We start from the raw sequence: 115,343 nt of genomic DNA on the forward strand, positions 1-115,343 counted from the left end.
TTGGCTTCGATGATCTTAACAGTATTAACTTTCCCACCTCGGGCAATCGTATAACGCTTGATTTCTATTATCGTAAAGATGAGAGCCCGCAGGAGATTGCGACCAATCCATCCGATATTTCTTTTCAATTTGAGGGCAGCTGGCGCGGCGCTTTAAGTTTTAATAATCATGCCGTGGTGGGGATGGCTTCGTTTGCAACGGTCGATAATGATGATCAATTTAGTGTGCACGTTTCAGAGTTAGGGGGCTTCCTTAATTTATCTGGCTATCATAAAAATGCGCTCGTTGGCCCACATAAGGTGTTTGGCGCCTTTGTTTACCAATACGATCTGGGCCGCGATATGTTGGGGATGACGGATTACCCGCTCTATTTAGGGACCAGTATTGAAGCCGGTAATGTGTGGCTAGTACGTGATGATGTTAATATGAATGAGTTAATCTATGGCGGCAGTCTGTACTTTGGTACCGATACCTCGATGGGGCCGGCGGCCTTTGGTTTTGGTTGGGCCGATGACGGTGAAAAATCGGTATTTCTCTTTTTAGGTAAAAATTGGTAACCCTGAATTAAAGCATATTCACTGGGCCTTGATTGCAACCACCTATGTAAGCCGAGTGATTGGATTACGAGTAAAAGCCGACATCACTGGATGTCGGCTTTTTTACTTCATGGCTGAATCGGCAGCAGGCATTACGTTTATTCACTGGTGATTAGCGCTATTGGGTAAACATGAGCTGGGTTAAATAGTGATTTAACTGAGTTAAGTCATCCAGTTTACGGTGCGCTGCAGCCCACTTAGCGTGCTCGGCCTCATGGCTTGCCGGAACCACCACAGTATGCATATTGGCCGCTCTGGCGGCGATAAGGCCATTAAAGGAATCCTCAATGGCGATACACGCTTGGGGTGTGACCTGTAAAGCGGCTGCGCAATTAAGATAGACCTCGGGATGCGGTTTACCAAAGGTGAGCGACTCGGCGCTGCAGATGGCATTAAAATAATGGCCTATATCCAGTTTTTGCAGTACGGCTTCGATGAGTGGCGATGATGAAGAGGTGGCTAAGCCAATTTTTAATTGCTTATCTTGGCAGGCTTGCAGTGCCGATATGGCGCCACACATGGCCTCACCGCTGCGCAATATTTCTGCCGCGACTTGCTGCACAATGGCGTTGGCCGTGGCTTGATTATCATAATTTGGCCAAGGGTGGCGTCGATACCAATAGTCGACCACTTGGTCGATACGCAATCCGGTGGTTTGTAGCGTATCTTGTAGGCAAATTGGCAACCCTAATTGGCTAAATACATTGATTTCAGCCGCTTGCCAGCTGGGTTCAGAGTCGATTAATACCCCGTCCATGTCGAAGATCACCGCAGCTACTCTTTTGTGGGTCATTGAGCCATTCCTGATGGTTATTTACGCATTGTCGATGGAATATTATGCGTATTTCTGGGGTAAATACGACCGATAAGGTGAAGTTTTTTAAAATATTTTTGCGCATAAATGCGCTTTTTAGTGCGTTTATAATAAATTATTGTTAAGCACCAAAATTAATGTTTATCAACTAGTTATTGCTTGTTTCAAACTATTGTCTAATTTCATTTGTTTTATCACTGAGATAAATTGCCTTGCGCCCTAGAGAATCCCGGTAATTTCTCACTTCTAAGAGTGTGATCTGATTCATACTTTTGCAAAGCTGTAGTATAATGCGGCCGGAAATACGGGTTAAGCCTGCTTGACTGTTAACTTCAAAATGTTACTTCAAAATTGAAGACGTGCAGTTTCGCTGTTAGAACGCCAAACAAAGAGGAATGTTGCCGTGCTAGAAGCATATCGTAAACACGTCGCAGAACGTGCTGCAGAGGGCGTAGTCCCTAAGCCACTAGATGCCCATCAAGTGGCCGAGTTAATCGAATTAGTCAAAAATCCGCCAGCGGGTGAGCAAGAATTTATTCTTGACCTGCTAGAAAATCGAATTCCACCCGGTGTCGATGAAGCTGCATACGTCAAAGCAGGCTTTCTTGATGCACTCGCCAAAGGTGAGGTGACTTCACCTATCCTATCTTCAGCGCGCGCTGTTGAACTGCTTGGCACTATGCAAGGCGGCTACAACATTGAGCCACTGATTGCTCAGCTGGACAACGATGCCCAGGCACCGTTAGCGGCGAAAGCCTTATCAAATACCCTACTGATGTTTGATGCGTATCACGATGTCGTTGAGAAGATGCAAGCGGGTAACGCTCATGCTAAGCAAGTGGTTGAGTCTTGGGCGAATGCCGAGTGGTTCTTGAACCGTCCGAAGCTAGCTGAAAAAGTGACCCTGACCGTATTCAAAGTGACCGGTGAAACCAACACCGACGACTTGTCTCCCGCGCCAGATGCCTGGTCTCGTCCTGATATTCCATTGCACGCTTTAGCTATGCTAAAAAATGCCCGTGACGGTATCGTACCCGATGAGCCAGGTGTTGTGGGTCCAATCAAAGAGATCGCAAGCCTTAAAGAGAAAGGTCATCCACTCGTGTACGTGGGTGATGTTGTCGGTACCGGCTCTTCACGTAAATCAGCTACTAACTCAGTATTGTGGTTTATGGGCGATGATATTCCTTATGTGCCTAACAAACGCGCTGGCGGTTTCTGTCTAGGCGGTAAAATTGCCCCAATTTTCTTTAACACCATGGAAGATGCTGGCGCTTTGCCTATCGAGCTTGATGTTAACGAAATGAACATGGGTGATGTGATTGATATCTACCCATATCAAGGTGTGGTTAAGCGTCACGGCACTGACGAAGTGATTTCAGAATTCAAACTGAAAACCGAAGTCTTGTTAGATGAAGTGCGTGCTGGTGGACGTATTCCATTGATCATCGGCCGTGGCCTGACTGATCGTGCACGTGAAACACTAGGGTTACCTGCATCAGATATTTTTGTTCGTCCACAAGATGTGGTTGATTCTGGCAAGGGTTACACCCTAGCGCAGAAGATGGTCGGTAAGGCGTGTGGTGTTGCTGGTGTGCGTCCAAACCAATACTGCGAACCTAAGATGACCTCTGTCGGTTCTCAAGACACGACCGGCCCTATGACCCGTGATGAGCTAAAAGATTTGGCTTGTCTTGGCTTTAGCGCCGATTTGACCATGCAGTCTTTCTGTCACACCGCGGCTTATCCAAAGCCAGTTGACGTGAACACGCATCACACGCTACCTGATTTCATCATGAACCGTGGCGGTGTGTCACTGCGTCCAGGTGACGGGGTTATCCATTCGTGGTTAAACCGCATGCTACTGCCTGATACGGTTGGTACGGGTGGTGACTCGCATACGCGTTTCCCAATCGGTATCTCATTCCCAGCAGGTTCCGGTCTAGTGGCGTTTGCTGCCGCGACAGGTGTTATGCCGCTGGATATGCCTGAATCTGTATTGGTACGCTTTAAAGGTGAGATGCAGCCCGGTATCACATTGCGTGACTTGGTACATGCTATTCCGCTCAAAGCTATCGAAATGGGCTTACTGACCGTTGAGAAGAAAGGTAAAATTAATGCTTTCTCTGGTCGAGTACTGGAGATTGAAGGCCTTGAAAAGCTGAAAGTTGAGCAAGCGTTTGAGCTATCTGATGCCTCAGCCGAGCGTAGTGCTGCAGGGTGTACCATCAAGCTAGATAAAGAGCCTATCATCGAATATCTCAACTCTAACATCGTCATGTTAAAGTGGATGATCGCCGAAGGCTATGGTGACCGTCGTACTATCGAGCGCCGTATTACTGCGATGCAAGAGTGGATTGCGAACCCAGAGTTGATGGAAGCCGACAGCGACGCTGAATACGCTGAAGTGATCGAAATCGATTTGAATGAGATCAAAGAGCCTATTTTGTGTGCGCCAAACGATCCAGATGACGCAGTGCTATTGTCATCGGTTGCCGATACTAAGATTGACGAAGTCTTCGTTGGTTCTTGTATGACTAACATTGGTCACTTCCGCGCAACCGGTAAGATGCTAGACAAGTTTGCAACGACCTTGCCAACACGTCTATGGATCGCGCCGCCAACTAAGATGGACAGAGACCAGCTCACTGAAGAAGGTTACTACGCTATCTTCGGTCGTGTCGGTGCGCGTATCGAGATCCCTGGCTGTTCATTGTGTATGGGTAACCAGGCACGTGTAGCCGAAGGCGCAACTGTGGTTTCAACCTCTACGCGTAACTTCCCTAACCGTTTAGGTACGGGGGCTAACGTTTACTTAGCCTCAGCTGAGCTAGCGGCGGTGGCGGCATTACTGGGTCGTTTACCAAGCGTCACTGAATATCAAGATTATGCTAAAGAGCTCGATGCGACAGCATCAGATACTTATCGCTACTTGAACTTCGACAAAATTGAATCTTATACTCAAAAAGCGGGCGAAGTGATCTTCCAGTCTGCGGTATAAATGAATCGATTCGATTAGGTAAACAGCAAAAGGCCAGCTTATTAGCTGGCCTTTTTAATGTGAGCAAATTGCTGTTTAAATGTAATCTATCACTTAAGTGCAACCTTAAGCAGATTTACGATGCAGTACTTCTAACAGTTGATCTTCTAATTGAAAACGGGTTTCCATGGCATCGCCAAGTGATGATAAATCATGGTCGAGTTGATATAGAATTTGGTCATCATCGGCTTCAGTGTATTTGTCACTAAAGTCGAGTGCCACATCGGTCGTCTCGCTGATCTTCGGCATCACCTCTTGCGTGAGGTTTAGGCAGGATTGGCCATTTGTGTCACAGGCGCTAACAAGGCGATCGTAAACCTCAAAGTGACCTTCGGAAACATAATCGACTAAAAGATCGCAAAAGTCTTTTACTGATTGAAAGCTAGGAAGTGACTTATCGTGAGATTCATAGGGGGGCAACCCCGCAACTTGGCAGTATTGGATCAGTAACTTACGTCGATGATTGAGCCATTGGTCAATCAGTGTGTTGGAGCCTCTCCATTTTTGTTCGGCTCTTTCCAATTGCTTTAGCATGACGTTCCCCATCCACATTGTCCTGTAACTTCTAATGTAGGTGACAACCACTGCTTTGATCAACTCTTTTTTGGTGTAAACAGAGCCAAGGTACGTCTGGTCTAATCTGCTGGTTGTATATGTAAAACGAATGGGTGAGCCACTGTGGTGCTGAAAATAAAATGCCCAGCGATAGAATCCTATCGCTGGGCGAGTAAAGGTATTGCGGGCTCGATGCGACGAGCTTCTTGATTGTTCTTGCTAGCGCAGACTTTTTATATCAAAGGCTTTGATGTGGTGCAACGTTTTTCTAACGAATTAGGAACCTTTGCCTCATTATCCATTAATAGTCTGTCGCAAAAACAAACAGGTAGACGATAAAATTATAATCAAGCGGCGTTTGTCACATAAATGTACTGATGGAGGTTACTTTATTCACGTAAATGCTAAACTACTGTCCCAGCGGAAATCAATAAGCGTAGGAATAGAGCCTCATGGCAGAATTAAAAAATGATCGTTATTTACGTGCCTTACTAAAACAACCTGTTGATAGAACTCCTGTTTGGATGATGCGTCAAGCTGGTCGTTATCTTCCAGAATATAAAGCGACCCGCGCTGAAGCTGGTGACTTTATGTCTCTTTGCAAGAACCAAGATTTGGCCTGCGAGGTCACTCTTCAGCCGCTTCGTCGTTACGACTTAGATGCCGCGATCTTGTTCTCTGATATTTTGACTGTGCCTGATGCTATGGGGCTTGGTCTCTATTTTGAAGCGGGCGAAGGCCCACGTTTCGAACGTCCTACCGATACCATAGATGCCATTAAAAAGCTGTGCATTCCCGATCCAGAAGATGAACTGGGTTATGTGATGAATGCCGTAAGCACGATTCGTCGTGAGCTTAAAGGTGAAGTGCCGTTGATTGGTTTTGCTGGTTCGCCTTGGACCCTAGCGACTTATATGGTTGAAGGTGGTTCAAGCAAGGCGTTCGAAAAAATCAAAAAAATGGCCTACGAAGAGCCTGCCACACTGCATATGCTGCTCGATAAGCTTGCCGATTCAGTTACCTTATACCTGAATGCGCAAGTGGCTAATGGTGCTCAGTCATTAATGATTTTCGATTCGTGGGGCGGCGCATTATCACATCATGCTTACCGTGAATTCTCACTGCGCTATATGCAAAAGATTGTTGACGGACTAACGCGTCATGCTGATGGTCGTCAAGTGCCTGTGACCCTATTCACCAAGGGCGGTGGTTTGTGGCTAGAAGCGATGGCTGAAACTGGCTGTGACGCATTAGGTCTCGACTGGACTGTGGATATCGGTGATGCACGTCGCCGCGTGGGTGATAAAGTTGCCCTGCAAGGCAACATGGATCCTTCTGTGCTGTATGGTACTCCTGAGCGTATCCATCAAGAAGTGGATCAAATCTTGGCCTCTTACGGCGAAGGCACTGGCCATGTATTTAACCTAGGACATGGTATTCACCAGCATGTCGATCCAGAGCATGCGGGTTCGTTCATCAAGTCGGTGCATGCACTGTCTCCTCAATACCATAAGTAGTCTGTACTTGAGGTGAGTCTAATTAAAAAAGCCCGTTTAACGGGCTTTTTTAATTTTAACAGGCTCATTGAGCTTGGTTATCCCGTCTTAGTCAGGAGAGATGGCAAGCATCAATACGTTAGCGTAAACAGCATCACTCTTTGCCTATGTGTGTTGAGATGAGTTCTATGCTTTAAGGCAACAGTTTTATACCAATACTGTCGTTATGAATACTTTTGGATTGGCAGTGCGAAAAGCTATTTAATCCATTGGCTAAATAGGGTATTTTGCCTGCCGCATTGGTATTGATGCGATGATGAATAAACACAGGATGGTTGTAGACCGATGCGTATTAGCAAAAAATTAGTGGTTTTTGTTGTAGGATTTTGCTTACCCGCCATCATCGCCATCACTTTTTCTCTTAATTTATGGTTTGATAATCGTGTCGAGCAACTTAAGCGTGCCTCCATCGATGCTGAATTTAACAACATCGCCAGACTTATCGATACTGAGCTTAAGCGTTTAGCATTATTTACCCAGATTTATGGTGTACCCATTTCGGCATTGGATCATGCTAGTCGCCAGCGTTTTGAGCAAGCTTGGCTTAATAGTGGACTAGCCGAGCATCGTAGTCTGTTTTATTTAGAGCAGGATAAAGCAACTGCCTTTGCCGCGAGCGTGGCTGCGATATCGCATTTCGACTCCAGTATATTACCCGCCTCATTGTTTGAGCTAACTCAGGCGAAGACGGGGTTTTATTTACAAGCGGATAAGGGCTTTATTGTCAGTGTGGCTCCGGTTGATCCGAGCTTATCTATCGTCTTTGTGAGAGGGGTTGATGTTAGTCTGTTAAACCGCTATCAAGTTAACGATGGCTTGAGTCACCTGCAACTTGGGCGTGGCAAAGCCACTGGTCTTATACCAAACTATGCCACCCTGTCACACCAACTGGACGTGCCCGGCCTACTTGATGATGACTCTCTGCATTTATCAATAACCCTTTCCGAGGGCGTATTTACCGATATTCCTCAACAACCGACCCTGTTGCTTTATGGTGTCATCGGCTTGAGCGGTCTACTATTCTTGGTGGGATTTTTATGGCTTAGGATCGGCTTAGTGAGCCCTTTTCGGCGCCTGTTAACCGAATTAGCCAGTATCGATCCTGCTGCTAAGGCTTATGTGCCGCTGCGAGGTGATGGCTGCGAGGAGTTGACGGGGATCGCCGAGCAGGTCAATCATTTGATGGCCCGTATTTTTCAGCAAAAAGAGCGCTCAAAAACCACCTTAGAGGCGATTGCCGAGGCGGTGATTTTAACCGACGTGTCGGCCAAGGCGATTTATCTTAATCCACAGGCTGAGCGCTTACTGCAGTGTGAGTCTAGCGCCGCTGTCGGGGTGAGCATCGAGCAGCTGTTTAAGTCGGATAAACAGATTAGTAATACCTTGTTTAAATTAATGCAAAGTGGTGTGAGTCAACCCTTACTGAGCAAGGTTAAATCTTGTAATGACAAGAGCAAGATTATGGAGCGTAGCATTAACACTTTGCGCGATCCGCAAAATCAGGTGATTGGCACAGTGATTGTGCTGAGGGACATCACCCAAGAGGAGTTGCTGAAACATCAATTAAGGCGCAGAGCTAACTTTGATGGTGTGACCGCGTTATTAAATCGTAGCGCCTTTGAAGAACGCTTAGTGAACTTTGCCGATGATGCCAAGGTACTGGCAATGTGCTATTTCGATCTTGAGCAATTTAAGTTGATCAACGATTCCTGTGGTCATAACCAAGGCGATGTCATGCTTAAGATGGTTGCCAAGGCAATACAATCGAGTCTGACTGGCCATGCCTTACTGGCGCGACTGGGCGGCGATGAATTTGGCTTGGCCCTTAAAGATAACACCCTTCTGCATGTGGCCCAGCAAGTGAAGCGCATTATGGATAATGTGGCCAAACAGGTGATGGAGCATCAAGGATGCCAATATCGCGTGGGGATAAGTGCTGGGGTCGCGGTGGCACACTCGCCCTATATTTTACCGCTTGAGTTGCTCAAAGATGCCGATATTGCCTGCATTGCGGCTAAACGTAAAGGCAGTAATCAGGTGCATTTTTATGACAACAAAGATAAAGAATTAACCTACCAGCGTAATGCACCCAAGTGGGCGGTAAGAATAGCCCAGGCGATCGAACATAATGAGTTAATTCTCTATTATCAGCCGATTAAAGGCATTAATGGCAACGGCCAACATAAACGCATGGAGATCCTGCTGCGGATCCAAGAGCCTTGTGGGCGGATCTTGCCGCCAGCGCAGTTTATTGAGGCCGCAGAGCGCTTTAAGTTGATGACTGAGGTTGATAAAGAGGTGATCCGCAAAACCTTCTTGTGGTTATCTTCCCACGAAGCGCTATGGCATGATCACTGTTTATCTATCAATCTATCGGGCAACAGTTTAGGCGCCGAAGGCATGGTCGATTATATCATCGCGCAGCTGCAGCATTTTGCTATACCGAGCCGTTGCATCTGCTTTGAGATCACTGAAACCAGCGCGATTCAAAATCGCGATCGGGCGATGGAAATGCTGAACCGCCTACGCAAACAAGGCTTTGCATTTGCGCTCGACGATTTTGGTACCGGCTTCGCCTCCTATGGTTATCTGCGCGAGCTGCCGGTGAACTATGTGAAAATCGACGGCTGCTTTATCAAAACGTTGGCCACAAATGCCAAAGATTATGCCATCGTCAAATCGATTCATGATGTGTGCCGAGTCATGGGCATAGAGACGGTCGCCGAGTTTGTCGAAAATGAAGCGATCATCGACAGGCTAGAGTCTATCGGCATTAACTATGCGCAAGGTTATGCCATTGGCCGGCCTCAGAGCCTAGAGACCTATCTTGATTCGCACCCACAATTACAGCTAATCCAAGAGGCCGCAGCACAGGGGCGTTAAGGTGTGATGCTTGTGCTTTGCTGCTATCTGTGTGAGCTTAGTCTATGTCGCTTAAGTGGTTAACGGGTAGGGAGAGCAAAGATGCAAGGATTGACAGATAAAGTGGTGATCATTACCGGCGCCTCTGAAGGAATAGGGCGTGCATTGGCCAAAGCCATGGCGCCATTGGGGTGTAAATTAGTATTAACCGCCCGCAATCAAGCCCGGCTTGATTCACTGGCACAAGAGTTAGCCCAGATGAGTCATCACACCCCCTTGGTGATCAGCGCCGATATTAGCTCACCCGACAGTTGCCAACATATCGTCGATAGTGCCATTAGCCATTTTGGTCATCTCGATATTGTGGTTAACAATGCGGGCATGACTATGTGGTCACGCTTCGATGAGTTAGAGAATTTGACCATTCTTGCCAAGGTGATGACGGTCAATTATCTCGGCCCCGCCTATTTAACCCACAGTGCGTTACCCCATTTAAAAGCCAGCCAAGGGCAAGTGGTGGTGATCTCTTCTGTGGCAGGCTTGACGGGCGTGCCAACCCGCAGTGGTTACAGTGCATCTAAGCATGCGGTGATGGGCTTTTTTGACTCACTGCGTATTGAGTTAGCCGATGACAATGTGGCGGTGACTGTGATTTGTCCCGATTTTGTGGTGTCAGAAATCCATAAGCGGGCACTCGATGGCCAAGGCGCGCCACTGGGGCGTAGCCCAATGCAGGAGTCTAAAATTATTAGCGCCGAGCAATGTGCGCAGATGATGTTACCTGCCATTGCTCAGCGTAGACGTATGATGATCACCTCAATGCGCGGGCGAGTCGGTCGTTGGCTGCGTCTATTCGCGCCTAAGCTTATCGATAAGATTGCCAAAAAAGCGATCGCCGCGGGCCATTAACCTTTTTATCGCTCACGTGAGAGAGGGATTTACTCCTGCTCGTTTAAATGTTTGATGATGGCGCGCTCGGCATCGGCTTGGGTGGCCGCATCATCATCGCTCGCGACCACTGGTGTGGTCGACCTTAAGCCTGTCATGTCTTCTGCAATATGTAGCCAGTCAGGATGCCAATAAAAGGCCGTACCAGCAAGGGTGTTCCAGTGATGTACGCCAGCTCTTTCGCCATTATAGATAAGATCGCCAATTGTATATGTCATCATGCTTCCCTGATTTAGTTGAAAACGCTCAAGTGAATATAGTGCACTTGGTAACAATATTCATGTGTGAACTAGTTCACGTTTGTTAATTGTTTATCAGCGAGCGAGTGGATAATAAAAAACCGGCCATGGCCGGTTTTTTATTATGCTAGCTTAGGGTTAGCTTTCGCGAGCAATGGCGCGATAAGCAATATCGGTACGAAAATACACATCGTCCCAATGGATGGTATCCACTAAGGCGTATGCAGCACGTTGTGCCTCGGTAACGGTATTGCCCAGTGCGGTAGCGCATAGCACGCGCCCCCCATTGGTGACCACTTTTCCCTCTTGCATACAAGTGCCGGCATGGAACACTTTGGCGTTATTATCACCAAGGCTTAAGCCTTCAATGACATCATGCTTACGGTACGCATCGGGGTAACCACCGGCAGCCATGACTACGCCAACGGCGGCGCGCGCATCAAACTCGGCAGTCACTTGGTTTAGTTCACCACGGGTAGCGGCTAAGCAAAGCTCAACTAAATCTGATTTAAGGCGCATCATGATAGGTTGAGTTTCTGGATCGCCAAAACGGCAGTTGTATTCAAGCACCTTAGCGCTGCCATCGGGTGAGATCATTAGGCCTGCATAAAGGAAACCTGTGTAGACATTGCCTTCAGCGGCCATGCCATCGACGGTTGGACGGATAACATTAGCGATGGTCCAGTCGTGCACCGCTTGGGTCACCACCGGCGCGGGAGAATAGGCACCCATACCGCCAGTGTTCGGGCCATAATCGCCATTGTCACGGGCCTTATGATCTTGGCTGGTGGCCATAGCCAGAATGTTTTGCCCATCGACCATCACGATAAAGCTGGCTTCTTCCCCCTTTAAAAACTCTTCGATAACGACACGTGAGCCTGCTTCACCAAACATATTGCCTGCGAGCATATCTTCAATGGCGGCATCGGCTTCGTTTTGGTCTTGGGCGATAATCACCCCTTTACCTGCCGCTAAACCATCGGCCTTGATGACGATTGGGTAGCCAGTATTGGCGGTGACGTTAGCCACATACGCTTTGGCGGGTTCAATCTCGGTAAAGTTGGCATAGGCCGCAGTTGGAATGTTGTGGCGGGCTAAGAAATCTTTCGTGAAGGCTTTAGAGGATTCGAGCTGCGCTGCGCCTTTCGTGGGGCCAAAAATCGCTAAACCCGCTTCGTTAAAGGCATCGACAACCCCCAAAGACAAGGGGACTTCTGGGCCAACGATGGTGAGCTCAATGTTATTGGACTGAGCAAACTCGACTAGTGCGCTAATCTCTTCAACGTTAATGGCGACGTTTTCTAGTTTAGGCTCTAAAGCCGTGCCTGCGTTACCTGGTGCAACGAAGACGGTGTCAACGTGTGCTGATTGAGCGGCTTTCCACGCTAATGCATGTTCACGTCCGCCGCCACCAATAATCAATACTTTCATGTCTTTACCTTTTATAGCTGCGCCATTTCCTCTCTCTGTATCAAGCATGCCTGTGTATGGGTATATCCTTACCTATAACAGTGCGCCTGCTTGCTTTGACCTAGAGAAAATGGCTTGCGCTAAACGTTAAAAATGAATGTGGTTAATCCGCGAATTAAGTCGTTTTTAACTTAATTCGCGCCAACAAATTAATGACGGAAGTGACGCATACCTGTAAACACCATCGCCATGCCGTGCTCATCGGCAGCGTTGATGATCTCTTCATCACGAATCGACCCGCCTGGCTGGATGATACAGCTGATCCCTGCGGCTGCTGCGGCATCAATACCATCGCGGAAGGGGAAAAACGCATCCGATGCCATGACAGAGCCTACCACTTCGAGGTTTTCGTCGGCGGCTTTAATACCCGCCACTTTAGCGCTGTAGACGCGGCTCATTTGGCCGGCGCCTACACCAATGGTCATGCTGTTTTTGGCATAGACAATGGCGTTCGATTTAACAAACTTAGCCACTTTCCAGCAGAACATCAGATCTTTCATTTCCGCTTCGGTCGGCTGACGCTTCGAAACAACCTTAACATCGGCTTGGCTCACCATGCCTTGGTCACGGTCTTGCAGCAGCAAACCACCGTTGACACGCTTGTAGTCTAGGCTGGTGGTCTTAGTGTTCCACTGGCCGCACTCTAGCAGGCGCACATTGGCTTTAGCGGCAACCACCTCACGTGCGGCTTGGCTCACGCTTGGGGCGATGATCACTTCCACAAACTGACGTTCAACAATCGCGCTCGCGGTGGCGGCGTCGAGCTCGCCATTAAAGGCGATAATGCCACCAAAGGCTGAGGTTGGGTCGGTTTGATACGCGCGGTTATAAGCATCGAGCAGATCGCTACCAATCGCCACGCCGCATGGGTTAGCGTGCTTAACGATAACGCAGGCGGGTTCGTCAAACTCTTTAACGCACTCAAGAGCCGCGTCGGTGTCGGCGATATTGTTGTAGGACAGCGCCTTACCTTGTAGCTGTACTGCGCTAGCGACTGAAGCTTCGTCGATATTCAGATCCACATAGAACGCCGCGCTCTGATGGCTGTTCTCGCCATAGCGAAGATCTTGTTTCTTCACCAGTTGGGTGTTGTAAGTGCGCGGGAACTTAGAATCAGCGTGGCACTCATCGGTGCTGTGGGCTGGCACCATAGTACCGAAGTAGTTGGCAATCATGCCGTCATAGGCCGCGGTGTGCTCAAATGCGGCGATGGCTAAATCGAAACGGGTTTCAAGCGTGGTGCTACCGTTATTGACTTGCATCTCGGCAATCACGCGGTCGTAGTCGCACGCGTTGACAACAATCGTGGTGTCTTTGTGGTTTTTAGCGGTCGAGCGCACCATGGTGGGGCCGCCAATATCGATATTTTCTACCGCATCGGCTAGGGTGCAGCCTTCTTGGGCAACGGTATTGGCAAAGGGGTAGAGGTTAACGGCAACTAAGTCGATGGGCTTGATGGCATTTTGTTCCATGACCAGCTCATCGATACCACGGCGTGCTAAGATGCCGCCGTGCACTTTGGGGTGCAAGGTTTTTACGCGCCCGTCCATGATCTCTGCATGACCTGTGTAGTCAGAGACTTCAATGACAGGCACACCGTTGTCTGCAAGTAGGGCAGCGGTGCCGCCAGTAGAGAGCAGCTCAACACCTTGAGCATGCAAGGCTTTGGCAAACTCGAGGATTCCGGTTTTATCAGAAACGCTTAACAGCGCGCGACGAATAGGTCTGGCATTATTCATTTTGGGTACAGGGTCCAGTAGTTATTTTTAAGGATCTTTCGGAAAACAATACAAGGCTTTAGTTAGTGCCTTGCTCTGCTTTCCAAAAGTCCCTCAATCTATTGTTACTGTCCATCGCGGCGCGCGTATTTTATCGTAAAATGGTGTGCCATGCTGTTTTTTTCTGCACGATTTCACAATACGCGTAAGCGAACAAGCATCTTGATTGTAAATACGCATAATAACCCTTGACCTTAGATTTAACTCTAAGGTTTATACTCAGGGGTATTGACTATGATCCCAAGCGATTTGGATGAAGCATGTATCGAATAGGTGAACTAGCAAAGCAGTGTGAGGTGAAGGCCGACACCCTGCGGTTTTATGAAAAACATGGTTTGTTATCGCCTTCGATGCGAACCGAAGCGGGTTATCGCATGTACACCGAACAAGACGCTGAGCGGTTACGTTTTATCTTGCGGGCCAAAGCGGTGGGGTTCACGCTGGCGGAAATCGCTGAGCTGTTGTCGATTGACTTGGATAAGTCCAATTGGGCGTGCGCCGATGTCAAAGGGATGGTGGATATCAAGTTAGCTCAGGTGAGCGCAAAAATCGCCGAGCTTAATCATTTTCAGGTGTCGCTTAAGCGCTTGTCCGATGCCTGTTGTGGCGGCCCTGAAAGTGCCGAACATTGTTCAATATTAGAAGCGCTAGAATCAAACTCTGCTGAAGTAAAGCCTGAAAACCATACTCATCAGCATCAAGATAACCCAAATAAAGCAAGCTGTAAGCGTAAGGGCTAGTTATGTTATTAAGTCATTTTATCGATCTGTTTTTAGAGTCAGCCCCTTGGTTGCTACTGGGATTAGTGTTGGCGGGTATGTTAAAGATGTTTGTGCCCATGGCGTGGATGCAACAGCAGCTCGGTGGCCATGGCTTTAAAACCACCGTTAAGGCGGCGGTGCTGGGCGCGCCTTTACCCTTATGTTCTTGTGGCGTGATCCCTGCCGCAGTAGGGCTGCGTCGCTCTGGCGCGTCAAAAGCGGCGACCACCTCATTTTTAGTCTCGACCCCAGAAACGGGTATCGATTCTGTCAGCGTATCTTATGTCTTGCTTGGGCCATTTATGGCGATTGTCAGACCGATTGCCGCTATTGCCAGCGCCATTGTGGCAGGCTTGTTAGTTGGCCGCGATGATGACCAAGTAGCGCCTGCAACCTCAGTGTCAGACAAGGACGCGGCAACCGCGAGCTGCTGTAGCAGTAATAAAGCCGAGGTCGTGGTGGCGTCTTGTTGCAGTAGCAAAGCCGCAACGCCCGTAAAAAGTGGCGGTGGTGCTAGCCAAGGGGATAAGTCGCTCGTCATGCGCCCATTAGGTGAAAGTAGGCGCATGATGGCAATGTCGCCTCAAGGCACGACGCAAGTGGCTCGCCTTAAGCCAGTCGCTGCCAGCGCCAGCTGTTGTCGTGATAAGGCTACCGTTAAAGTCGAGTCTGCATCGAGCTGTTGCAGCACGGCAAACAAAGCCCCTGAAGCTGACAGTTGCTGCGAATCGACCCAAGATATGGCCAGTGACCTAAAAGGCACCTCGGTGATCGCCAGAATGGGCAAAGGGCTGCATTATGCCGCAACCGACTTAGTGCGTGATACCACCATCTGGCTGCTGGTTGGCTTGTTCTTTGCGGCCTTGGTACAAACTTATGTCCCTGGCGATTTTATGGCGAAATGGGGTGATGGCCTGCTTGCCATGCTGGTGATGGTACTGATCTCTGTGCCTATGTATATCTGCGCTACGGCATCGACGCCGATTGCTGCAGGACTATTACTTGCCGGGGTGTCACCCGGCGCGGTATTGGTGTTTATGCTCGCAGGCCCTGCGACGAATATCGCCACCTTGGGCGTGGTCACTAAAGAGCTGGGTAAGCGCGCCTTGTATGGTTATTTGGGCGGCGTACTCGGTGTCGCCTTAGTCTCTGGGATGATAGTAAATTATCTTGTCGATACCTTTGGCTTTGAGGTGATGCCGCAAGTGGGTGAGCAGCACAGCCTGTTGCCAGCGCCTATTGTCTATACCTCTGGCGTTGTGCTAGCAATCTTAATGTTGAAGGTGTTGCTGGAAAAGTTGCCTAAAAATTGGTGGCGCCGTGATTGTTGCTCATAGAACTTAATTTAAAGCTTCACCTGAATCTTACTCGCAGGAGATAATTAAAAAGGCACTCAATGAGTGCCTTTTTTGTGGGGTAAAGCTGAGCGCTTAAATTAGTTGGCTGGGACAAAATCCATAGGGATATTGCGTTCGGTTACCGCAGCCTTGGTAACGCTGACATTCTGTTCATCGGCATGAATTACGAAAGGAGCTTGTGGGTCGTCTGCGTCGTTGCTTGATTCTGGATCATCATGTTGGGCTAAACAGGTGTAACCCAAGCTGTAAGTGTCTGCAGCGACAAAGCCAAACTCATATTGGTAACCGATAAGCGTTTCGGTGTCATCCAGTATTGGTTGCACTCGTGAGGAGGCAATTGGTGCCACTTGAGGTGGCGTGATATCGGCATCTGGGCGGAAATCGACCATGTCAGTCAGTGCAGTTTCTGCTGGGTATAGATAGACTGCTTGGCTAAACTCTGAGCCCCCAGCATCGGTTTCACATGCTGTCACAGTATCGAGACTAATTTGACCGCTAATGGCGCCCACCTCGGCATTATTAACCAGTTGCACCGAGGTAGGTTTGAGTGTCCAGTATGCCTTATTGCCATGAGGAGCTTGTATGCCTTTAGCTAAGTTAAACTCGGCAACAAACAGATTATTACCGGCGGCGATAGTAAAAGCCTTATTAAAAAACAGTCGGCCAGTATCGGGGTCATCGGCACCTACGCCACCGCAACTACCATTACTATTGGTGACTAGCCCTGCGTCAGTCCCGTCCATGGTTTTCACGTAGGAGCTATTGGTATCGGCGACTTGACTGTTTTTCATGTAAATACACATTTGGTATTCACCGACGGGAACCGATTGGCCACTGACTAATGTGGCCATCTCTTGGCCTTGAACGGTAAGTAAGTCGACCATTTTGAGGTCGCCGTTATCTGATACATCAAACGACAGTGACTGCCCATTACCTTTGAGCACGACCTGTTTAAAGGCGATATTGACAATTTGGGCATCGGCAGGATTATCCGATACCCCTAGACTGAAGCTGCCTGACAGGGGGGCATCAGGGGTGTCATTGCTATCGCTGCCGCCACAAGCGGTGAGGACGCTGGTCAGTGCGATGGCCATTAACGATGTAGAATACTTCATAGATCACCTGTTCATCATGTGTAGAGTGAGTGTAAAAGAGTTAATTCACGCCGCTAGGCGAAGTGAACGACGTATATAGATACATTATAGACACACTTCGTTGTCAGTCTTAAGTCTGAGACATTAACAATAGGGAGATATGAACCAGAATTAATTTAGTTAGGGGTAATATGGATAGATTATTTACCCATTAAGAGTGATGAGTCTTTGCTGAAAACAGCTTGTGGGTTAACTACTGTAGGTGGTGAAAAAATCAAGCGGCTTTGAATTGAGTTGCTCAAATTAAAGCCGCCGTCGCTATTTAATAAATCAACCAGTTAGTTTGCAAATTCCGCATTGTGGTAGACGTTTTGCACGTCGTCACAATCTTCTAGCGCCGCTAGAAACTTCTCGAATTGCGCGATCACTTCAGGATCGGTCACCTCGGTCATGGTTTGCGGCACGAAAGTGATCTCTTCCACTTCAAATTCGATATCGGGTAGTGCTTCGTTTAAGGCGGTTTTGGCCTTGAAAAATTCGGTATGCGGAGCAAAAACACTGACCATGCCGTCTTCGACTTCAATATCGCTCACATCCACATCTGCCATCATCAGCAGCTCTAAAATGGCTTCTTCATCGTCACCTTTAAAGACAAATACCGCTTGGTGATCAAACATATGACCAACCGTGCCAGGGCCGCCTAACTTGGCGTCATTTTTAACAAAGGCTTGTCTCACCTCGGTGAAGGTACGTTTGCCGTTATCGGTTAAACAGTCGACGATGACCATGGCACCACCCGGGCCGAAGCCTTCATAGCGAGCTGTTTCATAGTCCTCACCTCCGCCGCCACGGGCTTTTTCGATGGCACGATCTATCACGTGAGCCGGAACCTGATCTTTTTTAGCCTTAGCGATCATTTGACGCAGTGCTAAGTTGCCATCTGGATCGAAACCACCATTTTTTGCGCAAACATAGAGCTCTTTGCCGTAGCGAGAGTAGAGTCTAGTTTTTTGCCCAGCCGTTTTGGCCATAGATTCTTTGCGATTTTGGTATGCTCTTCCCATCTTGATCTATCTCTTTAAGCTAAAAAAATTGGCCCAATGTTAGCAGTTTTATTGGCATTTTTGCAGACTTGGATAATGAATTTATCAAAACAGCGCTAAGTATCACTATTGCTAGGTTGTTTGCTCTTGGCGGCATGATGAATGGTGGCTGGGGGTTGGCGATGATAACCCCCCTAAAAAAACCAAGTTGAGCCTTAGTAACGACTATCTTCGAGTCGATGACGCGATAAATATGATTGCTCCATTAGGTTGATAATGGGTAGACTGTCTAATCATTTAATCAAGTGGTTGGAGTCAGTGGTGCAGTGGCAAGATTATGGGTTTTCACAGCTCAATGTTACGCAGTTATATGAGCTAATTAAGCTCAGGGTCGATGTGTTTGTGGTAGAGCAGCATTGCCCTTATCCCGAGCTCGATGGCAAAGACACTCTGGCCCAGACTCGCCATCTGTTAGGGGTTGATGAACATGGTGCGCTGGTGGCTTATGCCCGTATTTTAGCGCCGGGCGTGAGTTATGCCGATAGCAGTATTGGTCGAGTGGTGGTCGCAAGTAGCGCGCGTGGAGCCGGGCTTGCAGAGCCACTAATGCACAGGGCGATAGCCATTGCTCAAGCGCAATGGCCACAGACCAATATCCAAATCGGTGCGCAGCACTATCTCAGTGGTTTTTATCAACGCATGGGCTTCACCCCTGTCTCGGATGTGTATCTCGAAGACGGTATACCCCATATCGATATGCTATTAAGCTAAGCCGCCAGCATAATGGCCAGCCATAAAAAAGGAGCACCTTGATGGTGCTCCTTTTTTTGAGATAAACGCCACAGGCGCTAAAGGCATATTGAATAATAAGCCTTAGTCTCGAAGTCGGATCCTTGGATTGTCGTCAACTTCACCGCGGCTATCTATGGTCGATAGTTGGTGCTGCTGCGCGATAATCGCTAACGGACCCGAAGGCAAATGGCGAACAAACAACAGTCGATAACCAAACCGCAGCAGGTTATAAAGGGCCATTTTTTGCTCTGCGCTCATAGAGTTCCAATGTTCATCATGATGCAGGCTAGTCCTTCGCCTGTCTTGCAGTTGTTGTGCTATTTGCATGTTATTATCTTTACGTATGAAGGCTGATGCAGCCAATTAATTCATCCAGTGCAGCCCCTTCTGATGGCGGTTGTCACTATCGACCAATGGGTCGATTTGAGCAGTTTAAAGTGAATTGGCTGTGTGAAAATTGCACGAGATCAAAGTCGGTGCAAGATCATGCGACTAGATTGAGTAATTATGAAATTGCTCACGTTTTATCCCGTTTTTTGAGGCCGTAAGATGCTCCATTATATCGAACCAGTGTTTCGACCACCGTCAGAGTGGAAATCATTAATTTTACAAGTGACCAATGGCTGTAGTTGGAATCGGTGCAGTTTTTGCGACATGTATACTGCACCGCAAAAGCAGTTTAAGGCGCAAAAACTCGAGCTGATTGAAGCTGATATCCTTAAAGTAAAGCAAAGTGGTGTCGCGGTATCACGGGTTTTTCTTGCCGATGGTGATGCAATGGCACTGCCCTTTAAACGTTTAGAGGCGATCTGTTTGTTGATCCGTGAACACTTACCTCAAGTCACTAGGATAAGCAGTTATTGTCTGCCGCGTAACCTTACTAATAAGACCGATGAGCAACTCGCTCGGCTTAAGTCGTTGGGGTTGAGCCTATTGTATGTGGGCTGTGAAAGTGGCGATGACCAAGTGTTAGCGCATATTGAAAAAGGCGAAACCTTCGAATCATCACTGATGGCATTGAGCAAAATACGTCGCGCCGGTATGAAATCGTCAGTCATGATATTAAATGGTTTGGGCGGGGTGACGCTTTCTCAACAGCATGCGGTTAACTCGGCTAAATTGATGAATGCGGCGCAGCCAGACTATTTGTCCACCTTAGTGATGACCTTACCTTTGGGGACGCAGAGAATGGACAGTCGATTTGACGGGCATTTTGAGCTGCCCGATCAGTTGGGGCTACTGCGTGAAATGCACACCTTGCTGAGCCATCTTGAGTTAGACAAAACCATTTTTCGCTCTGATCATGCCTCAAACTATTTGGTGCTCAAAGGGGTATTAAGCAAAGATAAAGCCATGTTACTCGCTCTGGTCGAACAGGCATTACAGGGGATGATCCCTCTGCGGCATGAATGGCAGCGAGGCCTGTAAGGCCAACTCTTGGCGTACAGGCAATGCTAGTTTTTGGGTTACTTTTCTATATGGATCTCGCGTATCGGGCAGGGTATTTCAATACCCGCCTGCTGCAGAGCATGAATTAAAGCCAGATTTACTTGGTATTTCTTTTGGTGGTAATGGGCAGTTGGAACCCAATAACGCACACCGATCTCTAGCCCTATGCTATTAAAACCATTGATGCCAATTTGTGGTACAGCCTGCTGGCTAACATGTTCGCTGCGCTCTAACACCTGACGTATGATGGCAATGACTTGGTCTACGTCACTGTTGTAGTTAATATTAAAGTGGTTATTAACCAATTTGTTTTCAAACGAGTTATGCAGTATTTCGCCGACAATATGTTTGTTGGGAATACTGATCACCTCACCCTCTTCATTGGTCAGCAGGGTTAAGCCAAGATGGATACTCTTGACGACACCACTGACCCCTTTAATTTCAATCGTATTGCCGACCACAAAAGGGCGAGTCACAATAATCGTGACGCCAGCCGCGTAGTTGGCGAGCATGCCTTGCAAGGCTAGCCCTGCGCCTAAGGATGCCGCGCCGATGGCCGCGACCATGGGGGTGATACTGATCCCTAGCTTGCCCAGCGCAATGATCCCCACCATCACTACTATGATGATCCGCACTAAGTTAGAGACAAAGTTGCTGAGGGTGATATCGATATGATGTTTTTCAAATTGCTTAGCAACTAAGTTAGACACCTTGTTAGCCACCCACAGTCCAAGCAGAAAGACCAGCAGTGCGCCAACGAGCTGAAAACTGTATTTCACCAAAAATTCGGTCAACATGTTGTAGACATTTTGCAGCTGAGCAAGCTCCTGCTCTAAACCATTCTCATTCATAAAGTTGTTCCTGACACTGAGGCAACGAATTGTCGTTAAGGTTACTTAATTTTCAAGAGTTTGATAATCACTATCTGCTTAAATCACTCAATCGGCTTAATGCGTGATTGAGCTCAAGCTATGGGCATCATTTTCTAAGTTGGGGATTGGGTTAAGTTATAGTTCAACGAGGACAAATTGATAAATAGTTTAATTAAGGAGTGATATGAAAGCGTTGCTATTAGCGTTAACCTTGCTGGCATCGATGAGTGCCCAAGCGGTGACTCTTGTGGTGGGAGACAACCTTAAGGCGGTGGAGCTACAAGATCAGCACGAGCAAACCTTGGTGGTAGATCAAAGCACTCGCATCGTGCTGTTTAGCCGAGGCATGAAGGGGGGTGACATCATTAAGGCGGCGCTAGAGTCGCTACCACAGGCGGAGCAACCAGAAGGCTTAGTTTATGTCGCCGATATTAGTGGCATGCCATCACTTATCGCCAAGTTTGTCGCCATACCACAAATGCAGGAGCTGCCTTTTCAAATCGCCTTAGACCGAGAGGGGCAAGTCACGCAGCAATGGCTGGGTAATAAAGACACTGCCACGGTTATGCATCTGCAACAGCTCAAGATTGTTGCCATGACTCAGGTGGATACGCCTGAAGCGCTAGTGGCTGCGATAAAATAGTTCATCACATTTTGCCTCGGTTATCTTGATGTTGCGCGCAGCGTTGGATAAGACTAACGCTGCGCCGCTCATATCGCCATCATGGCCTGTTTGGCGCTGCTGCTCGTTTGCCCATGGCGTTATTAGCCTGAGTTTTATCTCCTCATTTATTACCATCTCTTGCTGCATAAAAAGTTATCTTTTTGGCATTAAAACTCATTGCTATTACGGGTAAAATAGCGTTTACTGCGGATGATTTTTAATCAGATTAACTCACACTATTTTATGCTGCTATGGAGATACTGGCGCCATGAGCCAATTTCAATCTATTGATGTTAATGATTATTATGACTCTGAGACATTTGAGCGTATTAAATCGTTTGCCCAAGATAAGCCCACACCATTTGTGGTCATTGATACTCAGATTGTTGCCAAGCAATATCAGGCGATGGTGGATAACTTTCCCTACGCCAGTATTTACTATGCCGTTAAGGCCAATCCCGCGCCGCAAGTGTTAACCCTGCTGCGTGACCAAGGAGCCAATTTTGATATTGCCTCAATTTACGAGCTCGATATGGTCACTGAGCTTGGTGTGGGCTGCGATAGAGTCAGCTATGGCAATACCATCAAGAAGCGCGCCGATGTGCGGGCGTTTTTTGCTCGTGGTGTACGTATGTTTGCCTCAGACTCAGAAGCCGATCTACGGATGTTAGCCGAAGAGGCGCCGGGGGCGCGCGTTTATGTGCGAATTTTAACTGAGGGCACTCATACCGCCGACTGGCCTTTATCACGTAAATTTGGTTGTCAAAATGAGATGGCCTATGATCTGCTCGTGCTGGCTAAGGCATTGGGGCTTGACCCCTACGGGATCTCGTTTCATGTGGGGTCGCAGCAACGTGACATTGGCGCATGGGATTCGGCGATTGGTAAAGTCAAAAGCATCTTCGATCGCCTCAGTGAGGAGCACGGTATTATCCTCAAGATGATTAATCTTGGTGGTGGCTTCCCGGCTAACTATATCGATAAGACCAATCCGTTGGAAACTTATGCCGAGCAGATAACCCACTTTCTGCAGGAAGATTTTGGCAATAACTTGCCTGAAATCATCTTAGAGCCCGGCCGCTCTCTGTTGTCTAATGCAGGGGTATTAGTGTCGGAGGTGGTGTTGATCAGTAAGAAGTCGCATACCGCATTAGAGCGTTGGGTCTTTACCGATGTTGGCAAATTTTCTGGCTTGATTGAAACCATGGATGAGGCGATAAAATTTCCTATCTATTGTGAGCGTCAGGGCGAACTGGATAAGTGTGTGATTGCAGGGCCAACCTGTGACAGTGCCGATATCATGTATGAGCATTACCATTATGGCTTGTCCAGTGATTTAGCCATTGGCGATCGTCTCTATTGGCTCAGCGCTGGCGCCTATACTACCACCTATTCGGCGGTGTGTTTTAACGGTTTCCCCCCGCTAAAAGACTATTATTTATAGGTGTTGCGATTGATAATCCCTCAATGTTAGCGATACAGAAACAGTGGCGAGCCTTACGTGTTAATGCTCGCCAAACCATTAGCAACTAAGGCATTGATTGGCCTAATCAGTAAACCGTCACGGTTCTTTAGCGTCCTTGGTAGTGTATGCTGAATCAATCACTTTGCCTTGTTATGTGCAAGATGTGCAAGATGTGCAAGCCACTGCCTCCTACCGTTAGCCACAGACCCCCCATCTTATTACCGCAAGCGGCACTATCATCCTTGACTGATATTTATCGGTACTGTTTTTTATTGGTACATTTTTTATTTTAAATTAATAGCTTAGTTGTTGTATTTGTCGTTTTTCAACCCATTCAATCACTGGTGGTTAAATCTGCAAGAATGCTGGAAAGGTGGCTGCCAACTGCTATATTTGCTGTTGCTCCAAGGTAAGTTGTTTGGTAAATCGCTTACAGCAAAACATCTACTGCTGGCAAGCAAAGTGTGATCAAGTTAACCTTACTGGCTTGCATACTAGGTTAAAGTCCGATTTAGCAGAATTTTATAATCAAAACTGAAAGAGGTTTTCATAATGTCAGATGTATTTCATTTAGGCCTGACCAAAGAGATGTTGCAAGGTGCAACACTTGCCATCGTCCCGGGCGATCCTGAGCGTGTTAAGCGAATTGCTGAGCTAATGGACCAACCTACATTTCTTGCTAGCCACCGTGAATATACCAGTTATCTCGCTTATATCGATGGTAAGCCAGTCGTTATTTGTTCAACGGGTATTGGTGGCCCATCAACCTCTATTGCGGTAGAAGAGTTGGCGCAACTCGGCGTTGATACCTTCCTACGTGTAGGTACTACTGGTGCTATCCAGTCCCATGTTAATGTTGGTGATGTGATTGTTACCCAAGCTTCGGTTCGTCTTGACGGCGCGAGCTTACACTTTGCCCCCATGGAGTTTCCTGCGGTAGCCGATTTCGAATGCACTACTGCGTTGGTTGCAGCTACGCGTGAAGCGGGCATCGAGCCACACATAGGTATAACGGCTTCTTCCGATACTTTCTATCCAGGTCAAGAGCGTTATGACACTGTCAGTGGCCGCGTTACCAGTCGTTTTGCGGGCTCAATGAAAGAGTGGCAAGCGATGGGCGTACTCAACTATGAGATGGAGTCGGCGACATTATTTACCATGTGCGCCAGCCAAGGGTGGCGAGCAGGCTGTATTGCGGGTGTTATTGTTAACCGCACTCAGCAAGAGATCCCTGATGAAATCACTATGAAGAGGACTGAAACCAGTGCAGTGTCGATTGTGGTTGCTACAGCGAAGAAGTTGTTGGCATAACGTCTGATATTAGCTGTGGCGTGATAGCTGGCATGCATTTTTACTAGCGATTCATGGTTTCACAGGTATATAAAAGGCGCTGAGTAGCGCCTTTTTGCTATGTACTGTTTGGTCAGCTCGTTAGCGGTAGGTTAACCGCACAAGGCTTACCTCATCTTAGGCTTAGAAGTGATATTTGGCGATCACTGAATAGGTATTTTGATCTACGCCTTTAACGCCATATTTATTTTGCCAGTAGTCATACTCAACACCGACAAATAGTTGGTTTTTCTTGTGTTCGCCGAAGATCGCGGCGCCAAGGTCGTATTTAACCTGTGGGTTAAAGTGGAAGTTCTCTTCATAACCTTGGTTATCGGCAGAAAAGACCCAATCGATATAACCGTCGAATACGATGTTGCTGTTACCTACTGGGAAATCCATTCTAAAGGTGGGAGTCACTTGCCAACCATCGCTTAGGTTACCGCTGCTGATCGCGTCACGACGGTAGGTGTTAATGTTGAAATAACTAAAGTAAGGCACATTAAGGTCCATACCGATACCATACAAGAAACTGGTAACTGGGCCTTTACCTTCTTCAAGCATAAATGCCCAAGATAGATCGGTTATTGGACCAAAGCCAATTGCTTGACCGCTGATCTTACTTGCACTTAAACGTGTTGAAATTTCACCATACGTGGTGTCGTCTTCAGACAGGTTTGAGCCGTGAAAGTAGGTGATATCTTGGAATGCAAACCAATCACCATAGATCCAAGCGCCTGCGGTTTCGACAGTCACGGTTGTTTGTTTGTCCGATGCAGCAAGATCATAGTCATTACCGTGCAATGCCGTTACACTCAGATCCCACCACTGTACTAGCTCATCAGCCATAGCGGGTTGTGCTACTAAGAGAGCAAGGGCAAGCCAATTCTTTTTCATCAATCTTCACCTTATTTTGAGTTTTTATTCGGACGTAATTTAAAACAGTCGTTATATTATTTGAGTTGTGGTGGTTAGGTTAAATGGTCACAACCCCACAGCGGCGGCAAGTATAAATGATTTATCGATGCGGCCAAAACACTAAACAATGCGCAAGGCTAATAATTATGGACTCTGTGGTTAAGGCCACGATTTACAGACCGGATGCGTGACATAATATGTCGCGCGCGGTGATAAGAGCTGTTATAGTCAATATTTAATGCGCTTATTTCAGGGGGAAATATGGTGTTGTCAAATCCGATAATGGTATGGCTAATGATTGGCATAGTGCTGATGTTAGCTGAGATTGTATTGCCCGGTGGCATTGTTATTTTACTGGGGGCAGCCTGTGTAGTGGTGGCCGGAGCGTTAGCCATTGGCTGGGTAGAAGGGCTAGTGCAAGCGCTGACCTTGTGGTTTATTGCCTCCATGGTGTTGCTGTTAGGCTTTCGCCACGTCACACAAAAGTTGGTCGGCGGTGATTCACATATTGATAATACCGATGAGGAGATGGATTTATATAATCAAACCGCGGTAGTTAAAACGGTGATTGGCCCGGCACAGAACCGCGGGAGAGTTGTATTTCAGGGGAGTGAATGGCCAGCGCTAGGCGATGGTAGCGAGATCCCTGTCGGCGCAAAAGTGAGAGTGATATGTCGTGATAATATCGCCTTGGTAGTTGAACCAATATCAGAATAATAGCGATACGCTATGTAAAAGGATGGAATCTATGTTTGTATTTACCTTAGTGGTGTTATTTGTTTTTTTTATTTTATACAAATTACTGTTGATCGTGCCGATGCGTGAAGTCAATGTGATTGAACGTTTGGGCAAATTTAGGGTGGTGTTGCAACCCGGCTTTCATTTTCTAATTCCTTTCTTCGATCGAGTCGCATACAAGCATGACACCCGCGAACAAGTGCTCGATGTACCACCGCAAAGCTGTATTTCAAAAGATAATACCCAGCTAGAAGTCGATGGGCTGGTGTATCTCAAGGTGATGGACGGGAAACTGGCCAGTTATGGCATCGAAGATTATCGCCGCGCCGCAGTTAACTTAGCCCAGACCACCATGCGTTCAGAGATCGGTAAGTTAAGTTTAAGTCAGACTTTTTCTGAGCGTGACAGCCTCAATGAATCAATCGTGCGAGAGATAGATAAGGCGTCCGATCCTTGGGGGATCAAGGTGCTGCGTTATGAAATTAAAAATATCACCCCCTCCTTTAAAGTGATCCACACCCTCGAAAAACAGATGGAAGCCGAGCGCCGTAAGCGCGCCGAGATAACCTTAGCCAATGCCGAAAAAGCCGCGATGATTAATCTGTCTCAAGGTGAGCGTCAAGAAGCGATTAATATTTCTGAAGGTCAAAAACAGAAACGCATCAATGAAGCCCAAGGCACGGCGCAAGAGATCGCCATTATTGCCAGAGCCAAAGCCGAGGCCATGACCCAGGTGTCTCAAGCCCTTGCGTTAGAGGGAGGCAACGAAGCGATGAATATGCAGCTTAAAGAGCAATTTATTGTGCAGGTTGGCAAAATACTTAATAAAGCCGATATCTCAGTGGTGCCCGCCGAGCTGGCGAAACTGGAAGGTTTCTTCGAAGGGATGGAGCAAGTGACCCAAGCAGTTGGGCAAGCAAAAGGAGAACGCTCATGATTGCAGGTATCGATACAGACTTAATTGTCATGGGGATTTGGGGATTAATTTTTGCGATTTTCGTGATCAAGTTATTTCAATCTATTCGCTTGGTGCCGACAAAGTCGGCATGTGTGGTTGAACGCTTAGGTAAGTATCACTCGACGCTGGATGCCGGCTTTCATGCCTTAGTGCCCTTTGTCGATAAGGTGGCGTATGTCCATGATCTTAAGGAGGAGACCATAGATGTACCGCCGCAAGAGTGTTTCTCTAGCGATGAAGTCAATGTGGAAGTCGATGGGGTTATCTATATCTCGGTAATCGATCCGGTAAAGGCCAGTTATGGGGTGACAGATTATCGCTACGCCGCCATTCAGCTTGCGCAAACCACCACGCGTTCAGTGATAGGTACCTTAGATTTAGACCGCACTTTTGAAGAGCGTGATGTGATTAGCGCTAAAGTGGTCGAGGTGTTAGATCAAGCGGGCGCTACATGGGGAATTCGGGTGCACCGCTATGAGATCAAAAATATTACCCCGCCAGAAACCGTGAAGAATGCCATGGAGATGCAGGTCAACGCCGAGCGTGAGCGCCGTGCCCTGTTGGCAAAAAGTGAAGGTGATAAACAGAGTAAAATTAATCGCTCTGAGGGGATTAAAGCGGAAACCATTAACCATTCAGAAGGTGAAATGCAGCGCCGCATAAATGAAGCCGAGGGTAAAGCAGAAGAGATCTTAGCCATCGCCAAGGCAACTGCCGAGTCGATTGAGCGTATCGCCCAGGTGATCTCAGCGCCCGGGGGGAAAAACGTGGTGCGTATGCAGCTTGGTGCTCAGTATCTGCAGCAGTTTGATGGTTTAAGCCAGAATGCTAGCAAGATAGTGCTGCCGGGCAATATGATGGACTTTGAGCATTGGATGGACAGCATGGGGCTGGAAGAGAGTAAAGATTAAGTAGCCCATTGAACGGCAAAACCGGTGCCATTGCGCCGGTTTTTTTATGTCCACACTAGGGTGCGTTAAAAGCCACGCAGCGTATGACCTAGGCGCTGGCTCCTGTTATACTGCCTGCTTGATTTTTTGGAGGCAAGAATGGACGTATCTTCTTTACTTGACGGCTTAAACGATAAGCAGCGCGAAGCCGTTAGCGCACCACAATCTAGCATGTTGGTGTTAGCGGGCGCGGGCAGTGGTAAAACACGCGTATTGACCCACCGCATCGCTTGGTTGATGCATCATGAGCAGCAGAGCCCCTATTCTATTCTTGCGGTCACCTTTACCAACAAAGCCGCCGCCGAGATGCGTGAGCGGGTAGAGAAGGTGAGTGGCAGTAATATGGGCCGCATGTGGATAGGCACCTTCCACGGCCTAGCGCATCGTTTGCTGCGCACCCATTATCAAGACGCTAACTTGCCTCAAAGCTTCCAAATTCTTGATTCTGACGATCAGTTGCGCTTGATTAAACGTATTTTGAAAAGCCTTAACCTTGATGAAAAACAGTACCCTCCGCGTCAAGCCCAGGGCTATATCAATGGTAAAAAAGATCAAGGTTTACGCCCTAAGCATATCGATACCACAGGTTTTCCTATCGAGCAAAATCTGCTGAAGATCTATCAGGTATACCAAGAGTCTTGCGACCGCGCTGGGCTGGTGGATTTTGCCGAGATCTTGCTGCGAGCTCATGAGCTGTGGCTCAATAAACCGCATATTTTAGAGCACTATCAAGCGCGTTTTAAAAATATTCTTGTGGACGAATTCCAAGATACCAACGCTATCCAATATGCGTGGATCCGCGTGCTGGCGGGTAACAGCGCCAATGTGATGATTGTTGGTGATGATGATCAGTCCATTTATGGCTGGCGCGGCGCGCAGGTCGAAAATCTGCATAAGTTCTTAGACGATTTTCCCGACGCGAAAACCATACGCCTAGAGCAGAACTACCGCTCCAGCGCCAATATTTTGAACGCCTCGAACGAGCTGATCGCCAACAACCCCGATAGACTCGGTAAAAAGCTGTGGACCGAAGATAAAGCCGGTGAGCAAATTGGGCTTTACTGCGCCTTTAACGAAATGGATGAGGCGCGTTTTATTGTGGGCCGTATCATGGACTGGCAAGATATGGGCGGCAATTTAAGCGATTGCGCGATCCTTTATCGCTCTAACGCCCAATCACGGGTGCTTGAGGAAGCCTTGCTGCATAAAGGCATGGCTTACCGTATTTATGGCGGTTTGCGCTTCTTCGAACGCCAAGAGATTAAAGATGCCATGGGGTATCTGCGCCTCATCAGTAACAAAAATGATGATGCCGCTTTTGAACGTGTCATTAACACGCCCACTCGTGGCATTGGCGGGCGCACTCTGGATATTTTACGCTCAACGGCGCGCCAGCAAGAGTTAACCCTATGGCAGACCTGCTTGTCGGTGCTCGACGAAAAGTTGCTCAGTGGCCGAGCGGCGAATGCGGTGCGTGGCTTTATGGATCTTATCGTTAACTTGCAACAAGATACCGAGTCGCAATCTTTGCACCGTATGACTGATCATGTGATCCAAGCGTCTGGCCTCAAAGCCATGTATGAAGCCGAAAAGGGTGAGAAGGCCCGTGCTCGAGTGGAAAACTTGGATGAGTTGGTAACTGCGGCGCGCACCTTTGTGATGCCAGAAGATCTGGAAGATATGGGCGAACTCAACGCCTTCTTGTCCCATGCGGCGCTCGAAGCGGGCGAAGGCCAAGCCGATGCCTTTACCGATGCGGTGCAATTAATGACGCTGCATTCGGCCAAAGGGCTTGAGTTTCCACTGGTGTTTATGGCGGGCGTTGAAGAGGGGATTTTCCCTAGCCAAATGGCGATGGATGAGGGTGACAGGCTCGATGAAGAGCGCCGCCTCTGTTATGTGGGCATGACCCGCGCCATGAAGCAGCTCTATATTACCTATGCCGAATCGCGGCGCATCTATGGCCGAGAAAACTTTGCCAGACCATCACGGTTTATCAAAGAGATCCCCAGTGAATATGTGCAAGAAATTCGCTTAAAGGCACAGGTAACTGCGCCGACTAATCGGTTTAGTAACCGGATTAATAATGCCATTAGCGAGAGTCGCAACCGCCCTGTAAGAGCCGTTGCTGGCCATGAATCTGGTTTTAGTATTGGTCAACGGGTGGTGCATTTTAAGTTTGGTGAAGGCAAGGTTATTGATCTTGAGGGCAACGGCGAGCAAGCGGTTATTGAAGTGAACTTTGACGATGTCGGCCGTAAACGGCTTAAAATTGCCTTTGCTCGCTTAGAAAAGGTATAGCCATGGGTGGTACAAATGGCTTGAAAGTGGTCGTATGTCAGTCATAATGTCAGCCATATTGACCTCAGATCACAGGCCAAGCGGTGTTTAAGGGAGCCTCATCAGATGAACTTACGGGATAAAATTAACGCCTATTTGCGTCTTGCACGCATGGATCGGCCCATCGGTACCTTGTTGCTGCTATGGCCTTGTTTAATGGCCCTTGTACTGGCGGCTGGTGGTATGCCAGATACTAAAGTACTGATTATTTTTATTATTGGCGTGGTAGTGATGCGTGCGTGTGGCTGCATCATCAATGATTATGCTGATCGTCATGTCGACTCTTATGTCGAGCGCACTAAATCACGACCTTTAGTCAGTGGTGAGGTGTCGGTAAAAGAAGCGCTGTGGCTATTTGTGGCATCAGGCTTGTTGGCGTTTGGGCTAGTGCTGATGCTTAATCCATTAGTGGTGCAACTGTCGGTGGTAGGGATTATTTTGACCATCATCTACCCCTTTACCAAGCGCTTTACCAACATGCCGCAGATGTTCCTTGGTATTGTGTGGAGTTGGTCAATTCCCATGGCCTATGCGGCGCAAACCGGCGAGGTGCCAGCAGAAGCCTGGTGGTTATTTGCGGCCAATTGGTGTTGGACCGTTGCCTACGACACCATGTATGCCATGGTCGATCGTGATGATGATTTGAAAGTCGGTATTAAATCGACGGCGATTTTATTTGGCCGTTTCGATCGTCAGATGATTGGTTTATTTCAATTAGCCGCCCTTGGTTGTTTTATTATGGCGGGCTTAAGTGCCCAGCGTGGTTTGGTTTTTGGCTTAGGCATCATCACCTTTGTTGGCTTTAGTCTGTACCAGCAAAAGTTAATTTATGGTCGCGAGCGCGCCCCCTGTTTTAAAGCCTTTTTAAATAACAATTGGGCTGGGTTAAGCCTGTTTATGGCATTGGGTGTCGATTATTTGATTTAAATACATGGTGCTGACGACCGCCGACATAACTGAATGAGTCATTATAGGGATACCTGTAATGGCTTTTTTTTATGGGGCGGTATTTGATTGGTATAAGAAGTAGTTATGCGTGTAATGATTCATTTTAAGAGTGGTTCGCAGAAAAAAAATAGCATGTGCAGCGGCAGTCGCAACGGGGTGGTCTAAGCTTAGGTGAAGAGATATTTGTTGAAATCATCAGCTACACATGAGTATAAATTGTTGTTGGATGTGATAGTGACGATGAGGTTATGCAGGAGATTTTCATGCTTAACACCGACGTTGCATTTGAGGTGGGGCAGTGGCAAACCTATGAGCTAGCGTTGCTCCTTTCGGCTGTAGGGCTAGTGCTGTTTTGGTTGGGGATCTCTTTATTTAAACGCCGCGGAGTGGGGTCTTGGGTTGTGGTGCTATCTCTTAGCAGTGGCTTGATCACACTATGCTATTTTAGCCGCTCAGATGCGATGGCGTTACAACAGCTTTTGCTGCAAGGGCAGCAAATTGAAGTGGTCAATGGAGAGCTAAATTACGGCGAGTATCATTTTCCATATTTGGCGAAACATGAAATAGATTACCGCGAAATTCATCTCGATAAACGTACCATCAAACTGTATCACTCAGGCCATCTACCTAGCACTCGTTGCTATCGTGGCTTATATAGCCATAATCGCCTCAACACCCACAGTAATGTGCGTCTCTATATTCATTGGTTTGATACCCCATACAAGTACCGTCAGCAAGATTACACTCTCAGGGCACCCTGCATCTTGAAAGTCGAGCAGTTACATGATGAGGCTCGGCTGGCTGTGGCGAGCAATTAACACTGCAGCCGATATTTCCCGCCATAGATCAATCCACTAAAATAATCTGAATTCGAGCAGGCACAAAAAAGCCAGTTGGCATAAGCAACTGGCTTTTTACATTATCGACACTGAGCTTATCAGCTGTTATCGCCTTCTTTTAGCCACTGAGCGGCACGTTTAGCGAAATAAGTTAAAATGCCATCGGCGCCTGCGCGTTTAAAGCAAAGTAGTGATTCCATTACGATGGCTTTTTCGGCTAACCAACCATTTTCAATGGCTGCCATATGCATGGCATATTCACCACTCACTTGGTAAGCGAAGGTCGGCACTGCGAGCTCACGCTTAACGCGAGTGACGATATCAAGGTATGGCATGCCAGGTTTAACCATCACCATATCGGCACCTTCTTGAATATCGAGGGCGACCTCATGAAGCGCTTCATCACTGTTAGCGGGATCCATCTGGTAGCTGTGTTTGTTGCCACCCTTTAGGTTGCCTGCCGAGCCGACGGCGTCACGGAATGGGCCATAGTAATTTGATGAGTATTTAGCCGAGTAGGCCATGATTTGGGTATTAACGTGACCGGCTTCTTCAAGTGCCTTGCGGATAGCGCCAATGCGGCCATCCATCATATCCGATGGTGCAACGATATCGGCACCAGCTTCGGCATGTGAAAGTGCCTGCTTAACTAAGATCTCGGTGGTGATATCGTTAAGAATATAACCTTCATCATCTATGATGCCGTCTTGTCCGTGGGTGGTAAATGGGTCGAGAGCAACGTCGGTCATCACACCCAATTGTGGAAACGCTTCTTTTAGTGCACGTACGGCACGTTGGGCTAGCGCATCGGCGTTATAGGCTTCTTCCGCCATTAAGGTTTTTTTCTCAGCGGGTGTCACAGGGAACAGCGCCACAAGTGGAATGCCTAGCTTAACCAGTTCTTCAGCTTCTTTAAGTAGCAAATCAATGGAGTAGCGCTCAACACCTGGCATGGATTCTACTTTTTCGGTGCGGTTATTGCCCTCGAGTACGAACATTGGGTAGATTAAGTCGTTAACCGAAAGTTGGTTTTCGGCCATTAAACGGCGACTAAAATCATGTTTACGCATGCGGCGCATTCTGCGCTGAGGAAAAGCACTGGTAATGATGTTCACATTCGACTCCTAATTTAGGGTTACAGACTTAAATGAATTGTAGGATTTGAGTTGGCGATTGTGCCAAGTCGTCACCGATAAAGCTAAGTATTTTCTACTGTTCGATATCTACCGTATAGACACAGACGCGATTACGGCCGCTATTTTTAGCATGATAGAGCGCCTTATCGGCTCGTTCAACCAAGGTGTTGATCTGTTGGTCATCGACAATCACCTCGGCGTAAACACCAATACTAATGGTCAGCGGAATTGCATTGGCCCCCCAACTCAGTGGCAGTTGAAATACGGTTTCTCTTATTGATTCAGCAACTTTTTCGGCGCCTTCAATAGAGGTGTTGGGCAGTATCATAGCAAACTCTTCACCGCCAAAACGTGATACCAGATCACTTGGACGCCTTAATTTTTGCTTTAACGCTTGGGCTATTTGCTTCAGCGCTTGGTCGCCAGCAAGGTGGCCATAAGTGTCGTTAATGGCTTTAAAGCGGTCGATATCGATCATTAAGATGGTGAGCGGCGTTTGCTGGCGACGACTCAGGCGCCCCTCAGCTTGTAAACGCTTTTCAAATGCGGCGCGATTCTTCACCCCAGTGAGGCTGTCGACGGTGTTTTGCTCGGTCAACTTTTGATTAGCTTCATTAAGCTCGCGTAGGGCAATTTCCAGCTCTAAGGTGCGCTCTTGTACCATCTGCTCGAGTTTTTCATGGCTATTAGCCTCCATTTGAATGGCTTCTTCCCTAGCTTGGCGAATGCGCTTGGATTGTTGTAATGCTTGTTGTTGTATTTTGAGCTTAGTCTTTCGCTCATCATTGTAGCGCAGCGCTAGGACCGCGGTCATAAAGAGGATTTCAAAGTTAAGCCCTATCATCATTGGCGTTTGCGGCAAGACAGGCAGATTCACCAAGCCTAAATACATCATGGCAGTAACGAATGATCCGATTAAGGTGCCTGACCACGCAAAGGTGTAGAGCTTGGCCAATTTATGGCCTTGCAGACTGAGCTTAACGGCTATCACCATTAGTAACAGGCTTATGGTAAGCACAGCGATAATATCCAGTGTTAAGGCGAACGGGTAACTGATAAAGGGCACCAGTAACGTCAGTAGCACTGCGCCAGTGGCACTGTAGCGACATAGCTTTAGCATTAATAAATTATTGTTTTTCAGTTGCAGCACTCTTTCTGAAAAAAGCAAAATAAAGGTCAGGCCGATAGGGATTAGTAGCGGGATGAGCTCCTCTTGTATCGTTGGCCAGTCGGGCCACATATAACGTGCAGGCAGACCATGCAGCGTTGCAACCAGAAGTGTCGCTGTCAATACATAACCCGCATAGAGGCTGTAACTGGGCGAGCGTGATATAACGGCAATAAATAGGCTAAGCAGGCCAATGGCAAGCAAGGCGCCAAGCTGTAACCCCTGATACAAGGACTGGCTTTCGGTGGTTCTGATCATGCCGTTGGGGGATTTAAGAGCGAGCGGGATACTCGCGCTGCCTTGAGTCTCGATGCGTAGGTAAAAGGTATGCACTTGGTTGGGGAGCAAATCAAACGGATAAATAAACTGGTTATGCACCATAGGGCGTAAAGAAAAGGGGTAAGCATCACCCATTTCTAGTAGGAGCATCTGCTCGCCGTGAGGCTGATGATACAGACGAATCTTATCTAAATGCGGATTACCTAGGGTTAAGTAACGCTGGATTTTTTCACCTGTGGCATTGTATAAACTGAACTTAATCCAAAAAGGTTTGTTGGTGAGTGCCTGATTTAAAAGTGGAGCTATTCTCCCCCAGGATGTTGAGTTTAGCTCTTTGATGTCATCGATTTTAGTGTGATTGTCCTCTTGCATGTAATAGATGCATGGCGATAGGTCGATGACATCGTCATTCTCGACGGGCAGCAGTTGGTGGGCGAAGCTGCTACTTGAGAGGCTGGATAAAATGAAGATGATGAACAACGAACTAAAATGCTTCATAGTTCGCCTGTAAAGCAAAAAATGCACAACTATTAGCGTAGGCTTGGGCCGCGAACTCATTGGCGGTTTGGCCTCTAAGTTGAGCAATATATTGACTAATATAGGGCAGATACTGCGGCTTATTTTTACTCGACTTAGGTTTGGGGCGCATACTGCGTGGCAGCAGGTAAGGGCTGTCGGTTTCGACCATGATACGATCTGCTGGAATATCGCCAACCAAGGAGGCCAACTCTGCGCCGCGTCGTTCATCACAAACCCAACCCGTGATACCAAGATGCAGGTCGAGTTCAATATAGCGTTCTAGGCTATGCCTATCACCCGTAAAGCAGTGCAATAAGGCGCCTTTGAGCTGAGGACGATACTCTTTAAGGATGGTGACAAAATCTTGGTGGGCATCGCGTTCATGCATTAATACTGGCATATTGAGATCAACTGCCATCGCCAATTGCTGGGCAAAGGCGCTGCGTTGCATTGGGCGCGGCGAGAAATCGCGATTATAGTCTAAACCACACTCACCGATGGCCACGACGGCCGGATGTTGCGCAAGCTGGCCTAAGCGAGCAGAGCTGTTAGCGTCCCACTCGCTAGCATGGTGTGGATGCACCCCAGCCGTAGCAAATAGCGCCTCAGGGTAGCGCTGCGCGCAATCAATGGCTTGCTGGCTTTCATCTAGACTACTACCAATGACAATGAGCGGCGACACCCCTTGGGCGGCCGCAGCGTGTATCACGTTATCGATATCATTTTGTAATGCACTGCCAACTAAGTTAACAGCGATATCTATATGACTTGGCATTAGTTAATACGTTTAACCCTAATAGTGGTATTGCTGCCCTCTTTGCCAAGCAAAAAGGATCCCAGTGCCGCGCGTTCAATTTGTACTTTATCGCCGCTAGATATTCGAAAGCGCCGGCTGTCGATCTGCTTCCATTGTTGGCCATTTTCGAAGCTCAGTCTCAAGGCGCCATAGGGGTCTTTATCGACCTGTGTGACCGTAAGCCACATGGCATCTATCTGCTCTTGTTTGACGATTTTACCAAAGTTTTCTTGGGCTGACTCTTTAGCTTGTGCCGATTCCGTGGTAGACGAAGCAACCAGAGGGGCTGCCGCTACGATAGGGGGAGTGGCTGCGCTTAGATCCGTGGTGACTTGTTGCGCATTGCGATTCATCGCTGTTGCAGCAAGAGCGTCATAACACATGAGTCGCTCAAGTTTATCGGTTTTGACAGCGCATTGAGCGAGCTGTTGTTCGATACCAGCAACGGCGTGAAGAGAAAGCAGTAGGCTTGAAAGCGTTATCCAGCGTAAACCTTTAGTAAAGCAAGAGGTCATGAAAAACTCCTTTTTATTATTGGTGTTAAGTAAACGAGTCTCTCAAAAACGAACAGCTACCCGAATTGGATAGCTGTTCGTGTAAGCCATTAACTAAGGGCTATGGCTAGATTAATCCGTTTGTGTTTGCTCATCGTCTTCTTCAGTGTCCTTTTTACTGTAGAAACGGGCCGCAAGCAATCCCCCTTCAAACAATATTAACATCGGAATCGCTAACATGGTTTGCGAAATAATGTCGGGTGGTGTCAGTAACATACCTATGATAAAGGCACCCACCACAATGTAGGGACGTTTGGTTTTGAGCTCTTCTGGTGTGGTCACCCCAGCCCAACAGAGTAAGATCACCGCAATAGGAATTTCAAATGCTAAACCAAAGGCAAAAAATAGCTTAAGTACAAAACTCAGATAGCTACTGATATCGGTAGCGACTTGTACACCCTCAGGGGCAACGCTGGTAAAGAAACCAAATACCACTGGGAATACAACGTAATAGGTAAATGCTATGCCTAAATAAAACAATAATGTACTGCTGGTGAGCAGCGGCACCATTAGCCGTTTTTCGTGCTTGTACAAGCCTGGGGCAATAAATGACCAGATCTGAAATAGCACATAGGGAATGGCGATAAAGAATGCCAACACTAAAGTTAGTTTAAAAGGGGCGAAGAAGGGCGCGGCCACATCTGTTGCGATCATGCTACTGGTGTCTGGTAGCACATCCATCAGCGGGGTTGCCATATAATGATAAATATCGTTTGCCCAGTAGACTAGGCAAATAAACACAAAAAGCACACTACCAATGGCTTTAAGTAACTTGTTACGTAACTCAAGCAAGTGGCTAATTAACGGCTGCTGTTGCGACATGGACTACCCGTCAGATTTATCTGTTGAAGTGCTGCCTTTGGCTGTACCTGTCGTCTTCGGGGTTGAGTCACTGTTAGCACTGTCGGTGCTGCTCGGTGTCTCTTCTACCTTATAAGGACGATTAACAGATTGGGCTGCTTCTTTTAATTGATCGATTGAATCCTGTAATTCAGGCGAAAGATTTTTTAGCCCTTGGCTTTCAGCCTTTTTCAAGTCTGAATGCAATTGCTCTATTTTAAGCTCTTGCTCAAGCTCATCTTTTACTGAATTGGCCATGCGTTTCATGGCACGGATCCAGCCACTAATTGAACGTACTGCAACCGGGAGTCTTTCAGGGCCAAGAACCACTAGCCCCAAAATACCGATCAACAGTAACTCCATAAAGCCGATACCGTCGAACATAAGGAATTACGCCTGTTCTTTGTCCTTGGACTCAGTCTTTTTTTCGTCAGCCTGAGCGGTTTTTTCTGCAGTTGCTTTGTCTTCGAGTGCTTTCTTTTCTTCTTCAGAAGACATGGCGTTCTTGAAGCCTTTCACTGCGCCACCTAAGTCACCACCTAGTGAGCGTAATTTCTTAGTGCCGAACAGCAAAACTACGATTAAAGCAATGATAAGGAGTTGCCAAATACTAATGCCACCCATGTAACTTTCCTCTTTAATTTAACGCTTTTGTAAGACGGGTTCTATTATGAACCTTTGGTTATTTAGTGCTAGCTAAAATTTGCGATTCTTTGGTCTAGATCGCCATCCGAATAACCATAGTATGGCACCGATCCCGACAGACCCATAAGAGGCCCATAGTGTAGCGTTTTGTGCAAACAAAATAGTGCCGCAGATCACTAAAATTGCCGATGTCACTAAAAGGTAGTTACTTTTATGGACTTTTTGCTGCTGTTTTAAATAGCGTTCTAGCAGTAAATTTTGGCTGTTAACGAAGTTTTTACCCATTTTTAGGTTGTCGTAAATCAGCTCAGGCAGTTCAGGTAATTTATCAGCCCAGTAGGGGAACTCTTTCTTGATTTTTTTCGCCATGCCAATGGGACCAATCTGCTCGGCCATCCAGCCTTCAAGAAACGGCTTAGCGGTTTTCCATAAATCCAATTGCGGATAGAGTTGGCGCCCAAGCCCTTCAATATACAGTAAAGTTTTTTCAAGCAGTACTAGTTGTGGCTGTACCACCATGTCGAAGCGACGGGCGGTTCTAAATAGCTCCAGCAGCACATGGCCAAAGGAGATCTCATCCAGTGGCTTATTAAACATCGGCTCACACACCACTTTAATCGCTTGCTCAAAGGCGACGATATCTGTGTCGGCTGATACCCAGCCTGATTCGATATAGAGTTGGGCAATCCGGGTGTAATCGCGGTTAAAGAAGGCGAGAAAGTTCTCGGCTAAATAACGTTTATCTTGCTCGGTCAGGGTGCCCATGATGCCGCAGTCAAGCCCGATATAGAAAGGATCTTCCGGGTGCTCTGTGCTGATAAATATATTGCCAGGATGCATATCGGCGTGGAAAAAGTTATCGCGAAACACTTGGGTAAAAAACAGCTCAACGCCGCGTTCGGCCAGTAACTTAAGGTTGGTGCCTTGGGCTTCTAATGCGGCCTTGTCTGATACCGGAATACCATAGATGCGTTCCATCACGATTAAGCGGGTAAAGCAAAACTCTTCATACATAAAGGGCACATACAGTGAACCAGAATTGAGAAAGTTATTGCGTAGCTTTATGGCGTTAAGTGCTTCAAGTTTTAGATTTAATTCGCCTTCAATTGTGGTGCGATAATCCTCTACTACTTCGGCCGGCCGTAAGCGATTACCTTGGCCTAACAGGGCTTCTAAAAACTGAGCGCACTGGCTCATTAATTGAAGATCCGCATGCACTTGCGTTTCCACATTGGGCCTGAGTACCTTGAGTACCACTTCGGCGCCGCTGGATTTTAATTTGGCGGTGTGTACCTGAGAAATCGACGCCGATGCCAAAGGCACATCGTCAAAATCGTCAAAGTAGGTGTCAATGGGAACGCCCAGTTCTGTCTCTATTTGGGCTTTAGCGATAGCTGAGTCAAACGGCGGCACGCGATCTTGCAGCATCGCCAGCTCTTCGGCCCACTCGTCGCTAAGCAGATCGCGTCGAGTTGACAGCATCTGGCCAAACTTAATGTAAACCGGTCCCAGCTCTTGCATGGCCAATTTAAGGCGTTCACCACCGACCTTGTCTTTATGTTTGTTGCGTAACCAGAAAAAGCTGCCGCGCAGCAGTCTAAAATACCAAGGCTTTAGCTTTGATGGGATAAGCTCATCTAGGCCGTAATTGAGTGCAATGTTAATGACTTGGTATGCGCGCCGAATGCTTTTGACTGTCATTTTGTCTTGTGAGTCCTGGTTATGATTCGTTCGATCCTTTGACTTAAGGCGTCTGTATCGTCTTTAAGTTCATCGATTCTATCACTAAAATGGATAAATTCGATTTTGTGTGGACTGAGGCGATACTCTTCGACAACGAGTTGACCGACATGGTCGCGGCTCTTATTAAATACCTCCGCTAACCCTTGTTTGAGTTGTTTGGCGCCTTGTTGCAGCATATGGGTGGGCGCATCGCCAATCCATTTTGATAGGGGCTCAGCAAAATCAAACTCCACTTGTTGCATAAAGTGGCTAAAGCTCTGCAATAGATTGAGATCGCCTTCGAGTTTGAGCTTATCTTGTTTAATCAGTTCGGTGAGATTAGCCCCTTCGGTGAGGCGATACAGGGTGGTGATGTCAACTTCAACCTGAGTGGTGATCTCACCATCATATTGACTAAAGACTTGGATCTCTTTGGCAAATAGTAGGTAAATGGGCCAGCTCAGTTGGGTCAACTGTATGCACAGCACCTTGCCATGCAGCGTATGCTGTTTGGCATACGCTTGCGGGGACTGTTTAACGGTTTGCTGTAGTGCGGTTTCAATTGCCGCGCTAAGCAGCAATACAATGTCACGTTTCATGCGTTACCTAGTCGGCTGAAGCAAAAGGGGAAAGATTAAAACTTATAGCCCTTGTGCAGCGCCACAATACCGTCGGTCATGTTGGTGTATTCAACCTGTTCGAAACCGGCGTCGATCATCATGGCCTTTAGGGTTTCTTGATCTGGGTGCATACGGATTGACTCGGCTAAGTACTCATAGCTACCCGCATCTTTAGTGATCAAATCGCCCATCTTAGGTAAAATTTTAAAGCTATACAGATCATATATCTTACGCATAACATCATGTTTAGGTTTAGAAAACTCAAGAACTAACAGTTTTCCACCTGGTTTTAATACCCGCAGCATAGAACGGATGGCCGCATCTTTATCGGTTACATTACGTAGGCCAAAAGCGATGGTAATAATATCAAAATGGTTGTCAGGAAACGGTAATGCTTCGGCATTGGCTTGCACGTAGTTTACGTTACCCACAACGCCACGATTACGTAGCTTGTCACGGCCGACCTTGAGCATTGACTCGTTAATATCGGCAAGGATAACCTGGCCTTTATTACCCACAATGTGGGAGAACTTGGCGGTAAGATCGCCCGTGCCCCCAGCAAGATCCAACACTTTCATACCCGGACGTGCACCCGCACTCTCTATGGTTAAACGTTTCCAAAGACGATGAATACCAAAGGACATGACATCATTCATAATGTCGTATTTGGCTGCAACTGAGTGAAAAACATCGGCCACTAAATCCGCTTTTTTCTCTGCTTCTACCGTCTTATAACCGAAATGGGTATTGTTGGGTGAGCCCTCTGACATTTATTGTATTCCTGTGCTTCGCTACTGTTATGGCGAGTGTAAGTGAATGATGCTCATTGCAGAATCATTCATCTGCGACTCTGTGATCGAGGTTAATAATCCATGTGCCGATTTAATAAAAATGCGCGTTGGCGCAGAGTTTGAAAAATTGGACGCCGCATTACATCATAATATTAGCGATAAGCCAAATTCCCCTGAGCCAATTACCCTATGGGTTGTCTAGCTATACGTCCTTGCATGTAGGCATAGATCAGTTCGCTAATACTCTGACCTGTTTCTCTGCGTCCCGCATCGCTGCCCGCGCTATGACAACTGGGGGCGGCTTCGGCCAAATGCAAGTAACAGGCGTTGGTGCGCAGCCCTATTTGATTAACGTAATAGAGGGCGTCCAGTAACGGAATTCCCGCCGCGGTTGAGGCGCTGCTGGGCATATTAATGATGGCATCCATATCTAACTCAACCGCCACCGGTGAACCACTGTCGTTAAGTTGAGTGACTATCTCATCGATGGCCTGTTTGAGGCTCAGCTCTTGTCGCACCCAGATGGCTTGCAGGGTATGCCACTTGCCGCCAAAGGCGCTGAGTTGGTCTAAGGTTTGTTGGCTATTTTTGAGCTCATGCATGCCCAGTACATGGTAGTAACCCAGCGCACCACTGGCTGCGGCGTAACTGAAACCATTACCGCTGTGGCGGCCTTCTCTGGGGCGAAAGTCAGCATGCGGGTCGAGGTTGACGGCGGCGATAGGGCGCTTCATCACTTGTTTGCTTGCCATTAAAAGCCCGTAGGCGTTGTTATGGCCGCCACCAATCACGATAGGCTCTAATCCGGCGGCAATGATGCTGCTGACGATATGGATCACCCGTTCATCGAGGCGCTCGACATGGGCTCTTAATGTTTGGGTGGTTGCGCTCGCGGGCAGTTGTAAATCGTGAGTATTAACTTGCCCAAGCACCATGCACTGCTTAGCGTCGAAAAATTGATTTGATTGCAGATTACACCATTGGCTCATGGTTGCTTCAAACGCATCAACCGCACCGCCACGACCAAGGTTGGCCCGCGGGCCAATATCTTCACCTATCCCTAAGATGACAAATCGCACACCTTGTTGTTTAGCATCGGCTAATGCGGTATTTAATGGTGTGTTGCCATCGTAGCAATGTAAGGCTTGTGCCAGCTTGGTTTCGCCTTCACGAACATGGGTGAAGACGCTGCATATTTGGTGGGTAAAGGGGAGCAGTGTTGGCATGGGCCTATCTCATTATTAATGACTCAATTGGCCTATTGTGGCCCACAAACCTAGCGGCTGGCAATTGTGCGTAAACGCAGGAGACCGCGTCAGAGTGGCTGTAGGCCTTGGCGTCATCGTTTATTGGCGGTGTCATGGTTTATTGTCGTGAGGCTAGTGGCTTGGAGCGTTGGACTTAGTCGTTGTCGCTAGGGCTATTGAGGAGCGGCGCCAATTTGAGCAGCTCGGCAACATTATTGGCCCCCAATTTGCTCATCATTTTTGCTCGGTGCACCTCGATGGTTCGCAGTGCGACGCACAGCTGGTTGGCCATCTGTTTATTGGTGTGGCCTGCGATGACTAATTTGAAAATTTGGGTTTCTCGCTCAGACAAGGTGTCGATCAGTTGTTGCTGACGAAGCTTCCAATGTTGGCGTTCGCTGTAGTGTAATCCTTTAGTAATAGACTCAGATAACGCCGCGCCTTGGACAGGCTTTTGGAAAAAGTCGAACGCCCCATTTTTAAAAGCATCGACCGCCATCGGCACATCACCATGGCCGGTGAGAAAGATCACCGCCAGTGGGCTTTTAGCGTGATGCAATAAACGCTGCACCTGTGGCCCGCTCATTGAGGGCATTTTGGCATCTAAAATCACGCAGCCGGGCTGTGACAGATCGACACTGGACAGAAAGTCATCGCCAGCGTTAAAGCTGGTTATCTCATAGCCATAACCCACCATTAAAAAGCTGATCGCATCGATGACCGCCTCATCATCGTCGACAAGATACACTGGATTCAAGGGAGATGTTGGCACGGCGGTTCCTTTATTGAGTTTTGATAACTATTTGGCGGCGATGACTATGATTGATATCGCAGATGCGGCCATTTAGCCAACTATTTTAGGTAAAGCATGAGGCGTATCACGTGGCGATCCGCTATCGATACCGTAAGCTGTGCTAAGCGTATCGATTGAGGAGCATTGTGTGTATAAATATCTATTACATGCATTGGCTGTGTGTTGTTTATTGAGTAGTTTATTCTGTTGTTCAGCCCGTGTTGTTGCCCAGCCGCAACAGCTATATGTCGGCGTGTTGGCTAACTGGGGGCATCAACAAGCCATGGAGCGCTGGACGCCCATGATGACCTATTTAAATCAACAGGTACCCGGCACGCAATTTCATGTATTTCCGGGTAATTTTGAAGCCTTAAATCTTGCTATGGAGCTAGGGCAGATCCAGTTTATTATCACCAACCCAGGGCAATATCTGTATCTGTCGAACCAGTATCCGCTGTCTTGGTTAGCCACCATGCGTTCTCGGCGGCATAACGGTAGCACCACGGCTATCGGCTCGGCCATCGTGGTGAAAGCTGAAAGTGATTACCGCACCTTGTATGATTTAAAAGATAAAATCATTGCAGCCAGCGATCCCCATGCATTAGGCGGTTATCAGGCGACCGCGGGATTAATGCATAAATTGGGCATGGATGCTGACCACTATTTTGGCCAAGTGAAGTTTGTTGGCTTTCCGCTCGATCCCTTGTTGTATCAAGTGAGAGACGGTCATGTCGATGCCGCCATTACCCCCTTGTGTACGCTTGAGGATATGGTGGCGCGCGGCTTGTTAAATCCTGCCGATTTTAGAGTGCTTAACCCGAGTCGCCCCGAAGGGTATGACTGCCAGTGCAGCACTAAGCTTTATCCTAACTGGTCGTTTGCGGCTAACGAGAGTGTCGACATTCATCTTAGCCAACAAATTAGTCAGGCATTAATGGCATTGCCAGCCGATCATCCTGCCGCCATCAGCGGCCAGCTCATGGGCTGGACGTCGCCCATTAGTCAGCTAGCCGTTATCCAACTGTATGGTGACTTACATGTGATCTCGCAGGAAAAAAGCCGTTTAAACGCCCTGCAAACTTGGCTCAATGAAAATCGCCACTGGGGCATCTTAGCTGTGGTTATTTTTTTAGTGGCGACGGTATATCACTTGTGGATCGAGTACCGCTTTCACCAAAAAAGTGAGTCATTGGTCAGCACAGAGCGGCAATTAAAGCAGCAAGCTATTGCGTTAGAGCGGCTGCAAAGCGCCTCTATGATTGGCGAAATTGGCGCGGGGCTGGCTCATGAGATCAACCAGCCTATTGCCGCCATCACCAGTTATAGCGAGGGCGGTATCATGCGCATGCAAGGCGGGCAATTGACGGAGGCGGAAGCCACCATAGACTTGCTGCAAAAAATTCATAAGCAGTCGACCCGTGCGGGAGAAGTGGTGCACAGGATCCGGGGTCTACTCAAGCGCAAAGAGGCGGTGATGGATGATGTGAATATTCTCACTCTGGTGGATGAGAGCCTATCACTGCTGCGTTTAGAGTTGATGCGCCGCGATATCGAGGTGGTCAAAGAGATCAGCGGTGAGCCGTTTTTTATTAGCGCTGATCGCGTCGGTCTGCTGCAAGTATTGATTAACCTGATTAAAAATAGTATCGATGCCATTGCCGAGCGCCCAGATCAGACTGAGCGGGGCCACATCTTGATTAAGCTGCAATTTCATGAACATCAAGTGGATGTGCTAGTGACCGACAATGGCCCTGGACTGGCGCAAAATGCCGCCACCGTGATGGCAACGTTCTTTACCACCAAACCTGAAGGATTAGGCTTGGGATTAGCCATCTGTAATGAGGTGATAAAAGAGCATAACGGCGGCTTCACACTAGAAAATCGCGACGACGGCCACAGCGGATGCGTGGCTAAAATTGCGCTAAAGCGTAGAGGGTGCCAACAAGCGGTGCAGATTTAACGGTCAGTGATTCATCTGTTTTAGATAAAACAAAATCACATTAATTGATTGTTTTATATTGTTTTATATTGTTTTTTGTGTGTTGGCTGCACGAGTGCTATTCGATATGTGGTTTACCACACTATACAAAATCAGCGCTGTGTGTTGGTGAAATTATCGACCATGAAGTCGATCACAAACTGACCTGTCAGTGGACCGATATGTGGTATACCACAATGTGCAACCCTTCCTCCCTTGGTAACAATGGTGAAAACCGAGTGACATTTGATGGTGTTCTCCCGCGCAATTAATCGGGATGAGATACCAGCTTAGGTCTGTCGGTATCATTGTTAATTGGGAGAGAAATCATGAAACTTGATCGGCGTACCTTTATTAAAGGGGCTGGTGCTGGGACCGCAGGTTGCGTATTTGCGACTTTGCCGGGCTCATTAGCAGCGCTAGGGCAAACGGGGTTAAGCGGCAGTGCTGAATCGGTCGCCAGTATCTGTGAGATGTGCTCGACAAGATGCCCCATTTCGGCGCGAGTCGTGAATGGTAAAAACGTCTCCATATTGGGCAACAAGAAAGCCAAATCCTTTGGTGGCGCAGTTTGTGCGCGTGGCGGCGCAGGCCACAGTCAGCTGTACGACAAGCAACGTATCGTTAAACCGCTCAAGCGGGTAGGTGAGCGCGGCGAAGGCAAATGGGCCGAAATTGAATGGGATGAAGCTTATGCCATCATTGCCGAAAATCTCAATAAGATAAAAGCCCAGCACGGCGCCGAATCGGTGGCATTTTCCTCTAAATCTGGCTCACTTTCGGGGCACCTTTTCCATCTGGCTAAGGCTTTCGGTAGCCCAAACACCTTTACTCATGCCTCTACGTGTCCGGCCGGTTATGTGGTGGCTGCCAAGGCGATTTTTGGTGGCAAAGTCAAACGTGATTTAAGTAACTCTAAATACATCATTAACTTTGGTCATAACCTGTATGAAGGCATCAATATGTCTGAAACGCGGGGCATGATGAATGCACAAATGGAGAAGGGCGCTAAGCTGGTGGTGTTTGAGCCTCGCTTCTCTATTGTGGCCGATAAAGCCGATGAGTGGTACGCCATTAAACCTGGCACCGACGTTGCGGTAGCGTTGGCGATTTGCCACACCCTTATCGAAGACGATCTGTATGATAAGGCTTTTGTCGCCCAGTACGTTGCTGGTTTCGACGCGTTTGCGCAAGAAGTTAAAGCCTACACGCCTGAATGGGCCGAATCGGTCAGTGATGTGCCCGCTGAAGATATTCGCCGTATCACTCACGAATACGCCGCCGCAGCCCCTCATGCCGTGGTGGACTTTGGCCACCGCTCTTCATTTACCACCGAAGAGTTTGAGATGCGCCGCGCCCTTTATGCCGCCAACGTGTTAATTGGTAACATCGAGCGTAAAGGGGGGCTTTATTTTGGTAAGAAAGCCTCTAAGTACAATAAGTTTGCCGGTGAAAAAGTGGCGCCGACCTTAGCGAAACCTGGGGTAGAGGGGATGCCTTCAATCGATGCCAAGCGTATCGATATGGTCGATGAACAATATGCCTTGTTGTGGTCATCGGGGGGGATCTACCAAACGATTTTAGATGCCACATTAGAGGCCAAGCCTTATCAGTTGCATGGCTGGGTGATGAGCCGTACCAATCCGATGCAGACCATGACAGATAGAGCACGCATTGTTGAGACCATGCAAAAGCTCGATTTTATCGTCGCCTGCGATATCTACATCAGTGAAAGCGCCGCTTATGCCGATATCTTCCTGCCTGAATCGACCTACCTTGAGCGTGATGAGGAGATTGTCGATAAGTCGGGTAAAAACCCGGCTTACTATGTGCGTCAACGTGTGGTCGACACCATAGGCGACACTAAACCCAGCTGGATGATTTGGAAGGAGTTAGCCAATCAACTCGGGCAAGGGCAGTACTTTCCTTGGGATAACATGGAAACCTTGCAGCTGTTTCAAGTCGATAAAGATGCGGCGCTGCTCAACACCATTAAACGTGATGGTTGGGTCAGCTATGGTAAGCCGTTGATGCTGCGTGAGCGGGAGATGGTCAAGACCTTTACCGACACCTACCCCAATGCTAAAGCGGTCGATGATGATGGCACTTATGCCAGCCAGCTAAGCTTTAAAACCCCGTCTGGCAAGATTGAGCTGAGCTCAGATAAAGTGGAGCAAATGGCGCCAGGGAGGGGGGTTATCCGCTACCGCGAAGTGACCATGAAGAAGGCCGACGAGCTGTTTTTCATCCAAGGAAAAGTCGCGGTGCACACCAATGCGGGCACGCAAAATGTCCCTATGCTGGCTAATCTAATGTCGGATAATGCGGTATGGATCCATCCCATCACGGCGGGCTTATTGAACATTGCCAATGGTGACGCGATTCGGATCTATAACGCGACCGGCAGCGAAGAGGGTCATGCCTTGGTCACGCCGGGTATTCGTCCCGATACCGTGTTTGCCTATATGGGCTGTGGTTCTAAAAACAAAGAGCTGGCCCGCGCCACAGGTAAAGGTGTGCATTGTGGCAACCTACTTCCTCACGTTACTTCTCCGGTTACAGGTATGAATTTGCATACCACCGGGGTCAAAATTGCCAAGCTGTAATCGGAGTTCATTATGACTAAACGTTATGTTCTTGTGCACGATGAAAATAAGTGCATTGGCTGCCAAGCCTGTAATGTGGCCTGCCGCAGTGAAAATAATGTGCCTGAGTCGGTGACCCGGCTTCAGGTACGCATCGAGGGGCCTTACGGTAACTTTCCTCACCTGCATTTTAAATACAATCGCGTTTCTTGTGAGCAGTGTGAAAACGCGCCATGCGTCAAGGTGTGTCCTACGGGCGCGGCTTACGTTAACGCCGATGGCATTGTCTCGATAAATGAAAACAAGTGTGTCGGCTGCCTCTATTGTGTTGCCGCTTGCCCCTACAAGGTGCGCTTTATTAATCCGGAAACTCGGGTGCCAGACAAGTGTGATTTTTGTAAGGAGACGCGCCTTGCTCGTGGTGAAGACCCTGCCTGTGTCAGTGTTTGCCCAACCCAAGCCTTAGTGTTTGGCGATGCCAATGATCTGAACTCAGAGGTTCGCAAGGTGTTAGACACTAAGCCGCATTATCAGCAAAAGGTGAATCTTGGCACAGAGCCAAGGGTCTATCGCATTCCTAGCCGTAAAGGGGGGATTAAAGCATGAACAATATTTGGGGCTCCATGGAGCAATATGATCCAGTCGTCTGGAACTGGATAATCGCGGTCTACCTGTTTATGGCAGGCTTATCGGCAGGTTCTATGTTGGTGGCGATAGGGCTTAAATGGTACAAGCAGAGCCGAGGGCTCCCCACTGATGGCTTGCCTGTGATCAAGGCCGCGGCGGTGATAGGGCCAGTGGCTATCTGTTTGGGCATGGCGTTATTGGTGCTGGATTTGACGAAACCGTTTGAATTTTATCATATCTTACTCAATTACAACTTAACGTCTGTGATGGCATGGGGGGTTATCGCCCTGCTGATTTACATTCCTTTGGTGTTTGTGTTTGCCGCGTTAGTGTTTGAAAAGCAGGTGCTGCATTACGCTCCTTGGTTAGCGGGCATCTTGTCGGTCTGCCGTCAGGTTGAAGGCAGTTTGAATAAGCTGATTTTTGCGCTGGCACTCGGTGTCGGGGTCTACACCGGATTTTTACTGTCGGCGATGATCAGCTATCCGATCCTCAACACCGCCGTGTTACCAGCGCTGTTCTTAGCTTCGGCGCTCTCGGTCGGTTCGGCTGGTAATATCTTGGTGGCCACGCTGTTTTTCAGTAAGAAAGAGTCTGACTGTATCGAGCAGGTGCACCGTATCGAGTATCCCGTGGCGTTTAATGAGGCACTTTGTTTAGTGCTACTGTTTGTCGGGCTTAACTTTTCCGGTCCTGCCGCGCAGGCGGCGACGGCGGCAATCACCACTGGGACTTGGGCAAGCGTTTTTTGGGTTGGGGTAGTCGGTTTAGGGCTGGGTGTGCCCGTGCTTGCCAGCACCTTCGCCCCTAAGGCGTGGCGACACAGCAAGGCATTTTTAATTACCGTATCTTGTAGCACGATTCTGGGGGTGTTGGCCTTACGGCATTTCGTGGTCTACGCGGGGCAAAGCTACATTAGTTAATGGTCATGTTATATGGGTTAACCTATCGCGTTAACCCATATGGTGGTTGTGACTAAGTATATTAATAATTAAATCAAAAAAGGATGATGGCCTAGTCGGTCATCATCCTTTTTTATTGTTAGCATCAGTGCGGTTACTGGCTATTTTGCTTGCGCTGATCTTAAGTATATCGCCATTGCGAATGGGGCATTGAATTTGTCTGTAAGAGCGTTAATCGATATCTAATGGCTCTGGCGACAAAATAATCCCCGTGTTGTCAGCATACAGGTGATCGGCTGGTAAGAAGGTCACGCCACCAAAGTTAACCGGCACTTCGAGCTCGCCCACACCATGACCATCGGCGCCAACGGGTATTGAGGCGATAGCTTGGATGCCGATATCGAGATCTTCCAGCGCATCAACATCACGCACCGAACCGTAAATAACAATACCTTCCCAGTTATTGGCGACCGCAATTTCTGCAATTGAAGCATCGAGCAGTGCGCGGCGTAATGAACCACCACCATCAACCAGCAGCACTTTACCTTCCCCATCTTGCTGCAATACTTCTGCAATCAAACCATTGTCTTCGAAGCATTTGATGGTGCTAATTGAACCACCAAAAGAGCTACAACCACCGTAGTTGCTGAACATGGGTTCGACGACATCGACCATATCAATGTAAGTGTCACAAAGTTCTGAGGTGTTGTATTCCATAAGTCATACTCCTGTAGGAAGGCATTTTGCTAGGATAAATCAGCAAGATATTAGTACCAGCCAGTATATAAGGGATTCTTAAAAAGAAAAGCGTTATCAATCACGCAATTGCCGATAAAACCAGCTTTCATGTCAGTTGGTGTAATGTTTCTATCATTGGTGGCAAAATATACTGAAAACATGACCCACCTCATTAAATAACGTATTTTTATTACACATTGCGAATGGTTTTGCTAATATAGCTGCAGTAATTGATAACGTTAATTTAACTTGCTTTAGGGGCATGGATCCCCCAGTTCGCTTACGGATGGTATAGGGCCTTAAGAAGGTGCCTTATGGAAGTATCAAACACAATTGAATTAATTGGCTATTCTGCATCATTAATGGTGGCAATATCCTTAATGATGAAAGACATTGTTTGGCTAAGAACGCTTAATTTTGCTGGCTGTTCGCTGTTTGTGATCTACGGCACTTACATATCGGCATGGCCGGTTGCAGGTATGAATGCCTTTGTTGCCTGCATTAATATCTATCATTTAGTTAAAATTGCCCGTAGTAAATCGCAGTTAAACGACATAAAAAGCGCCTGACTGTGGTGTGTGCCAACCTGAGTCTGCTCTCGGGTTGGTTGCTCTGCCTGACTCCTCGTCCTCCCCATCGAATGTGTGCCTGAGCTGATGACTTACTGAGGTGAGTCGATGTTTCGCCTATACCCACGGCAATCTGCTGGCGCAGACTTTTACTTATAGTTTGTCACCGAGTTATCAGCGTTTATGCTGATAACAGCTATGTGCTATAGCCCCAGTTATTAATGTTATTTTTGCTGTATTTCTTCGTGAGGCACGGGGTTAAATTGCATGTGCGCAGTACAGATAACAAATTGACTTGTTACTGGTTTGTTATACTATCCTAAATGCATTCGACGTTTAGCCTCCCCGAAGAAAAAGGATTCGCTCATGGCAGCGCAGGGCACAAAACCTTATCGATTTACTATACGTGTAACCGTCGTCGGCATTTTTGTATTAGCGACCCTATTTACCGCCGTGATTGCGATTGGATTGCAGTACTATTTTAGTGAGCGTCTGGCTACTGAGTCGGCGCTTAAACTCTACAATAGCAGTGCGAGTAGCACCAGTGACCACTTGGCGTATTTAGACCGCAGGATGGTCAATACGACTAAGCTCTTGTCAAATTTCTCGCCGTTGCAGGCAGACGATGGCTTGTCTGCCGAGGCACTCAACGTATTTTCTCAAGTGATGCAAACCTCGTCCTTTATCTGTGCTATCTACATTGGATTAGAAAACGGTAATTTATACGAGCTTATCAATCTTAATGCGCATCCTATTGTTGGCAAACAGTTAAACGCGGGTCACTCCGATCGTTGGGCTTTAATCAAGATTGAAGCTGGTGATGATGGCACGCGCGTGCGTGAAATCGCTTATTTCGATGCCGAGTTTAACCTTAGAGTCAGCCATAGGGATGTGAGTGATTATGATGCGACCAATCGCCCTTGGTATATCAACGCCGACCATAAGCAGGTATATAAAACTGAGCCGTACTTATTTCAAAATTTGCAAGCTCCAGGGGTGAGTTATTCCATTAAGTTAGCGGGGAGTGATGCTGTCTTAGGGGTGGATATTGCGTTATCTAGCCTAGAAGATCATCTTGTCCTTCAAGGGCAGAGCCATGGGTTAGACAAAAAACAAGAGGTGTTTGTTTATCAAGGCAGTGGCGAGCTTATCGCCTCTAACCAAACTTCTGTAGCCGAATTTAAACTCCCAGCAGCGCCGCCATTAGTCCTCTCTGAGGAGCAAAAAGCCTTTATTGCGCGCTCGCCAGTATTGAGAGCATCGAATGAAACTGATTGGCCGCCAATCGATTTTGCACTTGCGGGTGAGCCGCGAGGATACAGCATAGATATGCTCAACTTAGTGGCACAAATGACTGGGCTGCGAATTGAGTACACTAATGGATTTAGCTGGGCTGAGTTTGCTGAAAAATTCAAACAGGGTGAACTCGATCTATTGCACTCGGTATTAAATACTCCAGAAAATCATGATTTAGGGTTATTTAGTCAATCGTTTTTGCCCTTACCTTTTGCCGTCGTGACTCGTCCCGAATCCAAGGTGATTCATCACATTAGTCAACTCGAAGGGCGTAAGGTCGCGATTCCCCGTGGTTGGTCAATTATCCCTATTATAACGCGTCATTTTCCTCAACTTGAGGTGGTTGAGTATGACTCAACTCGGGCGGTCTTGCAGGCCGTAGCCCAAGGGGAGGTGTTTGCCGCATTAGATAACAGCATAGTACTGCATTATACCGCTAAGCTTTTCTTTATTGATGGCATCCAATTTCATGAGCAACTCGATTTTTCGCCGGCGAGGGTTGATACCGGCTTAAGTATTGTGGTGCACCCAGGTAAAGAGATGTTGCTGGGTATAATCAACTTAGCATTGGCAAATATTACGCCTGAGCAGGTAAACGCGTTACGGCAAAAATGGTTCGGTGAAGGGCCACGGCTTTCACCCTTATTATCTCAGGGGTTTGTTCCTTATAAGGTTTTGATAGATATTGCTAATAATCCAGACGCACATCGGCAGTTAACCCAGTATTCGCTCAATGGCGAAAACAAGTATGTTTATGTAACCCCAATGAATAACCGCGGCGCAGCAACGGAATATTTTGCTATCGTGGTGCCTAAACCCGTGTTGCTATCGACGAGTCATGAACGGGTGAAAAAGTCTATTCTGATCACCGGCATATGCATGCTGTTAGTGCTGCCATTATCATGGCTCTTTGCTTCTCCCATTATCAATCCCATTAAACAGTTAGAACTTGAAAACCTCAAAGTGAAAAACCGCCAATACAGTGAGGTCACTAAGGTTAATAGTTATATTGTTGAAATTGATGAGTTGGCCAGCTCTATGGTGGATATGTCTGAGTCGATTAAGTTGCATGAATATAATCAAAAGCACTTAATGGAATCATTTATTAAGCTTATCGCGCAGGCTATTGATGATAAATCTCCCTATACCGCCGGGCATTGTAATCGAGTACCTGAACTTGGGTTAATGCTGGCAGAGCAGGCTTCTGCCTCGACACTGCCGCCTTTTAAGACGTTTGGGTTTAAGAATGAAGATGAGCACATTGAGTTTAGAATAGCGGCTTGGTTACATGATTGCGGCAAGATCACCACACCAGAGCATATTGTCGATAAGGGCAGTAAGTTAGAGGTGATCTATAACCGTATTCACGAGGTGCGCATGCGCTTTGAGGTATTGTGGCGTGATGCTCAAATCAGTTACCACCAACAGCTAGCGCAGCAACCTGAGCACAAAGAGCACCTGCAGGCAGAATTAGATAGCAAGTGGCAAACACTCAGCCAAGATTTTGAGTTTATCGCCAATGCCAATGTAGGGGGCGAATTCATGGACCAAGCTCATATCGATAGATTACTGCAACTGGCCAAAATTACTTGGGTACGCCATTTCGACGACAGGCTGGGGCTGTCCCCCATAGAAGAGCTTAACTATCCCGACTTGCCAGCCTCTCTGCCTGCAACTGAGCAACTATTAAGTGATAAACCGCAGCATATTATTCGCCGCGATTTTCCGGTGCACTTCGATGAAAAATTTGGCATAAAGATGACGATCCCTGAGCATCTGTATAACCAAGGTGAGTTACACAATTTAGCCATTTCACGAGGTACCTTAACTGCTGAAGATCGCTTCAAGATTAATGAGCACATTACCAGTACCATTAAGATGTTAGAGAACTTACCTTTTCCTCCTGAACTGGCGCGGGTGCCGCGCTATGCCTCGACTCACCACGAAACACTTAAAGGCACTGGCTATCCGCGCAAGTTGACGGCTGAGCAGCTATCCACCCCTGAGCGCATTTTAGTGTTAGCCGATATTTTTGAAGCCTTAACGGCCGCCGATAGACCCTATAAAAAGGCTAAACCCCTCAGTGTGGCCATCGATATTTTGCATAAAATGGTGTTGGATGATCATGTCGACAGAGACCTATTTGAGCTGTTTTTAACCAGTGGTGTTTACCTTGACTACGCGAATAAATTTCTCGACCCGAGTCAAATCGATACGGTGGATATTGAGCAGTACCTTAATCGAACGGCGTAAATATGGTCGGGGAAAAGAGCTATATATCGCCCCTAGCGGTCGGCTTTATTGGTCGGCAGAGTCGCCAGCAGTGAGTGCTCTAAATAATCGATGGGCTGCGCGCCTTGGGCAAAGCCATCGTCGGCCAGTATCCGCTTGAGCAAGGGGATATTCGTGTTAATCCCTTGGATAATCAGTTCATTTAAGGCAACGCGCATACGGGCAATGGCGCAGTTGCGTGAGCTCCCCCAAGTGATGAGCTTACCTATCATGGCATCGTAATAGGGTGGCACTTGATAGCCTTGATAAAGGTGCGAGTCCCAACGAACCCCAAGGCCGCCAGGAAGGGTCAGTGCTGTGATGGTGCCGGGTGATGGGATAAAGTTAACAGGATCTTCGGCGTTAATACGACACTCAATAGCATGACCATGGCATTGTATTTGTGCTTGGCGCATGCCAAGAGGCTGATCTGCGGCGATACGCAGCTGCTCGGCGACCAAGTCGAGATGAGTCACCATCTCTGTTACCGTATGTTCTACCTGCAAGCGGGTATTCATCTCCATAAAGAAAAACTCACCCTCTTGGTAAAGAAACTCTATGGTGCCAACGCCCTCATAGCCTATGGCTTGGCAAGCCTTGATACAGCGTTGACCGATAGTATCGCGCTGCTCATCGGTTAACCCTAATGCCGGCGCTTCCTCTATCACCTTTTGCTGGGCACGTTGCATCGAGCAGTCACGTTCGCCTAAAGACAGCGCATTGCCTTGCTTATCGCATATGACTTGCACCTCGATATGGCGCGGCTGGCTTAAGTATTTCTCTAGATAGACGCCGGCATTGCCAAACGTGGCTTCGGCCTCACCTTGAGTTAAGGCTATGGTGCTTAGCAGCGCGCTGGCATCGTTAACGATGCGCATCCCTTTTCCGCCACCACCGGCGGTAGCTTTGACCATAACCGGATAGCCGATAGCGTCGGCCAGAGCCAAATTGGCGGACGCATCATCGCCCAACAGGCCATCAGAGCCGGGAATAGTCGGTAATCCTGCCGCTTTCATGGCGGCAATGGCGCTGACCTTATCCCCCATTAGGCGGATAGTGTCACTGTGTGGGCCGATAAACACAAAACCACTGGCGGTCACTTGCTCGGCAAAGGTGGCGCTTTCGGATAAGAAGCCATAACCAGGATGGATAGCATCGGCATGGGTGAGTGCGGCAGCGGCCAGTATTGCTTGGCTGCTTAGATAACTTTGGCTCGATGGTGCGGCGCCAATACACAGGCTTTCATCGGCAAGGGTGACATGCAAGGCGTCTTTGTCGGCGCGTGAGTGAACGCTCACTGTGGCGATACCCAAGTGCTGGCATGCGCGGATGATCCTTACGGCGATTTCGCCGCGATTGGCGATAAGCACTTTGTTAAACGGGCGCGATGCTGCCATGGCAGAGCTTACTCGATAACCATTAAGGGTTGATCAAACTCAACGGCGTCACCGCTGTTGCATAAAATTGCCTTCACTACGCCAGCATGTTGGGCTTGTATTTGGTTCATCATTTTCATTGCCTCAATAATGCAAACGGCATCACCTTGCTCGACCCTTTGTCCCACTTTGACTAAAGGCTTGGCGTCTGGCGAAGGCGATAAATAGAAGGTGCCCACCATAGGAGACACCAGCAGATCTTCCTCGGCATAGTCGAGTGGCTTAGTCGACTCTGGGTTGGTTTTATCTTCTGTGTCGTCGGTGGTTTGGCCAAATGCTTTGGCCGCTACGGTCTTGGTGTAGCTCAGATCGCGGCAGATACGAATCGACTCCTCGGCATTTTTAATTTCCAGCTCCGAGATATCAGAGGCTTGCACCAGGGCTATCAGTTTTTTAATTTTACGAATATCCATATGCTTGTCTCTTGAGCATTAGTGAGCTGCTTTGATACGGCTGATGGCCGAGCGCAGTGCAAATTGATAACCCATTTCACCCAAGCCACAGATCACCCCAACGGCTTTATCTGAAAAGTAGGAGTGATGTCGAAACGGTTCGCGGGCATGCACATTCGACAGGTGCACCTCGATAAAGGGGATAGCCACTCCCAGTAGTGCGTCTCTAAGTGCGACACTGGTGTGGGTAAAGGCCGCCGGATTGATAATAATGAACTGGGCATCGCTGGCATGAATGGCATCGATCAGTTCATGTTCGGCATTGGATTGAATATGTTGCAGTTGCACCGCCTCCGCTTGGGCCATTTGGGTCAACTGTTCGACAATCTGGCTTAAAGTGTGATGACCATAATGGCCGGGTTCTCGACGACCTAACAGGTTTAGATTAGGGCCATTGACTAACAATATTTTCGCCTGACTACTCATGCAACATACCTTTAGGAGTGAGCTGCAGCGCGGCGCGCAGATGCTCATTTTTAATAGATAACTGCAAGTTAGCATAATTTAGCGCTATTTTGTCGCCGCAATTTAAATTTCATCATCAGCCAGTGTTGAGTCGATTACCGTCAAGTCACCAGAGGATGTCTTGTGGGCGACTGCCTTGCAATGCATAGTCGGTATCGGTATCGGTATGGCGACCCGCTCGGCCATTAGCGAATAAACCCGGTACAAACTGGCTGAGGACCTTGTTGATATCGACCGCCCCAGCGGCTTGGATCATCTCATTAATGATAATGGTGACATCGCTACTAAGGGTAACATTTTGGTAGGTGCCGTCATCTTGATATTGCCCAGCGTGAACGGTGATTTTTTCGATATCATCAGCGAAAGCGGCGTTATTACAGCTAATAACGTTAAAGCTAATCCCCATGTTTTAAAATACATTACTCATTCCTTTTGGATACGCGGTTATGTTTTTGTGACCTAAGCTAACGGTGTGCTATATGTTTGAGTGGGAATAATTTTGCGAGCCAGATCAATTATATCGGCGATAGATGAAAAATATTATAAAAGTATTACTCGTGCTGTGTGAATATCGCAGGCAATATAATGTACTTAATTAAATGGCTGAATCATTTATTAATGAGTGAAAAGGGATTGATATCAGGCTTGAATATGCTTGATGAATTATAGTGGTTACCACTGGATAAGCTTGGTCGATGTGCATTAAAGGTCAGGGCGGGATCATACTTTGTTAATAGTAGGGAACTTCTTCGTATCTGCATGATCTGATCGGGCATGTTATTCTACTGAGCCTAATCCATGTCCTTATTTGAACACTTGAAACTCATCGAAGACCCTCGCTCTCACATCAACCTAAACCATGATTTAGTTGATATTATTTTTCTCGTTTTAGCCGCTATCGCTTCAGGTTGTGATGGCTGGCAAGCTATCGAAGAATTCGGCCAAGAGAACCTATCTTGGCTGCGTAAACATCGAGATTTTGATAACGGAATCCCTACTCGACATTCCATTGCTCGGATCATTAAAGTGATCGATACCGAAATACTGGTTATGACACTCTTTAGTTGGGCAAATCGCTTAAGAGAAGCCTCAACCAAGCCATTGATCGCTATTGACGGCAAAACCTTGCGTGGAGCTGTTAATCAACATGGCGCTAACAATGCGCTTCACTTAGTTTCGGCCTTTGATACTGAACAAGGAATTGTGCTGTATCAGCAAGATACACAGACTAAAGGCAATGAAATCGCAACGGTTCAGGCGTTATTGCACATGTTAGACATTAAAGACGCTGTTGTAACCTTTGATGCACTTCACTGCCAGCGGGAAACGCTTCAACAAATTATCAAAGCTAAAGGCGACTATGTTGTTCAGGTAAAAGGCAATCAACCGCTACTGAGGCAGGCCATAGAGATGGAGTTTCAACCTCACTGGGATAACGACGGCGTCGACATCTTGAGTATCGAAGAGGATGATAAGGGGCATGGCCGTAAAGAGCGTCGCACGACATTTCAAATTTCAGCAAAGCTGCCGCAGGCGCTCGCGAAAAAGTGGCCGTCAGCAAAGTCGCTCATTGCCGTTGAACGTCAACGAACATGCAAAGGCATTACCACCATAAGTATGGATTATTACTTAAGCTCTTTGCCTCTAGACATCGAACTTGCAGCCAAAGCGGTGCGTCAGCATTGGCACATCGAGAACCAGCAACACTGGGTGCTTGACGTCACCTTTAGGGAAGACTGTTCAAGGATTGGTGACCATGAAAACGCGAAGAAGATGGCGCTATTTCAGCGTATCGTGCTGAACCTTTTAGAGCAGCATCCGCTAAAAGCCAGTAAACCAACCAAGATAAGAAAAGCAGCATGGAATGGCGATTTTAGAAGCGAGATTTTCTTTGGTTAAACGATACCCGTGCGGCTTAAGCGTGCCACCTTGACGCCTTTAAGCACAGCGATTCGATTGACTATGCTATTGAGTTCACTGGCTTGCCCTTTGATAATAATGGTTTCTAGGCAGTTATGGTGGTCAATATGAACATGAGTACTACATAACACATGAATTAAATTATTGTGCTGTATCTCAAGCAGTTTTTCAGTTAGCCCTCTTTGGTGATGATCAAATACCAGCGTGAGCACGCCCACCACATCTTCTTTGCTGTTATTCCACTGTTTATCAACCAGCCTATCGCGAAATAGATCTCTTATATATTCAGAACGAGAAAGATAACCCCGCTCTAATTGATCTTCTTCAATTTCTTCAAATTGAGATTTTGGCATGGATACAGTGAAGCGGATCGTGTCGTTAGGCATAAGTTAAATTCTATTAAGCTTAATTACTGTGAGTATCCTACAGATATAAAAAGGAAGCAAAAATATAAAATTGATCTAAGTCAACGATAGTATTAAAGATCTGTTTTCAGGCTGATTTTTAGACAAACACCGGCTAGTATGACGAATATTTTAATAGTATTACGCGCTTGGGCTGAATGTTTATGAGACGGTTAATCTTGCTGCTGTTGTGTGGTTGCTTCGCTTGCCTGTCAGTGGCCGCGACGGATAGGGAAGTGGCTGCCACTGAGAGGGTATTGACACTCGCCTTAGGCGCCGAGCCCGATGCGGGGTTCGATCCTATCTTAGGTTGGGGGAAATATAACCGCCCGCTGTTTCAGTCGACACTGTTGCAGCGCAATAAACAACTTGAGCTGGTGGGCGACTTGGCGACATCGTGGACCTTATCAGCCGATCGCTTAACCTGGCAAGTCTCGCTACGCAAAGGGATTCACTTTAGCGATGGCACAAAGCTTACGGCTGAAGATATTAAGTTTACCTTCGATACTGCCAAGCACATTGCCTCAATACACGATCTCACTAATCTAGAGAAGGTTGAGGTGGTATCAGATGGGGAGCTCAGGTTTCAGCTGCAGCAGGCCGACATCACTTTTATCGATAACTTTGTCAGTTTAGCGATTGTGCCTAAAGCAAGTTATGGTCCCCAATATGGTTTAGCACCTGTTGGCTCGGGGCCGCTTAAGTTTGTTCGCTGGGATCGCAATCAACAGCTCATCATGGTTCCCAATCCATATTATTACGGCCAAAAGCTGCAATTTAAAAAAGTGGTGGTCATTTTTAGTGATGAAGATAGCCGCTACTCTCGGCTGCGCGTCGGTCAGCTAGACCTTGGCGCGATAGCACCGCGCTATGCGCAGTTACTCCCGCCGACATATCGGCTATGGCGTATCGACAGTGTCGATAACCGCGGCATTGCTTGGCCTATGCTGCCTAAGCAGGGCAATAACATAGGTAATGATGTTAGCTCAGATCTGGCGATCCGCACCGCTATCGACTTAGTCATTGATCGTCAGGTGTTAGTTGAGCAACTGCTAGAGGGCCATGCAACACCGGCTTATTCGATTGCCGATGGATTGCCTTGGGGGCCAGTTGATCAAGCCCATGAACCTCAAGTTGATCGCGAGGTAGCCATTGCACTGCTTGATAAAAGTGGATGGCAATTACAAGGTGGTATACGTCAGCGCGATGGCGTTAAGGCGTCGATGACGCTTTATTATTTGGCAGGCGACACCGTGCGCCAACAATTAGCCTTGGCGGTAGCGCAAATGGTCAAACCGCTAGGCATCCAAATCACTCCCGTCGGTAAAAGTTGGGAGGCCATCTATAAACAGATGCATCAACAGCCGGTGTTATTTGGTTTTGGAAGCCACTCGGCAACCGAAGTGAGGGGCGTGCATCACAGTCAATATCGAGGCCAAGGCTATTTTAATTCAGGCTATTACAGTAATCCTGAAGTGGATAACGCATTAGATGAGGCCCAGCATGCCCCTTCGTGGCAAGCCTCATTGCCGTATTGGCAAAGCGCGCAGCAATTCATTGCCCAAGATAAACCTTGGACTTGGCTGGTCAATCTTAAACATCTTTATGCGGCCAATGTCTGTCTTGATCTGGATTCGCCCGGTATTGAGGCCCATGGTCACGGCTGGCCATTAGCCAATAATATCGAGCATTGGCGCTGGCAATGTCCCAACTGATGCCCACCCATAGTTATGCCATCTTAAGCGCTGGTTTACGGCTGGTATTACTGCTGATTTTGGTGGTGTTACTGGCCTATTTTCTGCTGAGTTGGACACCGATAGATCCGCTGAACGCCTATTTAGGTGGCAATGTCTTTGGTATTTCTGAGCCACAAAAGGCCTTGCTCGCCCAGCAGTTGTCACTGGATCAAAGTGTGGGGCAGCGTCTACTGCATTGGTTATCTGGGTTAGCGCGAGGCGATCTCGGCTTTTCTACCCTTTATCAGCAGCCCGTTTCAAGCGTTATCGCCACCCATTTACCCCTATCGCTACTGCTCATTGGTCTTAGCTGGGTAGGATCATTGGTGCTCGGTTATCTGCTGGGGTTACTGGCGGGTATTTATCAAGACAGTTGGCTCGATAAGGCGGTGCAGCGGTTTTCATGGTTGATGGTATGCATGCCCTCTTTTTGGTTAGCCATGCTGTTTATCAGCCTATTTTCAATTGCCTTACAGCTCACCCCCGTGTGCTGTGCTGCGCCAATTGGTATGACTTTTTCTGAGCAATCTGTGCTCAGTATGTTGCATCATCTGCTATTGCCTGTCGCTACCCTGACGGTGGTGAGCATGGCGCCAATAGTGTTGCACACCCGAGAGAAGGTGATTGACGTGCTGCAGTCTGATTATGTGCAGTATTCTCTGGCGCATGGGGATAGCCTGTTTAAGGTGGTGCGCTTTCATGTGATCCGTAACAGTCTATTACCGGCAATCGTGTTGCAATTTGCGACCTTTGCAGAGCTGTTTGGTGGCTCGCTGATCGCCGAAACTGTGTTTAGTTTTCCCGGATTAGGCGCCAGTATTGTGAAGGCAGGTTTAGCCAGTGACACCGACTTACTCATGGGCTGCACCTTAATTTCGGCATTGATGGTCTTTAGCGGTAACCTTATTGCCACTGTGTTATCACGCTACTTTATTCAGGAGGCTGGGGATGCGTGATCTACTGCGTCAGCCCAGTTTTATGGCCGCGCTTGCCTTACTATGTGGGTTAGTTGGGCTGGCCTTACTCTGGCCTTGGCAGGGGGCAGAGCTCGATTTACTCAATAAATATCAAGCGCCTTCACTACAACATCTGTTTGGCACCGACTGGCTCGGCAGAGATCTGTTTAGTCGCAGTCAACAGGCGCTGGCGCAGAGCCTGTATGTGGGCGGGCTTGCGGTATTGCTAAGCAGTGTGTTGTCGTTGATGATGGCGATGCTTGCCATGTTACATCGCTCCGCCGCGTGGATGGTCGATCTGCTGGTGGATCTGTTTATGTCACTCCCCCACCTCTTGCTGTTAATTCTCTTATCGTTAGCCTTTGGCGGTGCAGAGTTCGGCTTAGTGGTGGCGGTTGCATTAAGTCACTGGCCTAAACTCACGCGATTACTGCGTTTTGAAATGAAACAGGTGCAGTCTGCCCCCTATTATCAGTTAGCGAAACAGTTTGGTACTTCACCTTGGCAAAGATTACGGCGTCACATGTTGCCGCATATCTTGCCTCAGTGGTGGATAGGCGGTTTGCTGCTATTTCCTCATGCGCTTACCCATATGGCGGCGTTGACCTTTTTAGGTTTTGGTCTTAATCCTGACTCGCCATCCATGGGCGCCTTGCTAGCTCAGGCATCGCAATATGCGTTAACTGGACATTGGTGGTTTGCCCTGTGCCCCGGTTTACTCTTACTCAGTTGCTTGCTGCTCTTGTCTTATGTTGCGCAGCGTCTGCTGCTCGGTTTACGTCAGGGGCCGCAAACTCACCTTGAAGGAGTGGTTAAATGTTAACTGTCGAAGGGCTTAGTATTCAATCCGATGCTGTCTCTCTATTGTCGCCGTTAAGCTTTTCGCTCAAGCAAGGTGAGGTGCTTGGCGTGATAGGCGCGAGCGGTAGCGGTAAAAGTTTATTGGCACAGGCGTTGATGGGGCAGGTGCCGCCCGGCTTTAAATTAGGTGGCAAGGTTACCAGTCAGCAAGGCTTTCGGCGCGCATTGGCGGCGCAGTCGGCCTCTGTGTTAGATCCGTTGCGATTAATCGGGTCACAATTGCGTTATGCATCGCAGCGATTAGGCAAGCGTGCCTCGACGCGTCGACACTATTTTAAGCTTGGCGGCAATATTACTGAGCGTTATCGGCACCAGCTCTCTGGCGGTATGGCAAAGCGCGCCTTAATGGCGCAGGCTTGCTGGCAATCGAGCGAGATTATGATTGCCGATGAGCCCTGCTGCGGACTCGACGTCGAAGCGGCAAAGGCGATATATCAACATTTAGCGATGCTTGCTCGCGATGAACAACTGGGCGTCATGGTGATTAGCCATAATTTGAGGCAATTATTGCCTATTGCCGACAGAGTGTTAGTGCTGCGCGATGGGCGCGCCGTGGAAATGACCACACCAGCGCATATTCGTGCAGGGGCGTGTGATGAGTATACGCACCGCTTTTGGACGGCACTGCCAGAACATTGGGAGTCAGAACGTGTTGCGGTTGCATAAAGGCTATGTGCGCCGAGGCGAGCAGTTAATCACATTTCCAGACATCGAGCTTAAGCGCGGCGAAATAGTGGGGGTATCAGGCCCCAGTGGTGTGGGCAAATCCACTTTAGCGAGCATGCTTGCGGGGATAATACCTATGCAAGCTGAGCTGCACTCATTGCCAAGGCGCGCGCGGGGTAAACCTAATCCGGTGCAGTGGCTTATCCAGCAGGGGGAGTTTGCGTTTAATCCCAGATTAACCCTTAAAACCGCGTTAGATGAGAGCTGGCAATGTGACGATTACCTGCCACTGCTTAAGGATTATGGTCTGGAGCCCTCTTGGTTAACAAGACGGCCAAATCAGTTATCCGGTGGTCAGCTACAACGTTTTAATTTGATCCGGGCATTAGTGCCCACCACGCAGTTTATTATCTGTGATGAGGTAACGGCACATCTCGATACCATCACCCAAGCTGAGTTTTGGCAGCACTTATTAGCTACGGCAAATAAGCGCAACTTAGGCGTGTTGGTGATCTCCCACGATCCCTACCTACTCGAAGCGATTTGCGATCACATTGTGACTTGGTAAAGCGCCGTCAACGGCAAGCGTACGCTTAATCGCGAGGCTTCTCTTGGCGCAGGGCCTTGGTGGCGCCGCGCTGTTTTTTGGCCTCGATACGCCGTTTCTGACTGCCTTTGGTGGGCTTGGTGGCGATACGCTTTTTAGCGGTATGTCCAACGCTGGCGACCAAGCTGATAAATTGTTCCAGTGCGGTTTGACGATTAGCATCTTGGCTGCGGCTAGCTTGACACTTAATGATGATTTTGCCGCTTTTGGTAATACGATGATCAGCTTTAGCCAGTAAGCGTTGCTGATACAGTTCGGGGAGCGAGGATTGGCGAATATCGAAAATAAGCTGGGCAGCGGTAGAGACTTTATTGAGATGTTGGCCTCCAGCGCCACTGGCGCGGATAAATTGCCACTCAAGTTCATGGTCTTGTAGTTCAATTCGATTGCTGATTTTTATCATGCAGGCTCTTTAATGGTGATTATTTGATATAGACAGGTATCATTGCACTGACCAAATAAGGCAAAATGGTCAACTCATTCTTGCACCGTCGCGGAGTCCCAATATGTTATGTCAAATCGCTGATATCACCAATGGGGTGATCAGTTTATTTGCTAGCGGTCGGTTATCGACAAAAGATTATTGCCAGTTAATCGCCCCCATCATTGAAAAATACCAAGCCGAGTCAGGTAAAGTCTGTCTGTATATCGAAGCCGACGTACTGCTCGAAGGCTGGGAGAGCCAGTCATTATCAGGTGTCGGTGAGGTTCAACTACCTAGGTTCGATGCGCTAGTTTTAGTGGGCGGCCCTGATTGGTTTGGTAATGCCGTGCGTCTAATGGGGCCATTTATGCAAGGCGAGGTCGCGTGGTATCCGCTCGAGCAAAAGCCATTGGCTATTGAATGGATAACAGCCAAATTAAGTTGCCCATTAACCCAATAAACAATTTAGGCTACACTGGCTGTTGGAAATAAGCCCGAGCGCAACACAGCGTTATAGCGAATATTGAAGGAAATCCTATGTTAGCCATTAAATCTCCAGTCCTTAAGTGCGCAACATTAGCGCTGTTTACTCTGACACTATTGTCAGGCTGCGCGCCAGAAGTGGGTAGCGAAAAATGGTGTAAGCAGATGGAAGATAAGCCCAAAGGCGATTGGACCGCTAATGAAGCTGCCGATTACGCCAAGCACTGCGTCTTTAAATAATCGCTTAATACCGCGTTATCCATAGCAAATGTGACGCCGACAATACTTTAGTTATGTGAGGTATTGTCAGCGTTGAACAAATCATTACAATGCCTGTCAAATAGCTATTCATTTGATTTTTTAGCTTTATTTTTTAAGGGTGTCTGTGAGTCGTTTCTTCCACCTCGTTATCCAAAAGATCGCATTAATGATGATCGCTATCGTGGCGCTGCAGTTTGCAGTGGCTAACTTTGGCGTGCATCAGTTGCACTTAGGGGATCATCAGGAGGAGAGTGAAAACCACCCCCATCTGCAGTTTACTGCCCAGGTGATCAGCCTATCCCAATGTGTCGATTGCCAATGTGCGTTCGATTCACCTGAGCTAGACAAGCATCAATCCACGGCCCACCATCAACATCAGATCAGCAAAACCGAGACCCAAACTTTCGACCTCTGCCTAGATTGCCAGTGCCACGGTGGTCATGCGACCCTATTGTCGCAAGTGATTATTGTGCCATCGCTGCCTGTGTCTGATGCGCCAAAGAACTTAGCTCACCATTACTTCCCACCCGAGCAACAAGCCGCTTACCGCCCCCCCATAGTGTAATTCTGTTAGCCCATATTCTTCTGTAGCTCATGGCCGTCTTAGCAATAAGGCCGCGGCTTATGCTATGGCGTTTTATCGGATCATATTCAACTCATTAACGCTGTGACGCTTAATGTGATGGAGATTGACACCCTATTTAGCTGCCCCGCTTTGACCTTGCGTGGATGGACGCCATATGGCGCGGTGGCTGGATCGAATGTTCAATACTAGGAATTGCGATGCAAAAAAGTATTATCGCGGCGCTACTTTTGGCCAGCTGTAGTGGCCCAGTCGTGCATGCTCTGCCCAGTGGGGCACCAAGTTTTGCGCCCGCGTTGGCGCAAATCAATAGCAGTACACCCCCTTTTCAGGCTTGGTTACCAGAGTTGTTACAACAATTTAATCAACTGCCACAGATCAAGGCGCAGCAAGCCAAGCTCAAGCAGGCTGAGTTAATGATGTTGGCGGCCGACAACGCTGTTTATAACCCCGCGTTAGATGTCAGCTATGAAGACGGCGTAGATCAGACCTATGGCATAGGGGTAAGCCAAACCTTAGATTGGGGCGATAAACGCGGCGCCGCAACGCGCACCGCCATGTTGCAAGCTGAAATATTGCGCTCTGACGTTGCACTAAGTCGCAGTCAGGCGTTGGCTGAATTGCTCTTGGCTATTGTCGAGCAAAGACGGCAGGGCAAGATCTTGCACTTTCAACTGCAGCAGCTCGATGCGGCTAAGCGGCAACTCACTATTGCCAAGCAGCAGTTGCAGGCAGGCTTGTTGTCACAAGCTGAACATCAACTTATTCAGCTTGAACTGGCGAGCCGCGCCGCAGAGCATGCCATGGTAGAGCAAGATGCCATAGCGGCCGACGCTAAGGTGTTGATGCTCGTGGGCACCACCTCAGTTGCCTTTAATGACTTTATTACTGCGCTCAGCGTCGATGACACGCCTTATGTCATCCGCTCAGAGGTCACGCCCGAGCTGCCAGCACTCAAGGGGGCATATCAACAAGTGATGCTCGCCAAATGGGCGGCAGAGCAAGTGAAGGCCGATACCGCCGCCGATCCCACCATCAGCTTTGGCGCCGAACGCGAAGGTGACGACAATAAGTTTACTTTGGGCCTGTCGGTGCCATTGCGCCTGCGCAATAACTACCGCGACACCCATGCTGTTGCCAGCAGTGAGGTCGTTGTGGCGGAGCAAAATTACCTGGCTAAAGTGCGTGTCATTAGCCAACAGCAGCAGCTATTTCAACTCAGCTTTGCGCGATTACAACAACGTTATCAGCAGTGGCGCCAATTGGTGCTGAGCTCCAGTGCCGGTATTGCCGATGCGTTAGGTCAGCAATGGCAGGCCGGTGACATTAGCACCAGTGATTACCTGCAGAGCCAGCGTCAACTGGCCAGTAGTTATCTGGCTGGTTTGTCATTGGAGTCGGCCTTGTATCAATCTTGGCTAGATTGGATGGGGGCTAGCGGCCAGTTAGAGCACTATTTAACTGCGCAGTTGAGTCTGCCCGCGCACGCCCAAGCATCTAAGTGAATTTAGGACGACATAACATGAATAAGCAAATCAATACGATCCAAGGCGTGACGCTAAGCGCAAGGCTAATAAAGGCCGCACAGTTACTATCAATTACCACACTATTAGGCTTGTCAGCCAGCGGGTTTGCCAGTGACAGCCATGATCACGGCGCAGCCAGCGACCTCGAGCGCCCACATGACGCCCGCGAAGTGGGGCACGACCACCAAAGCGAGCTGCCAGAGCATCGCGAGGCCGATAACGCCCATGGTCATGATGAGGACGAAGCCGAGCATAGCGATGGGATTGTGCTTAGCGCCGCCCAGCGAGAGCTTGCCGGCATTAAGGTGGTATCGCTCTCTAAACAAAGTTTTAGTTTAGAGGCGGTGGCAACGGCCACCTTAGTGGTGGACCGTAATCGCACTATCACCTTGGCGCCACAACTTGAGGTGCGGGTGCTTAAGCGGCATGTAGTGCCAGGGCAAGAAGTGCAGCAAGGGCAGCCCATTTTGACCCTAGGCGGCGCCGCCGTGGCCAAGGCGCAGGCGGAGTATATCAATGCCGCCGCTGAGTGGAGCCGGGTGCAGCGCATGAGCCCAAGCGCCGTCAGTGCCAGCCGTCGCTTGCAGGCGCAGGTGGACGCCGAGCTTAAGCGGGCGACCCTTGAAGCGTTAAAAATGACGGATGGTCAAATTAAGGCGCTTGCATCTCGTCCAGACACCATTGGCCGCTACCAACTGTTAGCGCCAATAGCGGGGCGAGTACAGCAAGATGTGGCCATGTTAGGTCAAGTTTTTGCTGGCGGCACCGCCTTGATGCAGCTTACCGATGAGTCACACCTCTGGGTTGAGGCTCAAGTGACACCGACTCAGGCTGAAAAAGTGACGGTGGGCAGCAGTGTGCTGGTGAAAGTGGGCCCCCATAGCATAGAGGCGCAGATCATCGGCCGCTCCCATGAGCTCAATAGCGTCACGCGCACCGAGCAAATTTTGGTGGCGTTCGATAATCCTGGTCATGTACTGCATGCCGGGCAATTTGCCGAAATTTATCTGGCCAACAATAGCGTTACCGGCGTGGTGCTGCCCGATGCAGCGTTGACCCGGGGCGGTGATGGTGACTGGCAAGTGTTTGTCGCCACTGATGAGGGGTTCGAGGCGCGAGAAGTTGAGGTGGTTGAGCGTCAACGGGGCATGAACTTAGTGCGTGGCTTAAGTCCTGAGACTCAGGTGGTGATTTCGGGGGCCTTTTTCTTAGCGTCCGAACAGGCCAAGTCGGGCTTTGATATCCACAATCATTAAGGGATCCTCGCTATGCTACAAAAATTAATCGATACGGCGATAGCCAATCGTCTGCTGGTGGTGTTGGCCCTGCTAGGGACCATTGTCGCCAGTGTGGTGGTACTGCCTAAGCTCAATCTCGACGCCTTTCCCGATGTGACCAATGTGCAGGTGACGGTCAATACCGCAGCTGAAGGCTTAGCCGCCGAAGAGGTGGAAAAGCTAATAAGTTACCCCGTCGAGTCGGCGATGTACGCCTTGCCTGCGGTCACAGAGGTGCGCTCATTGTCGCGTACGGGCTTGTCTATTGTGACTGTGGTGTTTGATGAAGGCACGGATATCTATTTTGCTCGCCAGCAAGTGTTTGAGCAGTTGCAAGCGGCCAGAGAGATGATCCCTAGCGGAGTCGGAGTGCCCGAAATTGGCCCCAACACCTCGGGATTAGGGCAAATTTATCAATATATTTTACGCGCCGAACCCGGTTCTGGCATCGATGCCTATGAGCTGAGAAGCCTGAATGATTACTTAGTGAAGCTGCTGATGATGCCCGTGGCTGGGGTGACCGATGTGCTCTCCTTTGGCGGTGAAGTGCGGCAATATCAAGTGCAGATAGAGCCCAACAAACTGCGCAGTTACGGCCTTGATATGGCACAGGTAACCGCTGCGCTTGAGAGCAACAACCGCAATGCCGGTGGCTGGTTTATGGCACAAGGCCAAGAGCAACTGGTGGTGCGCGGTTACGGTATGTTGCCCGCGGGCGATGCGGGTCTCAAAGCCATTGCGCAAATCCCCCTGACCGAAGTGGCGGGAACCCCAGTTCGGATAAGTGATATTGCCAAAGTGGATTACGGCAGTGAAATTCGTGTGGGGGCGGTCACCATGACGCGCCGCGATGACGCTGGGCAAGCGCAACACTTAGGCGAAGTGGTGGCTGGCGTGGTGTTAAAACGCATGGGAGCCAATACCAAGGCGACCATAGATGATATTGCCTCGCGACGCGCGCTAATCGAGCAAGCTTTGCCCGATGGCGTGTCGTTTGAGGTGTTTTACGATCAGGCAGATTTAGTGGCGCAAGCGGTCACCACAGTGCGCGATGCCCTGCTAATGGCCTTCGTGTTTATTGTGGTGATTTTAGCACTGTTTCTAGTCAATCTGCGCGCTACCTTGCTGGTGTTGTTGTCTATTCCTGTGTCGATTGGTCTGGCGCTGATGGTGATGGCTTACTTTGGCATGTCGGCCAATTTAATGTCACTAGGCGGCCTCGCCGTGGCGATTGGTATGCTGGTCGATGGCTCGGTGGTGATGGTGGAAAACATCTTTAAACATCTTACCCAGCCAGATAGAGGTCATTTAGCCAAAGCACAGGCTAGAGCCGGAGGTGAGCGTGATCCGTACCATGCCAATCAAGACGATCTTAGTAAAGGCCGGGATAGTGAAGGCGCGGGTAGCGGTATTGCCATTAGGGTCATGTTGGCGGCAAAAGAGGTGTGTCGGCCTATCTTTTTTGCGACCGCCATTATTATTGTGGTGTTTGCGCCGCTGTTTGCCTTAGAAGGGGTTGAGGGCAAGCTGTTTCAGCCGATGGCGGTCAGCATCATCTTAGCTATGATATCGGCCTTGTTGGTGGCCTTGATTGTGGTGCCAGCACTGGCGGTAATCTTGTTTCAACCGGGAGTGTTCAAACGGGGTGTGAAACTGAGACAAAGCGTGTTGCTTAAACCGATTGAATCCCTCTATCGCAAGCTGCTCACCGTCACCATGGCGCGCCCTAAAGTGGTGGGATTAACCGCGATACTGATGTTTGCCTTAAGCATGGCGCTGCTGCCTAGGCTAGGCACAGAGTTTGTGCCCGAATTAGAGGAGGGCACCATCAATCTGCGCGTTACCTTAGCACCCACCGCCAGCCTTGGCACTTCGCTTGAGGTCGCGCCTAAGCTTGAAAAAATCTTAATGCAATTTCCTGAGGTGGAATATGCGCTAAGCCGCATTGGCGCGGCGGAGCTGGGCGGCGACCCTGAGCCTGTGAGTAATATTGAGATCTATATTGGTCTCAAGCCGCTGGAGGAGTGGCAATCGGCGAGCGATCGCTTTGCCCTGCAGCGGCTAATGGAGCAAAAGCTGAGTGTCTATCCGGGCCTGCTGTTTACCTTCTCTCAGCCTATTGCCACTCGCGTAGATGAGTTGCTGTCTGGGGTGAAGGCGCAGCTTGCCATTAAGCTGTTCGGCCCAGATTTAGCGGTATTGTCGCAAAAAGGCCAACAACTGAGTGATTTGGTGATGCAGATCCCCGGCGCGGTTGATGTGTCGCTGGAGCAAGTCTCTGGTGAGGCGCAGTTGGTGGTGCGTCCTAAGCGTGACGTGTTAGCCCGTTATGGCATCAGTGTCGATGAGGTGATGAGCCTAGTGAGCCAAGGAGTGGGCGGCGCGAGTGCTGGGCAGGTGATCGATGGCAACGCCAGATATGATATCAATGTGCGTTTGGCATCAGAGTACCGTAGTGCGCCTGATGCGCTGCGGGATCTGCTGCTTAATGGGGCGAATGGTGCGACCGTGCGGCTTGGCGAGGTGGCCGATGTGTTGGTTGAGATGGCGCCGCCCAATATCCGCCGCGATGATGTGCAGCGCCGCGTTGTGGTACAAGCTAACGTATCGGGACGCGATATGGGGTCAGTGGTCGATGATATTTATGCCATAGTGCCCCAAGCCGAGTTGCCACCAGGCTACACCGTCGTGGTGGGTGGGCAGTATGAAAACCAGCAGCGCGCGCAGCAAAAACTGATGCTGGTGGTGCCTATCTCTATTGGGTTGATCGCCTTGCTGCTCTACTTCTCATTTGGCTCTATTAAGCAGGTCGCGCTGATTATGGCCAATGTACCCCTGGCCTTGATTGGCGGTATTGTCGCGCTCTATCTCAGCGGCACTTATCTGTCGGTGCCAAGCTCGATTGGGTTTATTACCCTGTTTGGGGTGGCAGTGCTTAATGGTGTGGTATTGGTGGATTCGATTAATCAGCGCCGCGCAGCGGGTGAGCCGCTTTATGCCTGCGTGTACGAAGGCACTGTCGGGCGGCTTCGCCCGGTATTGATGACGGCGCTGACATCCGCGTTAGGCCTTATTCCTATTCTGCTCTCGACTGGTGTGGGCAGTGAGATTCAACAGCCACTCGCTGTGGTGATCATCGGTGGCCTATTTAGCTCAACAGCACTGACACTGCTGGTATTGCCGACCCTCTATCGCTGGCTGTATCAAAATAGCGAGAATCCTAGTCATTAATAGCCACAAGGGATGATGCGATAGATAAAGGTGTCTTTTATATTGGCCAAGTCCGCCTTAAAGGCGGACTTGTTTTTTTGCACTTTAGCTTAGGGGGCTTCCTTTTATTTAAGCTTTATTTCTGTTTAATAAAGCATGTCTTATAAGGCTTGTTTTAAGGCAATACGGGTTTTCAAGTTATCGACCAATGCATTAGTAAAGGCGGGATCTGCATCCTTTTGGCTCTGCAGATAAATATTGTATTGAGGACGTTTGGCTGAGTGGTTGACTTTATCTTTCCAAAAATCGGTTAAATCGACATAGTCTATGGTGCCTCTTTTCTCTATTGCCTCCGTGACCATAAATGATGCCAGTAAACCGATGCATTCGGTTTTTTCAATATGCTCTAGTAACAGGTTAAGGCTTGTGGTTTTCATTGATACAGATAAGGGGAGCTTTAATTCGCTCGAGAGGGTTTCCAATTTATGGTTTTTAGGGCCATTCATGGAGTAATAAAATAGTGCAACAGGGTGGGAAAATAATATCTCAATGCTTAAAGGGTGCTCAAAGATGGGGTGACCTTTCTTAGCGACTAGGTAAAAGTTGTGTATTTGACCAATTTGATGAAGCTCTACTTTATCGTTATGAGTTGGGTTAATTGCAATCGAGTAATCTAGCTTAGATTGGTTAATCTGGTGTTGTACATCGCCAGTCCAAGGGTGAAGATTAAACGTCAGGTTTGCTTGAGTTGCGGCGCGGCTATGATGAAGGCAATCCATCACCATAGAGCTTAGGTGTTCCTGTACTGCGATATTAATTTCACGTTTACACAAGCGGTTATTCTGAGCCGTGCGAGCAAGAGTTTGATATTGTGAGACTACTGATTTCGCCAAGGGATAGATGGTTTCTGCAAGATGGTTTGGCTCCATGCCATAGCGTTGTCTGACAAACAGAGGATCGCCAAAAATTTCGCGCAAACAAGTTAACGAACGACTCACTTTAGATTGAGATACGTTTAGCCTGACCGCCGCAACAGTGACACTTTTATGGTCACATAACGCGACCAAAACGTTTAAAGTGAAGTAGTCTAACCGGCTTATCTCATTAATCATTATGTAATAAAAGCCATATAAGAAATCCTTAGCCAATTCTAATGTACCCTCAGTTTATTTCGAGGATGCAACTCACATAACGGTTGAAAATAAGTGCTGTTTAAAGGTGCGCGACTTAGGTTAGATGGTAAAAGGGCTTACCCAGTAGTAAGCCCCTTATTTGAGTGCTAAACGCTAATTTTTAGCCCAGAGGAATGATTTTTTCGACCTTGAATGTAATGTTACAAGCACCGACTTGGTTCCAATCTATATCTTTTGGATCAAAGGTTTCGCCGATACCGGCACCCGGAACAGGTGTAGCCCAATCGGCAGCAAATAAACCGGTACGAGTATAATCTGTTGTAACGATTAAGCGGGCGCCGCGATTACGGCTATCTTCGTCAAAGCCTGTTTTGGCAAATTGAGTCTCATCATATTGGTAGTAGGATAAGCGGGCATTACCATTCATGATGGCGTTGTAACAGGTGTTGTTTTTACCGATAAATACAGAGCTGAAATAATCGCCATTAATATTTTTCAATCCCCACCCAAATGTCGCCACATTAGGCGTTTCAATGGTTACACCATTTTCAACATATTTGTTTACCGTAGCAACGAGTTTAGAACCTAAGTAATTATCTGCAGTTTCAATTACATAAGCCTTACCGTCATTCGGGTACATCTCTTTCATATGTTCACGGTTTTCCATCACACAGGCTTGCGCTAATGTGGTTGCCCCGGTGTTCGCTTCTGTCGCCTCGGTCCAGCGGTAATTATGTATTTTGGTGTTCACCGCATCTTCTAACCATTTAGCGTTTAGGAAGGAACCAGTTGTGTAATATGAAAGGCCTGAAGCGCCGGTTTTGCCATCGATAGCGCCAGGTTTAAATATGGGCTGTGTGTAGGTGGGATCCGTTGGGTTGCCTACTAAGTCTGCTGGAGGGGCTGAATGTGGCGCGTGGCAGCCAGCACAATCGCCATAGTCGCTATGAGGCGGCGTGACCCCTGACTCACCAGTGCCGTCATAGGTATGGCAAGAAAGGCATTCATCACCTGCAACACCGACGTTGGCTTTTAGCACCAGTTCGGCTTCTTTAGTATTAGGGTCTATATAATCGAATGCTACGTCAATCTCTGCGCATTGAGTAGAAAAATCATAGGGTTGTAGCATATTATCTTTGAGTTCGCCTATCGCTAATTGTAGATCGGCTTTCTCTTTGGCTAGCTTGATTTGGGCATCGTTAAGCTGATCATTTTGAGTGGTTAATTCGCTATTCGTTGCTTCTAGTTGTGCTAATTTATCTAATACATCTTGGCTTGTTTTTTCGACAGTATCGTCATTACAACCCGTCATTAGAACCAAAGATGAACAGATTAATGTCGCTAATAGTTTCTTTTTCATTGTTACCACCTACTACATTGTTTTTATTTAAAATATTAAGTTTTAGTTGAGATATGCTTGGAACGCTTTACTGTGATGAAATGTGATTTCGCCAGCATGATTTTCAATTAACATCAGGGGAAGCCCGAACCTTTCTGCCATGGCTAATGCAGGCTTAACTCCCATGACAACCGTCGCAGTAGCAAGTGCATCAGCGGTGGCACAGTCGTCAGCGATGACGGTGGCCGATATTACTTGCCGTTGCACAGAACGACCTGTTTTGGGGTTAATAATGTGAGAAAATTGAATGTTGTTTTGTTCAAAAAAATTGCGATAGTCGCCAGAGGTCGCAATGGCTTTATCACTAATAGAAAGGGTGGCAACCTGATCACGACTGTTTAATTCAGGCTTATCCACTGCAACTTGCCACAATTGGCCATCGAAACGTTTTCCATTAGTCACCAGCTCACCGCCGATATCCACTAAAAAGTGCTCAATCCCCTCTTGGCGCAATAGTCTTGCTATTTCGTCGACGCCGTAACCTTTAGCTATCGAAGAGAGATCCAGTCGAGTGCGTGGATCGCGTTTTGTCAGCGTTGTGCTGGCTAATGTGATGTTATCCAGGCCTGTATATTGCAACACTTGCTTTATTTCGTTAGCGCTTGGTATTTGGCGAGGGTGGCTTGATGGTCCAAACCCCCAAAGTTCAACTAGAGGCGCGATGGTGATATCAAGCGCACCGTCAGTCATTTTTGCGATAGCAATAGCTTTTGCTAGTACTTCAGCTAGTGGTGGAGATATCTGTATTGCATCATTGCCTGAGTAGGCATTAATTTTGGATATTTCAGAATCTTGTCGCCACGTGGACATAGAAGCGTTAATTTCTTCTAGTCGTAACTCTATCTTTTTTCGCAGGAGATAGACTTGTTCTGGTGTGGTGTTATCGGAGTCCCAGGTTATCTGATAATTATTTCCCATGGTTTTGCCATATATGTTGTATGTCTTAAATCCTATATCGCTCGCTATTGCACTTGATGAAATAACCATCATTAAAAAATAGATCAATGAGCAGAAATTGAATTTATTCATAAGTCACGTTTGAAATATTCACCATGTGCTAATAACATAACCGTAAAATCATCGGGTTCAATACGAGCCGTTACACCGTGTGATATATTTCATAGTGTATTTATGAGAACTAAGACTCAACGCAAGATAGTTGATGATTGAATATCTAAGATCCATTTTTCGTAGATCTTAAGTCTACCTTCGTGAACCCAATTTGCAGCTTAAAGAACATGATCTAGTGAGGCATCTTTTAGTGCCTGCATTCCCCCCCCAGATGGATACTATAAGTGATTGATATTTTGGGTTACATATTTAAGGGTTGCAGTGGAGGGATACATTAATGGTTGTTTGTATTTTTCTGTATTTTTAGTTTAACTTGATTTTAGTCTATTAGTTAGTCTGTGGCTTAGATGAACATTGGATTTGTTTGACGAGAAATAAGTGGGTTTTATATCGGTCATATTTACATTTTTATGTTATCACTATATTTGATATGGATTTTGGATTTTAATTTGTCTGCTTGAGATTTTTATTTTTATTTTTATTTTTATTTTTATTAATAAGGTTTTTTAATTGGGTTTCTTTTTGGTAGTGCTGAATTGAATTGTGTCAGACCATTTTTGTCGTTATAAATACGAATTCAGTTTATTTTAAAAAGGGTGACCTTTTGATTGTATCCGGTGTGATGTTAAAATTGATAAGTCTACTGAAGTATTTAAAACTTCCGATAGCGTCTAATAAAATCTACAGCTTCCACTAAGGGATAGCCTCTATGAGTTATAGCATTGACATATCTAGTATTATTGAATAGGTTGTCTGGTTGATAACTATACTAAATTAAGGATGATTGATGTACGCCTCGCTTCGACAACTCGCTGGTATGCTCTGTTTGATTGCCTCTTTTAATACCTTTGCCGTCACCCAATGGGTTGATTTTGAACTTATCAATGGCCACATCAATTTGCCAGTGAGCATTAATGGCATAGAAGGTCGCGCCATTTTGGATAGTGGCGCTCAAGGCAATGCGATTAACACAAGCTTTATTAATCGCCATGGTTTTGAATTCGATAAAGGTGGCAAGATTAATATTCAAGGGGTGTTCAGCACTGAGAAACGCCAGCTCTATAATAATGTCCCTGTGACTTTGTTTGGGGCAACCATCGAGTTTGATCAGTTAGCGAGTCTGCGTATTGGCCATCATGAGGTGCAGTTGTTACTCGGTGCGGGTCTATTAGATAAGTTTATATTTCAGATTGATTACCCCAATAGCCGGATGAGATTATTCGAAAGAGGCAGTGTGGATTTAGCTAAACTCGAAAATATACCGATGCAGATAGACAGAGGAACGGGGCAACCAATTGTTCGAGTTGAGCTTAATGGTGATGGCGATGAAAACCCTTGGCTTGTCCTCGATACCGGTAATGCAGGCGGACTATTTTTAAAGCGCATGTTAGTAACGGACAATAACTGGCTTGAGCTTTACGGTTCTCAGTCGGGGGTCACAGGTGGTGCCAATAGCATTGCTCTGGTCGATAGCTTTCGGTTGCCTAAGATGAAGTTTGGGCCATACACAGTTGAAAATGTCTTAGTGACAGTACCAGGAGAGGGGCAAACAGCATCGGTCTCGGGTCGTAGTAACAGTGGAGGGTCTCGTATCAAGGGTAAGAATATCAAGGGGCTGGTGGGCTATGATGTACTGAAACACTTTGTGTTAACCATAGACTATAAGTCGGGCCATATGCATATAGGTTTACCCGAAGACTCATAATCAGCCTTGTGGGATCTCGATAATAAGGGCACAGGATCGCATCATCAGTGCCCTTTTTTGTGGCTTTATTTTATGCCTGCGGGCAATGCTTGCCCCTGTTTATGCCTGTCGTGGCGAGATTAAATACCGACTTTTATAACCACTTTCCTTACCGCTTTAGGTGTGGCTAGCGTGCCCGGCATATGAATATCTTGCGGAAAAAACAGCGCAAACATCCCCGCTTTTAAGGGGATAAAGGCAGCATTAGCTTTATTGGACTCATAATCAAACTGGGCGTAATCATGTTTGTCGAAGTAGGGTTTTGATGGAGTCTGATCCGCCAGTGGTAGATAGCCAAACTCCTCTTCACCACTGACCACATATTGCACGTCGATGTAACGGCGGTGCACCTCAAAAGATTCTTGTTCTCTAGGGGTAGTTTCATAGTCATTAACGATGACAAACAGATCTTTGCCATCGAGCTCATAGGTACCCACCTCGGCTTGAGTAAAGTCGGTCTCGACTAAGTGTTGCAGCGCTTTGGCCAATCTTGGGCTCAGTGAGGCGTACAGGGCAATGTTATTTAGGCTATCTACTATCATGACGGTTACGCAAACAAGTTAATTGAAGCGCTAGTTTAGCAAGCTTGGCTGTTAGTGGGATAGCGTTTGTTGTGGCTCGGGCGGTGGGATATCGCATGAGGCCCTAAAATCTTGCCACCACTGCACATGTCGGCGCATCTGCTGCTTGAGTTGTGCGGGCAGGGCATGGCGCTGTTCGGAGAAATGATGCTCGATGTAGTCTTGATAAACACTGCCATCAAACAGGCGTTGCATCGGCTGACTTAAGCGGTAATGCAGTTGGTTTAATTGGGATAGATAAGCCTGGGTTTGCCCTAGATAATATTTGTGAAACAAGTTTTGCAATATCTCTTGTTGCCGATTGGCGTGGCCAAGGCGGCAGGCGGCGAGCGTTTGATAGTTAAATAGGTAGTCATTGATTGCTGTTAGTTGAGATACGCTCAATGCAAGTGAGCGCAGATATTGGTTGAGCAGTGGTTGGCGATGAAAAATCGCAAGTGTTTGCTCTAAATTATCTATCTCGATCTGTTGCCACGAGTGAGCGATGATCTGCTCTTTGATGTTGTTGAGCTGGCTCAGTGCACTTTCAAACTCCACTCGTCCGCTATGCATCTCATTTAGGGTCAGTGAGTCGTAACCGATAAACAGCCTTTTCTTAACGCTGATATCGCGCGTTAGCATCTGCCTAAACACTGTGAGTGCCTGTTGCTGTTTTTGTTCAAGCCCTAATGTCAGTGTGTCGATGAGGTCAGCATCGTCTAATGTATCAATGCACTTGGGGGCAAGTTGGATAAAACGAATATGGTAGATCAGCCGCTGACTCGCCGGTGCCACTTTACCTAAAGCGCTATTGCGCTCGGCAATCAGTTGGCCAAGCGCGCAGTGATTAAGCTTAAGTGTTTGTAAAATAGAGAGGGTTTTGGTGTCTGCTTGATAAGCTGCAGTCTTGGGTAAGGCCATGGGATTCAATGGTGCGCTTGGATAGGGCTGATTGAGCACGGTCTCGAGCCGTTTGCTGTAATCTTGCCATACGGCATCGGCATCTTGCCTGGGCTGGCAGCCCAGAGTGAACAGACTAAGTAACGCCAGTAAGCCTGTGATTCTGGCGGGCATATTGACGCGCTGCGTTAAAAACAACATCTGTTTAGGCCGGCGGTGAATGAGGTTGTGGGCTCGTGCTTGGCTGTCACTTGGGTCGCTTCCTTTTTTGTTGCTGCGCTGATGGTTTATCATGCCATGGCAATACGTTGCCTTAGCACAAAGGGTTTACTCGTAACGATAATCTCTTGTTTTGCCAGTGGTTAGCATAAGGCTTAGCTTAGGGCTGTTAATATACGCCTATATTCTATCTCTTATTTACAGGCCATTTTAGACAAATGCTGGCTGCCCACTGCCGCTATATTTTATTATCATAGCCAACTTCATAGGCTCCTTAGGATAAGGAGTGAGTTGATGACATTAAACAAGGAAAATAACTTGTCTCAATTACGGTTTTTAGCCGGCCCCAGTGCCTATCGCACGATTGCCAAACATGGGCTTGATCCCGCGCTGTTTACTCGTGTGCTAGCGGCGTCTGGCGGCCCCAAATGGATTGTTTTTAATGGCTAAACACCGAAAAGCTCGTATGTTTAAAAACAGACATTCAATAAAATACAAACCTTTTGTTTTATATCATTAAAATTATCTAGCGTTTTTCATAAAGATATATGAAATAGTAGGGGGTGAATGGGTTTAAAGGGGGAAACTAAAACCTTAATTCTTGATGACTTGACTGCCTAATCTAGCTACTGCGCTTTAAGAAGTTGCTCCTGTACTACCTGATTAACCATGCCTGAGTTATCTATTTTCATCAGTATGTCATGCGGACTTAGATTGTCTTGAACCATAATGACATCCATGCTTTTTCTAGTTTTAACACTCTCAATGTTCAATTCAGTGGCTTTTCTAAGCGCTTCTAATCTGGATCCGTTCTCAATCAGATCTTCTTTCCAGTAGACAATATAGGTTATGCTGACTTTTCTTCTCATCAGCGCTTCAGCATTTAGGCTTTCTGTTACCTTGTTCTCTTTCACAATATTTGCTGCAGATTCAGAAGTGGGCTTATCGTTAAATTGACTACAGCCAGATATCAGCAAAGATATCAGGGTGAGAGCGATGATATTAAATTTAATGGATGACATATGAACCCTTAATGCTGTGAGCATTTTTTGACTTGTGATACTTCGCAATTATGTTAGCTCAGGTATTAAACCGAGTTGATAACTCAACAACAAAACCAACGAGGTTGAGCTATAAATACCCTTCTTTAAAAGGAAGGGTATTTATAATTGCAAACCTTAGCCCTCACATACGCCAGGTGATACAGAATGGCTAAAATCGACTTCAACAATGTCACCACAAGCGCCATTCTTACAAGATTGTACCGCAACTCTTGAATATGTAGAAGTATCGACAGTAGCACGAGGAACATCAGTAACAACAGTTGTATCAAAGTTAACAGAGTCAATATTGCCAGTAGCGTTAGTTTGCATAACTTTGTAGCTAACACCATCTACAGCATGTTGCAGTGTACCAAACTGTACGTTATACATAGAACACGCAGTAGGGACAACTTCTAGCATCTGAGTTAAATATGCTTCTTGAACTGGTGAAGCAAACTCTTCGTAACGATGTTGAACATTTACTTTTTCAATTGCTAGTACATCATTGCGAAGTGCATTGTAAGCGTTAACAACACCTGCACCATATCCAACTTTAGAAGCTCTTGATGCTTGACCATGACCATTCAGCTCATAAGGAACAGCAGTGTTCAACATCATTGCTTCACGTTCTTTAGCTGATAAATCAGGGTGAGTCAGCTTAAGCAATGCTAGAATACCTGAAGCATTAGGAGTAGACATTGAAGTACCTGTGTTTTCAGAGTAACAATCGTCATAGCTTGCAGATGAACCACAATTGCGACCAGTGGCATAATAAAATGTACCAATTGTTGCACCAGTGATGTCTTCACCATGAACTGCAAGGTCAGCGAATTGTCCGAAGTTAGAGAAATTACTAATTTCACCGCCCATCTTAGAAGATGCCACTGCTAGTGCTTCTTCGCAGTTTGCAGGAGTAACATATGTGGTGTCTGCTGCTTCATTACCCACAGCAATAACAACACTAATATTCATCTTGTACGCTTCACTAACTGCATCCTGCATGTAGCTGTTAGCCTCACAGCTCATTTCAGAATATCCACCTACACTCAAGTTGATAACATCAACAGGCTCAGAGATAGGACGAACATAACCTTGATCTCCTTCATTCAAAGAACCATTGCTGTATTTTTTGATAGCCCACCAAACACCGTTAGCAATGCTGTAAGAATCACCACCATAGCTACCAAGGACACGTACAGGAACAAGTTCAAGACTGTTAGTTGGAACAATGCCAACCATACCAAGATTATTGTTTGAAGTAGCTGCAATTTGACTCGCAACACTCAATCCGTGACCATCAATAACAACATTGTAAACACCATCACCGTCTAGATCCCACCAAGATTTGTCAGTTGCATCATTATTATTGTAATGAGGAAATACATTCTCAGAAGAACAAGTTAAATCAGTGGCAGTATTTTCATGATCAGCAGTTAGACAACCCATTCCTGAATCAACGAAAGATGCTTCATCTTCTGACCAGAGCATGTCTTCATGCTCCCACTTACCAGTATCCAGTACAGCAACACGAACCTTGCGATCTAGCTTGGTATTTTTTACTGCATAGTCACGAGCCTTAGCAATGCTAGAAAGCCCCATACGAGTTTCTTCTTGTTCATCTAAATATTCCTGACCTAGATACAGAGGGTCATTAAATTTATTGATTACAAGAGATCGAGTACCGATAGTGCCTTTTTGTGGAGCTTGTGATTGAAAACGATTTACATCAATCAATTCACTATTCACTTTTGGTGAAACAACAAGTCCATTTTTTTCAACATACTTGAAGTAACCAGTGGTTAGAAGAGTTTTAATAGCTGTTTCGCTATCTCCGCTAACATCAACCAAATCAAAAGTATTTTGAAGGGGTTTTAGAAGCTTAATATCTAAGCCAGTTTGTGCAGAAATTTGTTCAAGAGCGTCTACGCTATGAACACGATCATTGTCTTCCCAGTTGATAATCAACTCGGCTGATTGTACAGAGATGGAAGTCATAGTAATCAGGATAGAAGCCGCTAGATTAGTAATTTTCATTTGTTCTTACTCTTAATTCGAATTTGAAGGAGGTCATTGCTTTATAAGCGTTACCAATTACTCTATGCGCTAATGAATAACGGTTCCGTTTGCCATTGAAGCAGCAAGACCTAAAACTTTATACTCTGGCTTCCATACCCAAGTGTCGCCTTGATATGCACCGTAAGTAGCATTTCCTACAAATCTGCTGTAAGAACCATTTCTTAATTCATTCATTTGTTCCCAATAAATGCGACCTAGTTCTAAACCTGAAACTTCGGCTTTTAGCATGTTTGCTAAACGGTTAATGCGTTCAATAATATTTTGACCAGCAGCAGAGTAGTAATCATTGTCTTGAATTGTACGAATACGCTGAATATTACTTACTGCTAGACCATAATTTTTAGTGTTAGCGTAAAATTGAGAACTTGCCGTACCTGATTGGTGGTTATAAGTCTCTTCCTCTCCTACATTACAAATGTAGCCACGCTGAGTAGTATATTCACCGTCAATATAACCACCCTTAAAGTTATTGTTTACAACAAAGCCAGTTTGAGCGGCACCAAGCATGCAAGTTAACGCCGAAGTGGATTCATTATCAGAAAAGTAGCGAGAATCAGCGATCAACAGACGTTCAGTTAATGCTTCTTGTTGAGTCAATACACCCTGCATTTCTAAAGCATCAATCAAAAAGTCACCAAGTCGTTCCATTTCTTGTGATTGCTTAACGAACTTTTGAGCGAGTACAATTTTTTCTTCCAATTCACGTTCCTGAGAAGTGGTAGCACCCTTTACATAAATTTCATAAGCTGCACCAGCACGACCATCAAAAGAATCAGTTGTATTAATTCTCACTAAAAATCCTGAAAACTTAGAACCCTCAAGAGCTGTGAAAGAATAAGTTTTAGCAGTATTGTCATAATCGAAAGCAATTTTACTAGCATCGCCTTCAAGAACTTCAAATGGTTCAGCTTCAAAAATCGCTAAACTATCTGCATCAAGAATTTCTGTAGACGACATTTCAAAAGTCTTAGTTTCACCTTCTTCCAAGAAAACAAAGCGTTCACTATCCATAAAAGGAGCACGAACTGCATAATAAACATTTAAAGAAAAGTTTAATGTCTCTGTTGTAATACCGTCAGTGACAGTCAAAACACCAGTGTAATCACCTTGGTTTTCTTTAGATGGAGAAACAACAACTTCCTTGCCCTCAGAGCTGACAGCAGCGGAAATAGCAGATTGATTAAGTCCTGCATCAACATTCATACTAACACTATAAGTAATGTTTTCTTCACTGAGAGAACCTAGTTCTAAAACAAATGGGAAACGAGCTTTCGCTGCTTGAGCAACAGAAAGGTTGACTGATTCCGCATCCACCCAAGTTACTGAGTAGGCAACATACTTGGTGACTATGACTGTGATTTCTTTAGCTACACTATCTTTGCCATCACTGACAGTAACGATCAATGTTGCATTGGTGCTAGCTTCCACATCACTTGCGGTGATCACCAGACTATCACCGTTGACGCTGGCTGAAAGAACAGGAGAGGTGGAGCTAAAGCTGTATGTCAGTTCATCACCATCCTCATCAGTAGCTGTAATTGCGACATCTGTGGTGGAACTTCCCATCATAGAGATCGATGATTCAGCCAAAGATAGAGTGGGGGCATGATTAACTGGAGTTGTTGGAGTTGTTGGAGTTGTACCACCATCATCTCCACCACCGCCACATGCAGTAAGGAGCACCGATAGAATAATTGCCGATAACAATCCACGAGTATTGTTCATGTTTATTTTTCTCGAGTTAAGAACACAAATGTATTGTGCTTATGAAATATTAAGGTAAAGGGTTTTAATAGTTCTTTGAAAGCCCATTTTTGTAAGTCAGTATCTATAGCTTGCATAGGGATAAAGCAGAATAAGAGAGCTAGCCCTACTATTTTTAGCCTAAGTAGATTTTCCGCTTTGTTCGTTACTATTAAATGCATTTAGCATTGTGTTAAATGGGGTTGTGAACGAAGTAAAATCGAAGAGCTTGATTGCAAGGGAGGTATTGTATCCACTGGGGTTAAGCTTCATTATTTAGTCCTTTATATAATGTCCAGATAAAAACATTGTCATGTTTTCCATAAGGTTCAATAGCTTAAATCAAGTCAGAACTTGAAAATGTTGCCACGGTCACATGTTAGCTACTTTGCAACCACTTTCTGGTGACTCGTAGCTTTCAATTGTAAAGCCTTGCTAACTGTAAAGATCGGCAGTGACACAAGTGTTAAACCTATCGACTAGATAGTGGGGGGCAGTTAACCCCACACACCGCAGTTTAAAAAAATAAGTTAGATGTGTCTCTATATTCGTATTTCACCTTAAAATCATCGCTAGAAAGATCCAATGCAACATTGAGCGAATTGGCGTTGACAAAATTGACTCTAAAGGAACCTTCATTGGAACCAGCCTCAACATCTGTGACCTTGCAGTCCATTTTTTCCTGAACAGTTCTCTTAAATAACTTCCTGTCGTATTCACGAAGATCTTTATATTGTTGGATTAAATCAGCATCTGCGACATCTAGCATGTCAAAATCTGCTGCCTTGATATTTTCGCAAACTTCTACTGCAATATTTATGGCCTCGTCAACAGGTTTGGAGCACGCTGTCATACCAAGCAATACCAATGCTAAAAGCAATATTTTTTTCATGTTAACTATCCCTTCAAAATTTTTGTTAGATATCCTAAAAATTATAAGATGGATTACTAAGGGGAATTTTTTAGCTGTACTGGCTATCAGTCTGGTTGCGCCTGTTGTTAACATACCAGTTCCCCTGTAAGCCCGAAAAAACAAATAAGGCACAGATAACTTGCATAAAGAAATCTGAACATTTATCCAAAAGCCAAGAACTGGCCATATCAACGTTTCGTCCTTCACAGTTAAACCTGTTACTGACCACTAGTACCTGAAAATTTTTCATTGGTTTGATACCAAGGCAACAGTTGCAAAATAGCAAATAACAAGGTTGACATCAGCAATAATGGTAAACCTAGCCTCATAGTATCAAACAACATTTTCAACATCTCTTTATCTAAACCAAAAGAACTCGAGTAGCCTCTCATATCATCAAAGTATGAAAAAGCATCATAAATAGGAACACATAGTACAATAAGAAATATTAATGCTAAAACTCGACTCACAACTCTAGGTAAGCCAAGCAATAGGCTGAAAAGTGTTAAGGTTATAAATAGCAATTGGAACCCAGTGTTTTCAACTAACTGTAAATAACTTTGTGATTCATTAAATATTTTAACCAAGGGTAAAACCATAGAGATAAACAAGCTAATTAAAACAAAAGATGAAAACTTATTATAAATTTTGAAATCATTCCCTCCAGGAATCGTTATTGATTTAAGCGCATTGCTGGCTTTTGAAATATCAATATTATTCACTGACGCCTTTGTTTTCCCTGCTGTGGCTGCGGCAAAAGTTTTAGCTCTACTCATATTCTCTTCATTAACACTGTTTCTAGCTTGACTATATAAGTTAGCAGCTACTTTCTTAGCTTTATTTAGCCTTTCATCAGCAGCAGTTACTGTTCTCAGAACATAAATATTATGTGCTGTCCCATCTGTTACATCAAAATCAACCTCATCACCAATAGCTGGGCTAACCTGTGAACTAAACTTGTCTGGTGTCACTTCAAATTTTTGCTCGTTTTCACCCCGAATAATCGTTAACTCAGCAGTGATATGTAAAATTGTCCCTTTCATTACTATTCCTTTTACTCTTAGGGTTAACAGCTAGGTGCCGAAATTAGCAACTTTGGCTTGATAGTGTCAGGAGTTACTTTTGATGAAAGGCCAACAATGTTAATGGAAACCGAACGCCCACATAGCGTTTCAACTGCAAGAGTATTAGTTTTACCATCATCCACACTACTTTTAATCGTTACCGTTTTACCAGATGATTTTATTTCCAAACTTAAGGCCGTTGTATTTTTCGTATAGCTAACAAACCTATCCTGGCCAGTAATATCAAGCACAGCCACACCGCCGTCAGGTACATACATATTGACGACTGATTTTTGAACTTGATCTATGCTAGCGCTATAGGGACCCTGAAGTTGCACCACGTCAGATATGATTTGTGGTTCTTCAGCCAATGAAAAACCAGATACGAGTATTAATGGTAGCGTTAAAAGTTTCATTGTATTGCCTTTATTATTTTTTTAGTGGTAATTGCTTTGACAAGATTGCAACTGTATTTATATGCATATAGGTGTGTAACTTATGTTTAAATGTCGACTAAGGTGTACCTACCGAACTCTTTGGATAATTTAAACCTGTCACGGCTCCCAAATGACTTAAACCTGTATGAGATAATTACCATCCCTGATTTTTCTTTCAATACCATATCGACCAATCCACAGTCTGAGTTTGAGTACTCTTTCTGAACTTTTTTGGGTAGGCCTTTATTTTTTTGAGTGACAAACTTGGTATACTCTGACTCTGGAAGAAATGGTTTTAGGTTTTCTGGATTAGCCTCTTCAGTGATAAACTCACTAAATACCTCACAAAAATGTACTCCCACCTCTTCATTACTCATTTTTGAGATCTGCTCATCTGTAATTGGGGCATCAGAGCAACCAACTAAAGCAAGTGATAATAAGCACAACAATATGATTGATTTGGGTAACTTCAAGATTTATCTCCTTCAAAGCCTGCTGTATGCAGATACATATTTACCTTCGTTCTGTCTATAAACCCGAAAAAAACGCCCTAGTTTAGAGCTTTTCGGATCTTGTTTTAGAACACCTCATGCTTAGGCTCCTTTCATAAGGTTGAAGCTAGGTTATCTGAATAGTTAAAGAAGGGAAGATACGTAAATGCCGAAATAATTCGTAAAGTAGAGAACAAAAAATTACAGAACTTTGACATGATCCCAGTATTTGTTTTCATGATGGGGTGATCAGTGAAGCGCTGGCTGCCCATATCAAACGCTATGAGTCGTCCTCATATCATAGGTTTCCTCTTGATTCAGCTATTGACGATATACAGAGCTACTTCTGATAATAATCCTAAATTATCGCAATATACATTTGATACTTAACTGTAGAAAAAATAAGGGTACTGTTATAAAGTAGATGGTTCGGTTTTTACCTATTCATGAGCTGAGAGGGAGAGCTTCAGTGAATCGCTATAAAAAATTTTATAAGGTAGCGACATTTTGAGAATATCTTTTGCAATAAGCTCTTTCGCTCTCATTGAATGGTGTTACATGGATTGTGAATTCACGCACCTAGGAAGCAGAACAAGTGAGCTCAGTGGCTAATACAAATCAAGATTTTGAACAACTCACCAACATATTAGTTAAATGGAATACTGGTGACAAAGTCGCAGAGCAACAGCTCTATCAGTTTGCTTATCAAAAATTTCATCAACTTGCTAGTGAAGTCAAATCGAACTCTATTGGTGAGCGGCCTGAAAGCACGCTATTAAACATTTCGTGCAATACCACATCTCTAGTTCATGACGCCTTTATAAAAATTCATCAAAGTAGAGATGTTGCACCTGATACGACAAGAGAGCTTTACATAACGTTTTCAACTGTGATCTATTCAATTCTAGTAGACAACATACGAAAATCTAAAGCAAAAAAACGACAAAAAAATAGTACATCGGCGATGAATACAACTACTTTGGACAAAATACAGCGCATTTTGGATATAGAAATTTTACTGAAAAAACTATCACTAGAGTATTCTAGGCAGGTATCCATTTTTATCTACAAATATGTCTGCCTTATCCCATCAAAAGAGATTGCTCAGTTATTTTCTATTTCAGAATCGACAGTCGATAAAGACCTTTCTTTTATCAAGCTGCGAATTTCAAGTTATTACCATAATTAATTTCACTTCAGGGACGTTTTAGTGATGCAAAACCTTTATGAGCACTATTGCCATTTATCTACACTTAATGAGAGTGATAAATCAGATTACATTGAAAGTCTTAAGCACGATGATGCTACCTATATAGCATTAACGAAGATGCTTATGGATGTAAATATTGATATCACACAGATTTTCAATGACAGTATTGAGCTTGCTGGGGAGCAGATAACAGGGAGTCTTAAGGAGGGTGATAGTGTATGTAAATATAAAATCACCCAGTTACTAGGCAGAGGGGGGATGGGTAGTGTCTACCTAGGCAAAAGGCAAGATGGTGAGTACTCTCAAAATGTAGCGATTAAGGTTGTACCGCTTGCTCTATTGAATAATGAATCAGAACAGATTTTTAACTATGAAGCTCAGGCACTTGCTTCATTAAATCACACTAACATTGTATCAGTTCTAGATGCGGGTCGAGATGTTCGAGGTTTCGCTTATATCGTAATGCAATATGTTAACGGGCAAACATTGAGCAAATATGTAGATAGTAATTTACTAACTGAACAACAAAAACTCAAACTGTTCATACAAGTCCTCGATGGAATTACCCATGCTCATGCAAACCAAATACTGCATAGGGATATTAAGCCAGAAAACATTCTGATTGACGAACAGGGTCAAGTAAACATAATCGATTTTGGTATTTCAAAATTTATTCATTCACAAAAAAGTGAATATAATGAACCATATTTAAAAGCACTATCATTTGCTTATGCCTCTCCAGAGCAAAAGTCAGGTAAGCACATTACAATCGCATCGGATATCTACAGCCTTGGAAAAGTTTTATCTGGCTTAATTAGTGACAATCCAACCCTGCAAAGTATCACTATAAAAGCGACTCAAGATGATATAAATCAACGGTACCAAACGACAACTGAGTTTAGAACTGATATTGAGAATTTTCTTTGCAATAAACCAACTATAGCTTTCAATAATCCATTGTATAACTCAAGGTTATGGTTCAAACGAAATTATCTCCGCTTTTCTTTAGTACTGTTCATTACGCTGATTAGTTTGATATCTGGAGTTAAGTATTATGATTCCTATATCTACGCTCAACAGCAAGAGTTATTGGCAGATAACAACTTAAAACTAGCGGAGAACATGCTAAATCAAGTTGATGTTAGAGTGGTTACTGAGATTGAAAGGCAGAGGGCTTTAGTTAACTCCGCTAGGAATATCGATATCAGCTTACTACCTTTAGAGCAAGCTGTTAGATTTACATTGTCTCTTGCTAGTGCATACAAAACTATCGGTGACTATAAGCAATGTCAGATATATACATCGAAATTATCAGCACTTACTGATGACAATACGTTATTCAATGTTGAAAGTTTAATTGCTCGAAAAATTCAAATTGAACTAGATGTATTAAACAATAATAACAGAGATATGCAACGAGACCTTATCGCTTTAAATGAAGATGTGTTGAAGCTTACTGACTTATCTGATAACCGACTTTTTTCTCTTATCGATTGGGAAGTTGGCACGACTACAATTTCAAATGTAGAGTTGCAAAAGTTGTTTGATTTGCTTACCTCAAACCTCAAACCAGTCAATAGAAATCAAGAGGTTTTGTTGGAACATGTTAGATTGATAGCCATGTCTAATATCAGTAAAGCAGAACAATTAAGTGGTATGGAAAAGTTGCTGGAGTTAGTTGAGAGCAATATTTCTGACATATCTTCTAAGAGGTGGGTTAGTCTTTTGCATGACTGGTATCTTATGTCTAATATACAGGGGAAACAGTCGGCTAATAATATCAGTGAGAGATTGGTTAAAAATGCTCAATTACTCCAATCCCTTCTAGATAGTGACCACCCATCAGTATATGTATTGGCTATATTGGCAAAGCAGACGTCAGTAATTAATGATTTTCTACTTCCTGATAGTATTCTTGATATTTATAATAGTATAGATGCTAATGTTATCCCCTCTTCGTATCAGACTAATTATTTTATTATTGAATTGTCTGAGTCCATCAAAAACAATGAGTTAATAAAATCTTACGGCATAATGAGTAATGTGTATGTTGACTTGCCTAAGTATGGTGAAAACGCTCTAAATTACTATCTACAGTTTACGGTGTTTGCCAACAGATTTAACCGCCAAGATCTATACTTAAATCATCTTTCTACACTCATCGAACACTATCGACAGAAGAATAATTTAGGCCATGCAGCTTACTTTACCTATGCCTTATGTAGTAATTCGGCTAATATTGACGAAAGGTATTCATCTGAATTCAAAGTCGGCGTTGATGCTTGTGATAAAGCAATGGAGTTTTATAAAAAATATCAAGGTCCCAATAGTAACTTTTACATTATGTCATTGCTTTCTAAGCTACGCCACTTAACAAATTCTGGTGAATTTAATGGCATGAAAAGCTTAGTAAAAGAAGCTGCATTGTTAAAAGAACAAATATCTTACCCAGCTACAAAAGAGAAATATTATATAACTCTCGTAAGAGCATTCCTGGAGTTGCAGGATTTTGATACGGCAGAGCAGCTCCTTTCTGAGTTTGAGTTATCAACAAAATCTAGCCTGTTTGATAAATATCTCCTTAAATTGGAACTGTTATCAAGAACAGAGAAAATTGATGAACTTGCTGTCGTGTTGAATTCCGTACCAGAAATTGACTGCAATGGCATTTCAAATTCAAATATTAGAGATTTTAATCTATATCGAAAGAACTCAAAAATGAAGCCTAAGTTATTATGCGAAGGAAAGTTGCACTGGAAAGATGTTGTAAAGGATACTAATCTAGCAGAAGCTATCTATTCATCAGTCGACAGCTTTGTAACAGGCTTGTAGGAATTTCACATAGTGTTAATGACAATGCCAATTTCGATTAAAGCTTAAATAAAAAAAGCTTTAATCGTTATTGGTGAGGTTGTTAAATACCTATTGGGATTGCAGGGCTAGACAAAACCCTGTTCACGCAATTTTTTAAGACCAGACAGACACCGCTATACACCCTAGGCGCTTCGTCGGGGGCGTGGCGTCTGGCCTGCATGGCGCAGCAGGACCCGCTCGCGGCCTATGCTCGGCTCGAACAACATTATATTGAGCAGCGTTATGATGTTAAGCCGACGCCTGTTGAGGTATCCCGCCAGATACAAACCATTATCAAAGCGATTTTAGGCGATAAGGCCGGGCAAGATATTGTCGATAATCCGATGATAAAAAGCCATGTTATCGCCTGTAAGGCGCGGCATTTAAATCGCCTGCCCAGTCGATTGGCCCTAGGGACTGGTCTTGCGACCACGGCGCTGAGTAATCTGGTTAGTCGCAAGACCTTAGGGCTGCATTTTCAGCGCATGATCTTTGGTAACGCGGCGGCGCGATCGCCCTTTTTACACTTAACCGATCTTCCCACTGAGCACCTCGCATTGACCGCGACCAACTTAGCACAAGTGCTGCAGGCCACAGGGTCGATTCCCTGGGTATTGGCGCCAGTAACTCAAATCGACGGCGCGCCGCAAGGACATTATTATGATGGCGGCATCACAGATTATCATTTTGATTTGGCGATAGAAGATGGTGAGGGATTAACCTTGTACCCCCATTTTTATAGCCAGATATTACCAGGGTGGTTTGACAAATCTTTGCCTTGGCGCCGTGCTCGGCAAAACTACCATAATGCGCTGATCTTAGTGCCGAGTGAGTCTTACATTCGTCAACTACCCTATGGTAAATTGCCCGACAGAAATGACTTTGCTCGCCTGCCCAGTGATGAGCGAATTCGGTATTGGCAGCAGGTTTTAGCGGCCAGTGACGTGTTAGCCGATGACTTTGATAAGATTTTGAAAAGTGGTGATATTATGCAGTATCTTGAGCCATTTTAATGATTAGTTTGAAGGGGGGATGAAACCAAATATGGACAAGTCAGGTCTAATTATTAACGGAAGAAATAGTTAGATTGGCATGGTCTAGCCAATGCAATAATGACGTATAAAGCAGTAATGAAAACAACTGCTACACTTTATTATTATTGCTCCTAGTCAATCGTTTGCAGCCTTCATTATGCTCGGTTTTGCAAACATCGACCAAGGGCGAGGAGGCTGCTATGTTAATGCAAGAAATGGCACTTATCATTCGTGATGAACTGTTATTACCCGCTGGCAGAGTCGAGATCCGAGTGGCAGGGCCATCTGGATTAAGCCTGATAGCTGAGGTACTTAAAGGGCATTATGCTTTAGCCTTTGGCATGGCAAAAACCGACAGCATCCCCCCTTGTTACACCATCGCGACTCAATGTGAGATTATCGACTTTAACCTACTCGATGACGGTTGTTTGGGCGTTGTACTCGAAGGCCAGCAAAGAGTAAAAATCTTATCGGCCAGCCAGCGTAAAGATGGCAACTGGATAGCGCGTACCTTAGGCTGTAATAATTGGCAACAGGAGCCAATTGAAGGCGAATTTGAGCTGATCAGTGCCGCATTAGCGCAATTTTATCAGGTCAATCCTGCCCTATTTGAACTCTACTCAGATCTGCACCTCGAAGATGCCAGCTGGGTGAGTCAGCGTTGGTTAGAGGTGCTGCCTCTGTATAACCGTGACAAGCAAGTGTTAGTTAATCAACCCGATTGTCACAAAACCATGGACTTTGTGCTTGAGCTGATTAAATCTCATGTCAATCACAACATTTAATCTGCAATTGGCTTAGATAGCGCCCCTTGGCGCTATCTTTGTTATTATGACGCCCATTTTGATTTACTGGCCAGCATCATGGTTCGCGCATCCCAAGCCTCATATATCGTACTCCCTGACCATCCTTTGCCGCCCGCCACTGTGGTGGCGTTTTTAATCGCGCGTTTTTCGCAAGTTTCGGCCCAAGAATGGCAATCACGGGTGCGTCAAGGGAAGGTGCATTGGCAAGATGGTCAACCTATCGAACTCGATAGCGCCTATCGGCCCAAGCAACGTGTGTATTATTATCGCGAGGTGGCCGAAGAGCCCTGCATCCCTTTTAGCGAGTCGATACTGTATCAAGATGAACGTATTATCATCGCCCATAAACCGCACTTTTTAGCGTTGCATCCCAGTGGGCAGTTTATCAATGAATGTTTAGTCAATCGGCTGCGAATCGCTACCCATGAGCCGCAGTTAGTCCCAGCTCACAGGCTCGATAGGGCTACGGCGGGCATAGTGCTATTGATTAAGCAGCCAGAGTATCGCGACGCCTACCATGGCCTATTTCGTGATGGCGCGATCACTAAAACCTACCAAGCCTTAGCGCCCTTAACCCCAGTATTGGCGCGCCAATATAGCGATGGTAAGTTAGCGAGCCCCTTGCGCTGGACGGTAAAAAATCGTCTGGTGAAAAGTGAGCCATCATTTATGATGCAGGTGACTGATGGAGAGGCCAATAGCCATTCAGAGGTGGCCTTGGTTGAGGTGCAAAAGGGGATGGGCCGATTTGAACTGTCGCCCATTACGGGTAAAACCCATCAGCTGAGAGTGCATATGCACAGCTTAGGCATGCCCATTTGTAATGACAGATGTTATCCCACTTTATTGCCAAAGGCGGCGGATAACTTTGCTCAGCCGTTAAAGTTGCTGGCTCAGCGGCTGCAATTTAGCGATCCTATTAGTGGCCGGCATATCGATATTCAATTGGCCGATTTACCCTTTAGCGAACCCATTATCAAAGGATGATAACAAGGTCACAGGGCTGTTAGCTGCGGCGCTGCAATCCGTTTATTTTGTCTGCTTTGGTGGTTTAAATTCGGTTTCGCTCATGTCGGCATGCAGCACGCTAATACGCTCTGGTGCGCCATTATCAGTAAATGTCACTAAGCCTATGCCGCTTTTATTCACCAGTCGTTGGCTATTAACGCCATTAGGGCGCCTACCGCGAATCGACATGCGTTTGCGTTTTGTCAGCCAGTTTAAAGGTGAAAAGTGGCCATACAACCAACCATTGAATTTATCAAACAGGGGCAATAGCTTCTCAGGAAACTGATTTTTAATGCCGCTGCAGGTGATTTGATAAATATTAGGGCTCATAGAGCGAAAGCGAATGCCAATATCGTAGGCAAAAGAGTAGTGCACATCGCCCGATAGGATCACAAACTGCTCGGGTGTTTTGCGGTGCAAAAAGATGCTCAGCAAGGTGTTGGCAGTGCCTGGGTGGGCCATCCAGTTTTCGGCATCGACCAGCAGCGACGCGCCTATCCAGGTGGCGGTGCGTTGCACGGCTTCAATCAATTTAACCCCGAAGATCGGGGCGGCCGATACAATAATCACCTTGTCTTGCCCCACCAGTTGCTGCTGCATCTCCATCAGGGCTTCCCAGTCCATTAAGCCTGAAGGCTTGGCTAGGTTTGACTCGCTGCGCCAGCGTTGGGTGCGGGTATCGAGTACCATGAGTTTAGGGCTGGTATTGAGGTGGTAATGCCATTGGTCAAAGTGCAGTAGTGTATCGATGAGCTCATCGTGTTGACTCTCTGTGGGAGAGGCTAAAAATGCACTCAGTTGAGGCACTATGTCGGCTTTAAATTTATCCGGTTGATTGCCTATCCCCTGAAACAGGGTGTAGCCAATTAAGCCGTTGCCGATGATCCGCTTAGAGAAAGGGTGGCCATAGGCTGCTTGCTCCCATTTGGCGGTGAGGTTCCAGTCGTCGGTGATGTCATGATCATCGAAGATCATATAAGTGGGCAGGTGTGCCAGCAGGCGCCTGACTTGGGTTAAGCCCGCTTTAAACTCGAGTAGGTGAAGCCATTCTCGTTGCCATCTAGCGCTATTGGCTGGTGACAAGCCGTTAACCTGCTTAGGAATATCCATTAACGCCCATAATTCGGGTGACCAAGACAGCAGATAGATAGCGATCACTTCGGCCAAGCTGGTGAGGTGATTTTCGGCGATCGACGAGGTAAAAATGGGGTGATTAATATACCAACGGCTGATGGCGGTCGCCGCAGGATATTCGGTGCGCGGCAATATGTTTTTGTGGCGTTGATACATAGACGCCGGCTGGTAGCTTATGTGCTTGCTGTCAGTCAGCGAAGCTTGCTGGAACTGCTCATCGCGCAGCCCCAGCAGCTCGATGGTCTTGCCGATGGCATATAACATGGGGCCTGCGACATCATCGAGGTAGACTTGATCGCCACTGAGCATTAACAGTGCGGGTCGCGAGGTCACGCTGTTGTCTGCTGCCATCAAAGTATCGGCAGCCACTAAGCTGTCACCACTATGGTGATGGGGGTTGCGACAAGAGCCGTGTAATAGCTTATCTATTGCAGGTTTTACCACAAATTGCGGTGCTTGCTGCTGCGGATAATATAGCTGCTCAACCGCACCAAATAGGTTGCCATCGGCAGGGGTGGAAACCCCATATTCAATCAGCTGTTCGCTGGGATTGAGCTCAGGTCTGCAGAGGTGGATAACATATTGATAGGCGTGTTCGCCCAACTTAAATTGAGTAACCTCGTCGGCCCCAAGTGGATATTCCACCTCAGCCAATGTCAGCGTCAGTGCGGATAAGGGCTTGCTGGCCACAAACAGTAAACAAACATTATCACTATCGCAGTGGCGCAGCATCGGACCGGCCAAGAGTAAGGGGAGCGTGACAGCCATGTTAAGCTGGCCTCAATCGATTATGACCTTTAGATGTGTGCATTTCACCTCTTATGGGGGTTAGGGTGTTGTTTCGTTAATCGCATTATTTTATCAGGGTGCACTGCATCGGGGTGGCTTTGTAGCCCCATGTGATGCTGGCTTGACCATGATGCTCCCAAAATTGTTCATTACGGCCTTGGTAGCGAGTCCCGCTGCCGCTGGGCTGAATCGTCATCAAGGAGGTGCTGTCACCAAACTCGGCAATTAAACTATTGGGCTCGGTGTCAAAATAGGTGATCACCACCTCTTTGGCTGGGATATTATCACAGCGATAAAATACCGGTCCGGTAGACTCAACTAGGCGATATCTTGCCTGTAGTTCTACCATGCGAGTCTGGTAGTTGTCGATAACACATTGTTTTTTATAGGTGCCTTTCCAGCAATCATTACGACCTTTGATAAAGCCGCGTTGCTCGGCTTTGAGCACCGGAGGGTGTTGATTTTGCGCTTTAGCTAATGCCTGAGCGTAAATGCGGGCCAATTGTCTATCCATCGCTGCCAGCGTGGCATCGTGGCAGATCAGGTTCTCGATGCTGCTTAATGAAGGGCTGGTGCAATCGTAGCTGGGGCCAGTATTCTTGTTTTGGCTTAGCTCACTCGGTTCAATTGGCTCACTTGATGCAACAGGCCCGCTAGATTCAACTGGGGCGGTGGCGCACCCGCTAAGTAAGGCTAATAATAGTGCGTAACTCAGCGGCTTAATATCGAATTGTGTCAGCACTTGCATTAGTGGCTCCTTATTTCAGGGCGGGCCTAATATCGGATAGAGGCTTGAGAATATCGCGTCAGTAGCAACCCAGCAAATGTTTAACATTAACCTTGTTTCACCGTACATGTTTAGCTGGCGTGTTTTATCTTTTCGTTAAATTGGGCATCATACAATGAGTGCTTATAGGTAAGTGGTGGAGGCCAAAGTGAAGATCCGTATCTTATTAAATGGTAAAAAAGCCCAGTTAGCGCCATTGCGATTGGCGATAGATAACTTACGCAAGCAGCATGATATTGAGGTGCGCGTGACTTATGAGGCCGGCGATATGGCACGCTTAGTCGATGACGCCATTGGTGATAATTGCCAGCGACTGGTGGCTGCCGGTGGTGATGGCACGGTCAATGAGGTGGTCGATGCGCTGTTAACCCACCCTAAAACCTCACGTCCAGCACTGGCGATTTTGCCTTTAGGCACCGCCAATGATTTTGCCGCCGCCTGCGCCATTCCTGATGAACCAGAGACCGCGCTGCAACTGGCATTAAGCGCCGATGCCTTTTGGATCGATGCGATTAAAGCTAACGATACCCATTTGATCAATATCGCCAGTGGCGGTTTTGGTGCGCAGGTGACTTCGACGACGCCAGCGGCGTTAAAAAACTTTCTCGGTGGCGGAGCCTATACCTTATCTGGGCTGATCCAAGCGCTGAGTTTTAAACCCTATGAAGGTGAATTTATTATTGATGGTCAGAGCGCTTCACAGCAGTTGTTACTGGGCGCCGTGTGTAACGGCCGTCAGGCGGGCGGCGGCCAGGTGTTAGCGCCCAATGCCTATATTAACGATGGTTTACTCGATTTAGTCGCCCTGCATGATTTTCCGCTAGAGGCCTTATCACAGGTGATTGATGAGTTTCGTCAACCCAAAGACGATAATCAATATGCAATATATGCTCAAAACACGGCGGCCCGTTGGCGCGCAAAGTCACCTATGCCAATTAACCTCGATGGCGAGCCGATCACCACCACTGACATTCGTTTTGAGGTAGTGCCTAATGCCATCAAAATGGTGCTCGGCGCCGACTGCCCTATGCTTAAACCCGGTAGTGAGCCCGCTTAAGTTAGCTTTAACGGGTGAATGCCTAGCCCGCTTGATGCGGCTCGCTGATATGAGGTGTTTTTTGGCCGTGAAGGGGGCTGTTAAGCTCACATCTTTGAGGATAAACGGTGCGATAAGTGGCCTAAACGCGTTAAAATAGCCCTTACGGATTGATGCAATGTCGCCGCGCAGCGGCCACCTCAGCTAAGGAACTCAAGTGCCCTCTCTAGCCAGTTCACGATACCGCGCCGCCGATCAACTGGCGCTGCTGCGACTGATGGGTCTCGTACTCAAACTATGTTTAACCTTCGCTTTGGCCGACACCTTTGGATTATCGCTGCACAGTCCGGCGCTTAATTTGGCGTTGATCATTGAGGGGCTCTACCTCGGCTTTACCTTCTACCTAAGAAAACAATTGTTTAATAGTGATGCAGGGCTGTTTATCGCTTTACTTATCGACACCTTACTGTGGATCACTTGGCTCTATTTTTCCGGTGGTGCGACCAATGCCTTTATCTCGCTATTGCTGCTCCCCATCGCGATAGCCGCGGTCTTATTACCCAAATGGGCGCCTTGGGCGCTGGCCTTATTATCGACCTTAGCGTATAGCGCCATGTTATTCACTCTGCCTCAGGGGGAGATGCAGCACCATGGTATGGACATGAGCTCACACTACTTGGGGATGTGGTTTAATTTTGTGATCTCTTCACTGGTACTCACCACCAGTGTGGCATTTTTGGCTAAACGTTTGCGGCGCCAAGATGCCGAGCTGGCCTATATGCGAGAGGCGCAGCTGCGCCAAGAGCGGCTGCTGGCACTGGGTACCGCCTCGGCGCAAATGGCGCACCAGCTCGCCACACCTCTGGCGAGTCTGCGGCTGTTGGTCGACGAATTAGATGAAGAATCCACTGGCAGCCAGGTGACACTTGATGAGATGCAAGCGGCGCTTAATGTGTGTGATACCACCCTAGCCGAGCTTCGTTTGGCGACCGAGTCGATACGTGCTGGTGAATTTAACTACATCTCAATCAATACGTTAATTGAAAGCTTACAACAACAAGTGCGCTTACTGTTACCCAGTATCGAACTGAGCATCTCAACCTTAGATTGTCGCGGCGACGAGCAACTGCGCGCCGATGCCAGCTTGCTGCCAGCGCTGCTGGCATTAATAGAAAATGGCGCGCGAGCCAGCGAAGAGGTAGGTGGCCCAGCGCGCGTTGCGCTGTCACTGCAATACCAATGTGATGAACTTGTGGTGGCGGTACGTGACTTTGGCCCCGGGATCCCCAGCTCGTTGCTCACCCAATTAGGGCATAAGATTATCGATAAACCCAAAGGGATGGGCGTGGCTTTGCTGCTCAGTCATGCCAGTTTTGAGCGCCTCGGTGGCCGCTTGATTTTTGGCAGCCATCTTGATGGCGGGGCTGTCGCTCAGGTGTATCTTCCGCTACCGGAGGCGCAATGAAACGCTTATTAATTATCGAAGATGACCGCAGCTTGGCGGCCATTTTAGCGCGGCGCATGAGTAAGCATGAGTTTGAATGTCGCCAGTCTCATGATGCGACCGAAGCCCTGTTGTGTGCCCGTGAGTTTAAACCTAGTCATATCTTGCTCGATATGAAATTGGCCGAAGACAATGGTTTGGCCTTAATCTTGCCGTTAAGGCGCTCCTTACCCGATGTGGTGATGGTGTTGTTAACGGGGTACGCCAGTATCGCTACCGCAGTGGAAGCTATTCGCTTAGGCGCCGATAACTATTTAGCCAAGCCAACGGACACCCAAACCTTGCTGAATGTACTCAATAATTGCGCGTCATTGCTCACCGATGAGGGGGTCGATGAGGCGCCTTTGAGCACGAAACGGGTGGAGTGGGAACATATTCAGCAAGTGCTCACGGCCAACAAGGGCAATGTGTCGGCCACGGCGAGACAGCTAGGCATGCATCGACGTACCTTGCAACGTAAGTTACTCAAAAAGCCGGTGAACAGCTGATCCTCTCCCCGCTGGTGCGCGGCATCTTGTAAGGCTGGCTGAAGTTGGTGATTTGTCCTCATGCAAAAAAATCCCCGGCATCTTGCGATGGCGGGGAAGGGAAGTGCAGTGGAATGGTCCCTAAAATGATAATAACGATGTTAAAAAGTGCAGATCTGCAACGATGACCGATTGCTAGCATTGCCTCTTAGAAGCGATATTCACCTATCAGCCAAGCGTTGATCCCTGTGCCCGGCATACGTTCACCCAGTGCCAACTGACTGTTAGCTACTCGGTTATAGCCACCAAGGTGCTCTTGGTACTCGGTGTCAAACAAGTTGTTTACGCCCGCTTTAACCAGCCAGAGGTCGGCATCATAAGCCAGCGATAAGTTGACTAAACCATAACCAGAGGTTTGCAGCTCCTGCTGGGTGCTAGACACCTTATGTTGCGCGCTTACTCCTAGCGCCTCAACGCGAGCCAACCATGCTCCTCGTTGGTAGTTTAGGCCAACCGTGATGTTTGGCGGGGCGATGCGATACAGATTATCGTCGATATCGCGGCGCTCTCCTCTAACATAGCTGGCTAACATATCGAGCTGAAGCTGGTCATTGAGCTGGTAGCGGGCGCTAATGTCCATACCGTAGAGCTGGGCATCGACGTTGGCAAATTGCAATGGGTGGCTGTCGCCCATCATCTGCGCGGCCATGATCACCGCTTTATCGGTGGCATTAACCCCTTGAATATAATCATCGATACGTTGCCAAAACAGCCTTGGACTCAGTTGCAGACGGTTGTCTTGATAGTCGGCGCCAAGCTCCAATTGATAGGCGGTTTCTAAGGATAAATCCATCTGGCCGACATAGGTGCGCCCATCGGCGAGTCCACCTGTTGATTGCATCGGCACCCATAAATAACGCTGCTGATAGCTGGCACTGTCTTGCTTACGCGCCGCCGCAACAATCCAGCTCAGCGACTCATCCACTTGATAGCGGCCATTAAGTGCTAGGTCGATACCCGTTTGTGATTGAGAGCGGTCGGCTGCATTGTATCTGTCCATCAACACCTTGATGGCAGGCATACTCGCCGCCATTGAGTGATTAACCTCATCGGCATCGGTTTGGTAGTGCTTGACTCGTAATCCCAGTTGCCAGTTCCATTGATCGATATCTTGTTGCCACTGGGCAAAGGCGCTGACGGTATTATCGGTAACGCCATTGAAGTTATCGACCTTGAACATCGGCTTGGTGGGATCGGTGATCACCGAGTCATGCTGGCTCCATTGCGTATCGAGGCCGAATAGCCAAGCGGCTTTGGCCATCGACACTGAGCTGTCGATACTTTTGCTGTCGGCATTGTTATAGCGGGCACTTGCGGTGTCATTTTTCACCCGCTCGCTAAAGTTGTCCATGCCATGACGCGCATCGCTGTAAGCGAGATGCCAATTGATGTCCCAATCCTTGAGCAGGTGTTGCCCTTCAAGCTTGACCCTGTCGGTGCGGATAAAATCGATATCCATAGGTAAGGCCGGGGTCCCGGCATTAGTGGTTTCTAGATGTTGATAGCCGATGGCTATCGACTCATCGTCAAAGCCCTTATCGCTAAGGTTAAAGCGATATTGGCCGCCTACAATCGCCTTATCGTAGGTGGTTGGGGCGATGTCGATACCGGCGCCAGTTTGTTGGTTGGCATTGGCTTGCATAACATCGCCATACAGTAGCAGCGCCTGTTGCTCTGCGCCGAAGTTGGTTTTCGCCCCAAGGTGCGCTTGCTCTCCATTATGTTGATATCGGGCGGCCACTTTACCGCTGAATTCATCGAAGCGCGCCTGTGATTCAACCACTTTAACGCTGCCCCCAAGGGTATTGGTGCCAGCCGACACAGGGGCTATACCACGGCTCATCTCCAGACGTTCGCTATTGACTAGGCTTGCATAGCTCAAAGGGGTATCCATGGCGTTAGGGCCGGCCCCTGCCAGTGTGACGCCGTTAACCTGGGTATTGACCCTGTCGCCAAATAGGCCGCGATACTGGGCAATTCCTGTCAATGGCCCGTTGCCATTAACGGCCGCGCCGGGCAGCTTGCTCAACAAACTACTAATGTCGGCAACAGGCACGTTAGCTTCACGGGAAATGGTGCTGTCATCTTGCTGGTGACGGCCACTGACTTCAATAATCTCAAACGCCGCTTGGTTTGCCACCACCGGCGTTGCTAACAGACTGCTAATGGCGAGGGCTAAATAAGAGTGTCGTAAAGTGATCATATACGGTTGATATTCACTGGTAATTTATTGTTGTGGCGTTATTGTCTCAGTGGGCATTAAGGCTGACAAAGGTAAATCGCCAGAGTGCGACAAGGTGTCGCAGTTAGCTGATACATGCGCAGATTATCCGCCCAGTACCAAAGTAAAACGTCACCTCAAGCATAAGCTTTAGGGCGCTTAATTATATGCTGCACAAAACTGGGCTAACTTGTGTTTAAGCTGCGAGTTGCTTGAGACTTGCCATAGAAGCGTGTGCAGGTAATGAGCTAAGCGATTCAAACGCCTGTTTGTTTTATTGAGCACCTGCCGTCACAGTTATTTAGCAGAAAGTGATATTAATTTTGACTTTTTCGCGACGGATTTGTGGCTGTGGTTTATCAGTTTTCTGCCAGCGTATTTGATATATATCATTTAAAATCAAGCTACTGCAATTGTTGTTGGATGGTGGGGTATTATTTGCGGTCTATTGATATGACCAATAAACAGGCTTGACAGTCGAACTGAACACGCCTTTAATCGTCTTAAGGTGTTTGATAAATAAAACGCCTTGTTGGTTTTATTGTGCTGCCAAATGCTTAATTAGCGTTAGGCATCTTTCTAATTGAGTTATGACAATATTGGTATGCATCATGGAAAATGAACGTAATAACAGATTTTACCCGCTAGAGACGCAAACAGAGGGCTTGATTGCGCAGCACTGTTTACCTGCGATGCCAGAAGGGCATGAGGGCGACAACGAAGAGGAGGTGTGTTTCGTACTGGGTTACAATTAGCGAGCACTTCGTGTTGAGCTGTAGGTAAAATAAAAACAGCGGCAATACCTAGGTATGCCGCTGTGGTTAATATTGGCTAATTATCTATTTTTGTAAGTCGCTGCGCTGTAAATCCCGATCAGGCAATTACGCATTCGCTAACCAATAACCAGCTAAATATTTAGTCAACGGCAACCATGACGTTGCTCGCCTTGATCACCGCATAAGCTTCGCCGCCAACCGTTAGGCCTAATTGCTCGCACGATTTCTTAGTAACTACAGATGTGATCTCAACACCCGGCGCCAACTCGATCACCACTTCGTTGTTAACTGAGCCTTCATCTATCGATTTAATTTTGCCTGTTAGTGTGTTGCGTGCACTGATCTTCATTAATTATTATTCCTTTAAGTCATACGAAAGAGGTAGATTCTAACGTGTTTAGCGATTGTTGTTAACCGTAAAACATACCGAAGTCTAGGTAAAATTTAACCTTTAACTGGCTTACCCTTTAGTCGGCTGCGCACCAAATAGATGATCTGCGGCATCAAAGAGGCAACAATCATCCCCAGCATCAATAGATATTGGTATGGGCTAAAGCGCTCGCCCAGCAAAAACATGCCCGCCACGATCCCTGCAATCGGATTGGCAATGCCGCCAAAGGTAAAATCGACCACACTCATGCGTTGCAGCAACCAGACATACATGCTGTAGCCCAGTACAGTATTGAGTAACACTATCCAAACGAGTCCCAGCACATTATTGCTGGTCAGTTGGCTCAGCGCTAAGGCATAGCTGTGAGGCGCCATAAACGCATGCACCGCTGTTATCAAAGAGAGAATTACGCCGCCCAATAGTAGTTGCCAGGTTAAAATGGTCCACCAATGAATGCGCCCGCCTAGCGCCTTAGTGATAGTGCTTCCCACAATAATACAGCCAATGGCCGCGAGCATAGCCACAAGGCCGATAGGGTTTAAGCTAATGGCGTTAGGGTCAAACAGCAGCCAAGCCAAACCTATTAAGATAGAGCCAAACAAGGCCTGTATTTTACTCGGCCGTTGTTTATTGACCATCCAGTGAAACAGCATGGCAAATACCGGAACACTGACCATGCCGACCCCTGAAATGGCCGAGGGCAATGTCAGTGCCATCACAAAAATCAAGCTGAAAAACAGCGCAATATTGATCACGCCCAGCTTGAGCAAAATAGACCAATCTTGCCTTTGCGGTAGGCTAGGTTTTATCGCCAGTAAGATAAGCCCCGCTGGCAATGCACGTATTGCGCCCAATAATAGTGGCGGCCAGTCGGGCAGGCTAAATTGGGTCACCGCATAAGTCGTGCCCCAGAAAAATGCTGGGATCATCGCAAGCAGCACATTCATCATTATCTCCAGTTAAAGTATCTTTACGTTAAGATATTAGTGTGCGACTAAACGGTTCGCTTGTAAAGTACCTTACCGTTAAATATCTTTGCGTTAAGTTAGTTTTGTGGTTATCTTGGCAACAATCGCTATCGTTACGGCTGATTTTGCCTCCACTGCTGCCGTGCGAACCCTGATAATAAGCAATACCTTGGGAGCCAAAGATGAATAATATTGTTACCGACGGCGTCGACAAAGTCGTAGCACAATGGGCCTGTGAAAAACCGCAGTTAGAGACCATGCCCATGGCCATTATAGGGCGTATGATGCGCTTATATAAACACCTAGAGGCACAGATAACCGCCTGTCACAAAGGCTTTGGCTTAACCCAAGGCGAGTTTGATGTGCTGGCTACCTTGCGTCGCAGCGGGGCACCTTTTAGCCTCACGCCGTCGGCATTATTAGACTCCATGATGCTCACCTCTGGTGCCATGACAAATCGACTCGATAAGCTTGAGCGCAAAGGGCTGATCAGCCGAGTTCATAGCCAGCAAGATCGCCGCAGTGTGACGGTGGCGCTTACCGATGCGGGGCTCAATCTCATCGATATTGCCATAGAGGCCCATGTGGCACTGCAGCAGCAATTGATGCAAGGTTTATCTCCCCAAGAACGTACCGCATTGAACCTGCTTTTTAAGCAGTGGTTGACTCAGTTTGAGCCTTAGTGACTCACTTGCGATCTCTTATGTTCGAGCCGTATATGCAATTCAGGGCTTTGTCTTGGCTGACTGCTCCTTAAAACCGGTATGGGCCCAGCTATGCCAAAGCCTGTTATTTTAACTATGCTGCATACATTATTGTGCCGCTTGCCAGCTATACTTTAAGCATATCAATAAGGGCGGCAACATAGCGTGTCACCGCCTCACTTCTTCCTAAGTACTCGCTATTTAAGGGATTGTTATGCAGATGACACTAGAGTTTTTAGGTGCGACCCAAGAGGTAACCGGCTCTTGCCACCTACTCACCATCGATGGACGCCAAGTGTTACTCGATTGCGGTATGATCCAAGGGGGCAAGCAAGATTCGCTGCGTAACCATGACCCCTTTGCCTTCGATGCCAGCCAGATCCACGCCGTCGTATTAAGCCACGCCCATATTGACCATTCTGGTCGCCTGCCTTTATTAGTTAAGTCCGGCTTCAAAGGTCCTATCTTTACCCACAAGGCCACGGTAGAGCTGTGTGACATCATGCTCAGAGATGCGGCGATGCTGCAATTTCGCGATGCCGAGCGCATTAATAAACGCCGTGCTAAAAATCAACTCGATCCCATTGAGCCCTTGTTTACCGAGGAGGATGTCGCCTTGGTGATGCAGCAATTTGTGGCGCTAGATTATGGCGAGCCTTGTGAGGTGGCACCCCATGTGCGCATCAGTTTAGCTGATGCAGGCCATATTTTAGGCTCAGCCATTGTCGAGCTGTGGGTAGGGCAGGCAGCTGAGGAAAAAAAACTGGTATTCAGTGGCGATTTAGGTCGCGCCGGCATGCCTATTTTGCATGATCCCAGCTTTATCGACAGCGCCGATTTAGTCTTAATGGAAAGCACCTATGGTGATCGCCTACACCGGAGTTGGCCTGATACTCTAGAGGAACTCAAGGCGATATTTGCCAGCACCATTAGGCGTAGTAGTGGCAATATTTTACTGCCTGCGTTTTCGGTGGGGCGTGCGCAAGAGCTGCTATATCTGTTCCATTTGTACGCTAAAGAATGGGATCTATCACGCTGGCGTATCTGCTTAGACAGCCCGATGGCTATAAAGGCGACTCGAGTCTATGTCGAAAACTACAACTTAATGGATGAGGACTTTAAACGTTTTACTCGCCTTTCTCCGGGGCAGCATCCCCTGTTGTCTAATGTCGATTTTATCGACAGCACCGAGGAGTCGATGGAGCTAAATGAGATCCACGAAGGCTTAATTATTATTGCCGGCAGTGGCATGTGTAATGGTGGGCGTATTCGCTGTCATCTAGCCCATAATTTAGCTAACAGCCTGTGTGATGTGATCATCTGTGGTTATCAAGCCATGGGTACGCCAGGGCGTTTGTTGGTCGATGGTGCCGATAGCCTGACGATACACGGCAATCCCGTGCCCGTTAAAGCCAAGTTACATACCATCGGCGGCTTATCGGCCCATGCGGATCAAGCCGAACTGCTTAACTGGTATCGCCACTTTTCGGGGGCGCCATCTGTGGTGCTGGTACACGGTGAATCAGAGGCGCAAAAAGTGTTGCTCGCTACCCTGCAACAGCTGGGTGAGTCGGCGCCTATCGAGTCGGCCATTGCCGCGTATGCGAATTGCCTCGATCTGAGCGCCTTGCCCAAGTTAGTCTGGATACCTTGATACTCATCGCCTTGGCGTGACGGTGGTTAAGTGGACAGATTTTGCTGATTTGTTGATTATTTGTTTGTTTTTGGGTTTGCTGGTAGCATGTTGACTTCATTTACTTTTTGTTAATCAAAAATGGAGCGTGTCATGCGATTACCACTGGCTAAAGGACTTGTCATTGCGGCGTCGTTATTCTCTTGTTGTGCGTTAGCGCAGCGCCCCGAATTTGCAACCACAGCGGCAAAGCCTGATTATGACTTTGCTAAAAATTCGCCGGCAAAGGTTAGCTTTTCTCTTAAGCGCACCAGTCGGCATGATTTTTCGAAGACCACCGCCGCGTACGCCGATTATGACTTTGCCGATAACCAGCCCTGTAAAGATTGCGATGCGCCGAGTATCTCAACCCCTCATGATTTTTCTAAGACTGAAGCGACCAAATAAACCACTATTCACATAATGTGTTGGGTGATCACCTCATCTAAAGAGGGGCACCCAACGAGTGTTGGTGATTGAATGCTATTACTTGCTCGTTAGCGACTTATTTAGCTTGGGGCAGGTTTTTTCCGATGCGATATGCGTCAATCACGCCTATAAACCAGCTTATGACAAAGGCGAGGGTCGCCAAGGTAATAGCTATATCGTCACCATGGGCACCGGCTTGATTTATCTCTTGAAAAATCACCCCAAAATCCAGCGGTAGTTCTCCCGATAAAATGCGATCACTTATGGCTTGTGCCCGCTCAACGGCGCGGTAAAGCAGATACACCAGCCCAGATAAGCTCACAACGGACAGCAGTGTGCCTGTGTTATAGCGCTTTAAATAAAAGTGGCCACTGCCAGGGCAGACAAAGGCTGACATTAGGGCGGCAATAACAGCGTTATTCATGTTGTTCTCTTTTTTGGGGGGATTAACTAACCCGAGCTCAGGTTAACTATTCTAAGTCGATACGTCTAAGGCTGATTTTTAAGTGTTTGGCTTTGTTCACTAGCATAGGATCGGCATTGTCACCCTGCGCCGCCAGTTGGCTTTCTACACCCGTTAGCTCTTGTACTATCCAGCCGCGGATCATCACATAATAGCGCGAATCTGTACCATAGCGAACAAGGGTTTCAACCGATGTCAAAGAGGGCGAGTCTATTGCGTTCGCAATCGATTGCACCATGATCCCAAGCTGTTGTTGTGTCTGTTGTTGGTGCTGCAAGCTACCTTCACACCCCCACGCCACATTAATGCTTAAGGTTAATATCAGGAGTAATACAGATTTCATCATGATTCCTTATTGGCGCGGACATGCCGAATCTACCCTAAAGCAAGAGCTGAAGATAGTGCAGTATTGTCGAGCGAAGATAGGCCACTTGATACGAATAGGTATTAGGTGTTATCAGTGGCCTAGATTTGAAGTTAGTTGTTATTGGCTCCTTGATCTATCCAATTTTTAATAACCTCAATTTGCTCCGTTGTTAATGCTCTACCTTCTCCTTGGGCCAACTTGTTGTCATGGTGGGGTGGCATCTGGATTTTAGTATCGACAAGGTGGTTAATGACTAAATAGAGCGAACTGGATACGGCACTTCCAGGCACGACAACAGGGCCAAGCTTTGTGCCTTGCATGACTGATTCATAGTTGTCTAGTGCCAGCTTAGTTTGGGTTACGCCTTCACCTGAGCCTGAGTGGCAGCTAATACAAGCGTTGTTCAAAATAGGTTGAACCTGAGATGAAAAACTGACAGGACGTTCACAGCCTAATACGAACACAGATACGACAGCGGTGAGTGCTAGGCGAAATTTGAGGGGGCGATCACTACACATAACATCCTCCAGTAGCCTTGGTAACGATACGTTTTAAGTATAGCTCTCTGAAGCTGGAGTGGGGTTAATGAATGACACTCGTGAGTTGTGTATCGTCATCGTAAATTTTGCTTGCCGTTATAGGAAGCCCAGTTCCTATCGAACTGGGCGCGCTGGGAAGGGTTGTTCGGATTAATTTTGTGTTAGCGACCTCCCGTTATTTTCTGGGTAGACGATGCCAAATAACAAGGTGTAGGTCACTGGTAATACGATTAGTGTTAACACAGACGCAAAGCCAAGACCAAAGATAATGGTGATCGCCATCGAACCGAAGAAGGCGTGCGATAATAGAGGTATCATCCCCAGCATCGTAGTGATAGCCGCCATCAATACGGGTCTGACACGACTGATCGCCAGAAGAGTTACCCAAGCACAATTCAATTCTGTTTCGCTACCCCAATGGTCGCATTTTTAACGAGGTGCCGTTTAGTAAAGAGAAAACCCTATCGGTGACCGGCAACTTGTGTGTGAACAGTTTGGACACCTGTTTAGAGGCGGCGTTAGAAGCGTGTATTCAAATGGTGCCTGCGATCGCGAAGCCAAAACCAAAGGTGCCATCAAGCCTCTGATCTAAAACATGATCTTGGATATAGCATTGTTAATCAGCCGTCACGATCAGGCCAAAGGGCGCAAGCAACTGTTCTTGCTGGCATGGGTTGATGATCACCCCTTCTAGCGGCACTATTCTGGGGTCGAGGCCATCCAGCTCCACGCGGGTAAGATTAGCGCCGCGCAGATCAAAGCTGCCCCATTGCTCGGCAGAAAACTCACCACCGCTCAAATCGGCGCCGCGCATCGAGGCGCCGTTTAAATTCGCGCCGCGCCAGCGGTTATCAAATAGCTCACACTCTTCGAGCAGTACACCATCAAAATTGCTATAGGCCAGATTGCAGCCCGTGATATAGCCACTGCAGAAGTAGCTTTTCTGGGTGATGTAATTGGTAAAACTGGCGCGATGAAAGTCGGCTCCCTGCAGGTTACTGTCACGATACTCAGCGCCAAAACAGCGGCTGCCTCTAAACAGACTCATGCTTAAGTTGCATTGTTTAAAATTGGCATTGGTCAGGGTGGCGTAACTAAAATCACAGCCAAGTAGGTCGCCACTTTCCACAAACTGACAGCGCTCAAGCAGGCAATCGCTAAGATCAGCATGGTTAAAGCGGCAGCGATAGAAGTGGCAATCTTGATAGTGCTGTGCTTGTAAATCTTCGCCGCTAAAATCGTGCTCGATAAACCATTGCTCGCAGATTGTCGTCATTGTATCTCCTAGCCAGTAGGCTGACTGAGCATTAATTTGGGGTGGGAATATTTTTCGCCTGACTTTTAACGGGTTCGGTGATCTGGCGCGCCAAAATATAACAGGCGATCCCCATGATGGCATTGGTAATGGGTAATGCCAGCAATAACCCTTTTACGCCACCTAAATAAGAGCCTACTGCCGCAAAGGGTAGCAGCAACACAAATAGGCGGCACAGGTTAAGCAACAGCGAGCTCATCGGTCTGTGGTAGGCATTGAGCGTGGTGGCGGTTAAAATGACCATTCCCAGCGGGCCATAGGCGGCGGGCAGGGCGATAATATAAAAAGTCAGCCATTCAATAACTTGTGGGTCGCTGCTAAACAACTGCGCAATGGGAGTGGCCAAAAACAGCAGCGGTAAATAGAGTAAGGTTTGAAACACCAGCACAAATTTAAGCGATAACAGTAGCGCTTCACGTGCCCGCTCCCGTTGGCCAGCGCCTAAGTTTTGCGCCACAAACGGTACTAGGCTCGATGACAGTGCCATTACCGCAATTAACAGTACCGACTCTAATCGCGTGCCCGCGCCAAAGGCGGCCACGGCGCTATGGTCGATACGCGCTAGCATCGCCATAATCAGCGCATTGGCGACCGGGTTAAGCAGGTTCATCAGCGCCGCTGGCTGAGCAATATGCGCCAGTTGTTTCCAGTTTAGGCGCATGCGAGCTATGTTTAACTCGGCAAATTCAACCAAATTACGTTTGATGATAAGTAGATAGCCCGATAGCGACAGCGCCACTATCCACGACACTAAGGTCGCAATCGCCGCGCCTTGTATTTCTAAGCGTGGAAATGGCCCTAGGCCGAAGATCAGCAGCGGATCGAGGATCAGGTTGATTAATGCCGCCAGCGCCATTATTTTAGCCGGAGATTTGGTATCACCTGTGGCGCGCAGTCCTTGATTGCCCACCATTAATAGCACTAGCAGTGGTGCGCCTAAGTACCACAAAAACATATAGTCGCGAATAAGCGGTAGGCTGGAGTCATTAGCGCCAAGCAAGGTAAACAGCGGCCCGATACACAGGCTGCCCACTAAGGATACCGCGGCGATTAACCAGAAAGTAAGCATTAAGGCATCGTGCAAAAACACCTTGGCTTTATGGCTGTTACCGCTGCCAATTAGGCGGCCTAAATTGGTCGACACCCCAGCACCAATGCCGATGGCGATACTGGAAATGACTAAGGTGACCGGAAAGGTAAAACTGATCGCCGCTAGGGCTTCTGTGCCTAACTGGCTGATAAAAAAGGTGTCCACCAGACTAAACCCCAGAATGGTTAAGATACCAATCAGGTTCGGGAGGCTCATATTTAGCAGTACACGACCGATAGGCTGGCTGAGCAGCCCGTGTCTGTCTCTCATTACGATGGATTGCCTAGATTACAGAAGGAGGGCAATTCTAGCAGGATTGACCGATTTTTAATAAAACCCAGTTAAAAAAATCAGATTTTTTTTTGTAAAGCCCTTGGATCTTGTCACACCTACCCCCATATAACCAATCATCACTCGGCATAACTACTTTGTGTCGTCTTTATTTGTAAACCGCCAACGTTTGTTGGGCAAGAAAATCATTAGGAGAGTCCATAGATGAATATTCGTCCATTACATGACCGTGTCATCGTTAAGCGTTCAGAAGTTGAAGCAAAATCCGCCGGTGGCATCGTACTAACAGGTAGTGCAGCCGAGCAATCAACTCGCGGTGTTGTACTTGCAGTAGGCAATGGCCGAATTCTTGAAAACGGTACTGTTCAGCCACTTGACGTAAAAGTCGGCGACACAGTTATTTTCAACGAAGGTTATGGCGTGAAAAAAGAGAAGATCGACGGCGAAGAAGTCTTGATCCTATCTGAAGCAGATTTAATGGCTGTAGTGGAATAATCCACTAAGTTACTCACTATCCCAGTTAAACAAAAATTTTATTAAAGGATATTAACATGGCAGCTAAAGAAGTACTTTTTGGTAATGACGCACGCGTAAAAATGCTAGCCGGCGTAAACGTACTAGCTAACGCAGTTAAAGTGACCCTAGGCCCTAAAGGTCGTAACGTTGTTTTAGATAAGAGCTTCGGTTCACCACTTATCACTAAAGACGGTGTGTCAGTAGCAAAAGAGATCGAACTAGAAGACAAGTTCGAAAACATGGGCGCACAAATGGTGAAAGAAGTTGCTTCTAAAGCCAACGATGCTGCCGGTGACGGTACCACCACTGCAACAGTACTAGCGCAAGCGATTGTCACTGAAGGCCTAAAAGCCGTTGCAGCGGGCATGAACCCAATGGATCTTAAGCGTGGTATCGACAAAGCAGTTATCGCTGCCGTTGCCGAGCTTAAAAACCTATCTCAAGAGTGCAGCGACACTAAAGCGATTGCACAAGTAGGTACCATCTCTGCTAACTCTGACGAGTCAATCGGTGAAATCATCGCAACAGCGATGGAGCGCGTAGGTAAAGAAGGCGTTATCACTGTTGAAGAAGGTCAAGCACTCGAAAACGAACTTGACGTCGTTGAAGGTATGCAGTTCGACCGTGGCTACCTATCTCCATACTTCATCAACAAGCCAGAAACTGGCAGTGTAGAGCTAGAAAGCCCATACATCTTGTTGGTTGATAAGAAGATCTCTAACATCCGTGAATTGCTACCTATCCTTGAAGGTCTAGCTAAAACGGGTAAGCCTCTGCTTATCGTTGCAGAAGATGTTGAAGGCGAAGCACTAGCCACACTAGTTGTAAACAACATGCGCGGTATCGTTAAAGTGGCTGCGGTTAAAGCACCAGGCTTTGGCGACCGTCGTAAAGCAATGCTACAAGATATCGCTATCCTAACTGGCGGTACTGTGATTGCTGAAGAGATTGGCCTAGAGCTTGAAAAAGCCACCCTAGAAGACCTAGGTACAGCTAAGCGCGTTGTTATCACTAAAGATGACACCACCATTATCGACGGTAACGGTGAGCAAGAGCAGATCCAAGCTCGCGTAGCACAAATTAAAGTTCAAGCTGAAGAATCAACTTCTGACTACGACAAAGAGAAACTACAAGAGCGCATGGCTAAATTGGCCGGCGGTGTTGCAGTGATCAAAGTGGGCGCAGCCACTGAAGTTGAAATGAAAGAGAAAAAAGCCCGCGTAGAAGATGCCCTACACGCGACTCGCGCCGCTGTTGAAGAAGGCGTAGTTGCAGGTGGTGGTGTTGCACTAGTACGTGTTGCTAGCAAGATTGGCGACGTAGAAGTGGCTAACGAAGACCAAAAACACGGTGTGGTTATCGCCCTACGTGCTATGGAAGCGCCACTACGTCAAATCGCGACTAACGCAGGTGAAGAAGCGTCAGTTGTGGCTAACAACGTGAAAAACGGTACTGGTAACTACGGTTACAACGCAGGTAACGACACTTACGGTGACATGCTAGAGATGGGTATTCTTGACCCAACTAAAGTAACTCGTAGTGCGCTACAGTTTGCGTCATCTATCGCAGGCCTAATGATCACCACCGAAGCTATGGTTGGCGAATTGCCACAAGACGCTGGTGCTGACATGGGCGGCATGGGTGGAATGGGTGGAATGGGCGGTATGGGCGGCATGATGTGATCCTAGCTGGTTAAAATCGTCTATAGCGGCGTTATCTTGCCACTCGTTTAAGAGAACTAAACGTCGTGGCAAGAAGCCTTGCTCTAAAACGATTTTTCCTGCGCTAGAACATCTGTTCCATAGGCCTGAGTTCTTAGTTCGCTAAGAATTACACCTAAAAAGAAACCCCGATACTTTTAACCGTATCGGGGTTTTGTTTTATGTGCTTATTGCAAACTTCGTTTGATGAAAAGTTGTGGCGCTTCGCTCTCTATTGGTATAAAGGTGGGTTGACGCCCAATGAGCTAGAACCTTTGTTCTGGTTAAACTTTAAGGTGGTGGGCAATTTTAGTTGGCCACGACACACAGTTTGACCATACCTGTATGGGGATAGCTAATCGTTTGTATATTGTTGAAGTCAGGTTATCATTGTAACTACCTAAATAGATGAATAATTATATACTTGGTGGTGTAAACCCCCTCGTAACCTAAAGAGACATTCACATGAGAAAAATAATACTGGCTTTGGTTTTGATTGCTGTTACAGGGTGTTCAAGCAATGGTCTAACAACGCTGAAGCAAATGGATCCTAACTTTGACAAAGAAATCGTGATGACAAACGATCCTGATCAAACCGCAAAAGTTAGGAGCATTGTTACTAATTGGATGGTCGATAATGGTTACAATGTATCTAAGGTAACAGCAAGCCCAAATGCTCAGTTAGACGATGATCAAGTGATGTTTGAATTCAATGCTAACTGGTGGTGGGACATGGCAACTTACATGCGTTACGTAAACTTAGATGTTACTGATAGTAAAGGAAGGAAAGTGGCTGAACTTGATTTCGATTCAGTAAGGTATGGTGGTATTGATAAATTTGGAAATGCAGAAGCAAGATTAAATCTAATTATGGAAGTGTTTTTCCAAAAGATTTCAGTACAAGATGCTGAACGTCAATTAGAGCATGGTAAAGATAGAAGTACTAAATTAGCACCGACCTGTGCTTACGACTGCTAGCAAATGATGGTTAGGCAAATTGCTTTGCTACCATCGAGTCTGTAAAGCTTTCTGTGTAAAAAAATACGGGTGGTTTTTAACCACCACTAATTACACCATTGCCTTTCGCAGGGGACGCCATCATTGTTGCCGTCCATCTGGGTATTGGGGCAGTACTTGTTGTAAAACATCGCTTCATCACAGGATCGCATGTGGCTGCAATGGGTTTTGCCTGCTTCACAGCGGAAGTTCTGTACTGGGTTGAACTGCATCTGTTCGACATCTTGGTTGGTGAGTACTGGCGTTGCGGTCAGCTCTTCGTATTTTTTAAAGCCAAATATGCCAAGGCCGAGTACGACTAAAAGCGGGAGCAGCAATCCGCTTGATGATTTACGTTTGTGCTGGCTATTGTACTGGTCATTGTGGTGGCCATTACGTTTGTTATCGCGGAGGTTTGGACTGGCGGCGACAATTGCCACACCTTCAATATTGGCTTTTATTGCCTTGATCTTGCCGTCACTCTGCAACTCAGAGAAATAGTTGATTTGGTCGCCAACACCGGGCTTTCTCGCCATCTGCTTTAATGCCGAGATATGAATAAACACATCTTGAGCATTGGCTGTATCTGGCTTGATAAACCCGAAGCCTTTTTCACTGTTCCAGCGAACGAGAGTTCCTTTTTCCATGCTATTCAAGTTCTGTTCCTTAGATCATCTTCTGGCTGAAGCTGAATTCTTGGCCGTGTAATGTGTTGGTTTCTTGTCTTTTGTGCACTCGCGTATTCTTGCTGTTGGCCAGCAATCGCTTGGGGGGATTGCGCGTTTTGCCGTGATTTGGTTTTTAGAATCATTTATCAATAGCATCCATTCTCTGCTTAACTCTTTCGTTAGGTAAGAGCTAGCAGTCTGATAAAAATGAGCTTTATAATACATAGCCTTAGTATAAAAAAGCTACTGTAAATTAATCGGTTTCTCTCTCATCGAACATAAATCATCGTATCTAAAATAAGTGAGTCGCTCGATAACTGGGAGAAAGCCAAGGCGTTGTGCATTTTGATTTCATCTAACCGTTAACAAGGCTGTAACCCTTGCTGCACATGGAGTTGGGCTGTTGTCTTATTACTCACCTTGGTTTTATTTCACGCTGAAATGTGTTAGAATACCGCCCTTTTTTGCAGCCTCAGCCTTTACAACGTCATTAACTTGGCTTTGCAAAAGACGAGGAAAACACACCGGCTCAGCTCAAACTATGTGGCGCTTAACAGGCTCATTAAATAGCTGACGATGATAAAAGTGAACTCTTAATGTCAAATTTGACACAATCTGTTGCCCGTAAATCAACAGATGAAAACTACCTTGCGGCCCATCCCCCCGAACGAACTGATACACCAACTACGCTAAACGCCTTCTCCAGCCCTGTACTCTGGTTAAGTGGCGGCTTTCTTGTACTCTTCGTTCTGCTTGCTGTTTTCGATACTCCGACCCTGTCCAGCGTCGTTCAAACTGGCTTTTCAAAAGTCACTCAATGGTTTGGCCCCTTTTGGCAAGTGCTGTTGCTGGCTAACTTTATTATTGGTCTCTATTTAGCGTTTGCCCGAACTGGCGACGTTAAGCTGGGTAATCGCACGACGCCTGAAATGGATACCTTTAAATGGTTGTCGATTGTGCTATGCACCCTATTAGCCGGTGGTGGCGTTTTTTGGGCGGCCGCCGAGCCTATCGCTCATTTTGTTTCCGCGCCGCCT

The 115,343-nt window shown here is 47.0% G+C and carries 107 protein-coding genes and 1 pseudogene (2 of these 108 running past the window's edge); 54 read left to right on the forward strand and 54 right to left on the reverse strand.

Annotated elements, in window-relative coordinates:
- On the forward strand, positions 1 to 557 hold the end of the coding sequence (locus AC5YB1_RS03690) for a patatin-like phospholipase family protein (RefSeq protein WP_494520766.1). 1,657 nt of this gene lie to the left of the window's left edge; the window shows 557 of its 2,214 coding nt (coding positions 1,658-2,214); its start codon lies beyond the left edge, outside the window; it ends in the stop codon at positions 555 to 557.
- A gap of 157 nt (positions 558 to 714) precedes the next feature.
- Here AC5YB1_RS03690 and hxpB read toward each other — a convergent pair whose 3' ends face one another.
- Positions 715 to 1,389 (reverse strand): hexitol phosphatase HxpB, encoded by a 675-nt coding sequence (gene hxpB / locus AC5YB1_RS03695; protein ID WP_475515023.1) that lies wholly within the window; start codon positions 1,387 to 1,389, stop codon positions 715 to 717.
- A 424-nt stretch (positions 1,390 to 1,813) separates the two neighbouring features.
- Here hxpB and acnB point away from each other — a divergent pair, with 424 nt between their 5' ends.
- The gene (gene acnB / locus AC5YB1_RS03700; RefSeq protein WP_475515022.1) at positions 1,814 to 4,411 is read left to right on the forward strand and encodes a bifunctional aconitate hydratase 2/2-methylisocitrate dehydratase; all 2,598 of its coding nucleotides are present in this window, start codon (positions 1,814 to 1,816) and stop codon (positions 4,409 to 4,411) included.
- A gap of 105 nt (positions 4,412 to 4,516) precedes the next feature.
- On the opposite strand, the gene rsd is transcribed toward acnB, so the two are convergent.
- Complete coding sequence (gene rsd / locus AC5YB1_RS03705) at positions 4,517 to 4,984, reverse strand: sigma D regulator (RefSeq protein WP_494520767.1); 468 nt, start codon at positions 4,982 to 4,984, stop codon at positions 4,517 to 4,519.
- Positions 4,985 to 5,457: 473 nt separating this feature from the next.
- Between rsd and hemE the strand changes: the two genes are divergently transcribed.
- The 3 genes from hemE (at position 5,458) to AC5YB1_RS03720 (ending at position 10,332) form a co-directional block, all read left to right on the forward strand.
- On the forward strand, positions 5,458 to 6,522 hold the full coding sequence (gene hemE, locus AC5YB1_RS03710; RefSeq protein ID WP_494520768.1) for a uroporphyrinogen decarboxylase: 1,065 nt from the start codon (positions 5,458 to 5,460) through the stop codon (positions 6,520 to 6,522).
- A 324-nt stretch (positions 6,523 to 6,846) separates the two neighbouring features.
- Positions 6,847 to 9,444, forward strand: a complete 2,598-nt coding sequence (locus AC5YB1_RS03715; protein WP_494520769.1) for a putative bifunctional diguanylate cyclase/phosphodiesterase — start codon at positions 6,847 to 6,849, stop codon at positions 9,442 to 9,444.
- Positions 9,445 to 9,525: 81 nt separating this feature from the next.
- Positions 9,526 to 10,332 carry an SDR family oxidoreductase gene (locus AC5YB1_RS03720; RefSeq protein WP_475515020.1) on the forward strand — a complete coding sequence of 269 codons (807 nt, stop codon included), beginning with the start codon at positions 9,526 to 9,528 and terminating at the stop codon, positions 10,330 to 10,332.
- Between the two features lie 29 nt (positions 10,333 to 10,361).
- On the opposite strand, the gene AC5YB1_RS03725 is transcribed toward AC5YB1_RS03720, so the two are convergent.
- From AC5YB1_RS03725 to purH, 3 genes are all read right to left on the reverse strand, one after another.
- A complete protein-coding gene (locus AC5YB1_RS03725; RefSeq protein ID WP_475517053.1) occupies positions 10,362 to 10,589 on the reverse strand; it encodes a hypothetical protein in 228 nt (75 codons plus the stop codon).
- Between the two features lie 159 nt (positions 10,590 to 10,748).
- Complete coding sequence (gene purD / locus AC5YB1_RS03730; RefSeq protein ID WP_494520770.1) at positions 10,749 to 12,041, reverse strand: phosphoribosylamine--glycine ligase; 1,293 nt, start codon at positions 12,039 to 12,041, stop codon at positions 10,749 to 10,751.
- 188 nt (positions 12,042 to 12,229) lie between these two features.
- Positions 12,230 to 13,819, reverse strand: a complete 1,590-nt coding sequence (gene purH / locus AC5YB1_RS03735; protein ID WP_494520771.1) for a bifunctional phosphoribosylaminoimidazolecarboxamide formyltransferase/IMP cyclohydrolase — start codon at positions 13,817 to 13,819, stop codon at positions 12,230 to 12,232.
- 299 nt (positions 13,820 to 14,118) lie between these two features.
- On the opposite strand from purH, the gene zntR reads away from it, so the two are divergent.
- Entirely contained in the window at positions 14,119 to 14,598 is a 480-nt protein-coding gene (gene zntR / locus AC5YB1_RS03740) for a Zn(2+)-responsive transcriptional regulator (protein ID WP_475515017.1), read from the forward strand.
- A 2-nt stretch (positions 14,599 to 14,600) separates the two neighbouring features.
- Positions 14,601 to 15,956 (forward strand): SO_0444 family Cu/Zn efflux transporter, encoded by a 1,356-nt coding sequence (locus AC5YB1_RS03745; RefSeq protein ID WP_494520772.1) that lies wholly within the window; start codon positions 14,601 to 14,603, stop codon positions 15,954 to 15,956.
- A 98-nt stretch (positions 15,957 to 16,054) separates the two neighbouring features.
- Here AC5YB1_RS03745 and AC5YB1_RS03750 read toward each other — a convergent pair whose 3' ends face one another.
- Both AC5YB1_RS03750 and AC5YB1_RS03755 read right to left on the reverse strand, forming a co-directional pair.
- The gene (locus tag AC5YB1_RS03750; RefSeq protein WP_475515015.1) at positions 16,055 to 17,092 is read right to left on the reverse strand and encodes a DUF4382 domain-containing protein; all 1,038 of its coding nucleotides are present in this window, start codon (positions 17,090 to 17,092) and stop codon (positions 16,055 to 16,057) included.
- Between the two features lie 317 nt (positions 17,093 to 17,409).
- Positions 17,410 to 18,135 carry a YebC/PmpR family DNA-binding transcriptional regulator gene (locus AC5YB1_RS03755; RefSeq protein WP_494520773.1) on the reverse strand — a complete coding sequence of 242 codons (726 nt, stop codon included), beginning with the start codon at positions 18,133 to 18,135 and terminating at the stop codon, positions 17,410 to 17,412.
- A 300-nt stretch (positions 18,136 to 18,435) separates the two neighbouring features.
- Here AC5YB1_RS03755 and AC5YB1_RS03760 point away from each other — a divergent pair, with 300 nt between their 5' ends.
- A complete protein-coding gene (locus tag AC5YB1_RS03760; protein WP_494521572.1) occupies positions 18,436 to 18,885 on the forward strand; it encodes a GNAT family N-acetyltransferase in 450 nt (149 codons plus the stop codon).
- A gap of 102 nt (positions 18,886 to 18,987) precedes the next feature.
- Here AC5YB1_RS03760 and AC5YB1_RS03765 read toward each other — a convergent pair whose 3' ends face one another.
- Positions 18,988 to 19,233, reverse strand: coding sequence for a hypothetical protein (locus tag AC5YB1_RS03765; RefSeq protein ID WP_110457033.1), 246 nt, complete (start codon positions 19,231 to 19,233; stop codon positions 18,988 to 18,990).
- A gap of 222 nt (positions 19,234 to 19,455) precedes the next feature.
- Here AC5YB1_RS03765 and AC5YB1_RS03770 point away from each other — a divergent pair, with 222 nt between their 5' ends.
- Positions 19,456 to 20,334: a radical SAM protein gene (locus AC5YB1_RS03770; protein WP_494520774.1), complete on the forward strand. Its 879-nt coding sequence runs from the start codon at positions 19,456 to 19,458 to the stop codon at positions 20,332 to 20,334.
- A gap of 38 nt (positions 20,335 to 20,372) precedes the next feature.
- Here AC5YB1_RS03770 and AC5YB1_RS03775 read toward each other — a convergent pair whose 3' ends face one another.
- A complete protein-coding gene (locus AC5YB1_RS03775; protein WP_494520775.1) occupies positions 20,373 to 21,206 on the reverse strand; it encodes a mechanosensitive ion channel family protein in 834 nt (277 codons plus the stop codon).
- A 205-nt stretch (positions 21,207 to 21,411) separates the two neighbouring features.
- Here AC5YB1_RS03775 and AC5YB1_RS03780 point away from each other — a divergent pair, with 205 nt between their 5' ends.
- On the forward strand, positions 21,412 to 21,870 hold the full coding sequence (locus tag AC5YB1_RS03780) for a hypothetical protein (RefSeq protein ID WP_494520776.1): 459 nt from the start codon (positions 21,412 to 21,414) through the stop codon (positions 21,868 to 21,870).
- On the opposite strand, the gene AC5YB1_RS03785 is transcribed toward AC5YB1_RS03780, so the two are convergent.
- Positions 21,850 to 22,038, reverse strand: a complete 189-nt coding sequence (locus tag AC5YB1_RS03785; RefSeq protein WP_494520777.1) for a hypothetical protein — start codon at positions 22,036 to 22,038, stop codon at positions 21,850 to 21,852. The two genes, AC5YB1_RS03780 and AC5YB1_RS03785, sit on opposite strands and share 21 nt — an antisense overlap.
- 121 nt (positions 22,039 to 22,159) lie before the next feature.
- Between AC5YB1_RS03785 and AC5YB1_RS03790 the strand changes: the two genes are divergently transcribed.
- Positions 22,160 to 23,335: a type III PLP-dependent enzyme gene (locus AC5YB1_RS03790; protein WP_494520778.1), complete on the forward strand. Its 1,176-nt coding sequence runs from the start codon at positions 22,160 to 22,162 to the stop codon at positions 23,333 to 23,335.
- Between the two features lie 573 nt (positions 23,336 to 23,908).
- Positions 23,909 to 24,667: a uridine phosphorylase gene (gene udp, locus AC5YB1_RS03795; protein WP_475515006.1), complete on the forward strand. Its 759-nt coding sequence runs from the start codon at positions 23,909 to 23,911 to the stop codon at positions 24,665 to 24,667.
- 162 nt (positions 24,668 to 24,829) lie between these two features.
- On the opposite strand, the gene AC5YB1_RS03800 is transcribed toward udp, so the two are convergent.
- On the reverse strand, positions 24,830 to 25,582 hold the full coding sequence (locus AC5YB1_RS03800) for an outer membrane protein OmpK (protein WP_475515005.1): 753 nt from the start codon (positions 25,580 to 25,582) through the stop codon (positions 24,830 to 24,832).
- Between the two features lie 282 nt (positions 25,583 to 25,864).
- Here AC5YB1_RS03800 and AC5YB1_RS03805 point away from each other — a divergent pair, with 282 nt between their 5' ends.
- The 6 genes from AC5YB1_RS03805 (at position 25,865) to AC5YB1_RS03830 (ending at position 32,355) form a co-directional block, all read left to right on the forward strand.
- Entirely contained in the window at positions 25,865 to 26,320 is a 456-nt protein-coding gene (locus AC5YB1_RS03805; protein WP_494520779.1) for an NfeD family protein, read from the forward strand.
- A gap of 31 nt (positions 26,321 to 26,351) precedes the next feature.
- Positions 26,352 to 27,278, forward strand: a complete 927-nt coding sequence (locus AC5YB1_RS03810; protein WP_110457040.1) for an SPFH domain-containing protein — start codon at positions 26,352 to 26,354, stop codon at positions 27,276 to 27,278.
- Entirely contained in the window at positions 27,275 to 28,210 is a 936-nt protein-coding gene (locus tag AC5YB1_RS03815) for an SPFH domain-containing protein (protein ID WP_110457041.1), read from the forward strand. The genes AC5YB1_RS03810 and AC5YB1_RS03815 overlap by 4 nt, the downstream gene beginning before the upstream one ends.
- A 138-nt stretch (positions 28,211 to 28,348) precedes the next feature.
- Positions 28,349 to 30,550, forward strand: coding sequence for a DNA helicase II (uvrD, locus tag AC5YB1_RS03820; protein WP_494520780.1), 2,202 nt, complete (start codon positions 28,349 to 28,351; stop codon positions 30,548 to 30,550).
- A 105-nt stretch (positions 30,551 to 30,655) separates the two neighbouring features.
- The gene (ubiA, locus tag AC5YB1_RS03825) at positions 30,656 to 31,516 is read left to right on the forward strand and encodes a 4-hydroxybenzoate octaprenyltransferase (protein ID WP_494520781.1); all 861 of its coding nucleotides are present in this window, start codon (positions 30,656 to 30,658) and stop codon (positions 31,514 to 31,516) included.
- A gap of 284 nt (positions 31,517 to 31,800) precedes the next feature.
- Positions 31,801 to 32,355, forward strand: a complete 555-nt coding sequence (locus AC5YB1_RS03830; protein ID WP_494520782.1) for a hypothetical protein — start codon at positions 31,801 to 31,803, stop codon at positions 32,353 to 32,355.
- 119 nt (positions 32,356 to 32,474) lie between these two features.
- Here AC5YB1_RS03830 and hemB read toward each other — a convergent pair whose 3' ends face one another.
- The 12 genes from hemB to AC5YB1_RS03890 all read right to left on the reverse strand — a co-directional run bounded on the left by hemB (position 32,475) and on the right by AC5YB1_RS03890 (position 43,465).
- Positions 32,475 to 33,491, reverse strand: coding sequence for a porphobilinogen synthase (hemB, locus tag AC5YB1_RS03835; protein ID WP_494520783.1), 1,017 nt, complete (start codon positions 33,489 to 33,491; stop codon positions 32,475 to 32,477).
- Between the two features lie 94 nt (positions 33,492 to 33,585).
- A complete protein-coding gene (locus AC5YB1_RS03840; RefSeq protein WP_494520784.1) occupies positions 33,586 to 35,457 on the reverse strand; it encodes a sensor domain-containing diguanylate cyclase in 1,872 nt (623 codons plus the stop codon).
- A complete protein-coding gene (locus AC5YB1_RS03845) occupies positions 35,444 to 36,253 on the reverse strand; it encodes a TatD family hydrolase (protein WP_494520785.1) in 810 nt (269 codons plus the stop codon). The genes AC5YB1_RS03840 and AC5YB1_RS03845 overlap by 14 nt, the downstream gene beginning before the upstream one ends.
- Positions 36,253 to 36,789, reverse strand: coding sequence for a hypothetical protein (locus tag AC5YB1_RS03850; protein ID WP_494520786.1), 537 nt, complete (start codon positions 36,787 to 36,789; stop codon positions 36,253 to 36,255). The genes AC5YB1_RS03845 and AC5YB1_RS03850 overlap by 1 nt, the downstream gene beginning before the upstream one ends.
- A gap of 111 nt (positions 36,790 to 36,900) precedes the next feature.
- On the reverse strand, positions 36,901 to 37,650 hold the full coding sequence (gene tatC / locus AC5YB1_RS03855) for a twin-arginine translocase subunit TatC (RefSeq protein WP_494520787.1): 750 nt from the start codon (positions 37,648 to 37,650) through the stop codon (positions 36,901 to 36,903).
- Between the two features lie 3 nt (positions 37,651 to 37,653).
- Positions 37,654 to 38,052: a Sec-independent protein translocase protein TatB gene (gene tatB, locus AC5YB1_RS03860; protein ID WP_494520788.1), complete on the reverse strand. Its 399-nt coding sequence runs from the start codon at positions 38,050 to 38,052 to the stop codon at positions 37,654 to 37,656.
- Between the two features lie 6 nt (positions 38,053 to 38,058).
- Entirely contained in the window at positions 38,059 to 38,292 is a 234-nt protein-coding gene (gene tatA / locus AC5YB1_RS03865; RefSeq protein ID WP_494520789.1) for a Sec-independent protein translocase subunit TatA, read from the reverse strand.
- 72 nt (positions 38,293 to 38,364) lie between these two features.
- Positions 38,365 to 40,014, reverse strand: a complete 1,650-nt coding sequence (ubiB, locus tag AC5YB1_RS03870) for a ubiquinone biosynthesis regulatory protein kinase UbiB (RefSeq protein ID WP_494520790.1) — start codon at positions 40,012 to 40,014, stop codon at positions 38,365 to 38,367.
- The gene (locus AC5YB1_RS03875) at positions 40,011 to 40,634 is read right to left on the reverse strand and encodes a ubiquinone biosynthesis accessory factor UbiJ (RefSeq protein ID WP_494520791.1); all 624 of its coding nucleotides are present in this window, start codon (positions 40,632 to 40,634) and stop codon (positions 40,011 to 40,013) included. The genes ubiB and AC5YB1_RS03875 overlap by 4 nt, the downstream gene beginning before the upstream one ends.
- A 35-nt stretch (positions 40,635 to 40,669) precedes the next feature.
- Positions 40,670 to 41,425, reverse strand: a complete 756-nt coding sequence (gene ubiE, locus AC5YB1_RS03880) for a bifunctional demethylmenaquinone methyltransferase/2-methoxy-6-polyprenyl-1,4-benzoquinol methylase UbiE (RefSeq protein ID WP_475514990.1) — start codon at positions 41,423 to 41,425, stop codon at positions 40,670 to 40,672.
- A 203-nt stretch (positions 41,426 to 41,628) separates the two neighbouring features.
- Complete coding sequence (locus tag AC5YB1_RS03885; RefSeq protein ID WP_494520792.1) at positions 41,629 to 42,672, reverse strand: formimidoylglutamase; 1,044 nt, start codon at positions 42,670 to 42,672, stop codon at positions 41,629 to 41,631.
- Between the two features lie 175 nt (positions 42,673 to 42,847).
- Positions 42,848 to 43,465, reverse strand: a complete 618-nt coding sequence (locus AC5YB1_RS03890) for a response regulator transcription factor (RefSeq protein WP_494520793.1) — start codon at positions 43,463 to 43,465, stop codon at positions 42,848 to 42,850.
- A 169-nt stretch (positions 43,466 to 43,634) separates the two neighbouring features.
- Between AC5YB1_RS03890 and AC5YB1_RS03895 the strand changes: the two genes are divergently transcribed.
- The 4 genes from AC5YB1_RS03895 (at position 43,635) to nrfD (ending at position 49,599) form a co-directional block, all read left to right on the forward strand.
- Positions 43,635 to 45,446 (forward strand): sensor histidine kinase, encoded by a 1,812-nt coding sequence (locus tag AC5YB1_RS03895; protein WP_494520794.1) that lies wholly within the window; start codon positions 43,635 to 43,637, stop codon positions 45,444 to 45,446.
- Between the two features lie 347 nt (positions 45,447 to 45,793).
- Positions 45,794 to 48,070 (forward strand): thiosulfate reductase PhsA, encoded by a 2,277-nt coding sequence (phsA, locus tag AC5YB1_RS03900; RefSeq protein ID WP_494520795.1) that lies wholly within the window; start codon positions 45,794 to 45,796, stop codon positions 48,068 to 48,070.
- A 12-nt stretch (positions 48,071 to 48,082) separates the two neighbouring features.
- Positions 48,083 to 48,655 (forward strand): 4Fe-4S dicluster domain-containing protein, encoded by a 573-nt coding sequence (locus AC5YB1_RS03905; RefSeq protein ID WP_110457057.1) that lies wholly within the window; start codon positions 48,083 to 48,085, stop codon positions 48,653 to 48,655.
- The gene (gene nrfD, locus AC5YB1_RS03910; RefSeq protein ID WP_475514985.1) at positions 48,652 to 49,599 is read left to right on the forward strand and encodes an NrfD/PsrC family molybdoenzyme membrane anchor subunit; all 948 of its coding nucleotides are present in this window, start codon (positions 48,652 to 48,654) and stop codon (positions 49,597 to 49,599) included. The genes AC5YB1_RS03905 and nrfD overlap by 4 nt, the downstream gene beginning before the upstream one ends.
- A 210-nt stretch (positions 49,600 to 49,809) precedes the next feature.
- Here the strand turns inward: nrfD and rraA are convergent, their stop codons facing one another.
- Positions 49,810 to 50,295: a ribonuclease E activity regulator RraA gene (gene rraA, locus AC5YB1_RS03915; protein ID WP_110457059.1), complete on the reverse strand. Its 486-nt coding sequence runs from the start codon at positions 50,293 to 50,295 to the stop codon at positions 49,810 to 49,812.
- A 335-nt stretch (positions 50,296 to 50,630) separates the two neighbouring features.
- Here rraA and AC5YB1_RS03920 point away from each other — a divergent pair, with 335 nt between their 5' ends.
- Together AC5YB1_RS03920 and AC5YB1_RS03925 are read left to right on the forward strand one after the other, a co-directional pair.
- On the forward strand, positions 50,631 to 50,885 hold the full coding sequence (locus tag AC5YB1_RS03920) for a YgjV family protein (RefSeq protein ID WP_494520796.1): 255 nt from the start codon (positions 50,631 to 50,633) through the stop codon (positions 50,883 to 50,885).
- A gap of 366 nt (positions 50,886 to 51,251) precedes the next feature.
- Positions 51,252 to 54,434 carry an HD domain-containing phosphohydrolase gene (locus AC5YB1_RS03925; RefSeq protein WP_494520797.1) on the forward strand — a complete coding sequence of 1,061 codons (3,183 nt, stop codon included), beginning with the start codon at positions 51,252 to 51,254 and terminating at the stop codon, positions 54,432 to 54,434.
- 32 nt (positions 54,435 to 54,466) lie between these two features.
- Here AC5YB1_RS03925 and accC read toward each other — a convergent pair whose 3' ends face one another.
- From accC to AC5YB1_RS03945, 4 genes are all read right to left on the reverse strand, one after another.
- Complete coding sequence (accC, locus tag AC5YB1_RS03930; protein ID WP_494520798.1) at positions 54,467 to 55,849, reverse strand: acetyl-CoA carboxylase biotin carboxylase subunit; 1,383 nt, start codon at positions 55,847 to 55,849, stop codon at positions 54,467 to 54,469.
- 8 nt (positions 55,850 to 55,857) lie between these two features.
- Positions 55,858 to 56,301, reverse strand: coding sequence for an acetyl-CoA carboxylase biotin carboxyl carrier protein (gene accB / locus AC5YB1_RS03935; protein ID WP_494520799.1), 444 nt, complete (start codon positions 56,299 to 56,301; stop codon positions 55,858 to 55,860).
- An 18-nt stretch (positions 56,302 to 56,319) separates the two neighbouring features.
- Positions 56,320 to 56,766: a type II 3-dehydroquinate dehydratase gene (gene aroQ, locus AC5YB1_RS03940; RefSeq protein WP_475514979.1), complete on the reverse strand. Its 447-nt coding sequence runs from the start codon at positions 56,764 to 56,766 to the stop codon at positions 56,320 to 56,322.
- Positions 56,767 to 56,911: 145 nt separating this feature from the next.
- Positions 56,912 to 57,211 (reverse strand): hypothetical protein, encoded by a 300-nt coding sequence (locus AC5YB1_RS03945; protein WP_494520800.1) that lies wholly within the window; start codon positions 57,209 to 57,211, stop codon positions 56,912 to 56,914.
- Between the two features lie 392 nt (positions 57,212 to 57,603).
- Between AC5YB1_RS03945 and AC5YB1_RS03950 the strand changes: the two genes are divergently transcribed.
- Positions 57,604 to 58,704 carry an ISAs1 family transposase gene (locus tag AC5YB1_RS03950; RefSeq protein WP_494520801.1) on the forward strand — a complete coding sequence of 367 codons (1,101 nt, stop codon included), beginning with the start codon at positions 57,604 to 57,606 and terminating at the stop codon, positions 58,702 to 58,704.
- On the opposite strand, the gene nikR is transcribed toward AC5YB1_RS03950, so the two are convergent.
- Positions 58,701 to 59,111, reverse strand: coding sequence for a nickel-responsive transcriptional regulator NikR (nikR, locus tag AC5YB1_RS03955; RefSeq protein WP_475514977.1), 411 nt, complete (start codon positions 59,109 to 59,111; stop codon positions 58,701 to 58,703). The two genes, AC5YB1_RS03950 and nikR, sit on opposite strands and share 4 nt — an antisense overlap.
- 182 nt (positions 59,112 to 59,293) lie before the next feature.
- Between nikR and AC5YB1_RS03960 the strand changes: the two genes are divergently transcribed.
- The 5 genes from AC5YB1_RS03960 to AC5YB1_RS03980 are packed head-to-tail and all read left to right on the forward strand — an operon-like array spanning position 59,294 to position 63,916.
- The gene (locus tag AC5YB1_RS03960; protein ID WP_494520802.1) at positions 59,294 to 60,844 is read left to right on the forward strand and encodes an ABC transporter substrate-binding protein; all 1,551 of its coding nucleotides are present in this window, start codon (positions 59,294 to 59,296) and stop codon (positions 60,842 to 60,844) included.
- The gene (locus tag AC5YB1_RS03965) at positions 60,832 to 61,821 is read left to right on the forward strand and encodes an ABC transporter permease (protein WP_475514975.1); all 990 of its coding nucleotides are present in this window, start codon (positions 60,832 to 60,834) and stop codon (positions 61,819 to 61,821) included. The genes AC5YB1_RS03960 and AC5YB1_RS03965 overlap by 13 nt, the downstream gene beginning before the upstream one ends.
- Positions 61,814 to 62,644, forward strand: a complete 831-nt coding sequence (locus tag AC5YB1_RS03970; protein ID WP_475514974.1) for an ABC transporter permease — start codon at positions 61,814 to 61,816, stop codon at positions 62,642 to 62,644. The genes AC5YB1_RS03965 and AC5YB1_RS03970 overlap by 8 nt, the downstream gene beginning before the upstream one ends.
- Entirely contained in the window at positions 62,638 to 63,348 is a 711-nt protein-coding gene (locus tag AC5YB1_RS03975; RefSeq protein WP_494520803.1) for an ATP-binding cassette domain-containing protein, read from the forward strand. Before AC5YB1_RS03970 ends, AC5YB1_RS03975 begins: the two co-directional genes overlap by 7 nt.
- Positions 63,332 to 63,916: an ATP-binding cassette domain-containing protein gene (locus tag AC5YB1_RS03980; protein WP_475514972.1), complete on the forward strand. Its 585-nt coding sequence runs from the start codon at positions 63,332 to 63,334 to the stop codon at positions 63,914 to 63,916. Before AC5YB1_RS03975 ends, AC5YB1_RS03980 begins: the two co-directional genes overlap by 17 nt.
- A 25-nt stretch (positions 63,917 to 63,941) precedes the next feature.
- On the opposite strand, the gene arfB is transcribed toward AC5YB1_RS03980, so the two are convergent.
- On the reverse strand, positions 63,942 to 64,358 hold the full coding sequence (arfB, locus tag AC5YB1_RS03985) for an alternative ribosome rescue aminoacyl-tRNA hydrolase ArfB (protein ID WP_494520804.1): 417 nt from the start codon (positions 64,356 to 64,358) through the stop codon (positions 63,942 to 63,944).
- 103 nt (positions 64,359 to 64,461) lie between these two features.
- On the opposite strand from arfB, the gene AC5YB1_RS03990 reads away from it, so the two are divergent.
- From AC5YB1_RS03990 to AC5YB1_RS04015, 6 genes are all read left to right on the forward strand, one after another.
- Entirely contained in the window at positions 64,462 to 64,839 is a 378-nt protein-coding gene (locus tag AC5YB1_RS03990) for a SpoIIAA family protein (RefSeq protein WP_110457071.1), read from the forward strand.
- Between the two features lie 77 nt (positions 64,840 to 64,916).
- The gene (locus AC5YB1_RS03995; RefSeq protein WP_475514970.1) at positions 64,917 to 65,102 is read left to right on the forward strand and encodes a DUF3012 domain-containing protein; all 186 of its coding nucleotides are present in this window, start codon (positions 64,917 to 64,919) and stop codon (positions 65,100 to 65,102) included.
- A gap of 190 nt (positions 65,103 to 65,292) precedes the next feature.
- The gene (locus tag AC5YB1_RS04000) at positions 65,293 to 65,688 is read left to right on the forward strand and encodes a hypothetical protein (protein WP_494521573.1); all 396 of its coding nucleotides are present in this window, start codon (positions 65,293 to 65,295) and stop codon (positions 65,686 to 65,688) included.
- Positions 65,689 to 65,906: 218 nt separating this feature from the next.
- Positions 65,907 to 67,211 carry a TolC family protein gene (locus tag AC5YB1_RS04005; protein WP_494520805.1) on the forward strand — a complete coding sequence of 435 codons (1,305 nt, stop codon included), beginning with the start codon at positions 65,907 to 65,909 and terminating at the stop codon, positions 67,209 to 67,211.
- 17 nt (positions 67,212 to 67,228) lie between these two features.
- Positions 67,229 to 68,488 (forward strand): efflux RND transporter periplasmic adaptor subunit, encoded by a 1,260-nt coding sequence (locus AC5YB1_RS04010; RefSeq protein WP_494520806.1) that lies wholly within the window; start codon positions 67,229 to 67,231, stop codon positions 68,486 to 68,488.
- Positions 68,489 to 68,500: 12 nt separating this feature from the next.
- Positions 68,501 to 71,740 (forward strand): efflux RND transporter permease subunit, encoded by a 3,240-nt coding sequence (locus AC5YB1_RS04015; RefSeq protein WP_494520807.1) that lies wholly within the window; start codon positions 68,501 to 68,503, stop codon positions 71,738 to 71,740.
- Between the two features lie 140 nt (positions 71,741 to 71,880).
- On the opposite strand, the gene AC5YB1_RS04020 is transcribed toward AC5YB1_RS04015, so the two are convergent.
- The 3 genes from AC5YB1_RS04020 to AC5YB1_RS04030 all read right to left on the reverse strand — a co-directional run bounded on the left by AC5YB1_RS04020 (position 71,881) and on the right by AC5YB1_RS04030 (position 75,280).
- Complete coding sequence (locus AC5YB1_RS04020; RefSeq protein ID WP_494520808.1) at positions 71,881 to 72,831, reverse strand: LysR family transcriptional regulator; 951 nt, start codon at positions 72,829 to 72,831, stop codon at positions 71,881 to 71,883.
- A gap of 181 nt (positions 72,832 to 73,012) precedes the next feature.
- Complete coding sequence (locus AC5YB1_RS04025) at positions 73,013 to 74,212, reverse strand: hypothetical protein (protein ID WP_494520809.1); 1,200 nt, start codon at positions 74,210 to 74,212, stop codon at positions 73,013 to 73,015.
- 42 nt (positions 74,213 to 74,254) lie between these two features.
- Complete coding sequence (locus AC5YB1_RS04030) at positions 74,255 to 75,280, reverse strand: FAD:protein FMN transferase (protein WP_494520810.1); 1,026 nt, start codon at positions 75,278 to 75,280, stop codon at positions 74,255 to 74,257.
- A gap of 829 nt (positions 75,281 to 76,109) precedes the next feature.
- Between AC5YB1_RS04030 and AC5YB1_RS04035 the strand changes: the two genes are divergently transcribed.
- On the forward strand, positions 76,110 to 77,027 hold the full coding sequence (locus AC5YB1_RS04035) for an aspartyl protease family protein (protein ID WP_475514966.1): 918 nt from the start codon (positions 76,110 to 76,112) through the stop codon (positions 77,025 to 77,027).
- Between the two features lie 119 nt (positions 77,028 to 77,146).
- Here the strand turns inward: AC5YB1_RS04035 and AC5YB1_RS04040 are convergent, their stop codons facing one another.
- Both AC5YB1_RS04040 and AC5YB1_RS04045 read right to left on the reverse strand, forming a co-directional pair.
- Positions 77,147 to 77,608, reverse strand: a complete 462-nt coding sequence (locus tag AC5YB1_RS04040; RefSeq protein WP_494520811.1) for a NanQ anomerase/TabA/YiaL family protein — start codon at positions 77,606 to 77,608, stop codon at positions 77,147 to 77,149.
- 51 nt (positions 77,609 to 77,659) lie between these two features.
- Positions 77,660 to 78,820: a DUF3080 family protein gene (locus tag AC5YB1_RS04045; RefSeq protein ID WP_494520812.1), complete on the reverse strand. Its 1,161-nt coding sequence runs from the start codon at positions 78,818 to 78,820 to the stop codon at positions 77,660 to 77,662.
- 219 nt (positions 78,821 to 79,039) lie between these two features.
- Between AC5YB1_RS04045 and AC5YB1_RS04050 the strand changes: the two genes are divergently transcribed.
- Positions 79,040 to 79,195 (forward strand): hypothetical protein, encoded by a 156-nt coding sequence (locus AC5YB1_RS04050; protein ID WP_494520813.1) that lies wholly within the window; start codon positions 79,040 to 79,042, stop codon positions 79,193 to 79,195.
- A 176-nt stretch (positions 79,196 to 79,371) separates the two neighbouring features.
- Here the strand turns inward: AC5YB1_RS04050 and AC5YB1_RS04055 are convergent, their stop codons facing one another.
- The 7 genes from AC5YB1_RS04055 to AC5YB1_RS04085 form a co-directional block, all read right to left on the reverse strand.
- A complete protein-coding gene (locus AC5YB1_RS04055; protein WP_494520814.1) occupies positions 79,372 to 79,767 on the reverse strand; it encodes a hypothetical protein in 396 nt (131 codons plus the stop codon).
- Positions 79,768 to 79,923: 156 nt separating this feature from the next.
- Positions 79,924 to 81,822, reverse strand: coding sequence for a S8 family peptidase (locus tag AC5YB1_RS04060; protein WP_494520815.1), 1,899 nt, complete (start codon positions 81,820 to 81,822; stop codon positions 79,924 to 79,926).
- A 69-nt stretch (positions 81,823 to 81,891) separates the two neighbouring features.
- Positions 81,892 to 83,589: a hypothetical protein gene (locus tag AC5YB1_RS04065; RefSeq protein ID WP_494520816.1), complete on the reverse strand. Its 1,698-nt coding sequence runs from the start codon at positions 83,587 to 83,589 to the stop codon at positions 81,892 to 81,894.
- Positions 83,590 to 84,124: 535 nt separating this feature from the next.
- Positions 84,125 to 84,727: a hypothetical protein gene (locus AC5YB1_RS04070; RefSeq protein ID WP_494520817.1), complete on the reverse strand. Its 603-nt coding sequence runs from the start codon at positions 84,725 to 84,727 to the stop codon at positions 84,125 to 84,127.
- A gap of 11 nt (positions 84,728 to 84,738) precedes the next feature.
- Positions 84,739 to 85,563, reverse strand: coding sequence for a hypothetical protein (locus AC5YB1_RS04075; RefSeq protein WP_494520818.1), 825 nt, complete (start codon positions 85,561 to 85,563; stop codon positions 84,739 to 84,741).
- A gap of 23 nt (positions 85,564 to 85,586) precedes the next feature.
- Positions 85,587 to 86,000 (reverse strand): hypothetical protein, encoded by a 414-nt coding sequence (locus AC5YB1_RS04080; protein ID WP_220735615.1) that lies wholly within the window; start codon positions 85,998 to 86,000, stop codon positions 85,587 to 85,589.
- Between the two features lie 86 nt (positions 86,001 to 86,086).
- Entirely contained in the window at positions 86,087 to 86,494 is a 408-nt protein-coding gene (locus AC5YB1_RS04085) for a hypothetical protein (RefSeq protein ID WP_494520819.1), read from the reverse strand.
- A 622-nt stretch (positions 86,495 to 87,116) separates the two neighbouring features.
- Here AC5YB1_RS04085 and AC5YB1_RS04090 point away from each other — a divergent pair.
- The 5 genes from AC5YB1_RS04090 to AC5YB1_RS04110 all read left to right on the forward strand — a co-directional run bounded on the left by AC5YB1_RS04090 (position 87,117) and on the right by AC5YB1_RS04110 (position 93,402).
- Positions 87,117 to 87,701: an ECF-type sigma factor gene (locus tag AC5YB1_RS04090; RefSeq protein WP_494520820.1), complete on the forward strand. Its 585-nt coding sequence runs from the start codon at positions 87,117 to 87,119 to the stop codon at positions 87,699 to 87,701.
- A 24-nt stretch (positions 87,702 to 87,725) separates the two neighbouring features.
- Positions 87,726 to 90,554 carry a serine/threonine-protein kinase gene (locus AC5YB1_RS04095; protein WP_494521574.1) on the forward strand — a complete coding sequence of 943 codons (2,829 nt, stop codon included), beginning with the start codon at positions 87,726 to 87,728 and terminating at the stop codon, positions 90,552 to 90,554.
- 119 nt (positions 90,555 to 90,673) lie between these two features.
- On the forward strand, positions 90,674 to 91,588 hold the full coding sequence (locus tag AC5YB1_RS04100; RefSeq protein ID WP_494521575.1) for a patatin-like phospholipase family protein: 915 nt from the start codon (positions 90,674 to 90,676) through the stop codon (positions 91,586 to 91,588).
- Positions 91,589 to 91,809: 221 nt separating this feature from the next.
- Positions 91,810 to 92,394, forward strand: a complete 585-nt coding sequence (locus AC5YB1_RS04105) for an LON peptidase substrate-binding domain-containing protein (protein ID WP_475514963.1) — start codon at positions 91,810 to 91,812, stop codon at positions 92,392 to 92,394.
- A gap of 78 nt (positions 92,395 to 92,472) precedes the next feature.
- A complete protein-coding gene (locus AC5YB1_RS04110; RefSeq protein ID WP_494520821.1) occupies positions 92,473 to 93,402 on the forward strand; it encodes a pseudouridine synthase in 930 nt (309 codons plus the stop codon).
- Between the two features lie 42 nt (positions 93,403 to 93,444).
- On the opposite strand, the gene AC5YB1_RS04115 is transcribed toward AC5YB1_RS04110, so the two are convergent.
- Both AC5YB1_RS04115 and AC5YB1_RS04120 read right to left on the reverse strand, forming a co-directional pair.
- The gene (locus tag AC5YB1_RS04115) at positions 93,445 to 95,325 is read right to left on the reverse strand and encodes an alkaline phosphatase D family protein (protein ID WP_494520822.1); all 1,881 of its coding nucleotides are present in this window, start codon (positions 95,323 to 95,325) and stop codon (positions 93,445 to 93,447) included.
- A gap of 85 nt (positions 95,326 to 95,410) precedes the next feature.
- Positions 95,411 to 96,094 carry an MliC family protein gene (locus AC5YB1_RS04120; protein ID WP_494520823.1) on the reverse strand — a complete coding sequence of 228 codons (684 nt, stop codon included), beginning with the start codon at positions 96,092 to 96,094 and terminating at the stop codon, positions 95,411 to 95,413.
- Between the two features lie 187 nt (positions 96,095 to 96,281).
- Here AC5YB1_RS04120 and yegS point away from each other — a divergent pair, with 187 nt between their 5' ends.
- The 3 genes from yegS (at position 96,282) to AC5YB1_RS04135 (ending at position 99,161) form a co-directional block, all read left to right on the forward strand.
- Positions 96,282 to 97,190: a lipid kinase YegS gene (gene yegS / locus AC5YB1_RS04125; protein ID WP_494520824.1), complete on the forward strand. Its 909-nt coding sequence runs from the start codon at positions 96,282 to 96,284 to the stop codon at positions 97,188 to 97,190.
- 196 nt (positions 97,191 to 97,386) lie between these two features.
- On the forward strand, positions 97,387 to 98,634 hold the full coding sequence (locus tag AC5YB1_RS04130) for a sensor histidine kinase (protein WP_475514958.1): 1,248 nt from the start codon (positions 97,387 to 97,389) through the stop codon (positions 98,632 to 98,634).
- Complete coding sequence (locus AC5YB1_RS04135; RefSeq protein ID WP_475514957.1) at positions 98,631 to 99,161, forward strand: response regulator transcription factor; 531 nt, start codon at positions 98,631 to 98,633, stop codon at positions 99,159 to 99,161. Before AC5YB1_RS04130 ends, AC5YB1_RS04135 begins: the two co-directional genes overlap by 4 nt.
- Before the next feature lie 187 nt (positions 99,162 to 99,348).
- Here AC5YB1_RS04135 and AC5YB1_RS04140 read toward each other — a convergent pair whose 3' ends face one another.
- Positions 99,349 to 101,403 carry a TonB-dependent receptor gene (locus tag AC5YB1_RS04140; RefSeq protein WP_494520825.1) on the reverse strand — a complete coding sequence of 685 codons (2,055 nt, stop codon included), beginning with the start codon at positions 101,401 to 101,403 and terminating at the stop codon, positions 99,349 to 99,351.
- Positions 101,404 to 102,032: 629 nt separating this feature from the next.
- Between AC5YB1_RS04140 and AC5YB1_RS04145 the strand changes: the two genes are divergently transcribed.
- Positions 102,033 to 102,176 (forward strand): hypothetical protein, encoded by a 144-nt coding sequence (locus AC5YB1_RS04145; RefSeq protein WP_494520826.1) that lies wholly within the window; start codon positions 102,033 to 102,035, stop codon positions 102,174 to 102,176.
- A gap of 160 nt (positions 102,177 to 102,336) precedes the next feature.
- Here AC5YB1_RS04145 and AC5YB1_RS04150 read toward each other — a convergent pair whose 3' ends face one another.
- Together AC5YB1_RS04150 and AC5YB1_RS04155 are read right to left on the reverse strand one after the other, a co-directional pair.
- Entirely contained in the window at positions 102,337 to 102,546 is a 210-nt protein-coding gene (locus tag AC5YB1_RS04150) for a TOBE domain-containing protein (protein ID WP_494520827.1), read from the reverse strand.
- 95 nt (positions 102,547 to 102,641) lie between these two features.
- The gene (locus tag AC5YB1_RS04155) at positions 102,642 to 103,535 is read right to left on the reverse strand and encodes a DMT family transporter (protein ID WP_494521576.1); all 894 of its coding nucleotides are present in this window, start codon (positions 103,533 to 103,535) and stop codon (positions 102,642 to 102,644) included.
- Positions 103,536 to 103,738: 203 nt separating this feature from the next.
- Between AC5YB1_RS04155 and AC5YB1_RS04160 the strand changes: the two genes are divergently transcribed.
- From AC5YB1_RS04160 to AC5YB1_RS04170, 3 genes are all read left to right on the forward strand, one after another.
- Positions 103,739 to 104,239, forward strand: a complete 501-nt coding sequence (locus tag AC5YB1_RS04160; protein ID WP_475514953.1) for a MarR family winged helix-turn-helix transcriptional regulator — start codon at positions 103,739 to 103,741, stop codon at positions 104,237 to 104,239.
- 235 nt (positions 104,240 to 104,474) lie between these two features.
- Positions 104,475 to 105,914, forward strand: a complete 1,440-nt coding sequence (locus AC5YB1_RS04165) for an MBL fold metallo-hydrolase RNA specificity domain-containing protein (protein ID WP_494520828.1) — start codon at positions 104,475 to 104,477, stop codon at positions 105,912 to 105,914.
- A gap of 132 nt (positions 105,915 to 106,046) precedes the next feature.
- Complete coding sequence (locus tag AC5YB1_RS04170; RefSeq protein ID WP_494520829.1) at positions 106,047 to 106,340, forward strand: hypothetical protein; 294 nt, start codon at positions 106,047 to 106,049, stop codon at positions 106,338 to 106,340.
- A 97-nt stretch (positions 106,341 to 106,437) separates the two neighbouring features.
- On the opposite strand, the gene AC5YB1_RS04175 is transcribed toward AC5YB1_RS04170, so the two are convergent.
- The 6 genes and pseudogenes from AC5YB1_RS04175 to AC5YB1_RS04200 all read right to left on the reverse strand — a co-directional run bounded on the left by AC5YB1_RS04175 (position 106,438) and on the right by AC5YB1_RS04200 (position 110,405).
- Positions 106,438 to 106,785: a hypothetical protein gene (locus AC5YB1_RS04175; protein WP_475514950.1), complete on the reverse strand. Its 348-nt coding sequence runs from the start codon at positions 106,783 to 106,785 to the stop codon at positions 106,438 to 106,440.
- 46 nt (positions 106,786 to 106,831) lie between these two features.
- The gene (locus AC5YB1_RS04180; protein ID WP_494520830.1) at positions 106,832 to 107,167 is read right to left on the reverse strand and encodes a hypothetical protein; all 336 of its coding nucleotides are present in this window, start codon (positions 107,165 to 107,167) and stop codon (positions 106,832 to 106,834) included.
- A 134-nt stretch (positions 107,168 to 107,301) separates the two neighbouring features.
- Entirely contained in the window at positions 107,302 to 107,709 is a 408-nt protein-coding gene (locus AC5YB1_RS04185; protein WP_475514948.1) for a c-type cytochrome domain-containing protein, read from the reverse strand.
- Between the two features lie 171 nt (positions 107,710 to 107,880).
- Positions 107,881 to 108,102: pseudogene (locus AC5YB1_RS04190) on the reverse strand (efflux RND transporter permease subunit); the annotation flags it as partial.
- 244 nt (positions 108,103 to 108,346) lie between these two features.
- Entirely contained in the window at positions 108,347 to 109,006 is a 660-nt protein-coding gene (locus AC5YB1_RS04195; RefSeq protein WP_494520831.1) for a Qnr family pentapeptide repeat protein, read from the reverse strand.
- Between the two features lie 31 nt (positions 109,007 to 109,037).
- The gene (locus AC5YB1_RS04200; RefSeq protein WP_494520832.1) at positions 109,038 to 110,405 is read right to left on the reverse strand and encodes an MATE family efflux transporter; all 1,368 of its coding nucleotides are present in this window, start codon (positions 110,403 to 110,405) and stop codon (positions 109,038 to 109,040) included.
- A gap of 225 nt (positions 110,406 to 110,630) precedes the next feature.
- On the opposite strand from AC5YB1_RS04200, the gene AC5YB1_RS04205 reads away from it, so the two are divergent.
- From AC5YB1_RS04205 to AC5YB1_RS04215, 3 genes are all read left to right on the forward strand, one after another.
- On the forward strand, positions 110,631 to 110,921 hold the full coding sequence (locus tag AC5YB1_RS04205) for a co-chaperone GroES (RefSeq protein WP_110457094.1): 291 nt from the start codon (positions 110,631 to 110,633) through the stop codon (positions 110,919 to 110,921).
- A gap of 56 nt (positions 110,922 to 110,977) precedes the next feature.
- A complete protein-coding gene (gene groL / locus AC5YB1_RS04210; protein WP_494520833.1) occupies positions 110,978 to 112,624 on the forward strand; it encodes a chaperonin GroEL in 1,647 nt (548 codons plus the stop codon).
- A 483-nt stretch (positions 112,625 to 113,107) separates the two neighbouring features.
- Positions 113,108 to 113,620, forward strand: coding sequence for an Sbal_3080 family lipoprotein (locus AC5YB1_RS04215; RefSeq protein WP_494520834.1), 513 nt, complete (start codon positions 113,108 to 113,110; stop codon positions 113,618 to 113,620).
- Between the two features lie 86 nt (positions 113,621 to 113,706).
- Here the strand turns inward: AC5YB1_RS04215 and AC5YB1_RS04220 are convergent, their stop codons facing one another.
- Positions 113,707 to 114,285: an excalibur calcium-binding domain-containing protein gene (locus AC5YB1_RS04220; RefSeq protein ID WP_494520835.1), complete on the reverse strand. Its 579-nt coding sequence runs from the start codon at positions 114,283 to 114,285 to the stop codon at positions 113,707 to 113,709.
- A gap of 617 nt (positions 114,286 to 114,902) precedes the next feature.
- Here AC5YB1_RS04220 and AC5YB1_RS04225 point away from each other — a divergent pair.
- Positions 114,903 to 115,343, forward strand: partial view of a BCCT family transporter gene (locus AC5YB1_RS04225; protein WP_494520836.1) — the beginning only. Its footprint extends 1,179 nt past the window's final position; the window shows 441 of its 1,620 coding nt (coding positions 1-441); its start codon is at positions 114,903 to 114,905; its stop codon lies beyond the right edge, outside the window.

This window comes from Shewanella sp. 433 (genome assembly GCF_059338565.1).

Excerpts from the sequence above, each read along its gene's own strand:
- AC5YB1_RS03815 (WP_110457041.1), top strand. The coding sequence starts at position 27,275 with ATGATTGCAGGTATCGATACAGACTTAATTGTCATGGGGATTTGGGGA.
- purH (WP_494520771.1), bottom strand. The coding sequence starts at position 13,819 with ATGAATAATGCCAGACCTATTCGTCGCGCGCTGTTAAGCGTTTCTGAT.
- AC5YB1_RS03995 (WP_475514970.1), top strand. The coding sequence starts at position 64,917 with ATGTTAGCCATTAAATCTCCAGTCCTTAAGTGCGCAACATTAGCGCTG.
- AC5YB1_RS03990 (WP_110457071.1), top strand. The coding sequence starts at position 64,462 with ATGTTATGTCAAATCGCTGATATCACCAATGGGGTGATCAGTTTATTT.
- AC5YB1_RS04060 (WP_494520815.1), bottom strand. The coding sequence starts at position 81,822 with ATGAAAATTACTAATCTAGCGGCTTCTATCCTGATTACTATGACTTCC.
- AC5YB1_RS04105 (WP_475514963.1), top strand. The coding sequence starts at position 91,810 with ATGTTAATGCAAGAAATGGCACTTATCATTCGTGATGAACTGTTATTA.
- AC5YB1_RS04005 (WP_494520805.1), top strand. The coding sequence starts at position 65,907 with ATGCAAAAAAGTATTATCGCGGCGCTACTTTTGGCCAGCTGTAGTGGC.
- AC5YB1_RS03800 (WP_475515005.1), bottom strand. The coding sequence starts at position 25,582 with ATGAAAAAGAATTGGCTTGCCCTTGCTCTCTTAGTAGCACAACCCGCT.
- tatA (WP_494520789.1), bottom strand. The coding sequence starts at position 38,292 with ATGGGTGGCATTAGTATTTGGCAACTCCTTATCATTGCTTTAATCGTA.
- AC5YB1_RS04010 (WP_494520806.1), top strand. The coding sequence starts at position 67,229 with ATGAATAAGCAAATCAATACGATCCAAGGCGTGACGCTAAGCGCAAGG.
- accB (WP_494520799.1), bottom strand. The coding sequence starts at position 56,301 with ATGGATATTCGTAAAATTAAAAAACTGATAGCCCTGGTGCAAGCCTCT.
- AC5YB1_RS04160 (WP_475514953.1), top strand. The coding sequence starts at position 103,739 with ATGAATAATATTGTTACCGACGGCGTCGACAAAGTCGTAGCACAATGG.
- AC5YB1_RS03845 (WP_494520785.1), bottom strand. The coding sequence starts at position 36,253 with ATGCCAAGTCATATAGATATCGCTGTTAACTTAGTTGGCAGTGCATTA.
- AC5YB1_RS04075 (WP_494520818.1), bottom strand. The coding sequence starts at position 85,563 with ATGAAAGGGACAATTTTACATATCACTGCTGAGTTAACGATTATTCGG.
- udp (WP_475515006.1), top strand. The coding sequence starts at position 23,909 with ATGTCAGATGTATTTCATTTAGGCCTGACCAAAGAGATGTTGCAAGGT.
- AC5YB1_RS04025 (WP_494520809.1), bottom strand. The coding sequence starts at position 74,212 with ATGAAAAAGAAACTATTAGCGACATTAATCTGTTCATCTTTGGTTCTA.
- AC5YB1_RS03770 (WP_494520774.1), top strand. The coding sequence starts at position 19,456 with ATGCTCCATTATATCGAACCAGTGTTTCGACCACCGTCAGAGTGGAAA.
- AC5YB1_RS04080 (WP_220735615.1), bottom strand. The coding sequence starts at position 86,000 with ATGAAACTTTTAACGCTACCATTAATACTCGTATCTGGTTTTTCATTG.
- AC5YB1_RS03720 (WP_475515020.1), top strand. The coding sequence starts at position 9,526 with ATGCAAGGATTGACAGATAAAGTGGTGATCATTACCGGCGCCTCTGAA.
- AC5YB1_RS04195 (WP_494520831.1), bottom strand. The coding sequence starts at position 109,006 with ATGACGACAATCTGCGAGCAATGGTTTATCGAGCACGATTTTAGCGGC.
- AC5YB1_RS04020 (WP_494520808.1), bottom strand. The coding sequence starts at position 72,831 with ATGATTAATGAGATAAGCCGGTTAGACTACTTCACTTTAAACGTTTTG.
- tatC (WP_494520787.1), bottom strand. The coding sequence starts at position 37,650 with ATGTCGCAACAGCAGCCGTTAATTAGCCACTTGCTTGAGTTACGTAAC.
- AC5YB1_RS04215 (WP_494520834.1), top strand. The coding sequence starts at position 113,108 with ATGAGAAAAATAATACTGGCTTTGGTTTTGATTGCTGTTACAGGGTGT.
- AC5YB1_RS04185 (WP_475514948.1), bottom strand. The coding sequence starts at position 107,709 with ATGTGTAGTGATCGCCCCCTCAAATTTCGCCTAGCACTCACCGCTGTC.
- nikR (WP_475514977.1), bottom strand. The coding sequence starts at position 59,111 with ATGCCTAACGACACGATCCGCTTCACTGTATCCATGCCAAAATCTCAA.
- AC5YB1_RS04040 (WP_494520811.1), bottom strand. The coding sequence starts at position 77,608 with ATGATAGTAGATAGCCTAAATAACATTGCCCTGTACGCCTCACTGAGC.
- uvrD (WP_494520780.1), top strand. The coding sequence starts at position 28,349 with ATGGACGTATCTTCTTTACTTGACGGCTTAAACGATAAGCAGCGCGAA.
- AC5YB1_RS04145 (WP_494520826.1), top strand. The coding sequence starts at position 102,033 with ATGGAAAATGAACGTAATAACAGATTTTACCCGCTAGAGACGCAAACA.
- AC5YB1_RS03965 (WP_475514975.1), top strand. The coding sequence starts at position 60,832 with ATGTCCCAACTGATGCCCACCCATAGTTATGCCATCTTAAGCGCTGGT.
- tatB (WP_494520788.1), bottom strand. The coding sequence starts at position 38,052 with ATGTTCGACGGTATCGGCTTTATGGAGTTACTGTTGATCGGTATTTTG.
- AC5YB1_RS03755 (WP_494520773.1), bottom strand. The coding sequence starts at position 18,135 with ATGGGAAGAGCATACCAAAATCGCAAAGAATCTATGGCCAAAACGGCT.
- zntR (WP_475515017.1), top strand. The coding sequence starts at position 14,119 with ATGTATCGAATAGGTGAACTAGCAAAGCAGTGTGAGGTGAAGGCCGAC.
- AC5YB1_RS03945 (WP_494520800.1), bottom strand. The coding sequence starts at position 57,211 with ATGGGGATTAGCTTTAACGTTATTAGCTGTAATAACGCCGCTTTCGCT.
- AC5YB1_RS03750 (WP_475515015.1), bottom strand. The coding sequence starts at position 17,092 with ATGAAGTATTCTACATCGTTAATGGCCATCGCACTGACCAGCGTCCTC.
- AC5YB1_RS04155 (WP_494521576.1), bottom strand. The coding sequence starts at position 103,535 with ATGAATGTGCTGCTTGCGATGATCCCAGCATTTTTCTGGGGCACGACT.
- accC (WP_494520798.1), bottom strand. The coding sequence starts at position 55,849 with ATGGCAGCATCGCGCCCGTTTAACAAAGTGCTTATCGCCAATCGCGGC.
- AC5YB1_RS04150 (WP_494520827.1), bottom strand. The coding sequence starts at position 102,546 with ATGAAGATCAGTGCACGCAACACACTAACAGGCAAAATTAAATCGATA.
- AC5YB1_RS03725 (WP_475517053.1), bottom strand. The coding sequence starts at position 10,589 with ATGACATATACAATTGGCGATCTTATCTATAATGGCGAAAGAGCTGGC.
- AC5YB1_RS03925 (WP_494520797.1), top strand. The coding sequence starts at position 51,252 with ATGGCAGCGCAGGGCACAAAACCTTATCGATTTACTATACGTGTAACC.
- groL (WP_494520833.1), top strand. The coding sequence starts at position 110,978 with ATGGCAGCTAAAGAAGTACTTTTTGGTAATGACGCACGCGTAAAAATG.
- arfB (WP_494520804.1), bottom strand. The coding sequence starts at position 64,358 with ATGATAAAAATCAGCAATCGAATTGAACTACAAGACCATGAACTTGAG.
- AC5YB1_RS04140 (WP_494520825.1), bottom strand. The coding sequence starts at position 101,403 with ATGATCACTTTACGACACTCTTATTTAGCCCTCGCCATTAGCAGTCTG.
- AC5YB1_RS03850 (WP_494520786.1), bottom strand. The coding sequence starts at position 36,789 with ATGACCTCTTGCTTTACTAAAGGTTTACGCTGGATAACGCTTTCAAGC.
- AC5YB1_RS03805 (WP_494520779.1), top strand. The coding sequence starts at position 25,865 with ATGGTGTTGTCAAATCCGATAATGGTATGGCTAATGATTGGCATAGTG.
- AC5YB1_RS04180 (WP_494520830.1), bottom strand. The coding sequence starts at position 107,167 with ATGAAATCTGTATTACTCCTGATATTAACCTTAAGCATTAATGTGGCG.
- AC5YB1_RS04055 (WP_494520814.1), bottom strand. The coding sequence starts at position 79,767 with ATGTCATCCATTAAATTTAATATCATCGCTCTCACCCTGATATCTTTG.
- AC5YB1_RS04035 (WP_475514966.1), top strand. The coding sequence starts at position 76,110 with ATGTACGCCTCGCTTCGACAACTCGCTGGTATGCTCTGTTTGATTGCC.
- AC5YB1_RS04175 (WP_475514950.1), bottom strand. The coding sequence starts at position 106,785 with ATGAATAACGCTGTTATTGCCGCCCTAATGTCAGCCTTTGTCTGCCCT.
- AC5YB1_RS04135 (WP_475514957.1), top strand. The coding sequence starts at position 98,631 with ATGAAACGCTTATTAATTATCGAAGATGACCGCAGCTTGGCGGCCATT.
- AC5YB1_RS04205 (WP_110457094.1), top strand. The coding sequence starts at position 110,631 with ATGAATATTCGTCCATTACATGACCGTGTCATCGTTAAGCGTTCAGAA.
- rraA (WP_110457059.1), bottom strand. The coding sequence starts at position 50,295 with ATGGAATACAACACCTCAGAACTTTGTGACACTTACATTGATATGGTC.
- AC5YB1_RS04050 (WP_494520813.1), top strand. The coding sequence starts at position 79,040 with ATGACATTAAACAAGGAAAATAACTTGTCTCAATTACGGTTTTTAGCC.
- AC5YB1_RS03790 (WP_494520778.1), top strand. The coding sequence starts at position 22,160 with ATGAGCCAATTTCAATCTATTGATGTTAATGATTATTATGACTCTGAG.
- AC5YB1_RS04095 (WP_494521574.1), top strand. The coding sequence starts at position 87,726 with ATGCAAAACCTTTATGAGCACTATTGCCATTTATCTACACTTAATGAG.
- AC5YB1_RS03780 (WP_494520776.1), top strand. The coding sequence starts at position 21,412 with ATGAAAGCGTTGCTATTAGCGTTAACCTTGCTGGCATCGATGAGTGCC.
- AC5YB1_RS03715 (WP_494520769.1), top strand. The coding sequence starts at position 6,847 with ATGCGTATTAGCAAAAAATTAGTGGTTTTTGTTGTAGGATTTTGCTTA.
- AC5YB1_RS03875 (WP_494520791.1), bottom strand. The coding sequence starts at position 40,634 with ATGAAACGTGACATTGTATTGCTGCTTAGCGCGGCAATTGAAACCGCA.
- AC5YB1_RS03970 (WP_475514974.1), top strand. The coding sequence starts at position 61,814 with ATGCGTGATCTACTGCGTCAGCCCAGTTTTATGGCCGCGCTTGCCTTA.
- ubiB (WP_494520790.1), bottom strand. The coding sequence starts at position 40,014 with ATGACAGTCAAAAGCATTCGGCGCGCATACCAAGTCATTAACATTGCA.
- AC5YB1_RS04115 (WP_494520822.1), bottom strand. The coding sequence starts at position 95,325 with ATGGCTGTCACGCTCCCCTTACTCTTGGCCGGTCCGATGCTGCGCCAC.
- AC5YB1_RS04220 (WP_494520835.1), bottom strand. The coding sequence starts at position 114,285 with ATGGAAAAAGGAACTCTCGTTCGCTGGAACAGTGAAAAAGGCTTCGGG.
- AC5YB1_RS04065 (WP_494520816.1), bottom strand. The coding sequence starts at position 83,589 with ATGAACAATACTCGTGGATTGTTATCGGCAATTATTCTATCGGTGCTC.
- AC5YB1_RS03950 (WP_494520801.1), top strand. The coding sequence starts at position 57,604 with ATGTCCTTATTTGAACACTTGAAACTCATCGAAGACCCTCGCTCTCAC.
- ubiA (WP_494520781.1), top strand. The coding sequence starts at position 30,656 with ATGAACTTACGGGATAAAATTAACGCCTATTTGCGTCTTGCACGCATG.
- AC5YB1_RS04110 (WP_494520821.1), top strand. The coding sequence starts at position 92,473 with ATGGTTCGCGCATCCCAAGCCTCATATATCGTACTCCCTGACCATCCT.
- AC5YB1_RS04120 (WP_494520823.1), bottom strand. The coding sequence starts at position 96,094 with ATGCAAGTGCTGACACAATTCGATATTAAGCCGCTGAGTTACGCACTA.
- AC5YB1_RS04000 (WP_494521573.1), top strand. The coding sequence starts at position 65,293 with ATGATCGCTATCGTGGCGCTGCAGTTTGCAGTGGCTAACTTTGGCGTG.
- AC5YB1_RS03960 (WP_494520802.1), top strand. The coding sequence starts at position 59,294 with ATGAGACGGTTAATCTTGCTGCTGTTGTGTGGTTGCTTCGCTTGCCTG.
- nrfD (WP_475514985.1), top strand. The coding sequence starts at position 48,652 with ATGAACAATATTTGGGGCTCCATGGAGCAATATGATCCAGTCGTCTGG.
- AC5YB1_RS03920 (WP_494520796.1), top strand. The coding sequence starts at position 50,631 with ATGGAAGTATCAAACACAATTGAATTAATTGGCTATTCTGCATCATTA.
- AC5YB1_RS04165 (WP_494520828.1), top strand. The coding sequence starts at position 104,475 with ATGCAGATGACACTAGAGTTTTTAGGTGCGACCCAAGAGGTAACCGGC.
- AC5YB1_RS04030 (WP_494520810.1), bottom strand. The coding sequence starts at position 75,280 with ATGAATAAATTCAATTTCTGCTCATTGATCTATTTTTTAATGATGGTT.
- AC5YB1_RS03745 (WP_494520772.1), top strand. The coding sequence starts at position 14,601 with ATGTTATTAAGTCATTTTATCGATCTGTTTTTAGAGTCAGCCCCTTGG.
- AC5YB1_RS04170 (WP_494520829.1), top strand. The coding sequence starts at position 106,047 with ATGCGATTACCACTGGCTAAAGGACTTGTCATTGCGGCGTCGTTATTC.
- aroQ (WP_475514979.1), bottom strand. The coding sequence starts at position 56,766 with ATGAGTAGTCAGGCGAAAATATTGTTAGTCAATGGCCCTAATCTAAAC.
- AC5YB1_RS03830 (WP_494520782.1), top strand. The coding sequence starts at position 31,801 with ATGCTTAACACCGACGTTGCATTTGAGGTGGGGCAGTGGCAAACCTAT.
- AC5YB1_RS03840 (WP_494520784.1), bottom strand. The coding sequence starts at position 35,457 with ATGAAGCATTTTAGTTCGTTGTTCATCATCTTCATTTTATCCAGCCTC.
- AC5YB1_RS03765 (WP_110457033.1), bottom strand. The coding sequence starts at position 19,233 with ATGCAAATAGCACAACAACTGCAAGACAGGCGAAGGACTAGCCTGCAT.
- AC5YB1_RS04045 (WP_494520812.1), bottom strand. The coding sequence starts at position 78,820 with ATGATAAACCATCAGCGCAGCAACAAAAAAGGAAGCGACCCAAGTGAC.
- AC5YB1_RS03885 (WP_494520792.1), bottom strand. The coding sequence starts at position 42,672 with ATGCCAACACTGCTCCCCTTTACCCACCAAATATGCAGCGTCTTCACC.
- AC5YB1_RS03905 (WP_110457057.1), top strand. The coding sequence starts at position 48,083 with ATGACTAAACGTTATGTTCTTGTGCACGATGAAAATAAGTGCATTGGC.
- hemE (WP_494520768.1), top strand. The coding sequence starts at position 5,458 with ATGGCAGAATTAAAAAATGATCGTTATTTACGTGCCTTACTAAAACAA.
- AC5YB1_RS04015 (WP_494520807.1), top strand. The coding sequence starts at position 68,501 with ATGCTACAAAAATTAATCGATACGGCGATAGCCAATCGTCTGCTGGTG.
- AC5YB1_RS03810 (WP_110457040.1), top strand. The coding sequence starts at position 26,352 with ATGTTTGTATTTACCTTAGTGGTGTTATTTGTTTTTTTTATTTTATAC.
- purD (WP_494520770.1), bottom strand. The coding sequence starts at position 12,041 with ATGAAAGTATTGATTATTGGTGGCGGCGGACGTGAACATGCATTAGCG.
- AC5YB1_RS04200 (WP_494520832.1), bottom strand. The coding sequence starts at position 110,405 with ATGAGAGACAGACACGGGCTGCTCAGCCAGCCTATCGGTCGTGTACTG.
- hxpB (WP_475515023.1), bottom strand. The coding sequence starts at position 1,389 with ATGACCCACAAAAGAGTAGCTGCGGTGATCTTCGACATGGACGGGGTA.
- phsA (WP_494520795.1), top strand. The coding sequence starts at position 45,794 with ATGAAACTTGATCGGCGTACCTTTATTAAAGGGGCTGGTGCTGGGACC.
- AC5YB1_RS03785 (WP_494520777.1), bottom strand. The coding sequence starts at position 22,038 with ATGCAGCAAGAGATGGTAATAAATGAGGAGATAAAACTCAGGCTAATA.
- AC5YB1_RS03775 (WP_494520775.1), bottom strand. The coding sequence starts at position 21,206 with ATGAATGAGAATGGTTTAGAGCAGGAGCTTGCTCAGCTGCAAAATGTC.
- ubiE (WP_475514990.1), bottom strand. The coding sequence starts at position 41,425 with ATGTCAGAGGGCTCACCCAACAATACCCATTTCGGTTATAAGACGGTA.
- AC5YB1_RS03975 (WP_494520803.1), top strand. The coding sequence starts at position 62,638 with ATGTTAACTGTCGAAGGGCTTAGTATTCAATCCGATGCTGTCTCTCTA.
- rsd (WP_494520767.1), bottom strand. The coding sequence starts at position 4,984 with ATGCTAAAGCAATTGGAAAGAGCCGAACAAAAATGGAGAGGCTCCAAC.